Here is an 81,444-nt window from a genome sequence, read left to right as displayed (position 1 = left end):
AGTGTGATCAGGAGGGTGTTGAGTTCAGTTTTCACACACCGGGGTTAACACCCTCCGCCAGCCATTAACAGCGTCCACGCCGCATCAACGACGATCAGGGCAAACGGACTCACTCATCTAGGCGGCGAGGGCAGGGGCCAGACGACGTTCGCGCCACGATGAAGCCCGTGGCGAGCACTCGTCGGCGCTGCCCGCAAGGCCGCGACCGACGCCACGCCGCGATGCTCCATCTGGTTCACTCCATGCCCGACGCTGGCCCACCGCCGGTCAGACCGAGCCTCACGCGTGCTCCACCTCCGACGGGCACGGCTCGGGTCATGGTGCGGGCGGCAGCGACGGGGATGCCGCGGGCCAGACTCTCCTGCGGCCTGCTCGCCGCACCTGTCGACGGGCCCGCACTCGTCGTTCCGGGCACGGCCGCAGCCCGCCGCTGCGCTCCGTGGGATGCCGACTCGCGCAGCACCGAGCGTGCGAAGCGGCCGGCGAATCGCAGCAGGGTCGCGGCGGCGGCCGGCATCCCGCGCCCGGCGGCCCGAAGCGATCCGCCGAGCGCGAACAGACCTGGTGCCGAGATGCGCACGACACCCTCGCCGGCGTGCCGTGCGCCGCCGTGGTGATGATCGATCGACACGGGCAGCGTCGTCAGATCGCGCAGGCGCGGCATTCGCCCACCCGTGCGCACCTTGCTGCCGGTGAGCTCGCCATGGCAGCGGCGGCCGTCGGTGTAGCGCAGGCGGTAGCGCATGTAGGCGCCGTCCGGGAACAGGTCGAGTGTGCCGGTCACCTGTGCGCGGGTCTGGCCGAACACTGCCAGTCCCGAGACCGACGCCAGGCCCGCCGGAGCCGCCCCGTGGGGAACCTCGACCGCCAGGTCGAGACGCAGCCGCTCGATGGACGTGCGCCCGTCGGGGCCGATCATCGCGACCTCGCCTCGGAGAGACTCGCGAAAGCGAACGGGCAGGGGCGTGGGGTCGTACCCTGCCCCGTGTACGGCACGCCACGCGCGCACGGCATCCATCGCTTCGTCTTCGGGCACCGAGCCATGCCGCACGTGAGGTCGCTCCGGTGCGGTCCATCCCGCGTCGCCCAGGATGTCGCGAATCGCTGCCTCCACGTTGCGCTCGGCGATCGCGGCGATCGTCGCCGACGGGTTGACTCCGGTGGAGGCCGGGATCGCTGAGCCGTCGACGACGTACAGCCCCGGGTGACCGTGAATCCGGCCGAGCGAGTCGACGACACCGCGCCGGCCGCCGCGGTCCATCGGCACCCCACCGAGATTGTGCACGGTCGCGCCCGTGCGCAGGAAGACCCACGTGGGAAACAGCCGCACCCGCCCGCCCAGCTGGCGCGCCGTCTGCCGCGCCGCGCGGATCTCTGCGCGGTACAGCAGCCTGTTCGGCCGGTTTCGCCAGGCAAGGCGCGCCTCGGCGTTCTGGTCGAGGGTGAGCACCCCGTCGGAACTGTCCCTGCCCATCAGCAGAAGGGCCATCGTCTGGTCGCGCCGCTTCGAGATGCGCTTGCCGGCAGGTTTCCCGGCATCGGATGCCGCCGCCCTCCCCATCGCGGCGCGCACGAGCCCGGCGATCTGCGCGGGGTACGCGCCATCCTGCACCTGGAACCACACCTTCTCGGCGCGCGTTCCCGATCCGATATGGCAGTCGACGATCGTCGTTGTCGTGATCGTCGGTCCACGCCCCGGCTCGAGCTGCGTCCGCGGGCGGGACACGAACGCGAGGAAGTCGCCGTTGCCCGAGAACCCGTGACCGAGCGAGTCGGGCAGATCGTGGAGCGTCTGATGCAGATCTCGGCTGCGCAGCAGCAGCTCGGTCGTCGCCACGGCGCCGGCTGCGAGGAACACGCGACGAGCGCGCAGCGAAGCTCGCTCACCCGTGCGGTGATCGAGGTAGTGCACGCGGTAGCCGCCGTGCTCGGGCGCGATGCGCTCGACCTCGCATAGTGTGCGGGCGAGGGCGCCGTGCCTCTCCGCGACGGCGAGGTAGGTGTGGTCGATGCTGTTCTTCGCCCCCTCGTTGCATCCGAACATGCACTCGCCGACGAACGTGCACACGCTCGGGGCGGCAATGCCCGCAGGCGACCCGGGGTCGGCGAACCTCACAGCCAGCAAGGGGCGCACGGTACCCGTCGGACGATGCAGGCCGGCGGCGGCATCCTCCATCGCCCTCGTGCGAGCAGGGACGTCGCCTGTGAGCGGGTCAACGCCTACCGGCGAGACGCCGAGCATGTGCGCGGCCAGGTCGTAGTAGGGCTCCAGCGACTCGCGATCGAGGCCCTCCGGCCAGGAGTCGAAGACCTCGCGAGGCGGTCGCGCGAACACGTTGGCGTACACCAGTGAGCCCCCGCCCCATCCAGCCGCCTGCACCCCGACCATCGCGTCGAGCCAGCGGATGTCGTAAAGGCCCTGCCCCTTGTCCCACAGCCAGTCACGGTCGAGGCTCGTCTCGTCCCGTGGGAAGTCTCCCGGCATCCAGCGTCGCCCGCGTTCGAGCACCGCAACGCGCAATCCCGCCTGAGCAAGCCGCGCCGCGGCCACGCCCCCACCGAATCCGCTGCCCACCACGATGGCGTCGAACTCGGTCGTCTTCGGATCGGTCGTCTCCGGCCCGATCGCAGCTGATTTGGTCATCGTCGTCTCCTTCACATCGTGAGTGATTCAGCACTCACTGTGCGTGACGCGTGCGTTCGGATCGACGGAAATGCCGACCGATGTTGCGCGCCTACCCTAGTGAGTGTACAGTCACTCCCATGGCAACACGCAGCTCAGTCCTCTCAACCGCCGAAGTGCGGCGTCCCATGGTCGCCGCCGCCGCACTGGCCGAGTTCGCCCGCGGCGGCTATCACGGCACGACGGTCGCCGACATCGCAAGGCAGTCACGGATCTCTCCCGCTTACGTCTTCAAGCTCTTCCCCCGCAAGGAATCCCTTTTCGTCGCGGGACTGCAGGCATGCTTCGACCAGATCCTCGACGCGCTGGCCGCGGGCGCCGACGCCGCGCAGAACCAGCGCCCGGATGCCGTGCTCTACGCGATGGGCGGAGCATACGCCGACCTCATTCGCGACCGCACGCTCCTGATGCTTCAGGCGCACGCGCTGTCGGTCGCCGACATCCCTGAGATCGGCGAAGCGCTGAGAGCCGGCGTTGCCCGCATCACGAACTTCGCAAAGGGCCGCTCCGGGGCCGACGACGACGCCGTGCAGCGCTTCGTCGCCTACGGCCAGCTGTGCCATCTGCTCGTCGCGGCCCACATCGACGAGCTCGACGACGCGTGGGCCGCCATCCTGTCTCACGGCATCCGTCACCCCGACTGACCTGCGCGGGATGCTCGACATCCTCTTCGCGCGCCACAAAGAGTGAGTGACTATTCACTCGCCAAGCAGACCGCAGAGAGGAGAGAGAAATGAAGAACGAGATCACGATGCGCTGGGTCGCCCTGGCACCCCTCGCACTCATCGTCATCGCCCTGTTCAGCCAGTGGAGCTGACGGCCCACCACCCAGGCACGACCCGCACCGAAAGGAACAGCACATGAACACGCAGACCGCCTCGGAGGCACAGGCCCCCGTCGTCCGCACCGCACGGACGGGGGAGAAGACCGCATGGTGGATCACCTTCTCCGTCCTCACCCTCGCGCTCGTCTTGATGCTCGGCCTCTGGAACTGACCGAGCCGGAGGCGGCCGGCCGGTCCGGTCGCCTCCCCTCCCTCCGAACCGGCCGGTCCGGCATCCGGAATCCTCTTCACCCCCACCGGACGGCGGGCGTGCCCGCATCCCTCCCCCGAAAGCAGCCGCACCATGACCTCCACCCTCACCCCGCCCGCCCCCCAGGTCCAGCGCAGCACACGCCGCTGGATCGCCCTCGGCATCCTCGCCCTCGCGCAGTTCCTCGTCGTGCTCGACGCATCGATCGTCAACATCGCCCTGCCCGTGCTCGGCGACCAGCTGCACATGGACACGGCCGCTCTCGCCTGGGTCATCACGGCCTACGTACTCGCGTTCGGCGGTCTTCTCCTGCTCGGCGGCCGGCTCGCCGACCGCTACGGCCACCGGCGCGTCTTCCTCATCGGCACAGCCGGATTCGTGGCGGCCTCCGCGCTGGCGGGGCTGTCCGCCAGCAGCGAGATGCTTCTGGGCGCCCGCACGCTGCAGGGCCTGTCCGCCGCCCTCCTCGCCCCCGCCGCGCTCGCGCTGCTGACCCACCTCTTCCCCGACAGCCGCGACCGCGCCAAGGCGCTGGGCGTCTGGGGCGGCGTCGCCGGCATCGGCTCAGCCGCCGGGGTGCTTCTCGGTGGAGTGCTGACGGCGACCCTGGGCTGGCAGTCGGTGTTCTTCGTGAACGTGCCGGTCGGCGCGGTCGTACTGATCGCCGTCCCGCTTCTGATCACACGGGACGCTCCCGGAGCCCGCAGCGCCCTCGACATTCCCGGCGCCGCGACCATCACCGGGGCGCTCATCGCTGCCGTCGGCGCTCTGAGCGCGGTAGAGCAGGTCGGCTTCGCCCACCCGCTGACGGTCGGACTCGCGATCGCCGCCGTCGTGCTCGCCGTCGCGTTCGTGTTCATCGAGCGACGTTCTGCCTCGCCGCTCGTGCCGCTCGCGACGTTCCGCAATCGGAGCCTGACAGTCGGCAACATCGTGATGCTGCTTGTCGGAGCCGGCATGGTCGCGCTGTTCTTCGCCCTGTCGGTCTACATGCAGGCCGTGCTCGGATTCGACGCTCTGACGACGGGGCTGACCCAGCTGCCGCTCGCGGGCGCGCTCGTGGTGGTCGCGGGACTCGCCCCGTCGATCATCCACCGCCTCGGAACGAAGCCGACTCTCATCGGGTCGCTGCTCGTGCTGGCCGGTGGTCTCGTATGGCTGTCGCTCGCACCGAGCACGGCCGTGTTCGCCCTCCACATCCTCGGTCCGAGCCTGCTCATCGGCGTCGGCATGGGCGGTGCGTTCGTCAGCACGACGCACCTGGCGGTCGACGGCGTCGAAGGCGGCGAGGCGGGCCTGGCGGGCGGCCTCGTCAACACGAGCCAGCAGATCGGCGGAGCGCTCGGACTCGCGGTGCTCTCGACGATCGCGGCTGTGCGCACGAGCGCGCTGCTCGAATCAGGGGCGACGACGGCGGAGGCCCTCACCGGGGGGTTCTCCTGGCTCTTCCTCGGGGCTGCGGCAGTGACCGTCATCGCCGCCGTCGCCGCCGGATTCGCCGGGAGACGTGCGAGCTGAGATCGCGCAGCTTCGGTGTGGCTCGGGATGCCCGTCCCAGCCACACCGAAGCGGTGCCGGGCGCGGACGAACATGGTGAGGAGCCGCACGCGCCGCTCGCATCTGGCCGACGGGCTGGCGCTCGTGCGTGCGGGCGGCGCTGCTGCGGCATCGAGCCCTCTCCGGTCGTGACCTACCGGTTCAGCTGGCCGCGCCCGCCCTCTCGCGCACACGCTGTCCGACGACCGCCGAGACCCCGTCCTGGCGCATCGAGACCCCGTACAACGCGTCGGCGATCTCCATCGTGCGCTTCTGGTGGGTGATGACGATGAGCTGGCTCGACTCGCGCAGCTGCTCGAAGACGCCGAGCAGACGGCCGAGGTTCGCGTCGTCGAGCGCCGCCTCCACCTCATCGAGGATGTAGAAGGGACTCGGTCGTGCTTTGAAGATCGCCGTGAGCAGCGCGACGGCCGCCAGCGACCGCTCGCCGCCCGACAGCAGCGACAGCCGCTCGATCTTCTTGCCCACAGGCCGTACCGCGACCTCGATGCCGGTCGTGAGCGGCGAGTCGGGATCGGTGAGCGAGATCGAGCCGCTGCCGCCCGGGAAGAGCACCGGGAATACCTCGCCGAACGCCGCCTTGGTGTCTTCGAACGCCGCGAGGAAGATCGACTGCATGCGCTCGTCGAGCTCTTCGATGATCGTCAGCAGGTCCTTACGCGTCTGGGCGAGATCGGCGAGCTGCTCGGTGAGGAACTTGTGACGCTGCTCCAGCGCGGCGAACTCCTCGAGGGCGAGCGGGTTCACCCTCCCGAGCTGGGCGAGTTTGCGCTCGGCCTCCTGCAGCCGCCGCTGCTGGGCGCCCCTGTCGTAGGGGACGGATGCCTCGGCCGAGGCATCCGCGTCGCCCCCGTCAGCCGTGGCCGTGGGATCGCGTGGAACCGGCTGATCGGGACCATATTCCGAAACGAGAATGCTCTCATCGAGCCCGAGCTCGGAGGCCACCCGCTCGAGCACACCGGCAACGTGCAGGCGCTTCTCGTGGATCTGAAGCTCGAGTCCGTGGACGCTCTCGGTGAGGCCTGCGAGCTTGTCGCGCAAAGCCGACTCCTGCCGACGCAGCTCGGTCAGGTCGGCGGTGAGCGCCGTCCGCGCCGATTCGGCGGTCGCAAGCTCCAGCCGCGCCTGGCTGACCGACCGGTCGACCGAGTCGAGCACCGCGGGAAGACGGGCCACGACCGACTCGGCGATCTCGCGCTGGGCGCGGCGGATCACCGCGCGACGTGCCGCCGCGGCCGCCGCCTCGCGCTCTCGCTCGCGCTGCCGCTCGAGCTGAGCGACCCGCGCCTCCCCCGCGCGCACGCGCTCCCGCATCGTCTCGACGTCCAGGCGCGCGCGCATCTCGCCCTCGCGCGCACCCTCGAGCGCCGCGAGGAGCCCTTCGCGCGCCGACGCGTCGAGGATCGGCCTCGGAGCCTCGAGCGCAGCGGCGAGCTGATCCTCGGTGGAGCGCGCGGATGCCTCGGCCTCGGCGACCGCCGACTGCGCCTGCGCGACTCCGGACGACAGTCGCTCGCACTCCGCGACGGCTGCCTCGTGGCGCACGGTGGCGCGGTTGACCTGCTCGGCCTGAGCGGCAAGTGCCGCATCGTGAGCCCGCAGCGCCTCGAGGGCCGACCGTGTCTGGGCACGCGTGGTCTCGAGACGGCGCACCGCGCCTGCGTGCGCCTCGCGCAGCGAATCGGCGACCACGGTGATCTCGGCAAGGCGCGTGGTCGCAGCATCCCGTTCGGCCGCCAGTTCGAGCCGCGAGCGCGACGGACCCGACCCGGCGCGCACGGTGTGCGCGGTGACGACCTCGCCCGCCTTGGTGACGAGCGTGGCGCCGGTTGCGGCTAGACCGTCCCAGACCACGCGCGCGACGTCAAGGTCGTCCGCGATCGCGACCCTGGCGAGAAGTGCGACGATGCCGTCCGGCGCGCTGACGACATCACGCGCCGGCACGACGCCGGTGACGGCCGGCAAGGCGACCGATGCCCCGCCCCCGGCCCCGGCGATGGCGATGTCGACCACCCCGAGATCGGCCCCGCGCGCGACGCGGGCGACCTCGAAAGCGTCATCCGCACCATCGACCACAAGCCCCTCGGCGAGTGAGCCGAGCGCCGCCGCGACGGCGGCCTCATAGCCGGGAGTCACCTTGACCGCGTCCGACACGAGGCCGCGAAGGCCCGCCCCGCCGCGTTCGAGCAGGTCGGCGGCGGCGTTTCGCGTGTCGAGCGCGCGGCCGAGCGTCGCCGTCTGCGCCGTGAGCGCCCCGATCTCGCGCTCGGCGTCGTGCAGGCGCTCACGCAGCGTCGACACGTCGGTCTCAGCATCCGCCGCGTCCCGCTGCGCACGCTCGTAGGCGGCGGCGAACTCGGCCGACGACCCCTCGGCCTCGAGCACGGGGCCCAGGTTCGCGAGGGCCTCCTCGGCCTCGGTGCGCCGCGCGAGCGCCGCGTCGAGGGCGCGCTGCTGGCGTTCCACCGCGGTGCGCACGGCGGCCAGGGCCGAGGCGGCCGCCTCGGCGGTCCCGCGCATCGCCGTGATGCGCATGTCGTGCTTGGACACCAGAGCGCTCTGCGCGGCGATGTCGGCGTCGAGGGCGTCGAGCTCTGCCCGGGCGCGGACGACCTGGCGAGCCGCGTCGGCGGCGGCATCCTGCGCCTCTCCCAGCCCGGCCGAGATCTCGTCGATCTCGGCACGCGCCTCATCGATCGCGGCCTGCGACACCGTGGTCGCGGCGATCGTGTCGTCCTGATCGCCGTCGCCGAGCAGGGCCAGCCGCTGCCCGGCGAGGGTGTAGAGACCGCGCAGCCGCTCCTGCACCCGCTCGAGCCCGTACGCCACGCGCCGTGCCTCGTCGACCGCCTCGGATCGCTGCTCGGCCTCCAGCCGGGCGATGCGCGCGCGCACGTCGTCGGACTGGTCCTGCAGCACCAGCCGCTCGGTCGTGCGCTCCTGCTCGTTGCGGGCGTGGGCGGCCAGCTGCGCGCGCAGGCTCACCACCTCGTCAGCGAGCAGCCGCGCCTTCGCGTCGCGCACGACGGCGGCGATCGTGGCGGCCTCGCGGGCGATCTCGGCCTGGCGCCCGAGGGGCTTGAGCTGCCGGCGCAGCTCTCCGGCCAGATCGCTCAGGCGCGTGAGGTTCGCCTCCATCGCCTCGAGCTTGCGGACGGTCTTCTCTTTGCGACGGCGGTGCTTGAGGATGCCCGCGGCCTCTTCGATGAAGCCGCGCCGGTCTTCGGGGGTCGCCTGCAGCACGGTGTCGAGGCGCCCCTGCCCGACGATGACGTGCATCTCGCGGCCGAGGCCGGAATCGCTCAGCAGCTCTTGCACATCCAGCAGACGGCACGCCTCGCCGTTGATCGCGTACTCGCTGGCGCCGTTGCGGAACAGTGTGCGGCTGATCGTCACCTCGGAGTACTCGATCGGCAGCACGCCGTCGTGGTTGTCGATCGTGAGCTGCACCTCGGCGCGGCCGAGCGGGCCGCGCGTCGCGGTGCCGGCGAAGATGACGTCCTCCATCTTGCCGCCGCGGAGCGTCTTGGCGCCCTGCTCCCCCATCACCCACGCGAGGGCGTCCACGACGTTGGACTTTCCCGAGCCGTTGGGGCCGACGATGCAGGTCACCCCGGGCTCGAACGCGAAGGCGGTCGGCTGGGCGAACGACTTGAACCCTTTGAGCGTCACGCTCTTCAGGTGCATGAATGCGGCCTCCACCCCGGTCGGACTACCGGACAACGGTACCCGAGAGCGCCGCGCGTCCCGCGCAGGCGGGCCGGGGGCGACCGATGCCGCACGTCGCGCCCCTCACGCGTTCGAGGCGAATCTGTAAGTTCGCTTGACGCGCGTGCGTCCACCGCGCTAGCGTGACTTCTCGCGTTCGAAGTCGAAAGGAGGTCATCATGATGCTCAATATCGCAGCCGGCACCACGCCGGCGATTATCGCCCCGTTCGCAGGGGCTGCTCTGATGACCCGCTCCTTCGGCGCGTTCTTCGCCCCAGCGGTCTGACCCGCCCCGCGGAAGGACACTGCCCGCATGCGGGCAACCGGCCCCGCGTCGTCCCATCCATCGGACTCGCGCCCGTCACATCCTCCGCCCCGGCCCTCGGCGTCGCCGCGCGCGACCTTCCCTCCGGCATCCATCCCGCCACGCCCCCTTGCGGGCACTCAGAGAAGAGACAGCATGTCCACCACCTCGCTCACCCCCGTTCGCGCTCCCGACACCGAGACGCTGGAACTGCCCGCGGCAGAAGAGCTCGCGAGGCTCTCCCGCCTCCACCGGCTCCAGCTGCGCGTGGGACTCTGGCTGCTGCTGCACGCCACGCGCCAGCGCGCGGCGTCGCACGACCACGAGGCGCACGTGCTCGCGCACGACCGCGACCACGCTCGCTCCGAGCGCGAGCACGCCGCCCTGCGGACGCACGCCCTCCACACCGTGCGCTCGTGACCCCGGGGCCGCCCGTCGCGGCGGCCCCGGCATCCCTCTCCCCCTCGAACAAAGGATCGACATGATCACCGCACCCGTCTCGGTCGACTTCAAGACGCTCACCATCCCGGAGTCGATCGACGCACCGGATGCCGCGGACTTCCTCGAGATGGTCCGCGTGCGCAACCTCGTCCTCCGGCAGATCTCCGGTCGCGACGACCACGACTTCACCGCCGACGAGCTGCTCCCCTTCTACCGCCGCGACGGCTATGAGATCCGGCACATGTGGATCGTCGTGCAAGACGGCGAGGTCATCGGCCGCGTCGGCGTCGACGTGCCCCTCGAAGAGGGCTCCCGAAGCGCCTCGTGGCTGATCGAGCTCCGACGCGAGACCTGGGGCCTGGGCATCGGCTCGACCGCGCACGAGCTCGTCGAGCGCACCGCGCGCGAGCACGGTCGCACGATCCTGCAGTCGTGGGCGTCGCACCCCGAGGCCGACGGCCCGCGCCTCGAGCCGCCCACCGGCTTCGGCAGCATCCCCGACGACCATGCCGCCCGGTTCTACCGGCGGCACAGCTACACGCTCGAGCAGGTGGAGCGATTCAGCGCGCTCGACGTCGCCGGGTCGACCGAAACCATCGACCGCCTGCTCGCCGAGGCGACGGCGGCTTCGCAGGGCTACCGCGTGGTGCAGTGGTTCGCGCCGACGCCGCCCGAGCACGTCGACGGCTACGCCTGGATGAAGTCCCGCATGGCCACCGACGCCCCCTTCGCCGACCTCGACATCGACGAGGAGGCATGGGATGCCGCGCGCATCGCCGCACACGACGCGCAGTACACGTCATCCGGCCGGCTCATCCAGGTGACTGCCGCCGAGCACATCGCCACCGGCGAGCTGTGCGCGTTCAACGAGCTCGTGATCGGCAAGGACCGCACCGGCGTCACCCACCAGGAGGACACCCTGGTGCTCAAGGAGCACCGCGGCCACCGCCTCGGGATGCTCGTCAAGTGCGCGGGGCTGGTGTCGTGGCGCGACATCGCACCCCAGTCGCCCCGCGTGATCACCTACAACGCCGAAGAGAACCGCCCCATGCTCGACATCAACGAGGCGATCGGCTTCGCGCCGGTGTCATACGAGGGCGCCTGGAAGAAGGTGCTCGGCTGACGGATGCTTCGGCCGTGAGCATCCGCTGAGATCACCCTCGCCTGCTCAGCCCAGGCCGCCTTCGCCGGCCAGCAGTTCCTTGAGCACATCGTCAATGAAGTTCGAATCGACGGGGTTGTCGCCAATTCCCGCGAAGTGGCCCCACACGCTGGGGATTCTGCGCACTTCGCCCTTCTCGATGAACTGGGACGCGTACTCCTCGTCTTCCGGCGGAAAGTAGAGGTCCTTTTCGCCGGGCATCGCGATGAGCCTGGCTTTGATCGAGGACAGTGCCGCGATGTGGTCGCCGTCGAAGCCGGGCGTTGCCCCGATGTCACCGTGCTGCCATGTCCACAGCATGGTGAGGAGGTCATTGGCGTCGCGCTCGTGGAAGATTGGCCCGCCGCCCAGGAAGTGCCCCTCCCAGTATGCGACGAGAAAGTCCTCCAACGACGAGAACTGGAGTGTCGCGCGCAGGCGGGGTGAATCCCATGGCTCGAGGAAGACCTTGTCCCAGAAGAACGCCTGCGAGAAGCCCCAACCGGAGTACACGCGCGCCGCCGCACGGAGCCCCTTCTCGGGTTGCTCGTCATACCAGCCGTCTTTGAACGCGGCATCGGCAGTGATGGCCGCCTTGACACCTTCCAAGAAGACGAAGTTGTGGATGCTGGTCTTCGAAGCCCCGCAGAAGGGAGCGGCACGCTCGACCATGTCTGGGTGGCTCACGGCCCACTGGTAGGTCTGCGCGGCGCCCATGGACCAGCCGGTCACCAGTGCCAGCCGCTTGATGCCGTACCGCTCGGTGAGCAGCCTGTACTGGGCCTCGACCTGATCGTAGAAGGTCACGTGAGGAAACCGCGCGCGGTCGTACGGCGGCGGGGTGTTGCTCGGCGAACTCGAAACACCGTTTCCGAGCATGTCCGGGACCACGATGAAGTACTTCCCCGGATCCAGCGCCATCCCCTCTCCGATCATCCACTCGTTGTCCCAGTGGCGGCCCGAATACCACGTCGGGCAGACGATGACGTTGCTTTTGTCCGGGTTCAACTCACCGAACGTCTTGTATGCGAGCTGTGCGCCGCGCAAGGTGGCTCCGTGCTGCAAGGAAAAATCGCCAAGGTCGAAGGTCTCGTAGTCTTGCGGAAAATCGGTCATCTTGAACTCCTTTGTTCGTTGGCGCTGACCCCGTCAGCGCACTCATCTGAATGGAACGATGCGGATCGACGAGCGACCGCTCCGACGAGCAGCCACTCTGCTCAAGCTCGACGGAGCGGTCGCACGGGCAAGAGCTCGCGACCGACCAGGGGATTCAAGAGAATTCCCAACACGAGGTACCAGGCCGCGATGCCGTCGAGCAGGCCGATCCACCCGGCGACGCGGGTCAGGATGACGGAGGCGTCCCCAGTGACCAGGTTCGAAAGGCCGGCCAGAAGGTAGACGATCGCCAACAGCGCGAAAGCCCAGAATGCAGGTGCGTTCACTCTTGCCGCCCCGACAGTCAGGGCGGCGGTGAAGATCGCCCACACGATCAAGTAGGTGCCGAACCCTTGATTGAACACCGCGTCACCCGACGTCGCACGGATCTCAGGCGCGACGAACTGCAGGATGACGCCGGTCGTGAGAAGGAAGCACGCGTACGCGACAGCGAACGTCGCGCCGAAGACGTTATCGGTGCGCGCCTCCCACAGGCCGCCGACCAGCATCGCCAGCGCACCGGTGAAGATCGCGACGCAGATGAAGAACCCGAACGCACCCGCGTCGAGCAACCCGATGTTGAACAGCGACAAAGTGACGATCGAGAAGCCAAACCCGGCTACCGCCAGCGGCACGCCGCTGACCGGTGCGCTCGCGACGGGCGGCGACGACTGCTCAGCGGAAGTCGTGGTGGAGGTTGACATGTGCGCTCCGTTTCTCAGCTGAGCCTCGTAGACGCCGATGACGCCCGAGGAAGGATGTCCTGGTCGAAGATGTCCAACGGCACCTGGAGCACGACGGCCGCATTGGGGATGTCTACGATGCCGCCGACGTGCATCTCGCACGGCGCGACGGAGATGATCGTGTAAGCCTGCTCGGGCGTGTAACCGAATGTGCCGAGGTAGTCGATCGCCTGCTCGATCGCCTGCACCGCAGCCATCGTGGTGTCGATGTACTTCTGCTCGCCGCCCGAGGCGGAGAGCCCCGTGAATGAGATGTACCGCGTGCCGAAACCGGGATCGAACGGGGAAGGCCGGAACATCGGCGTGCGCACGCCATACCGGGCCATGCCGTCCTCGACGACTCCGAAACGGAACCATCCGACCCCGTCCATCTCGATCGCATTCCAGGTGACCTCGCCGTCGCCCTCCGCGAAATGGAAGTCCCCCGCCGAGAAGAGGGCTCCGTCGACGAACACCGGAAGATAGATCCGTGAACCTCGAGAGAGATTCTTGATATCCATGTTCCCGCCGTTCTCGCGAGGCGGGATCGTGCGAGCGGCGGTTCGCGCGACGCGCTCCCGTTCGTCGCCTTCGAGTGTGCGCAGCACCGCTTCGTCTTTGGCCTCGAGCCGCGGAGCGGCGAGGCCGTCAGCGATCAGCGGGTCTTCGCGCTCGTTCCATACGCGCAACAGGTCGTGCGACGGCGCGACACCGGCAATGCCCGGATGGCTGAGCGCTGGAATCGTGACTCCCGGAATCTGCCGACTCGTCGCGGAGGTTCCGTGGAGGTCCCAGACTGTCTTGTACCCCTGGGGAAACCTCGAGGCCAACGGCCCACCCATTCCCGGCAGAATGTTGGAGTGGCCGATGCCCGAGAGAGGCTGGACGTCGAGCACGTCGATGACGAGCAGGTCGCCTGTCTTGACCCCGTCGATTCGCACCGGCCCTGTCAGAGGGTGAGTACGGAACAGATCGAAGCTGTGAATGTCCTGATCGTCGTCTGCATCTTTCAGTTGGTAGTCGTCGTATCCAGCGCACTCGAGGATCAGTTCGTCTCCGACCCCGACTTCGACGAGCGGAGGAATATCAGGGTGCCAGCGGTTGTGGCCGAGGTGTCGCTGCTGCGCGAGCGGCACTCCTACCGCGCATCGGAACCGTTCTACCCCGAGGTCGCGGTCGCTGAACCGCGATACTCCGTACTCCGTGAAACCCGCACCTTGGGACATCTTCGTCTACCTCCGTGGTGATACACGAAGAACATATTTCCATTTGGAAATAAAGTCAACGCTCCCTACCCGCCCGCCTCGCGCGTGAGTTCGTTGAAGGTGTCCGACAGCGTGCAGGTGTCCCCCTCACGCAGGGCCGGAAGTGCGTCGGCGATGGCGAGGTCGATCAGTTCGGCGCACTCACGACTGCGCACCCGACCACGGTCGGTCACACGCACCAGGATGCGACGACGATCAGTGGTGTCGAGCGTGCGGTAGACCAGCGCCAAGTCAACGAGCTTGTCGAGCACCCGGGTCAGCGTCGCCGGAGGGACCAATGCAACGCGGCCGAGGTCTGAGGTAGCGGCGGACTCGTGTTCGACGAGATGACTGATGACGAGATAGTGAGCAAGCTCGAGACCGGTGCCGCGCAGCGCCGCATTCGTCGCCCGCTCGACCTCGTACGCCGCCGTGAGCAGCCTACGTGCCAGTTCCGCGCGCATGGGCACTCCGGCAGACATGTGCTCTCCTGTCCGATGACGGACCGGTGTCACAAGCGCCTTGACCGATCCTCCATCGCTCACCTAAGTTTTCGACTGGAGTCTATCCTTGCGTTTCACCGCATTCGCGCACCCCGAGCCGATGCATGAACACCCGCCGCAAGGACGCCGGTCAGAGAGGACCGCAGATGAGAGAGCCGCTGCGTATCGGCCTCGCAATACCGCTGCAGGGGCCCGCGGGGATCTTCGGGCCGTCCTGCGAGACCGCCGCCCTTCTTGCCGCCGCACAACTCAACGAGCACGATGGGATCCTCGACCGCGAGGTCGTCATCGAGGTGATCGATGCCGGCGGATCACCTCAGCAGACTCGACGCAACGTGATCGCGGCCCTCCGATCCGGCCGCGCGCACGCCATAGCCGGTTGGCACCTCTCATCAGTGCGCGAAGACCTCGCCCCGATGCTTGCGGACTACGACGTGCCGTACGTGTACACCTCGTTGCACGAAGGCGCGCACACTCCCGGCGTGCTCGCCGTCGGCGAGACACCCTCCAGGCAGATCGCACCCGGACTCGATTGGCTGCATCGCGAGTTCGGGATTCGACGCTGGGCCGTCGTCGGATCGGACTACATCTGGCCCCGGAACACAGCCCGGGCGATGCGCGAGCACGCGAAAGAGAACGGCGACCTCGAAATCGCACACGAGAGCTTCGTCGGCTACGGCGTCCGGGATTTCTCGCATGTGATCGAAGCCCTCTCAGCAAGCCACGCGCAGGGGGTCGTGATGCTGCTCGTCGGCCGGGACGCAGTGCTGTTCAACCGCCAGTTTGCCGCCAGTGGCCTCGACGAACGGATGATCCGCTTCACCCCGCTCATGGAAGAGAACATGCTGCTGGCGTCCGGCGGCGAAGCGACCCGCGAGCTCTATGTCGCCGCGGCCTACTTCAGAAACCTCACGACGCAGGCGGCGCTCGATCTTGCGGGCGCCTACGGCGCGGGCTTCGGCTCCGATGCCCCGGTTCTCAACAATGCCGGGGAGTCGTGCTATGAGGGCCTTTACGCTCTGGCGGCAGCGGCGAACAAGGCGCAATCGCTCGACAGCCGCGCAATGCTGGAGGGGCTCGAGCACGGGATCTCTTACGAAGGCCCTCGGGGACCTGTCGTGTTGACCGCTGCCGGCGCCGACCAGCAAGTACACCTCGCCCGCGCCGACCGCCTCGAGTTCGAAGTCCTCGCCCGCCTCTAGCGAAGTCCGCCGCAGGTCAACCGGTTCAGCGCACTCCGCCATCGGAGCCCCGCCGATCGGCGGAGTCAACAACCTGCCCGGACATCAGAGTCGACCGACGAGCCGTCGTCTCGAAGCCGATCGAAAAGGGACGCTGGTCGCCGTGCGCCCGCGGAGCATCACCTCCAACCTCCTCGTCGAGGTGATCTTCATGCGTATTGGGCAACCGTAGCGAGCACTGTCGCGATAAGGTTCAGAAAGCATCCATGATCAGGGCAAACCTCGCCCGGGGATCGGGTAGGCGTCAGATCAGGAAGAGCGCTTGCGCTGACACTGAGGACAGAAGAACGAGGATCGGTTCATAAACTTCACCCGGCGAATGGGTGATCCACATCGAGCACAGGCCTGGCCGGTACGACCATAGGCATTCAAGCTGTGCGCAAAATAGCCCGCCTGCCCGTTGACGTCGACGTACTGGGCGTCGAAGCTCGTGCCGCCCTCGGCGAGGGCCTTGACGAGCACCGCGCGAATCTCAGCGAGCAGCCGGTTCACTGCGCGCGTCGACAGCGACCGCGCAGGAGTCTCGGGGTGGATCCGCGCCGCCCACAGCGCCTCGTCGGCGTAGATGTTGCCGACGCCGCTGACCACGGTCTGATCCAGCAGCACGCGCTTGATCGCGGAGACCTTGCGCGCGAGCGCCGCGCGGAACGCGGCATCCGAGAATGCCGGATCGAGCGGATCGCGTGCGATGTGCGCGACCTGTCGCGGGACGGATGCCTCGCCCCATCCCTGACCGCCCGCAGCGGCATCGGCCGTCTCGGTCAGCTCGTCGATCGCGAGGGATCCGAAGGTGCGCTGGTCGGCGAATACGATCGCGAGCTCGCCATGGACCGGATGATGGATGCCGAGCCGCACCCGCTCGTGGCGTTCGGGCTCAGCACCCGGGGCGCGCAGCAGCAGTTGCCCGCTCATTCCGAGGTGCCCGACGATCGCCTCACGCGCCGGGTCGCCCTCCGCGTCGCCAGCGGGTTGAAGCGGCAGCCACAGGAACTTGCCGCGGCGCGCCACCGCGCGGATCGTACGCCCGGTCAGCGCGGCCTCGAAGTCGACCCCGGAACCGGGGTGGCGGGTGAGGGCGCGTTCGTCGAGCACCGAGACCCCGAGGATCGCGGCGCCCACGGCCGCGGGTGCGAGGCCGGCGCGCACGACCTCGACCTCAGGGAGTTCAGGCATTCGCCGACAGTTCGCCCCACGCGATGAGCGCCGCCGCCATCTCGGCGTGCTTCTTGCTCGAGCCGGCGCCGGAAGCCGACAGATCGCCCACGGTCACCGTGGCGGTGAAGACACGATCGTGGTCGGGGCCCTCCGCCCGCACGGAATAGCTCGGCGCGGTGCGGCCGAGCCTTGCCGCGAGCTCTTGCAGGCTCGTCTTCGGATCGCTCGCCACGCCGTACCTGTCCGGGTCGTCCAGCAGCGGCCCGACGAGGCGCAGCACGAGGTCGGTCGCGGCCTCGGGGCCGGCCGACAGATAGGTCGCGCCGATGATGGCCTCCATCGTGTCGGCCAGGATCGAATCCTTGTCGCGTCCGCCCGTGAGGTTCTCGCCGCGCCCGAGCAGCAGGTGCCTGCCCAGCTCGATCGATCGGCCGATCTCGGCGAGGGCGACGGTCGAGACGACACTCGCGCGCCGCTTGGCGAGTTCGCCTTCGACGGCATCGGGGAGGGTCGTGAACAGGCGCACCGTGACCGCCTGCCCGAGCACAGAGTCGCCGAGGAACTCGAGGCGCTCGTTGTGCGGGATCTGGCCGTGCTCATACGAGTAGGAGCGGTGGGTCAGCGCAAGCGAGAGAAGCTCGGGGTCGATATCGACCCCGAGCTTCTCAATGAGCGCATCGCGCTCGAAGATGACCTCGGTCACAGTCCGCGCGCGGCGAATCAGACGTCGGCGACCTTGCGGCCCTTGTACTCGAGGAACAGCTCGGTGCCCTGAGAGTCGGTGACGACCTTGGCCTGGTGCGGGCGGCTGTAGACGACCTTGCCGTTCTCGACGGTCTTGACCAGCGCGGGGGCCTCAGCCTTCCACTGCGCGCGACGCGAGCGGGTGTTCGAGCGGGAGACCTTCCGCTTCGGGGGGTTACCTGCCATGGCTAGCTCTCTTCTGTCGGATCATCCCCGCGCGTGCGGGGAACGTCTGTGGTGTAGTCCTTGAGCGCGCCCCAGCGTGGATCGATGGGAGCACTCTGCTCTGATCCGGTGCTTGCGGTCATTCGCTCACCCGTGGCCGGATCGAGGCCGGGGCAATCCGGCTGACACACCGGCTGAAACGGAAGCGACAGGACGATCGCATCCCTGACCGGAGTTTCAAGATCCACGTGGTCGTCTTGAACCTCGAAGTCAGTTTCTTCCTGACCAGGATACGCGAAAAGCTCCTGAAACTCGACTTGGAGCGCCTGTGCCACGTCTGTGAGGCACCGTCCGCAGATGCCGGTGTACCGCGTGTCGATGTCGGCGGTCACGAGAATGCCCTCGTGGACGGACTCCAGACGAACCTCGATGAGGACCGGCTCGCCCTCGGCGACCGACACGAGACCCTCGCCCCACTTCGCGGGGACGGCGAGTTCGAGCGAGTGCTCGCGCATCTCTCCGGGCTTGTGGACGATGTCGCGAACGGGGATCACGAGGGGACCCTGGCGTAGCCTCTTCACGATCCCCCATCGTACTGCCGGCGGGAGCGCACGGGCTCGCGAAGCGCCCCCGTCGCAGGCGTTGCTCAGATTCCGCGCGCCCCCGTGTCGAGGAAGCGCGCGACGACCGGCGGCACGTACGGCGACACGTCGCCGCCGAGGCCGGCGACCTGGCGCACGAGCGAGCTCGATACCAGCGTGTGCGCCGGGTCGGGCAGGAGGAACACCGTCTCGATGTCGGCGAGGTGGCGGTTCACGATGGCCATCGGGGTCTCGTAGGCCACGTCGACCTGCGAGCGGATGCCCTTCACCAGCACGCCGGCGCCGACATCCTTCGCGTAATCGACCAGCAGCCCCATGCTCCACGACGCGACGATCACGTCGCCCTCGATGCCGCTCTCGGCGATGGACCGCTCGAGCAGCGAGAGCCGCTGCGCGATCGGCAGCATCGCCTCTTTGCCGGGATTGTGCACGACCAGCACGTGCAGCTGGTCGTAGAGGCGTGCGGCGCGACGAATGACGTCGAGATGCCCGAGGGTGGGGGGATCGAAGGAGCCCGGGACGACGGCGATCCGGCTGTTCATGGCGCTCAGCCTACCCGCCCGCCGAAGGCTCCCCGCGTGCCGGCGCCACACAACGGAATGTCAGGATCGGGCCAGCGCCGCCCGCTCCTGGGAGCTCACACGGCGCTCGATCGCCTGCGCCAGGCCGGGGTGCGACCGCAGGCCCGGGTCGTCGGCGAGCACCCCCTCGGCGGCGTCGCGGGCCCGAGCGATCAGGTCGGCGTCCTTCACGACCCGCAGCAGCCGCAGCGACGACCGCGCACCGGACTGGGCCTCACCCAGCACATCGCCCTCCCCGCGCAGTTCGAGATCGACCTCGGCGAGCTCGAACCCGTCGAGTGTCGCCGCGACGGCCTCGACCCGCGCGCGGGCGGGGGTCTCTGGCGGAGCCTCGGTCACGAGCAGGCAGAGCCCTGGGACTCCCCCGCGGCCCACGCGCCCGCGAAGCTGGTGCAGCTGCGACACCCCGAACCGATCTGCCTCGAGGATCGCCATGGTCGACGCGTTCGGCACGTCGACGCCGACCTCGACCACGGTCGTGGCGACGAGCACGTCGATCTCGCCCCTCGAGAACGCCTGCATCACGGCATCTTTCTGTTCCGAGGGCATCTTGCCGTGCAGGATCTCGACCCGGATCGACGAGAACGACGGATGCCCCGCCAGCAGCTCGCCGACCTGCACGACGCCCCATCGGGTGCGGGCCGCTTCGCCCTCGACTTCGGCGACCGGCTCGTCGGCGGTGTCGTCGCGCGTGGCCGCCTCTGCGTCGATCGCCGCGCACACCACGAACGCCTGGCGGCCCTTCGACACCTCTTCGGCAATGCGCTCCCACACGCGCGAGAACCAGCCCGGCCGCTCGGCCAGCGGCGCGACGAACGTCTCGACGCCGGCGCGACCTTCGGGCATGGTGCGGATCGTCGAGACGTCGAGATCGCCGAACACCGTCATCGCGACGGTGCGGGGAATCGGGGTCGCGGTGAGCACCAGCGCGTGCGGCGACGAGCCCTTGGCGCGCAGCGCCTCGCGCTGCTCGACGCCGAAGCGGTGCTGTTCGTCGACCACCACCAGAGCGAGGTCGGCGAACGTCGTCGACTCGCTCAGCAGCGCGTGCGTTCCGACCACGATGCGGGCCTGGCCCGATGCGACGCGCAGCGCCGACTTGCGCCGCTCGGCCGCGGTGAGCTGGCCAGTGAGGAGGGTGGGCATCAGCTCGGGGGCGAGCTTCGGCCCGAGCATCCGCGCGATCGAGCGCACATGCTGGGCAGCGAGCACCTCGGTGGGAGCGATGAGCGCAGACTGCCCGCCGCTCTGGGCGGCCTGAAGCATCGCCCTGAGCGCGACGAGCGTCTTGCCCGAGCCGACCTCGCCCTGCACGAGCCGGTTCATCGGCCAGTCGCCCTGCATGTCGCGCTCGATGCGGTCGCCGACCGTCACCTGATCCGGCGTGCGCGAGAACGGCAGCGCGGCGTCGAACGCCTCGAGCAGGGCGCCGGGACGGCGGCTCGTCGCGGCGAGGGCGCGCACCGCGGCGCGCTGCTGCAAGAGCGCGATCTGCAGCACGAACGCCTCGTGCATGCGCAGCGTCGCGCGCGCCGGCTCGATCTGGTCGGCGGACTCGGGCCGGTGGATGCGCTCGATCGCCGTGCGCGCGTCGAGCAGCCCCTCGCGCGCCCGCAGGTCGTCGGGCAGCGGGTCGGGCACCTCGCCCAGCCCGTCGAGCACGAGATCGACGATCTTCTTGAGCTGCCAACTGGCGATCGACGCCGTCGCGGGATAGATCGGGATCGGGAGGTTCGCGTACGCCTCGGCGTTCAGCAGAGCCTCGCCCTCGTCGTCGAACAGCTCGTAGTCGGGGTGGGCGAGCTGCGTGCTGCCGCGGTACGCGCCGACCTTGCCGGTGAAGATGCCCCGGCGCCCCGGCTGCAGCTCCTTCAGCCGCCAGGACTGGTTGAAGAACGTCAGCGACAGGTCGCCCCGCCCGTCGCTGATCACGACCTCCAGCAGCGACCCCTTGCGCTGCTGCATGCGCCGCTCGCTCGCGCGCACCACTTCGGCGACGATCGTGACCGGCTCGCCGACCGGCAGCGACGCGATCGGGGTCAGCTCGCCGCGCCGCGCGTACCGGCGGGGATAGTGCGCGAGCAGATCGCCGACCGTCTTCATGCCGAACGCGCGCGCGAGCGCCGCCGACGTCTTGCCGCCCACCGCGCCGTCGAGGCGCGATTCGAGGGTCAGAGCAGGCATGATGACGAGTCTAGGCATCTCCTCCGACGCCGGCGTCACGGCGAAAGTAGGGTGTTTCGTGTGACCAGGATCATCGCCGGCCGCGCCGGATCGATCGTGCTCGACGTGCCCGACGCCGGCACGCGGCCCACGAGCGATCGCGTGCGCGAGTCGCTGTTCGGCGCGCTCGAGTCTGCCGGCGTCCTCCCCGGGGCCGCCGTGCTCGACCTCTACGCGGGATCGGGGGCCCTCGGCCTGGAGGCGTTGAGCCGCGGAGCGGCGTCCGCCGATCTCGTCGAGAAGGCCGCGCGCGCGGCATCCGTCGCCGAGCGCAACGCGCGCAAAGTGCAGACCGCGACCGGCGGGGGCGCCGTGGCGCGGGTGCATCGGGCGTCCGCCGACGCGTTCCTGCGGACGGCGCGCGGCCCGTACGACATCGCGTTCCTCGACCCTCCCTACGACGTCGGAGAGTCCGAGCTTGCGGCGACGCTGTCGCTGCTCGTGCCGGCCCTGCAGGGCGAGGCGACCGTCGTCGTCGAGCGCGCCTCGCGCTCGCCCGAGCCGAACCTGCCCGAAGGGCTCGCGGCCACGCGATCGAAGCGCTACGGAGACACGACCCTGTGGTGGGCGGTGCGCGTGTGACGGGCTGTCAGCCGCGCCCCGCGTCCCAGTCGCGGTAGGGGTCCCAGCCTTCGCGGCCCGCGTACGGCGCGCCGTCGACCAGCACGCGGTGACCCTCGGCGGCGACCGCGCGGCCGATCACCGCGAACCCGTCAGGCAGCGTCGTCCCGGGCGGGAACGCCGCGAGCAGCGCGTGATCCTCGCCTCCGCCGAGAGCAGCGGCCGGGTCGGGTCCGAGGGCGGCCGAGGACAGCTCGATCGTGACACCGGATGCCGCCGCCATGCGTCCCGCGTCGAGCACGAGCCCGTCCGACACGTCCATGAGGGCGCTCGCCCCCGCGTCCGCCGCGATCGGCCCGAGCGCCAGCGGAGGATGCGGACGCAGCTGCGCGTCGAGGTCGGCGAGGCCGGCCGGATCGAGCACACTCCGGTCGACCGGGATCGGCGAGCCCGCGGCATCCCGGAAGCGTCCGAACAGCAGCGCGAGACCGCGCGCCGCGCTCCCGAGGCGACCCGCGACGGCGATGGTGTCGCCAGCGCGTGCGCCGCTGCGCAGCACCGGCGCACGCGCGTCGAGCGAGCCGAGCGCCGTGACGGCGACCGTCAGCGTGTCAGACACCGTCAGGTCGCCGCCCTCGACGCGGCAGCCGGGCGTGAGCGACTCGCACGCCGCGCGCAGGCCGTCGGCGAGCCCCTCGACGAACGACAGGCGCGTGTCATCGGGCATCGCCAGCGCGACCAGCAGTGCGATCGGGCGCGCGCCCATCGCGGCGACGTCCGCGAGGTTGACCGCGGCGGCCTTGAACCCCAGGTCGAACGCGCTCGACCACGCGAGGCGGAAGTCCGGGCCATGCACGAGCGTGTCGGTGGTCGCCACCACACGCCCGTCGGGGGCGGCGACCACCGCCGCGTCGTCGCCCGGCCCGACGAGTGCGCCGCTCGGGCCGAGCCGCTCCAGGATCCGGCGCAGGATGACGCCCTCGCTCAGGTCGCCGACGGCGGGGTCGCTCTCAGTCACTCCACCACGGTAGCGGTGACGGATGCCGCACCCGGCGCCCGGGTCCGTTCGGGGGTCGTCCGCGCCCGGCGGCCCGGCACGGGCGGATTACCCTGGAGGGGTGACCCGTTCCCGCCTCGCCCTCGCCGTCGTGCTCGCCGCGGTCGCGACCACGGGCCTGACCGCCTGCTCCTCGACCGTCGCGATGCAGCCCGCAGAGGGGGCGAACGATCCGGCGTGCGCCGACGTCACGGTGCGCCTGCCCGGCGCGGTCGACGGCCAGGCGCGCCGCTGGACCGACGCCCAGGCGACGGGCGCGTGGGGCGACCCGGCAGCCGTCCTGCTGACGTGCGGCCTCGAGCCCCCCGGTCCGTCCACCATGCGGTGCATCACGGTCGGCGGCGTCGACTGGCTGGTCGACGACAGCGACGCGCCCCGGTTCACGCTCACCTCCTACGGGCGGACGCCCGCTGTGCAGGTCTACCTCGACAACGAGATCGTGTCGCCCAACGGCGCGCTCGACGACCTGAGCCGGGCAGTCGGGGTGCTCCCGACGACGACCGCCTGCACGAACCCGGAGTCCGTGCCGGAATAGCCGCCTGGGCCGCCGCCCGCGTCAGGCCCGCTCGAGCGCGGTCTCGATGAGCTCGGTGAGCAGCTCGGGGTACGTCATGCCCGAGGCGATCCAGCACTTCGGGAACATCGAGATCGGTGTGAAACCGGGCATCGTGTTGAGCTCGTTGACGAAGAAGTCCGTGCCGGTGAAGAAGAAGTCCACGCGCGCGAGGCCCTCGCCGCCGATCGCCTCGAACGCCCGGGCCGCGATCCGCTGCATCTCGGCGAGCTCGCCGTCGCGCAGGTCCGCCGGGCACACCAGCTCCACTCCCGGCGCGTCGAGGTACTTCGCCTCGAAGTCGTAGAACTCGCGCCCGGTCACGATGATCTCGCCCGCGACGCTCACGCGCGGGTCGCCGCCGCTCCTACCGGGAAGCACGCCGCACTCGACCTCGCGCCCCACGACCCCGTGCTCGATCAGCACCGTCGAGTCCTCCGCGAAGGCGCTGTCGAGCGCCGCGTCGAGCTCAGCCCAGTCCGACACCTTCGACACCCCGACACTCGAACCGGCCCGGTTCGGCTTCACGAACGCCGGAAGGCCGAGGGCGTGGATGCGCCGCTCCCACAGCTCGCGATCTCGCTCGAGATCGGACCGGTTGACCGCCACCCACGGGACGACCGGCACGCCCCAGGCCTGCAGCATGCTCTTCGTCGCGTGCTTGTCCATGCCGAGCGCCGACATGAGCACGCCGGCGCCGACATACGGCAGGCCGAGCAGTTCGAGCATGCCCTGGATCGTGCCGTCCTCGCCGAAGCGCCCGTGGAGAATGGGGAACACCACATCGACGTCTCCGAGGGAGCGCTCGCCCGAGGCATCCTTCACCCGCAGTTCACGGCTGAGGGTCGAATCCGGCCATACGATGCGCGTGCCGTTGTCGACCACCTCGGGAAGATGCTCGGGATCGAGCCGGAACCGGTCCGGATCGTCCGACTCGAGGACGAAGGCGCCGTCGCGGGTGATGCCGATCGGGATCACCCGGAAGCGGTCACGGTCGATCGCCCTCAGAACCCCGCCCGCCGTGGCGGAACTGATCGAGTGCTCGCTGGAGCGACCTCCAAAGAGCACCGCCACCGCCGGCTTGTCCATTCTTTGTCCTCTCCCCCTTTGGGGTGTCGTCGTCGGTCGTGAGGTGCGGAGCGATGTCCTTCGGGTTCATGGTGCCGTCGAGCACCATCTTCACCTGCTCCACGATGGGCATCTCGACGCCCACTTGGCGGGCCAGCTGCAGGACGGGCGCGACCGAGGCGAGCCCCTCCGCCGTCTGCTCCATCTGCTTCACGACGTCCTGGAAGCTGTAGCCCTGACCGAGCAGGCGCCCCGCCGTGTTGTTGCGGCTGAGCGGCGACTGGCACGTCGCGATGAGGTCGCCCAGGCCGGCCAGGCCGTGCAGCGTCTCGGGGTGCGCGCCCAGCGCGACCGCGAAGTCCGTCATCTCGACGAGGCCGCGTGTGATGATCGAGGCCTTTGTGTTCTCGCCGTAGCCGACGCCGTCCACGATGCCGATGGCCACCGCGATCAGGTTCTTGAGCACCCCGCCGAACTCAGTGCCGATGACATCCGTGTTCACGAACGTGCGGAAGTAGCGGTTGCGCGCACGCCGCGCCACAGCATCGGCCGTCTCTTGGCTGATGGAAGAGATCACCGCCGCCGTCGGCTGCTCGCGCGCGATCTCGAGCGCCAGATTGGGGCCGGATGCCACGGCGATGCGCGCCGGGTCGCAGTGCAGCTCCTGCTCGATGACCTGGCTCATGCGCAGGCCCGTGCGCCGTTCGACGCCCTTCATGAGCGACACGATCGGGGCGTCGGTCCGCGCGACGAGCGGCCGGACGGCCTTGAGGCTCTGACGCACGGCCTGGCTCGGGATCGAGAGGTAGACCTGATCCGCGTCGGCGAGGGCCTCGGACAGGTGGTGCGTCGCGGTCATCGAGCGCGGCAGGTTGATGCCCGGCAGGTACCGGCTGTTGCGCTTGCCCTCGGCGATCTCGTGCGCGAGCTCGCTGCGCCGCGCCCACATCGTGACCTGGGCGCCGCCGTCGGCGAGGATCTTGCCGAAGGTCGTGCCCCAGCTGCCTGCGCCGAGCACCGCGACCCGGGGCACATCGTTGTCTCTACGGCTCAAGGCGCCCCGTCTCCTTCTGCCCGTGGGCGGAGGGATCCCACCGCTGGGCGGGTGCTGGCTCGCCGCGCAGCCGCGACAGCAGTTCGGCGATGCCGGCCATGACGAGGTCGGTGGCCTCGACGAGCGAGCGGGGCTCGGCGGCGCCGCCTGCGAACGCGGACAGGTCGACGGGATCGCCGACGATCAGCTGCACCCGCTTGCGCGGCGGCCAGAGGCTGAGCTTGCCGTAGCGCGGCAGGATGCGCTGCACGCCCCAGTGCGCGACCGGGATGACCGGGATTCCGCCGGCCAGCGCGAGGCGCACGGCGCCGGTCTTGCCGCGCATCGGCCACAGATCGGGTTCGCGCGTGAGGCTGCCCTCGGGGTAGATGATGACGCCGCGGCCGTGCTCGACGAGGTCCTCCGACGCGGAGAGAGTCTGGCGCGCGGCGGTCGCCGACGTTGCGCGCGCGACGGGGATCATGCCCGTGGCGCGCAGCGCCCACCCCAGCACCGGCACCCGGAAGAGGCTCTCTTTGGCCAAGAACCGCGGTGCGCGACCGAGCCGCCACGTCGCCACCGCGACGACGAGCGGGTCGAACTCGCTGTAGTGGTTGGGTGCGAGAACGAACGCGCCCTCACGAGGCAGCTTCTCGCCGTCGATGATCTCGATCCGCGTGATCAGGCCCATCAGTGGGACCACGATCGCGGCGAGCGACCAGAACGCGCTCGGACGCGTCTTCTCCGCCGACGCGCGGGGCCGGGGACTGGGGGGTGCCACGGGCCTCACCCGATGACGTCGAAGTCGGCACCGAGGGTCGTCAGCTTCGTGAAGAGCTTCTCGTACCCGCGACGGATGATCCCGACGTTGCGCACGGTCGACTCGCCCTCCGCGGTGAGCGCGGCGATGACATGGCTGTAGCCGCCGCGCAGGTCGGGCACGATGATGTCGGCGCCGCCCAGGGGCGTGGGCCCGTTGATGACCGCGGCCTGCTCGAGGGCGCGGCGCGGGACCCGGCGGCCGGGCGCATCGATCCCGGTCGGGTGCACGACGATGTCGGCGCCCATCTTCACGAGCGCCTGGGTGAAGCCGAACCGGTTCTCGTACACCGTCTCGTGAACGACCGACTCGCCGTGCGCCTGCGTGAGCGCGACGATGAGCGGCTGCTGCCAGTCGGTCATGAAGCCGGGGTGCACATCGGTCTCGACAACGACGGGCTTGAGCGCGCCCGCGCGGCGGAACTGGATGCCGTCCTCGTGCACGTCGAACCATCCGCCCACCTTGCGGAAGACGTTCAAGAACGTGAGCATCTCCTGCTGGCGGGCCCCGCCGACGAAGATGTCGCCGTCGGTCGCGAGTGCCGCGCACGCCCAGGAGGCTGCCTCGTTGCGGTCGAAGATGCAACGGTGGTCGTAGCCCCAGAGCTTGGAGACGCCCTCGATCACGATCGTGCGGTTGGGTTCGACCGAGATGATCGCGCCCATCTTCTGCAGCACCGCGATGAGATCCATGATCTCGGGCTCGATGGCGGCGTTGCGCAGTTCGGTCGTGCCCGTCGCTCGCACGGCGGTCAGCAGCACCTGCTCGGTCGCGCCCACGCTCGGGTACGGGAACTCGATGGACGCGCCGTGCAGCCCGTCGGGCGCCGTGATGCGGATGCCCTCGTAGCTCTTCTCGACGACCGCCCCGAACGCGCGCAGCGCGTCCATGTGGAAGTTGATGGGCCGATCTCCGATGCGGCACCCGCCGAGGTCGGGGATGTAGGCCTGGCCGAGCAGGTGCAGCAGCGGTCCGCAGAAGAGGATCGGGATGCGGGATGCCCCGGCATGCGCGTCGATCTCTTCGAAGTGCGCCGACACGGCGCCGCTCGGGTCGAGGTGGAGGGTGCCTTCCTCTTCGCCGTCCACCACCCGCACGCCGTGCACCTCGAGCAGGGAGCGCACCACCCCGACGTCGCTGATGCCGGGAACGTCGCGCAGCGTGCTCGTCGTCTCGCCGAGCAGCGCCGCCACCATCGCCTTCGTGGCGAGGTTCTTCGCTCCCTTGACCTCGACCCGCCCGCTCAGCGGCTGTCCGCCGCGGATGGCGAGGGTCTCGCCGGAGGCTTCGTTCGCTGCGGGGCTGGGTCCTGTCGACGAGTTCAGAAGCGTCTTCATGCGGTGAACCTCACTTGTGGGTGTTCGAGGGATCGCTGGTCGGGTGTCCGCCGCCTTCGTGGGACGGGGTCCCGGGTGGTCACGGAACGGGGAGCGTCCGCGGCCGCCAGGCCTCTCGGCTCGCTTCGAACTGCGCGATCTTCTCTTCGTCACGCAGGGTGAGTCCGATGTCGTCGAGCCCTTCGAGCAGCCGCCACCTAGTGTAATCGTCGATGTCGAAGGGCACCTCGAGCGCCCCGATCACCGCGCGTCGTGACTCGAGGTCGACGGTCATGCGGATGCCGGGCTCGGCATCGATCGCCGCCCAGATCGCCTCAAGGTCGGCCTCGGAGATCACGCCGGTCACAAGGCCCTGCTTGCCTGAGTTTCCGCGGAAGATGTCGGCGAACTTGGGGCTGAGCACAACCTTGAATCCGAAATCGCGCAGCGCCCAGACGGCGTGCTCGCGGCTGGAGCCGGTGCCGAAGTCGGGACCGGCGACGAGGATGCTCGCACCCGCGTACACCGGCTGGTTCAGGACGAATTCCGGGTCCTGGCGCCAGTTGGCGAACAGGGCGTCGTCGAAGCCCGTCTTGGTGACACGCTTGAGGTAGACCGCGGGGATGATCTGGTCGGTGTCGACGGCGGAGCGCTTGAGGGGCGCTGCGACACCGGTGTGGGTCGTGAACTTGTCCATGTCAGACCTCGACCTTCTCGTGGGAGGACAGATCGCTGGGGCTGGCCAGACGCCCGAGCACGGCGGTCGCCGCCGCGACCAGCGGCGACACCAGATGCGTGCGGCCGCCCTTGCCCTGGCGTCCCTCGAAGTTGCGGTTGCTCGTGGAGGCGCAGCGCTCCCCCGGCGCGAGCTGGTCGGGGTTCATGCCCAGGCACATGGAGCAGCCGGCGAAGCGCCATTCCGCCCCGAAGGCCTCGAAGATCTTGTCGAGGCCCTCGGCCTCGGCTTCCAGTCGCACGCGGGCCGAGCCCGGGACGACCATGACGCGCACGCCGTCCGCCTTATGGCGGCCCTCGACGACCGACGCGAACGCGCGGAGGTCCTCGATGCGGCCGTTGGTGCACGAGCCCATGAACACGGCGTCGACTGCGACATCCTTCAGCGCGGTGCCGGGCGCGAGATCCATGTACTCGAGCGCGCGCTCGGCGGCGGCGCGCTCGTTGGGGTCGTCGAACTGCTCGGGCGCCGGGATGACATCCGAGAGGGACACGCCCTGCCCGGGGTTCGTGCCCCACGTGACGAACGGCTCGAGCTCGTTCGCGTCGAGGAAGACCTCAGCGTCGTAGACGGCGCCCTCGTCGCTGGGCAGTGTGCGCCAGTACGCGACGGCGTCGTCCCAGTCCTGGCCCTTCGGGGCGTGCGGACGGCCCTCGAGGTAGGCGAACGTGGTGTCGTCGGGGGCGACCATGCCCGCGCGCGCACCGGCCTCGATCGACATATTGCACATCGTCATGCGGCCCTCCATCGAGAGGGACCTGATGGCGCTGCCGCGGAACTCGAGCACGTAGCCCTGGCCGCCGTTCGTGCCGATCTTCGCGATCACGGCGAGGATGACGTCTTTCGCGGTGACGCCGGGCTTGAGCTCGCCCTCGACGGTGATGGCCATCGTCTTGAAAGGCTTGAGCGGCAGGGTCTGGGTCGCCAGGACGTGCTCGACCTCGCTCGTGCCGATTCCGAACGCCATGGCGCCGAAGGCGCCGTGGGTGGAGGTGTGGCTGTCGCCGCAGACCACGGTGATGCCCGGCATCGTGAGGCCCAGCTGCGGACCGACGACGTGGACGATCCCCTGCTCCTTGTCGCCCAGCGAGTGCAGACGCACGCCGAACTCTTCGGCGTTGCGGCGCAGCGTCTCGATCTGGGTGCGGCTGGTCAGATCGGCGATCGGCTTGTCGATGTCGAGCGTGGGGGTGTTGTGATCCTCGGTCGCGATCGTCAGGTCGAGGCGGCGCACGCCCCGTCCTTCGGCACGCAGTCCGTCGAAGGCCTGCGGGCTGGTCACCTCGTGGACGAGGTGCAGGTCGATGTAGATCAGGTCGGGCTGGCCGTTCTCGCCCTTGACGACGAGGTGGTCGTCCCACACCTTCTCGGCGAGGGTGCGAGGCCGATCGGGGATGCCGGATGCGTCGCTCGTGCTCATGGTTCTGTCGTTCTCCTCGAGAGTGGACCGTCCGGGAACGGTCCTCGAAAGGGGTTCGGCCCGCAGCGACACTCCGCGACGAGGGAGGCCTGTGAACTAGGACTCGTCGCGGCCGCTAAGAAGAAGGCGAGCGATCCGCACGTGCCCAAGGCTACCACCCGTGCCAGTGAGCGGTTTCGCGCTCGGTCTGCTCCGGCCGCGCGCGAACGGCACGCTCAGCCGCGGGCTTCGGGGCTCCCGCCCCCCTGCGTGTCGCGGGTTTCGGCGATCGTGGGGGCCGGAGCATCCGTTATGACGGCCCTGCGCTCGCGGGCCGAGGCGATGAGGCTCGCCACCGTCGCGACGGTCATCGCGACGATGATCACGCCCAGCGACACCCAGGTCGAGATCTCGGGCGCCCACTCGATGGGCTCGCCCCCGTTCAAGAACGGGAGCTCGTTGACATGCATCGCGTGGAAGACGAGCTTCACGCCGATGAAGGCGAGGATGAACGCGATGCCGTAGTGCAGGTAGCGCAGGCGATCGAGCAGGTCGCCGAGCAGGAAGTAGAGCTGGCGCAGGCCCATCAGCGCGAAGATGTTCGCCGTGAACACGATGAACGGGCTCCGCGTGATGCCGAAGATCGCCGGGATCGAGTCGATCGCGAACAGCAGGTCGGTGACGCCGATCGAGATGAACACGATGATCATCGGCGTCCACATCTTCTTGCCCTCGAAGACGGTGCGGATCTTCGAGCCGTCGTAGTGGTCCGAGATGTCGATGAAGCGGCGGAGAGTGCGCACGACGACGCCCTCTTGGCGGGCCTGGTCGTCGTGGTCGCCGCTCGGGAAGGCCTGGCGGATCGCCGTCCACACGAGGAACGCGCCGAACAGGTAGAACACCCAGCTGAACTGCTCGATGATCGCCGCGCCCAGCATGATGAAGATGCCGCGCAGCACGAGGGCGATGATGATGCCCACCATCAGGACTTCCTGCTGGTAGCGCCGCGGGACGGCGAACTGCGACATGATCAGCACGAATACGAACAGGTTGTCGATCGACAGGCTGTACTCGGTGAGCCAGCCGGCCACGAACTGCCCCGCGTACTCGCCGCCGGCGAACAACCACATCAGCCCCGCGAAGACGAGCGCCAGCACGATGTAGAACGCGACCCACAGCGTCGACTCCTTGGTCGAAGGGATGTGCGGACGCTTCAGGATGAGCAGCAGATCCGCGGCGAGGATCAGCACGAGAAGGACGAGCGAGCCGATCTCGAACCAAAGCGGAAGAGCGAGGTCCATGGGGCCTTTCCAGAACGAACAGGGGATGACGGATGTCGAGCGTCTCTCCCCGCGACCCGGATTCCGGATCGCGTCGCGCGCCCGGGGCTGCTCCGATGCAGCCCGTGATGACGGACGCGCGAAGGCGGGATACTCCCTCTCGCGGGATACACACTACGGCACGGCAACGGGTGTGCGAAGGATGCCGCGAACTCGCGCGACACCGCTGCGGCGAACTCGCGTGAGACGATGTGAGCCTCGCTGACACTGACACGGTGAGAGACGATGGTGACCCCGTGCCGACGCCCCGCGCGCCGCAGGGGGCGACCCCGAAGGACGCGGATGAACGCTGACGAAGTGCCCGGCGACGCCGAGCTGGTCGCACGGGCGGCGAGCGGGAGCGAGCACGCCTTCCGCACGCTGTATCGCGCCTACGTGCGGCCGGTGTACTGGCTCGCGCACGGCCTGCTGCACGACACGGCCGACGCCGAGGACGTCACGCAGGAGACCTTCCTCGTCGCGTGGCGGAAGCTGCCGGAGCTGCAGCTGGCCGGTGAGTCGCTCCTGCCGTGGCTGGCAACGGTGTGCCGGTTCCAGGCCGCGAACAGGATGCGGGTGCAGAAGCGCGACCGCACCCACACCGCGGCGGCCGCCGACGAGTCCCTGCCCTCGACGGTCGACGTCGAGCAGCAGGTCATCGACGCGCAGCTCGCGGACCGGATCCTGCACGAGGTCGAGGGACTCAGCCCGCTCGATCGCGACATCTTCCGGCTGTGCGCGACCGAAGGGTACGCCTACCAGGCGGCGGCCGACCGGCTCGGCGTCGCCCACGGGGTCGTGCGCAATCGTCTCTCCCGCATCCGCACGAGACTGCGGATCGTCGTGAAGGAGAGCACATGAACAGCCAGCAGCGCGCGGTCGAGGCATCCGTCCCTCTTCCCGCGATCAGCGATCAGCGCATCGACGAGATGGAGGACGCGCTGTTCGCCGACATCTCGCGCGGGCGCGCAGACCTCACCGCCCGCCGCGCCCGGCGCGGCCGGTGGTGGCTGGCCGGCGGCGCCGCGGCGGCCGTGGTCGTCGTGGCTGCGGTGATCGCCCCGAGCCTCACGGGTCTCGTCGGGACGCAGTCGACGGGCGCCGACAGCGCCGTCGCGCCCGCGACCAGCCCGGGGTTCGCCGAAGGCGGCGCCGTGGCGCCCGAGTTCACTCAGGACGCCGCGGGCGGCACGGCCGATCTCGACGTGAAGTCGGCCGAGTCCTCCCCCGGTGCGCGCGACATCATCACGACCGCGTCCGCCACGGTGATGGTGGACGACCCGGCCGCAGCGGCTCGCGAGATCGGTGCCGCCGCCGAGGCCGGCGGGGGCTGGGTCGAGTCGATGAGCGTCGGAACGTCCGGGCAGGTGCTGCCGATGTACGACGGCAGCGGAGTCGCCTACGACTCGATCGCGCCGTCCCCCTACCCCGCCGAGGGCGCGTGGATCACGGTGCGGATCCCGTCCGCCGACCTCGCCGCCTTCACGACCGGACTCGGCGACGTCGGCGAGGTCACCTCGTCGACCATCAACCGCCAGGACATCACGGACCAGACCGTCGACCTGCGGGCGCGCATCGACGCGGCGCAGGCGTCGGTGGATCGCCTCACCGAGCTCATGTCGCAGGCGGGCAGCCTCACCGACCTCATCGCCGCCGAGTCCGCCCTCTCGGAGCGGCAGGCACTGCTGGAGTCTTACCAGCAGATGCTGGAGTCGCTCGAGGGCCAGATCGAGATGTCGGAGCTGTCGGTCACGCTCATCACGAACACCCCGCCGGTCGAGGCCGACCCCGCCGGGTTCGGCGACGGTCTCGCGGCCGGCTGGAACGGTCTGGTGGCGACCCTCAACGGCATCGTCATCGCGATCGGGTTCCTCGTCCCATGGATCGCCGTCACGGTCGCGATCGCCCTCATCGTGTGGGGCATCGTGCGGCTCGTGCGCGGACGCCGCGCGGCGCGCAAAGCGGATGCCGCAGCATCCGCTCGATCGGAAGGCCAGGGCTGACGGGCCCACCCGGCAGTGCTGCTCATGCACGTGGCGGGTCAGATCCAGCGCGGGTCAGACCCAGCCGTGTTCCCAGGCGATGTCCGCGGCGGCGTGGCGGGAGGGCGCGCCGAGCTGCGCCGACACGGACTTCTCGCGAAGTGGGTCCGAAACGCGTCCGCCCCCGGAGGACGACCCGGACTGGCAGAACTGATGCGTCCGAATTGGGTCTGTTTGACTTCCTGAGCCACAGCGCGGCATCCGGTCCAGATAACGAGAAGGCCCCCGATCCCTGTGTTTTCAAGGGAATCGGGGGCTTCTTCGTGTTGGTGACCCCAGCGGGATTCGAACCCGCGTTACCGCCGTGAGAGGGCGGCGTACTAGGCCGCTATACGATGGGGCCGATCAGGCAACCGTACAAGTATGCCACGGGGATTTCGCTCTGCCAAATCAGGGCCGGAACCGGTTCGGACTTGCCCCTTCGGGGCGCGGAGCGCTTGACTCGGAGCATGCGCGTCACGAAGAACGAACACGCCTCCCTGACCCTCGAGGACAGCGGCAAGACCCTGGTGATCGATCCGGGATCCTTCACCGATCCGCTCGATGTCGAGCACCTCGTTGCGATCGTCATCACGCACGAGCACCCCGACCACTGGACGCCCGACCACCTCGACCGGCTTCTGGGCAGGTTCCCCGGCACACCGGTCTTCGCGCCGCAGGGCGTCGCGAACGCGGCGGCGGGGTATGACATCACCGTCGTCGCGCCGGGTGACGCGGTCGAGGTCGAGCCGTTCGCGCTGCGGTTCTTCGGCGGGCGCCACGCGGTGATCCACGAGTCGATCCCCGTGATCGAGAACGTCGGCGTGCTCGTGAACGACCACCTGTACTACCCGGGCGACTCGTACGCGGTGCCCGAGGGCGTCGAGGTCAAGCTGCTCGCAGCCCCGGTCGGCGCACCGTGGCTGAAGATCGGCGAGGCGATGGACTTCGTGCTCGCGGTGGCACCGCGGGTCGCGTTCGGAACCCACGATATGACCCTGTCGGTGATCGGCCGGAACATGGGTCGTCAGCGCCTCGCGTGGGCCGTGCAGCAGGGCGGAGGCCAGTTCCTCGAGCTGGACCCCGGAGACAGCGTCGACGTCTGAGCCGCGCGCGGGCCCAAATACACTCGAGGATGCCCGACAAGCCCGCCGCGGAGTGGCCGATCGACGAGTCGCTCGTGCGGTCGCTGCTCGTGCGCCAGGCGCCCCGCCTGGTCGCGCCCGACCGCGCGCTGCGCCTCGCGGCGGAGGGGTGGGACAACGCCGTGTGGCGCCTCGGCGACGACCTCGCGGTGCGCCTTCCCCGCCGCGAACTCGCGATCCCGCTCATCCGCCACGAGCAGCGGATCCTCCCGGTCCTCGAGTCGCTCATCGCCCCGACCGGAGTCCACGTTCCCGCGCCCGTGTTCGCGGGCGAGCCCGACGCCGGGTTTCCCCGCCCATGGTCGGTGGTGCCGTGGTTCCCGGGGGGTGCGGGGCTCGGCATCCCCCGTTCTCGTCGCACCGGCTGGTCCGACCCACTCGCCCGCGCCCTCGCCGCTCTGCACGTTCCGGCCGACGCGGACCACCCGGTGAACCCGTTCCGCGGCGGCGCGCTTGCCACGCGCGACGAGACTGTCCGGGGGCGTCTGGCCTCTCTGCGCGAACGCGCGGACCCCGGCTCGCTCGCGCGGGCGCAACAGGCGTGGGATGCCGCATGCGCGGCCCCGCCCTGGCCGGGGCCGCCCGTGTGGATCCACGGCGACCTGCACCCGGGCAACCTCGTCGCCGATGACACGCGGCTCGTCGCGATCGTGGACTTCGGGGACGTGACGGCCGGCGACCCCGCGTATGACCTCGCCATCGCCTGGCTGGCGTTCGATGCATCCGGTCGCGCAGCCTTCCGCGCGCACCTGCGCGGACGTTACGACGACGCGGTGTGGGTGCGCGCGCGAGGGTGGGCGGCCGCGGTGACGCTCATGCTCCTCGCGCACAGCGACGACAACCCCGCCTACGCCGCGCTCGGCGCGGACGCCCTCGAGGAACTCACGCACGAGGGTTGACGCGTCGGTGCGAACAGCCGCTAGCTCTCGGATGCCTCGGCCGCGGCATCCGTCCCCTCGTGGAACCACACCTCGACGACAGCGCCGTCCAGCGTCAGGCGCAGGAAGTCGCCGAACCCGAAGTCGGGATCGCGCACCGCTCCGTTGACTGCCCCGTACGGCACGTCGACGACCGGGCCGAGACTGGCCGGTGCGCAGCCGCCGACCGGCCAGTCGCTGCTCACCGCGACGAACAGGCAGTCCTCGCCGCGGTTGTTGCGCGCCGAGTAGATGCTCATCCCGCGGTACGGTTCGTGCGGGCGCAGGTCGGAGTTCTCGAGGCCATGCCACGTGAGCGCGTCAGCGACGAAGTGTGCTGGCGGCTCTTGCCCGGGCGGTATCGCGGCGACCGGGAGCCGCGCCGTGGGCTGCGGCGCCGTGAGGTTCACCGCGCCGATCCCCGCCGCGACGCCGACCACGAGGCATCCGATCGCGAGAATCCAGCGCGGAGTCGCCGACCAGGCGCGGCGCACGCGACCCCATGGGCCGGGCGACGCGGGCACGTCGGCTCGTGCGGGTTGCTCGTCGGGCGAGCCATCGGCGGTGGCGGATGCCTCGTCCTGGTGCGGTGCGGGGGTGTGAGCGGGTGCGGACTCGGCCGCCGGGGCTGATGCGAGGGCAGGGGCGGGCTCGGGCGCAGCGGCGGGCTCGGGCACAGCGGCGGGCTCGGTGCGAGCGGGGGTCGCGACGGCGTCGCGGGGCGCCGGGCGGGTCAGGGACTCGAGCGCCTGCAGCCGGGCGAGGGCATCCGCGTCGTCGTGGATGTCTGCTCCAGGTCCGTAGGCGCGACGTCGCAGAGCGGCGAGTTCGCGCTCGCTCTCGGGTGAAAGCGGCAGTGCGGTCATGCCTTCATTATGCGCACCCCGTGCGGGCCGAGAACCCGATGCGCGCGCGGGGTGGTTCAGACCAGGGTCTGCACGGCCACGTAGGTCGCACCGTCCGGGGTGTGGATCCGAACGCTGCGGATGCCGCCGTCGGTCTGGCCCTCCCAGAAGACCGGCACCGCCGTGAGCACCGTGCTGCCGACCGGGGGCGCCAGTGTCTTCAGCGTCAGCGCCAGCAGATCGGGCTCCGGCGCGACCCCGGCGTTGCCGTAGTCGAGTTCGGCGGTGTAACCGCTGCCGGGCGCCTCGAAGACGCCTGTGATCCTGAGGAGGTTCCTGTCTGCTTCAGGCATGTGGTGTACCACGCGTACCAGCCGTGCGTTGAAGCCATCTGCCGCTCCTCGGTGTCGGATGGCACACATGCTCTCAGCACGGATCGCGCGCTCGCAAGGGAGCGGATCGGCCGACCTTCGCGTCAGGACGACGCCTCGTCGCGCCTGCGGTCGCGGTGCAGCAACGGGTGCGGCCAGGCGCCGAGGGCGAGCACCGCGAGGATGCTCTGGATCAGCCCGGCGGCGAAGTAGATGCCGTGCAGAGGCGACCACACGAGCATGATCGCGATCTCGACGAAGATCCAGATCATCATGACGAGGCCGGCGGCCGCGTGCAGTCCCCACGCGAGCCGGTATCGGCCGTACTGCGCGGCGAGCGCGAGGGCCTGGGTGCCGCCGACGACCACGCCGAGGATCACGCCGGGCCAGAAGTACGACGTGAAGACGCTTCCATCGAGCCATTCCAGAGGGATGCCGAGCCCGCCGCCGACCGTCAGCCCGACCATTCCGACTGCGGCCGACAGCAGGTTGAACCATCCGATGACGTACAGGCCGACGCGCAGGGCGCGGACAGGGGTGGACGCGGACGCCATTCCTCCACGATAGGACCGGGCGGGCCCGGTGTCGGGTGGCCGGACGGCGGGGCGACAGCCTCCGGGTGTGGGGTTCTCGCCGTGGGGCTGCGGCGCTGGTGAGGGTGCCGAGGGCCAACGCTCCGGGCGATACAGGTAATCTCGCGCCCATGCGGATCGTCGTATCAGGCACTCACGCGAGCGGCAAGAGCACCCTGATCTCGGACTTCGCGCTCCGGCACCCGGAGTTCACCGTGCTGCCCGACCCTTTCGAGCTGGTGGACGAAGCCGCAGACACGCCGGATGCCGCGCTCTTCGCCGCACAGCTGCGCCTCTCTGCGGACCGACTCGCGGGCCAGAGCCACGGCGAGCACGTCATCGCCGAGCGCGGCCCGCTCGACTTTCTGGCGTACCTCCTCGCCCTCGCGGAGCTCACCGGCCACGCCCTCGACGACCGCTTCGTCGAACAGGCGACCGCCCGCACCGTCGCGGCGCTGAGCGGCGTGGACCTGCTCGTCGTACTCCCGCTGACGGCGAGCGATCCGATCCACGTCGGAGCCGACGAGCATCTCGCGCTGCGCGACGCGATGAACGACATCCTCCTGGAGCTCGTGGACGATGGGGACCTCGTCGGCGAGCACCTCGCGGTGGCCGAGATCACCGGTGATCCCGCCGCGCGGCTCGCCACGCTCGAGGCCTTGACGATGCCCCGCGGGTGACCCGCTCCCCCGCACGCAGAAATGACGAGAGGCTCTCGCGGCTGATCCGGGACCTGGGGAAGACGGCGATCCAGAACATGAGCGCGAGCTGATACTTGCTGGGCGGCGGGACCGGCTGTGCCGTGGTCGCGGTCGATGTGGGAAGTGGGACATTCGGATTCTCCTCCCGGGGCGGTTCGGGCTGAGGTCAGTGGAGTTCGTGGTGGCGTAGGCGGTCAACGGCGACGTGAGTGTCGTCGGCGACGAGGTCGTTGTTGATTGCGATCGCAGCGGCAGAGCCCTGGCCGGCTGCGGTGATCACTTGAGCTCTCGGGTCGGATGCATTGCCGGCGACATACAAGCCGGCAACGCTGGTCGCGCCGTCGGAATCATGGAGTGTCCAGCCGCCTTCGTCCCGCTCGCAGCCGACGCCGCGGAGAAGGGCATCGTTGGGGGCGAGTGTCGGTCGGACGAAAAGTGCCGACCGGAGGACAACCGGTCCGTCCTCGAGTTCGACTCCTCGCAGCGCATCTGCCTCGACGCACATCCGGCTGATGGGGCGAGACTCGACGGCCACCCCGCGAGCGTGAAGCGCCTCGAGTTGCTCGCGTGTCGGGGACTGATTGTCCGTGAACAGGATGACGTCGTTCGACCATTGTCGGATCAGGAGGGCGTGCGTGACCGCATTCTGGTCGCCACCCAGCACCCCCAATGGCTGGTCGCGGACTTCATAGCCGTGGCAGTACGGGCAGTGCAGCACGTCGCGGCCCCATCGTTCGGCCAGCCCCGGGATGTCGGGGATCTGGTCCCGCAGGCCCGTGGTGATCAGGGCTCGGCGGGCGAGGATCGTGGTTCCGTTGTCGAGCGTCGCGCGGAATCCCCGGGTGAGGGTCGTGACGGTGCCGGAGATGACGTCGCCCCCGTAGCCGATGACCTCCTTGCGGCCGAGGGCGAGCAGTTCGGCGGGCGGCGTGCCGTCTCGTGAGAGGAACCCGTGCATGTGCAATGCCGGAGCGTTTCGCGGTCGCCCGTCGTCGACGACCGCGACGCGGCGCCGGGCGCGCCCGAGGACGAGGGCTGCGTTGAGACCGGCTGCTCCGCCGCCGATGATCAGCACGTCGTATTCGTTCATGGCCCCAGCATCGGCGCCCGCGTGATCAGAATGCAAAGTCTGTTGCCATTTCTGGGACGCGTGTGCACACTGGGCTGGTGGAAGGATCGGCGTCTATCGAGTCCGCGCTGGATGCCGTCGGTGCCCGGCTCAAGTGGCTCAGGAGTCAGCGCGGCATGACGCTGACCGAGCTGTCCGAGGCTACGGGGATTTCGAAGAGCACTCTGTCGCGCCTGGAGACGGGTCAGCGCCGACCGAGTTTGGAACTCCTGCTCCCCCTGGCGCAGGCGTACCGGGTCCCCCTCGACGAGCTTGTGGGCGCACCCGCAGTCGGCGACCCGCGCGTACGACTGAAGCCACGGAGAGTGCGCGGTCGAATCGTCATCCCGCTCACGCCGAACCCCGGCTCAGTGCAGGCGTGGAAGATCTTGATCCCCGGCAGTCAGGTCCATCCCGAACCGCGCGCACACGAGGGGTACGAATGGCTCTACGTCTTGAGCGGAAGGATGCGGCTCATCCTCGGCACGCACGATCTCTCCCTCGCAGCCGGAGAGGTCGCCGAGTTCGACACCCACGTGCCGCACTGGTTCGGCAGCGCGGACGGCTCGCCCGCGGAGGTGCTCAGCCTGTTCGGGCGCCAGGGCGAGCGCGCGCACGTTCGGACGGGCGCGGAAGGTCGACCATAGGATGTGGCCGATGTCTGGCGACCGCCTCGAGAGAGCGCGGCGTGCCTGAGTCCGTCATCCTCTCGACCAAACTCCACATGCCACGACCCCGAGCGTCGAGCATCGTCAGGGCGCGTCTGACCCGACTGTTCCTAAGCGACGCGGCCACGGTCATGTTCGGATTCCCGTCGCTCTAGTACCTTCCATGCGGTCCAGATGAGGTCGATGACATATATCGCGACCCAGATGCGCAGCCCCGTCAGCGCGAGAGCCGCGATCTCGAAATTGCCCGAGAAGAGTACTCGCACAGCGCCGAAGACATCGGGGGTTTCGTCCCCGATGCCCAGAATTGATGCGAAGGAGAAACCAGGCACGACGGCCCAGGAAATCAGGATTGCCAAAGCAAGCAGACCACTGTGGGCGGCGAAATCGGTGAGGAGCTTCTGCCGTGATTTCTCGGGCTTGGACTCGCTTGCGTGAGGTTCCCCGTGCCCGTCCACGGCCTCAGGGTCAGGTTTGAGTTGGGTCGGCTGCGGCTCGGCGCGGGCTGCGGCGGGCGCAGGAGTTGGGTGATCGGTGACGCCGAGGTGTCTCACGGCGGCAGGGATGAGGGCGGCACCGGAGGCGATCACGATGGCGCAGACGATGCAAGCGATGAGCCAACTGCCCGAATCGTAGAGAAGGCCCGCCGCCAGCGAACCGACGAATGCCCCGGCCAGCACTGCGGCCTCATACAGGCTCAGGCCTCGACCGAGGTGCGTGCTCCCTGCTGCTTCCGCGATCACCGCCTGCTGAACAGGGATCACCAAAGACCAGGCGATGGCAGAAAGCACCCACAGTGCAGCGATCCATCCCCTGGATCGTGTCACTTTGAGCTGATTTCGGGGTCGATGGCTCGTTGAGCCTTGGTTTTCCTGGTCGCCGGACGAAGAGCCGCACGCGTGGGTGTTCACGTCGGCTCGACGCCCGGGTCGCCCGGTCACGGATGATGGGGACTCGTCGCAGTGGCGGAAGATCCTTGCCGCGGCGGGTGTGCCGCACACGCGCCGGTATTCGTCGCGGCACACGGCCGCGTCGGTGCTGATCGGGCACGGCGTTGACCCGGCATCGGTGGCCGCAATCCTCGGACACAACGACCCCGGGTTCACGATGCGCACCTACGTGCATGGCATCGACGAGCGCGTCACCGCGGCAGTGTCAGCCCTGGATAGGGTGCAGGATAAGGTGCAGGAGCCTGAGGACGCTCCGCGCCAATAGCAGAAAACCCCCGCCTGAGCGGGGGTTTCTTTACTGCTGGGGTACCTGGACTCGAACCAAGAACAACTGAACCAGAATCAGCCGTGTTGCCAATTACACCATACCCCACCGGCTTCGACCGAAGTCGTGCCGAGGATCGAGTCTACGCGACGGGCGGCGTGAGGCCAAACCAGGCAAGACCCGGGCGCGTCGTCAGCCTCGAGAGTCGACGAACGCGCCGAAGCGACGAATCGACTCGGCCTTGCCGAGCAGTTCCATCGACTCGAAAAGCGGGGGCGAGACCCGGCGGCCGCTCAGTGCGACGCGCAACGGACCGAACGCGACGCGGGGCTTCAGGCTCAAGCCGTCCACCAAGGCCGAGTTGAGCGCCTCCTGCACGGCCGCAGCCGTGAACTCCGACTCGGGGATGGTCTCGAGCGCGCCGACAGATGCCGCGACCACTTCGGAGGCGTTCGCCGGCAGCGACTTCAGCGCGTCCTCGTCGTAGGACACGTCCGACACGAAGAGGAAGCCGACCAGGCCCGGCACATCGCCCAGCAGCTGCACCCGCTCCTGCACGAGCGGCGCCGCAGCCTCGATCAGCGCCTGCTGGTCAGCCGTGGGCGGCGAGGCGACGAGCCCTGCTACGGCCAGGTAGGGAACGATGCGCGCGGCGAAGTCGGCGGGTGCCAGCATCCGGATGTGGTCGCCGTTGATCGACTCGGCCTTCTTCTGATCGAAGCGAGCCGGGTTCGGGTTGACGGCGGTGATGTCGAACGCGGCGACGAACTCGTCGAGCGAGAACAGGTCGCGGTCGGGGCCGATCGACCACCCGAGGAGCGCGAGGTAGTTGAGCAGGCCCTCGTGGATGAAGCCCTTGTCGCGCTGCAGGAACAGGTCGGCCTGCGGGTCGCGCTTGGAGAGCTTCTTGTTGCCCGTCTCGCCGAGCACGAGCGGCATGTGCGCGAAGCGCGGGATGAACGTCGTGACCCCGGCGTCGATGAGCGCGCGATACAGCGCGAGCTGACGGGCGGTGGACGGCATGAGGTCTTCGCCGCGGATCACGTGCGTGATGCCCATGAGCGCGTCGTCGACCGGGTTCACGAAGGGGTAGAGCGGCACGCCGCCCGCGCGCACGAGCACGAAGTCGGGGAACGACCCGGCGGGGAAGGTCACCTCGCCGCGAATCAGGTCGACGTACGTGAGGTCTTCGTCAGGCACGCGCAGGCGCCACGCGGGCTCGCGGCCCTCGGCACGGAACGCGGCCTTCTGCTCGTCGGTGAGGTCGCGGTCGAAGTTGTCGTAGCCGAGCTGCTTCGCGCGGCCCGCGGCCGCGTTGCGGGCGTCGATCTCTTCGGCGGTCGAATAGCTCTCGTACACGGCGCCGGTCGCGATCAGCTTGTCGAGCACCTCGCGGTACAGCTCGTGGCGCTGCGACTGGCGGTACGGCGCCTGCGGGCCGCCGACCTCGACGCCCTCGTCCCAGTCGATCTTGAGCCACTTCAGCGCCTCGAGCAGCTGCTGGTAGCTCTCTTCGCTGTCTCGCGCCGCGTCGGTGTCTTCGATGCGGAATACGAGCTTGCCGCCGTTGTGCCGCGCATACGCCCAGTTGTAGAGCACGGTGCGAATGAGACCGACGTGCGGAAGGCCGGTCGGCGACGGGCAGAACCGCACGCGGACGTCGGCTCCGGTGGCGGTCGTGGTGCGGGGATCAGGTGCAGAAGACATCGTCATCGATTCTAGTTGCGGGATGCCGCATCCCCCGCGGCCTCCGACAGCGCGACCCGCAGCACCCCGAGCAGCGTCTCGAGCACGGCCTGCACCGACGGCACGCGCTCCGCGCCGTGCGCGGTCACCAGGTGCAGCGACCGGCGCTCGGCCTCCGGGAGTGCGCGCGTGACGACCCCGGCCAGCTGCGGGAACGAGCGCACCGCCATGCGCGGCAGGGTCGCCACCCCGATCCCCTGCGCCACGAGCCCCTCGACAGCCACGAAGTTGTCGGTCTCGAAGGTGATTCGCGGCATGAACCCCGCCCGATCGCACAGTTCGAGCAGGTGTCCGCGGCAGCGGGGGCATCCTGCGATCCAGTTCTCGGCCGCCAGCGCCGACACGTCGACGGGGGCGGACTCGGATGCCGCATGCCCCACCGGCAGCACCGCGAGCATGTCGTCCGCACCGGCGTAGCGCACCGACAGCCCGCGCGCGCTCGCGCCGTGCGGGTCGTCGCGGTCGCCCGGGAAGCTGAAGGTCAAGGCAAGGTCGGCGCGGTCCTCGCGCACGGCTTCGACCGCCTCGGGGGGCTCGAGCTCGACGTAGGTGACGAGGATTCCGGGGTGCGTGCGCGCAAGTGCGGTCAGCAGCGCCGGCACGATCGTCGGTGTCGCCGACGGGAACCCCACCAGCCGCACGCGCCCGGTGCGCCCGCCCCGCAGCTCGGCGATCTCGCCGGCCGCGGCATCCAGCGCGATCGTCACCGCCGGAGCGTGTCGCGCGAGCACGCGGCCGGCCTCGGTCAGACGCACGCTGCGGCCCACCCGCTCGACAAGCGCGACGCCGAGCCGAGCCTCGAGGCGCTTGAGGTGCTGGCTGATCGCCGGCTGGCTGTAGCCGAGCAGCGCGGCCGCGCCGGTGATCGATCCCTCGTCGGCGACGGCCTTCACCAGCCGGAGGGACTGCACGTCGAGTCCGAGCCCTTCGGCGTCGTGGATCTCCGCGTCGGTCATGATCAAATCATAAGACTTGGTCATGCATTTGATCAAACACCTGCAGTAGACGAATGCGACGGGTTCGTCCACGCTGGTGGCATGCCCACCACCGCCGACGTTCTGCTCGAGCGCACCCCCGCCGCCTCGCTGGGCGACGTGCGCGAGCACTTCGACGGCGGCCGGGACTATCTCGCCGCCTGCACCGCGGGGCTCGTCACGCGCACGACCCGCGAAGTGCTCATGCGGGATCTGGATGCCGCGACCGGCGGCCGCGTCGACGTCGCCGCCTATTCCGCCGCCGTCGAGCGCACGCGCAGCCACTTCGCTCGACTCGTGAAGACCACCGCCGATCGTGTCGCCATCGGTTCGCAGACCTCGGTGTTCGCAGGCCTGATCGCCGGCTCGCTGCCGGAGGGCGCCGAAGTGCTGTGCGTCGAAGGCGACTTCTCGTCGCTGCTGCTGCCGTTCGCGCACTCTCCCCGCCGCCTGCGCATCCGCACCGCTCCCCTCGCCCACCTCGCCGAGGCCGTCCGCCCCGACACGGCGATCGTGGTGTTCTCGCTCGTGCAGTCCGCGACCGGCGAGGTCGCCGACAGCGCCGCGATCGCCGCCGCGGCCGCGAGCGCCGGAGCCCGCACGCTGTGCGACGCCACCCAGGCCACCGGATGGCTGCCGGTGGAGGCATCCGCCTTCGACGCGGTCATCTGCCACGCGTACAAGTGGCTGTGCGCGCCGCGAGGAGTCGCGTTCCTCACGATCTCGGAGGAGTTCGCGCGAGAGATCCCGCCGCTGTTCGCGGGCTGGTACGCCGGAGCCGACCCGTGGACCACGTGCTACGGCCACGACGTGCCGCTCGCGGCCGACGCGACGCGCTTCGACGTGTCGCCCGCGTGGCAGGCGTTCCTCGGGGCGGAGCCGGCGATCGCGCTGTTCGCCGACGCCGACCGCGCGGCTGTGCACGCGCACACGACGGGCCTCGCGACGCGGTTCCGCGAGGCGATGGGACTGCCCCTGCCCCGCATCCCCAGCGCGATCGTGACGTGGGACGACCCCGAGGGCTGCGACCTCGCGCACCTCGCCACCGCCGGCATCACAGCGTCGGGGCGCGCGGGCCGCGCGCGCGTGGCGTTCCACGTCTTCAATGACGAGCACGACGTCGTCCGCGCCGCCGGCGCCCTCGGTCGCTGACGAACAGAGGCCCGCTCAGCCCACCGCGGGCGCCAGGCGTCGCCCGAACGGCGACAGCGCGACCGTCGCCACGACGAGCACCCCCACCAGCAGCGCCAGGCCGCCGTACCCGATCCACGACAGCACCATGCCCGAGCCGATCGCACCGAGTGCGCCCACCAGGCTCATGACGAGGTCGCTGCGGCCTTGACGCCGAGTGCGCTGCTCTTCGGCGGATGCCTCGGTGAGAAGCGTCGACCCGGCCACGGTCGACGCGCTCCAGCCCAGCCCCAGCAGCACCAGCGCCACTGTGACGGCGAGCATCGACTCCTGCCCGAAGGACGCCGTCACCAGGGCCGCGACGAGGAGCGCCTGCCCGACGAGGATCGTCTGGACACGGCCGAGGCGGTCGGCGAGGATCCCGAACACGGGTGCCAGCGCGAACATCCCGGCGATGTGCAGGCTGATGGTGGTGCCCACCACCGACAGGGACGCGCCGTGGTGCATGAGGTGCACAGGAGTCATCGCCATCACCGACACCATGACGCCGTGCGCGGCCGCCACGGCGAAGATCGCGAACCGCGCGACGGTCGGCTCGTCGGGCTTGGCGATGCGGGCGCCCACCTCAGCGGCCGAGCGGGCGGCGAGCTGCTGCGCGAGTCGCAGCGGATCGGGACGCAGCGCGACGAGGTACAGCGCGATGCCCAGGATCTGCGCGACCACCGTGAACAGGTACGGACCCGTGAGCGGCGGCATGCCGACGGCTTCGCCCAGCGCCTCGCCCGGGCCCACCAGGTTCGGGCCGAGCACCGCGCCGATCGTCGTGGCCCACACGGTGAGCGACAGGTCGCGGCCGCGCGTGGCGTCGGTCGCGAGGTCGGCCGCGGCGAACCGGGTCTGCAGATTGACTGCCTGCCCGGCGCCCACGAGGCCGAACGACACGAGCAGCAGCGGGAACGAGCCGATCCCCACGCTGAGCACCACCAGCACGACGCCCGCCAGCGCGATCGTCATGCCCAGCGCGAGCGAGGGGCGCCGTCCGCGCGCGCGGGCGAACGCCGCGAACGGCACCGCGAGTGCAGCGGTGCCGAGCGTGATGGCCGCGGCCGCGAGCCCCGAGAACGCGTCGTCGCCCGACAGCTCGGCCGCCAGCACCGCCCCGAGCGAGACGGTGGCGCCGAACGCGAGGCCGCCGAGCACCTGCCCGATCGAGAGCACCCAGACGATGCGCCGCTGGATGCGGGCGACATCGGTGGTCGTCAGGGGCGAGGCATCCGCCACCGTGCTCGCACGCATCGGTGCACCCGTCATGCCGCGCGGGCGGGGTTGCGAAGGATGCCGAGCCCGGTGATCTCGACCTCGACGGTGTCGCCGTCGACGAAAGGACCGACGCCGGCGGGAGTCCCCGTCAGGATCACGTCGCCCGGAAGCAGCGTGAACGCCGCGGACGCGTACGCGATGACGTCGGCGAGCGAGAAGATCATGTCGCTGATCGGCCCGTGCTGGCGCACCTCGCCGTTGACGCGGGTGGTCACCGTCGCCGCGCCGTCGAGGTCGAAGTCGGTCTCGATCGCCGGGCCGAGCGGGCAGAACGTGTCGAAGCCCTTGGCCCGCGCCCACTGCCCGTCGGGCTTCTGCAGGTCGCGCGCGGTGACGTCGTTGGCGATCGTGTACCCGAAGACGTACTCGAGCGCCTTCTCGGCCGGCACGTTCTTCGCGACCCGGCCGATCACCGCCGCCAGCTCGCCCTCGAAGTCCACCTGCTTCGACTGCGGCGGCAGCACGATGGTGTCGCCGGGGCCGATGACCGAGGTGTTCGGCTTGAAGAACAGCATGGGCGCGACAGGCACGTCGTTGCCGAGTTCGGCGGCGTGGTCGCGGTAATTGCGGCCGACGCACACCACCTTCGAGCGCGGGATGACGGGCGCGAGCAACGCCGCCTCTGCCAGGGGGACGCGTTCGCCGGTCGTGTCGTACCCGGCGAACATCGGGTCGCCGGCGAGGACGACCAGCTCGCCCTCGTCGACGATTCCGAACTTGATGGCGTTCTGGTGGCTGAACCGAGCGATCTTCACCCGATCAGCCTAGCCACCGCCTGCGACGCGCTCAGTCGTCCAGTCGCAGCAGCCAGCCGTGCTTGTCTTCACGACGGCCGTACTGGATGTCCGTGAGCTCTTCGCGAAGCGACAGCGCGAGCTCGCCGATCGGCTGCTCGTCGATGAAGTCCACGCCCTTGAGCTCGCCGATCGGGGCCACCACGGCGGCGGTGCCGCACGCGAACACCTCGACGATGTCGCCGGATGCCACGCCCTGGCGCCACTGGTCGATCGACACCGAGCGGCCCTCGACCTTGTGACCGCGGTCGCGCGCGAGCTGCAGCAGCGAGTCGCGCGTGATGCCCTCGAGGATCGAGTCGGACTGCGGGGTGACGATCGTGCCGTCCTTGTAGACGAACACGACGTTCATGCCGCCGAGCTCCTCGACGTTGCGGTCCTGGTCGAGGAAGACGACCTGGTCGCAGCCCTGCTCATAGGCCTGCGCCTGCGGCAGCAGGCTGGCAGCGTAGTTGCCGCCCGTCTTGGCCGCGCCCGTGCCGCCCTTGCCGGCGCGCGCGTAGTCGTCGCTCAGCCAGATCGACACCGGCTTCGCACCGCCCTTGAAATAGGCGCCGACGGGGCTGGCGATCAGGTAGTACGCCACCTTGTTCGCGGGACGCACGCCCAGGAACGCCTCTTTCGCGAACATGAACGGGCGCAGGTAGAGGCTCTGATCGGCGCCCGAGGGCACCCAGTCGCCGTCGATCCGGATGAGTTCGCGCAGCGACTGCACGAAGTACGAGACGGGCAGCTCCGGCAGGGCGAGACGGCGCGCGCTGCGCTGCAGGCGCCGGCCATTCTGGTCGGGGCGGAACGTGTGGATCGAGCCGTCCTCGTGGCGGTACGCCTTGATGCCCTCGAAGATCTCCTGCCCGTAGTGCAGCACGGCTGCGGCCGGGTCGAGCGTGATCGGGCCGTAGGGCTGAACGCGCGGGCGGTGCCATCCGCCGCGGACCGACCAGCAGATGTCGACCATGTGGTCGGTGAACACCGTGCCGAAGGCGGGCTCGCGGAGCACCTCTTCGCGCTCGGCGCGCGTCTTCGCGGCGAGGTTCTTGGTGACGGCGAACTCGAGCGGGGCGAGTCCGGTGTCGGGTTCAGAGTCGATGAGGGTCATGTCGTGTCCTGTGGGATCCGGGGCGAGTCGGGCTCGCGTGAGTCTAAGGCTACGCCTGAAGCAGGGCGACGATCGCGTCACCCACGGCAGAGGTGGAGCGGGCCGAGGCGCCGCGGGTCGCGACATCCGTCTCCACCGCGGTCGTGACGCGGGCTGCTTCGCCTGCGAGCCCGAGGTGATCGAGCAGCAGGGCGACGGAGAGGATCGCGGCCGTGGGGTCGGCCTTCTGCTGACCTGCGATGTCGGGCGCCGATCCGTGCACGGGCTCGAACATCGAGGGGAACGCGCCGTCGGGGTTGATGTTGCCCGAAGCGGCGAGGCCGATGCCACCGGTGACGGCGCCGGCCAGGTCGGTCAGGATGTCGCCGAAGAGGTTGTCGGTGACGATCACGTCGAAGCGGCCCGGGTTCGTGACCAGGAAAATCGTCGCCGCGTCGACGTGCAGGTAGTCTACGGCCACCTCGGGGTGCTCGAGCGCCACCTCGCGCACGATCCGCTGCCACATGCCGCCGGCGTGCACGAGCACGTTCGTCTTGTGCACGAGGGTGAGCCTCTTGCGGCGGCGCTCGGCGAGATCGAACGCGTAGCGCACGACACGCTCGACGCCATAGGCGGTGTTGACCGAGGTCTCGTTGGCCACCTCGTGCGGCGTGCCGGTGCGGATCGAGCCGCCGTTGCCGACGTACGGGCCCTCGGTGCCCTCGCGGACCACGACGAAGTCGATGTCCCCGGGGTTCGCGAGCGGTCCGGGGGCGCCCGGGTACAGCTTCGACGGGCGCAGGTTCACATAGTGGTCCAGTTCGAACCGCAGCTTCAGCAGCAGCCCCCGCTCGATGTTCGCATCCTTCAGGCGCGGGTCGTTGGGCACGCCCCCGACGGCGCCGAGCAGGATCGCGTCGTGCTGCTTGATGGCCTCGAGGTCGGCATCGGTCAACGTGTCGCCGGTCGTGAGAAACCTGTCGGCGCCGAGCGAGAAGGTCGTCTTGTCGAATCGGATGCCGCTGCCGCGGACCGCGGCGTCGAGCACCTTCACGGCCTCGGCGACCACCTCGGGACCGATGCCGTCTCCGGGGATGACCGCCAGCTTCACAGTGCCGTTCTCGGGGACGCGCGACATCGTTCTCCTCGGGGTTGCGGTCGCGCGCGAGGATCAGCGCGACGACGCGATGGTGCGGGACCCTCCCAGGGTACTGGCCGCGAGGGCCGCGCACGTCGTACGCCCGCCACCGCGCAACCCTGCGCACTGCCTGAGCATCCGGCGCGCATTCCACCATCCGCATGCGGCGGCGGGTACCGTGAGGTAAGCGATCGGCGACCGCCCTTGGCTCCGCAGAGACCACGCCCGCGTCGTCGCCGATCGAATCGAGTGCGATCATCGCCACACTCCCCCAGACCCCCGCAGTCGCCGGCCTCGGGCCGGTTCGTCGGACCCAGTCGTACGCGGGTGCCGAGACCTTCCCGCCCGTCGCCCGCGCGTACACGCAGATCGCCGAAGTGATCCGCGAGACGGGGCTGCTGCGCCGCGCACCATGGTTCTACTCGTCGGTCGGGTTCGGCCTGCTGCTTGCGATCGGCGGCTGCGTCGCCGGATTCGTGCTGCTGGGCCAGAGCTGGTTCCAACTGCTCATCGCGGCAGCCCTCGGCATCGTCTTCACGCAGATCGCGTTCCTCGCGCACGAGGCCGGCCACCGTCAGATCCTCACGACGGGCCCCGCGAACGACCGGCTCGCCCGCGTGCTGGCGGGCATCGTCGGCATCAGCTACTCGTGGTGGGACTCCAAGCACAGCCGCCACCACGCGAACCCCAATCGCGTGGGCAAGGATCCCGACATCGAGGTCGACACGATCTCGTTCATCGAGGAGGACGCGGCCCGGGCACGGGGCATCCGTCGCCTGATCACCCGCAAGCAGGGCTGGCTGTTCTTCCCGCTCCTCACGCTCGAGGGACTCAACCTGCACGTGCTCAGCACGCGGCACCTGCTCAGCCGCGGGCCGGTGAAGGGCCGCTGGACCGAGCTCGGCATCGTCACCGCGCGCTTCGCCGTGATCCTGATCCCGGTCTTCGTGCTGCTGCCCCTGGGCATGGCCTTCGCGTTCGTCGGTGTCATGCTCGCGGTGTTCGGCGTCTACATGGGCGCCTCGTTCGCCCCGAACCACAAGGGCATGCCGATCGTCGCCCCCGACGCGCGGCTCGACTTCTTCTCGAAGCAGGTGCGCACCTCGCGCAACATCCGCGGCGGCTGGTGGATCACGATGCTGATGGGCGGCCTCAACCACCAGGTCGAGCACCACCTGTTCCCGAGCATGGCCAGACCCCACCTCGCCAAGACGCGCGAGATCGTGCGCGACTACTGCGCGAGCCGCGACGTGCCCTATACCGAGACGTCGCTGTGGCGCTCGTACGCGATCGTGATCGCCTACCTCAACCGGGTCGGGCTCGCCGCCCGCGACCCGTTCGACTGCCCGATGGCGGCGCAGTACCGCCGGGTCTGACGTTCGCCGTCAGCGCGACCCCGCGCTCGCACGCGAACCGCGCAGCGTCATCGCGGCGACGACCGCCGCGACCACGACGAGCCCCGCGCCGATGAGCGCCGTGACACCCACGCCCGCATCGAAGGCGTGGGCGGCGGCATCGCGCAACTGGGCGCCGAGCACCGGACCCTGCGATCGGGATGCCGCGACCGCGCCCGCGAGCGTCTCGCGCGCGGCGTGCGCGGCATCGGCCGACACCCCCGCCGGCAGCACCAGGTGCGCGCGATACATGGCCGCGAGGATGCCGCCCAGGATCGCGGTGCCCAGCACCGCTCCCAGCTCGTACGCCGTCTCTGACACGGCGGACGCCGCACCGGCCTTCTCGGGCGGCGCGCTGGAGAGGATCAGCTCGTTCGACACCGTCTCGGCCATGCCGATGCCGATCCCGAGCGCGACGAAGGCGGCGATGAGCACGGCGAGCGAGCCGTCTGAGGCCACCGCCGCGACCACGAGGTATCCGCCGACCGAGAACGCGAGGGCGCCCGGGATCAGGATGCGCGGCGAGACGCGCGCGGCGATCGGCACGACGACCAGCCCGGACACGATCATGGCGACCAGGCCCGGCAGGAGCGCAAGCCCCGCGTTCAACGGCGAGAGCCCCACGATCAGCTGCAGGTGCTGCGCGACGAAGAAGAGGAAGCCGACGAGCGCGATCACGCTCAGCAGGTTGACGACGATGGCGCCGCTGAACGAGCCGCGGCGAAACAGCGCCATGTCGAGCATCGGCGTCTCGAGTCGCCGCTGCCTGCGCACGAACAGCACGCCGAAGGCGACACCGGCCGCGAAGAGGATCGGCGCGACGCCGGCGAAGCCCTCGACGGCGAACTCCTTGATCGCGTAGACGATCGGAACCATGGTCGCCAGCGACAGCACGATGCTCAGCGCATCGATCCGGCCGGGATTCGGGTCGCGGCTCTCCGGCACGAGCAGCGGCGCGAGCACGAGCAGCGGCAGAAGCACGGGGGCCGCCATCAGGAACACCGCTCCCCAGGCGAAATGCTCGAGCAGAAGACCGCCGACGATCGGGCCGAGCGCCGACCCGGCCGAGAACATCGCCGCCCACACGGCGATTGCGAGACGTCGCTGCGCGCGGTCGGTGAAGATGCTGCGCAGCAGTGAGAGGGTCGACGGCATGAGCATGGCCCCGAACACCCCCATCGCCGCGCGCGCCGCGATCAGCGCCGCCGCGGTCGGGGCGAACGCGGCGGCGGCTGAGATCACGGCGAAGCCGGTGGCGCCGATGAGGAGCATCCGCCGCCTGCCGAACCGGTCGCCCAGCGTGCCCATCGTCACCAGCAGGCTCGCCAGCACGAGCGGGTAGGCGTCGATGATCCACAGCTGCTCGATGCTCGACGGCGTGAGGTCGATCGCGATCGACGGCAGCGCGAAGCTCAGCACGGTGTTGTCGACCGACACCAGCAGCACCGGAAGCATGAGCACCGCCAGCGCGGCCCAGCCGCGCCGGCCCGCGCGTGCTTCGGGCGCCGCGGTGTCGAGCCCCGTGCGCGGGCTCGTGAGCGTTTCGGTGGTCATCGTCTCGTTCCTCATTACTAAACCGTCCAGCCGGTATAGTATCAGGCGACGGCCGAACGGTCGACCCCCCGCCGATACGATCGAGGCCATGAGCCGCCCTCCCCTCGCCCGCGATCGCGTGCTCGACGCGTTCGAGCGCATCCTGATCGACGACGGCGAAAGGGCGGCGACGATGGATGCCACGGCCCGCGCCGCCGGGGTCTCCAAAGGGGGCCTGCTCTATCACTTCGCCTCGAAAGAGGCGCTCGAGACCGCTCTCGTCGAGCGGCTCGCGGCCCTCGTCGACGACGATGTGACCGCCCTCGAGGGCGCGCCCGAGGGCGCGATCGCGTACTTCCTTCGCACGTCGGTGATGGACGACGACCCGCTCGACCGCGCGATCATCGCAGTCTCGCGCCTCGCGCAGGGCGGAAGCGGCGCCGCCGCAGCCGCCCTCCACGAGATGCGCGAGCGCTGGGAGGCCGCCATCCGGCCGCACGCGAAGGACGAGGCATCCCTCGATCTCGTGCTGCTCGTGAGCGACGGGCTCTACTTCAACAACACGCTGCAGAGCGGAGGCGTGGCCGGTCCGGTGCCCACCGGCGAGGCCCTGGACGCCCTCGTCGCACTGGTCGAGCAAGCGGCGCGCCGGTGAGGCCGGCGCACCGCCCGATCAGTCCTCGGTGATCTCGATCTGCGCGAGAAGGTCGGCGCCGACTTCGCCGCGGATGTGCTCAAGCAGCTCGTCGGCCACCGGCGAGTCGACCGTCAGCACCGACAGGGCGCGGCCGCTCGCGTCGGGGTGCGCCACCTGCAGGCCGGCGATGTTGATGTTCGCGTCGCCGAGCTCCCTGCCGTAGATCGCGACGACGCCCGGGCGGTCCGCGTAGCGCATGACCACGTGGAAGCGCTCGAACGGCACCTCGATCTCATAGCCGTTGATGCCGACGACCTTCGGAACCATGCGCGTGCCGGCGAGGGTGCCTGCGACCGACAGCACGGTGCCGTCGGCGAGCGTGCCGCGCAGGATCGTGATGTTGCGGTACAGCGGGCTCTCGGCCTCGACGATCAGCCGCGTCTCGATGCCGCGCTGCTCGGCGAACAGGGGTGCGTTCACGTACGACACGTTCTCGCTCACGATATTCGTGAAGATGCCCTTGAGCGCCGCCAGGCGATAGACGCTCACGTCGTACTCGGCAAGCTCGCCGCGCACCTCGATGTCCAGGCTCGTGAGCGCGCTCTGCGCGAGGCCCGTGAAGAACTGGCCGAGCTTCTCGACAAGCGCGATGCCGGGGCGCACGAACGGGTCGATCACGCCGCCCGCGACGTTCACCGCGTCGGGCACGAGATCGCCCTCGAGCGCGAGCTTGACCGACCTGGCGACCGAGATGCCCGCCTTCTCCTGCGCCTCATCGGTCGAAGCGCCCAGGTGCGGGGTGACGATCACGTTCGGGAGCGTGAGAAGCTTGCGCGCCGACCCGCCCTCGACGGGAGGCTCGCTCGTGAACACGTCCAGGCCCGCCCCGGCGATCACGCCGTTCGACAGCGCCTCGAACAGCGCGTCCTCGTCGATGAGGCCGCCGCGTGCGACGTTCACGACGTACGCCGAGGGCTTCATCGCCGCAAGCTGCGCCGCGCCGATCATGCCGGTCGTCTCAGGGGTCTTCGGCATGTGGATCGTGATGAAGTCGCTCTGCGCGATCACCTCGTCGAACGACAGCAGCTCAACCTGCAGGTGCGCGGCCCGGGCCGGCGTGATGTAGGGGTCGTAGCCGACCACGCGCACACCGAACGCGCGCAGCCGCTCGGCGATGAGCCCGCCGATGCGGCCGAGGCCGAGGATGCCGACCGTCTTCTCGTACAGCTCGGTGCCGGTGTACGAGCTGCGCTTCCACTCGCCGCGCGCCAGCGAGGCGTGCGCGGCGGGCACGTGACGGGCCAGGCTCAGGATGTGCCCGACGGTAAGCTCGGCCGCCGAGATGATGTTCGACGTCGGCGCGTTCACGACCATGACACCGGCCGCCGTCGCCGCCTTGATGTCGACGTTGTCGAGGCCGACCCCGGCGCGCGCGACGACCTTCAGCTGCGGTGCGGAAGCCAGCGCCTCGGCGTCGATCTTCGTCGCCGAGCGGACCAGCACCGCGTTCGCGTCGGCGAGGGCCGCCAGCAGCGCCGGACGATCTGTTCCGTCGACGTTGCGGACCTCGAAATCGGGCCCGAGCGCATCGATCGTGGCGGGTGAGAGTTCTTCGGCGATCAGGACGACAGGCTTCGACACGGAACGGTCCTTTTGAGCGGGCACACGACACAGGGCGGTGCGACGTTACGGTGGGATGCCTCACCCGAGCCACTCACGAAGGCGGGAGGCCTTTCCAGCCTACAGCGGCTCGGGAGCCGCGCGAGAACCCGCCGTAACGCAGATCAGCCGCCGAGGAGCGTGGCCCCATAGATCGTGGCGTACCCGACGACGTCGAGCCAGAAGACCGCCACGAGCCCCAGCCCCGTGAGGAGCACGAGCGCGAATAGCCCCGCGGGCCGCCGGTGGCCGAGCCAGAACGAGATCGCGAAGACGAGAAGCGGGAAGACGACCGCGGTGAGCAGCACGAACCATCCGTACCCGTTGAGGCCGAGGGGGCCGGTCGCCTGCGTGAGCAGGAACGCGAGCGCGTTCCACACCGCGTACGCGTAGAAGAGGCCGAACGCCCCCGCGATGGTCGCGACGGCCCACACCGGCAGAACGCGGCGGGGTGCGGTATCGGTCGCCTGCGTCATGTGCCGACCGCTCCGATCATGAGGAAGGGCCACGGGATGAGCAGCACCGCGCCGGCGGCGAGCCACGCAAACCGCACCCACGCTCGCGTGCGGCGCGTCAGCAGGTAAACGGTCGCGTACCAGATGACCGGGGTGAAGGCCGCAAGCCACATCGCCACGTCGAACGAGACCGGCGAGACCAGGAACTGCGCCGTGCCGCGCAGTCGCAGCCCGCCGATGACCCAACCGATCGCGTACAGCAGGTAGATGCCGCCGAGAATGCCCAGCGCGATCAGCGCGGCATTGCCGACGGGGGCGGATGCCTCGCCCCCCGTGCCGTCGGCGACCACCGTCGTGCGCTCGGCGTCTTCGTCGTCCGCGTAGGCCGTCGTGTCGGCGGAGGACGCCGCGAAGGTCTCGCTCCCCTTGCCGACGGCGGTGAACCCGTCGGGCAGCACGGTCGTCGACGCCGCCTCGGACGCCTCCTCCGGCGTGCCGCCCACGTCGAGCGTGGGGTCGTCGTCGCCGTCCCAGCTGAGGGCGTCGTCGTCGCGTCCGGTGGTCACGTGCCCAGCGTAGTGGGCGCCCGCCCGGTCACACCGCGCCGCGTCGCGGTGCCGTCGCGAGCGAGTCGGCGTGCGCCGCGCTCACGGTGCCGCCCACGCGCACGGCATCCGTCTCGACCGCCTTCGGGAACTGCAGCGACAGGTGCACGGAGAACGCGTCGTCGGCCTCGGTGTAGCGGTGCTGCAGGCCGCGCTCGAGCACGCGCCAGGGGCGCTCGTTGGACGCGGTCGTGTCGAGGCCGTTGTCGGGCACGAACTGCTCGTAGTCGTAGGGGTAGCTCGCCGTCGCGCCCAGGCCGATCGAGAAGGTGTCGACCGCGAGGGTCCCCGAGCCCAGGTCGAGCTGCAGCAGCCGCTGGAAGCCGGTCGCGCGCTCCCCCGTGTGCGTGCGGAACTCCTGGTAGTCGGCGAGCGCCTCGAGCACGGTGTGCCCGGCGATCCCGCCGGCGTCCTCCGTCAGGATTCCGCCGATGCCGTGGAAGTGGCCCGACAGCACGAGCACGACGTTCCGGTGCGGGGCGACTACGCGCTTCCACAGGTCGTCGCCGCGCGAGACCCACCGCGACGACGTCGAGCGCTCGGCATCCAACTCGTCGGTCTTGGGCGTGAGGTGCTCGTGGGTCGCGATGACGACGTTGGCGTCCGGATGCTGCGACACGACGTCGTCCGCCCACTCGATCTCGCGGTCGCCGTAGGCGTACGGGAGCGAGATCACCACGAACCGCGCGCCGGCGGCTGTGAACGAGGACCAGTTGGCGCTGTTGTCGCCTTCGCCGATCGAGCCGCCGTACCACGGCCTGTCTTCGTAGCGTGCGGGCGGGAAGTACTCGTTGAAGAGGTCGTTCGTGACCCCGCGCTTGTTGTCGTGATTGCCGGGCAGCACGCTGTTGGGCACGCCCGCGTCGTCGAGCACGCGCTGCATGCGCGACGCCGTCGTGTACTCGCGGCGCGCGCGCTCCTCGGTCTGGTCGGGGTCGACCCAGCTCTGGATCAGGTCGCCGGTGTGGATCGAGAACGCGATACGACGCGGCTCGCGGTTCGCGGCGATCCAGGCGACCTCCTGCGCGTACACGTCGGGGTACGCCTCGGAGTAGTACTGCGTGTCGGTCAGGTGGCTGATCGCGAGGTCGTACGCGGACGCGTCGGCGATGCCGGCCGCAGTCGCGACGGGAGCCTCCGCGCGGGGCACGACCTGCACCAGCAGCTCCGCGAGCCCGCTCGCGGCCTCCGCACCGGTGATGCGACCCGACAATGCGACGGGCTCGTCCGCCGAGGCAGCCTCGGCCGTGCGGGAGCCAGCCCGCTCGTCGAGCGTGCGCCAGGTCGCGGCATCCGGATCCCACACCGACAGACGCACCTGCGCACGGCCGACGGTCCGCCCCTCCCAGCCGACGACGGCGCCGCTGGTCGCCTCGACGACGAGACGCACATACGGCAGGCCGTAGGCGTCGTCCCGCGCGAGCGGCGCCGGTGCGTCGTCCGGCACGGGCGTCTCGTGCGGCCCGGTGCGGGTCTCGAGCGGGGCGTCCGCAGACCCCGAGAAGGCCGCGACGACGCGAGCGGGCGGGGCGGATGCCTCGGCCCCGGCTGTGCGCGCAGGTGGCGCGGCCTCGGCGGTGGCGGCAGGCGCGGCGGCGCGCGCCTCGGCGAGGGCAGCCGTGGCGAGCGCCCCGTCGCGCGACGGGTCGTGCCGGTCGATCCTGCCGGGCGTCGCGACCGCGGCGACGAAGTCCGACTCGTCGTCGCCGACGAAGCTCGCGCGCTGCCACGTCTGGCCTCGCAGGCGGTCGACCCCGAAGGTCGGCAGCGAGAGACCCTTCGTGCACGGGCTGGCACGCTCGACGCTCTCGTCCATCTCGTTGCGGTGGAACACGCCGACGCTGTCGATACGGCGGCCTGCGGCATCCTCGAGCCAGATGCCGAACCCCGCGAGCGCGAGGTCCGCCCCGAGGCGCGCGTCGGCGATCGCGCTCTCGCCCGTTCCGTCGAGAGCCGCAAGCCACGTGGCGCCCGGGTCGATCAAGGTGCCGTCGGCCGGCACCGCGAGGTCGTCGAACCGGCGGAAGCCGTCGGGTCCGCACGCGATGAGGCGCCACCCCGAGATGTCGACGGGCGCGGTGCCGTAGTTGCCGAGCTCGACGAAGTGGTGCCGCACGACGCCTGGCACGACGGGGTCGGCGGCGACCTCGCTGATGGCGACGCGCGGGTGGGCGGCGTAGGAGAAGGCGACGGATGCCGCGCTCCGGCCGACCGTCGCGTTCTCGGCGCCCGGCGTGCGCGGCGCCGTCACGAACCGCCCGTCGTCCTGGCGCTGCCAGCTCTCGCCCGTGCGGTAGTCGAGCGTCGCGGGGAGCTTCGCGTCGCCGGTCTGGCACGCGGTGTCGCCGCGCGACGACACGCTCACCCCGTCGGCGCGGCGCCCGTCGGGCGTGACGAGCAGCACGCCCGACACGAGATCGGCGAGCGAGGTCGCCGCAGTCGCCGCGTGGGCGCCCGCGAACTGCGGCCCGCCGATGACGAGACGCGCTCCCGGGGCGAGGCGGTCGGCGGCCGAGAACTCGTGCTGCACAGTCCCGGGGGTGAGCTCGCCGGCGGCGGTGCACCGGTACAGGCGCCAGCCGGCGAGCGGCACCGGCGCGTCGCCCGTGTTGCGCAGCTCGACGAGGTCGTCGCCGTGGCCCGCCGGCCCCGCCGCGGCGATCTCGTCGATGCGCACGGGCGAGTCGGCGACGGTGTCCTCGCGCTGGGCGTTGTCGGCGCCGGGGGTGGCCCGCGCACGGATCCAGCCGTCGGGCGTGCGCTGCCAGCTCTCGTTTAGCGCCGCCGCGAGCGTGACAGGGGCGTCGGGCGTGAGCCCGCACTCGCTCTGCGTGGGCTGCGGGGTCGAGGGGTAGACCGCCACGCTGTCCTCGACACCGCCGCCGGGCTCGACGACGACCAGGCCGAATCCCTCGACCGGGAGGGTCTGCGTGAACACGGCGTCGGCGGGCGCGCCCCGCCAGCCCATGTGGCGCGCGGTCAGCCGCTCCCCCGCGCGCAGGACGACGCCCGAGAGTTCGATCTCGGGGCGCGTGAGCTTGGCGCGCAGTCCCTCTTCATCGCACCGGAAGACCGACCACCCGGTGAGATCGATGTCGTGCGACGACGCGTTGCGCAGCTCGAAGAAGCCGTCCGACGGCCCTCGGGGGCCCGACGCCGCGATCTCGTCGATGACGATGCGCCCGGCCGCGGGGTCGTCGGCAGCGGCGGGGCGTGCGCCCGGTCCCGCAGCACCTGCGAGAAGGACGGATGCGACGACCACCGCAAGGGAGCCGACCGCGACGCGCACGCGCCAAGACTCGTCACCCCCGCTGAACGGCCGGGGGCGCGGCATCCGCTCCGCGGTGAACGGCGCCTGACACCTCGGTGCCGCAGGCGGCGGGCGGATGCCGAGAGCCCGGCCCCCTCGTAAGGGGCCGGGCTCCGTGTGGCTTGTGTCAAGCCGGGCTCGGCGGATCGCCGAGGTCAATGCCGAGGTCGGCGCGCGTCAGCGCGCGGCGGTTCCCTCGGTGTGTCTCGATACACCCGCCTGCGGCGGGCACTCGACAACCGGCGACCACGCCGAGGGACCGCCGCGTCAGCGCGCGGCGCTTCCCTCGGTGTAGTCGGCGTCCTGCTGCTTCCACGCGAAGAGCGCGCGCAGCTCACGGCCGACGGTCTCGATGGGGTGCTGGGCGGCCTTCTCGCGCAGCTGGTGGAACTCGACGCCGCCGTTGTCCTGGTCGGCGATGAAGCGCTCCGCGAACGCACCCGACTGGATGTCGGCGAGCACGCCCTTCATGTTCTCCTTGACGTGCGGGTCGATCACACGCGGGCCCGAGACGTAGTCGCCGTATTCGGCGGTGTCAGAGACGCTCCAGCGCTGCTTGGCGATGCCGCCCTCCCACATCAGGTCGACGATGAGCTTGAGCTCGTGCAGCACCTCGAAGTAGGCGATCTGCGGCTGGTAGCCGGCCTCGGTCAGCGTCTCGAAGCCGTACTGCACCAGCTGCGACACCCCGCCGCAGAGCACAGCCTGCTCGCCGAAAAGGTCGGTCTCGGTCTCTTCGGTGAACGTCGTCTTGATGACGCCGGCACGCGTGCCGCCGATCGCCTTGGCGTAAGACAGCGCGGTCTGCCACGCGGTTCCCGAGGCATCCTGCTCGACGGCGATGATGTCGGGGATGCCGCGGCCGGCGACGTACTCGCGGCGCACGGTGTGGCCGGGGGCCTTGGGTGCCACGAGGATCACGTCGACGCCCTCGGGCGCCTGGATGTAGCCGAAGCGGATGTTGAACCCATGTGCGAAGGCGAGGGTCTTGCCGGGGACGAGCTTGTCCTTGATGTTCTCGCTGTAGATCGAGCGCTGGTGCTGGTCGGGCGCGAGGATCATGATGAGGTCGGCCCACTCGGCCGCGTCGGCGACGTTCTTGACCTCGAAGCCGGCCTCCTGGGCCTTCTCGATGGACTTCGAGCCCTCCTTGAGGGCGATGACGACCTCGACGCCGGAGTCGCGCAGGTTCTGCGCGTGGGCGTGGCCCTGCGAGCCATAGCCGACGATCGCGACTTTCTTGCTCTGGACGATCGACAGATCGGCGTCGGCGTCGTAGAAGATTTCAGCCATCTTCGTGTTTCTCCTTGTGTGGTTCCGGTCGTTGCGTTTCGTCTCGCCTCGCTCGCTCAACGACCGGTGAGCGGCACGCGAAAGGGGTTATCGGTTGGGTCAGCCGCGCGCGACGCGCTCGGTGATGGACTTGCCGCCGCGGCCGATGGCGAGAAGCCCCGACTGGGCGAGCTCTTTGATCCCGAAGGGCTCGAGCGCCCGCAGCAGAGCGTCGACCTTGCCCTTGTCGCCGGTGGCCTCGACCACCAGCGCATCGGGTGCGTAGTCGACGACCGACGCGCGGAACAGGTTCACGACCTCGAGCACGTTCGAGCGCGTCTGGTTGTCGGCGCGCACCTTGATCAGCATGTGCTCGCGCTGAACGGATGCCGCGGGCTCGAGCTCGACGATCTTGATGACGTTGACCAGCTTGTTGAGCTGCTTGGTCACCTGTTCGAGGGGGAGCCCCTCGACGTCGACGACGACGGTGATGCGCGACAGGCCGGGGATCTCGGTGACGCCCACCGCGAGCGACTCGATGTTGAATCCGCGCCGTGCGAACAGTCCCGCCACGCGCGTGAGCAGACCGGGCTTGTTCTCGACGAGGAGGCTCAGCACATGACTCGACATCTCAGGCCTCCTGCTCGAACGCGGGCGCGTGGTCGCGGGCGTACTGGACGTAGCTGTTGCTGACCCCCTGCGGCACCATCGGCCACACCATGGCGTCGGCGCTCACGACGAAGTCGATCACCACGGGGCGATCGTTCGTCTCGAGAGCCGTCTTGATCGCGGCATCCACGTCCTCCTCCTTCTCGACGCGGATCGCGAGGCAGCCGTACGCCTCGGCGAGCTTGACGAAATCGGGGATGCGCACCGTGTCGTGGCCGGTGTTGAGATCGGTGTTCGAGTAGCGGCCGTCGTAGAACAGCGTCTGCCACTGCCGCACCATGCCCAGCGACGAGTTGTTGATGATCGCGACCTTGATCGGGATGTTGTTGATCGCGCAGGTCGCCAGCTCCTGATTGGTCATCTGGAAGCAGCCGTCGCCGTCGATCGCCCACACCACGCGGTCGGGCTCGGCGACCTTCGCGCCCATCGCCGCCGGCACCGAGTAGCCCATGGTTCCCGCACCGCCCGAGTTGAGCCACGCGTTGGGCCGCTCGTACTTGATGAACTGGGCGGACCACATCTGGTGCTGGCCCACGCCCGCCGCATACACACCCTCGGGGCCGGTCAGCTCGCCGATGCGCTGGATCACGTGCTGCGGCGCGAGCAGCCCGTCGCTGGTGGGCGTGTACCCGAGGGGGAACTCGTCGCGCAGGCCGTCGAGGTAGGCCCACCACGCCGAGATGTCGGGCTTGGAACCTCCGGATGCCCCGGCGAAGGCCGCGTCGAGGTCGACGAGCACATCGCGCAGGTCGCCCACGATCGGCACGTCGGCCGTGCGGATCTTCGAGATCTCGGCGGGGTCGATGTCGACGTGCACCACCCGGGCGTTCGGGGCGAACAGCGCCGCCTTGCCGGTCACCCGGTCGTCGAACCGCGCGCCGAGTGCGACGAGGAGGTCGGCCTCCTGCAGTGCGAGCACCGCGGGGACGGTGCCGTGCATGCCCGGCATGCCGAGGTGCTGCGGGTGCGAGTCGGGGAACGCGCCGCGCGCCATGAGGGTCGTCACGACCGGCGCTCCGGTGGTCTCGGCGAACGCGAGCAGTTCGGCCGACGCGCGGGAGCGGATGACGCCCCCACCCACATACAGCACCGGCTTCTTCGCATCGGCGAGGAGGCGCGCGGCGGCCTGGATCTGCTTGCCGTGGGCCTTCGTCACCGGACGGTAACCGGGCAGGTCGACCTTCGGCGGCCACACGAACGGCACCTCGGCCTGCTGCGCGTCCTTCGTGATGTCGACGAGCACAGGGCCGGGGCGTCCGGTTCCGGCGATCTCGAACGCCGCGGCGATCGCACCGGGGATCTCGGAGGCGTCCTTCACGAGGAACGAGTGCTTCGTGACGGGCATCGTGATGCCGACGATGTCGGCCTCCTGGAAGGCGTCGGTGCCCATCAGGGTCGAGAACACCTGCCCGGTGATGCACACGATCGGCACCGAGTCCATGTAGGCGTCGGCGATCGCGGTCACGAGGTTGGTGGCGCCGGGGCCGGAGGTCGCGATCGCGACACCCACCCTGCCGGATGCCGCAGCATAGCCTTCGGCCGCGTGGCCGGCGCCCTGCTCGTGGCGCACCAGGATGTGACGGATCTTCGAGGTGTCCATCAGCGGGTCGTACACCGGGAGGATCGCACCGCCGGGAAGCCCGAACACGTCAGTCACCCCCAGCAGTTCGAGCGAGCGGACGACCGCTTCGGCCCCCGAGATCACGGGCGCGGACGCGGCGCGCGATGGTGGCCGTGGAATGGCGGCTGTGGATTCGTCGGGCATGGTGATGATCCTCGATCGAGTCGGTTGGGAGGTCTGCCGTGGGACTACCCGGTGACTGCGCCTTCCGCTGCGGAACGGACGAGTCGGGAGTACTTGGCAAGGACGCCACGGGTATAGCGCGGAGGAAGCGGCTCCCAGCCAGAGCGGCGGGAGCTCAGCTCGGCCTCGTCGACGAGTAGGTCGAGAGTCCGAGCCGCGATATCGACCCGTATCAGATCACCATCGCGCACGAAGGCGATGGGACCAGCGTCCACCGCTTCGGGTGCTATGTGGCCGATGCACAGGCCGGTTGTGCCGCCTGAGAATCGTCCGTCCGTCAACAGTAGTACATCTTTGCCGAGCCCAGCGCCCTTGATGGCCGCGGTGATCGCGAGCATCTCGCGCATGCCCGGGCCGCCCTTGGGGCCCTCGTAGCGGATGACGACCACGTCGCCGGCGTGGATCTGGCCGGCCTCGAGCGCGTCCATCGCGCCGCGCTCGCGCTCGAACACGCGCGCGGGGCCTTCGAACACGCTGGCGTCGAAGCCCGCGGTCTTCACGACAGCGCCCTCGGGCGCCATCGAGCCGTGCAGGATCGTCAGGCCCCCCGTGGCGTGGATCGGGTCGTCGAAGCGGTGGATGACCGTGCCGTCGACCGGGTCGGGGTCGAGCTCTGCCAGGTTCTCGGCGAGCGTCTTGCCGGTCGCCGTGAGCGCGTCGCCGTGCAGGAGGCCCTCGTCGAGCATCGCCTTCATGATCACGGGGATGCCGCCGTGGCGGTCGACGTCGTTCATGACGTACGTGCCGAACGGCTTCATGTCGGCCACGTGCGGCACCTTGTCGCCGATGCGGTTGAAGTCGTGCAGGCTCAGCTCGACGTCGGCCTCGCGCGCGATCGCGAGCAGGTGCAGAACCACGTTGGTCGAGCCGCCGAGGGCCATCGCGAGGGCGATCGCGTTCTCGAAGGCCTCTTTCGTGAGGATGTCGCGGGTGGTGATGCCCAGGCGCAGCAGGTTCACGACGGCCTCGCCGGAGCGGTGCGCGAAGTAGTCGCGTCGGCGGTCGGCCGACGGCGGCGCGGCAGAGCCGGGCAGCGACAGGCCCAGGGCCTCGGCCACCGAGGCCATGGTGTTGGCGGTGTACATGCCGCCGCACGCGCCTTCGCCCGGGGCGATCGCGCACTCGATGCGCTTGAGGTCGGCCTCGCTCATCTTGCCGGCCAGGCACGCGCCGACCGCCTCGAACGAGTCGATGATCGTGACGTCCTTCTCGGTGCCGTCCGAGAGCTTGACCCAGCCCGGCGCGATCGAGCCCGCGTACAGGAAGACGCTCGAGAGGTCGAGGCGCGCGGAGGCCATCAGCATTCCGGGGATCGACTTGTCGCACCCGGCGAGCAGCACCGTGCCGTCCAGGCGCTCGGCCATGACGACCGTCTCGACCGAGTCGGCGATGACCTCGCGCGAGACCAGGGAGAAGTGCATGCCCTCGTGGCCCATCGAGATGCCGTCCGACACCGAGATCGTGCCGAACTGGAGGGGGTAGCCGCCGCCGGCGTGGACGCCTTCCTTGGCGCCCTGCGCGAGCCGGTCGAGGCTCAGGTTGCACGGGGTGATCTCGTTCCAGCTGGACGCGATGCCGATCTGGGGCTTGTCCCAGTCCTCGTCGCCCATGCCGACCGCGCGGAGCATTCCGCGCGAGGTCGTGGCTTCGATGCCGTCTGTCACCACGCGGCTGCGCGGCTTGATGTCGATCACTTCGTCGGGCTGTGGCATTGAACCAGTCTAGGACGGCCTCGCGGCCCTCTCGCCCGCGAGCACAACGAGTGCCGCGGCCAGCTCCGGGATGCCGGCCACACGCACGCGCGCCGCAGAATCCCGCTCGCCCACGAGCACCCCGAGGTCTTGTCTGCGCAGGTGCTCGAGGGCGTCCTCGTCGGTGAGGTCGTCTCCCGCGAACACCACGGCATCGGCGCCGGCGACCTCGCGCAGCACCGCGACCGCGGCATCCTTGCCCTCATCCCGCAACGCGTACTCGACGATGTCGCGCCCTGTCCGCCTCCGCCAGTGCGGGGCGCGCTCTGCCACGAGCGCGTCGACGGCGTCGTTCACGCGCGCGGCGGTGGCGGCATCCGTCAACCGGGTGTGCACGGCGAAGCCGAACGTCTTCGGCTCGATCCACGCGCCCTCGGCGGCGCCGATCACCGACTCGGCCGCCGTGCGCATCTCGTCGCGAAGCGCGCGGCCGTCGGCGTCGTCGTCGGGCCCGCGCTCCCCCTCGCCCGGAATCCAGAACTCGGCGCCGTGCGACCCCGCGAGCAGGATCGGGGAGTCCTCGGTGTGCTCGGCGATGATCCGCAGGTCGTGCAGCGTGCGTCCCGACACGAACGCGACGCACGTGCGCGGGGCTCTCGCCAGCGCCGAGACCGCCGCGGCCGCCTCGGGCAGCATCCGCGCGCGCATCGGCTCGTCCTGCAGCGGCGCGAGCGTGCCGTCGAAGTCGAGGGCGACGAGCAGTCGATCGGATGCCGCCACCCGGCGCAGCTCGTCGCGCAGGGTCCTGGCGTCACCGGCCGGGACGCTCATGCCCTCGCCCTCCGCCCGCGAGGGCTCTTCTGCGAGCGCGCCGCCGCGAGGGCGTCGAGGAACGAGCGCGACCACTTCGCTACGTCGTTGTCGATCACCTTGCGCCGCAGCGGCCGCATGCGGCGGCTCTGCTCGCCCGGAGGCATCTCGATCGCCTGCATGATCGTCTCCTTCAGAGTGTCGATGTCGTGCGGGTTCACCCGCAGGGCTGACGTGAGCTCGTCCGCGGCCCCCGCGAACTCGCTGAGCACGAGCACGCCTCGGTTGTCGATGCGCGAGGCCACGTACTCTTTCGCGACGAGGTTCATTCCGTCGCGCAGAGCCGTCACCAGCATGACGTCCGCCGCGAGGAACAGCGCGACCATCTCGTCGCGCGGGTACCCCTGATGCAGGTAGCGGATGGCCGTGTGGCCCATCGTGTCGAAGTCGCCGTTGATGCGCCCCACAGTGAGCTCGATCTCGTCACGCAGCTGCATGTAGGCGCCGACGCGTTCCCGGCTGGGGCTGGCGACCTGCACGAGCGTCGCGTCCTCGACGGTGATCCGGCCCTCGTGGAGCAGCTCGCCGAACGCCTTCATGCGATGGCGGATGCCCTTGGTGTAGTCGAGCCGGTCGACGCCCAGGAGGATCTTGGACGGGTTGCCCAGGCTCGCGCGGATCTCGGCCGCGCGGGCCTGCACGTGCGGTCGCTGGGCGAGGTCGATGTAGGAGTCCGCCGCGATCGAGATCGGGAAGGCGCGCGCGACCGCGGTGCGCGTGCCGCCGTCCGCATCGGGGACGACGATGTGCGGCGCGCGCGTCTCGTAGCGCAGGAGGCGCCGGATCGCGCGGGCGAAGTTGCCGGCGTCGGCGACACGCTGAAACCCGATCACGTCGGCCCCGAGCAGTCCCTCCAGCACCTGCCGTCGCCACGGCAGCTGCGAGTACAGGCCGTATGCCGGGAACGGAATGTGGTGGAAATACCCGATCGTGAGGTCGGGCCGCTTCTCGCGCAGGAGCTTCGGCACAAGCTGCAGCTGGTAGTCATGCACCCAGACCGTCGCGCCCTCGGCGGCGACCTCGGCCGCGGCCTGCGCGAATCGACGGTTCACGCGCCCGTAGGCGTCCCACCACACGCGGCGGTAGCGGGGTTCGGCGATCACGTCGTGGTACAGCGGCCAGATCGTGTCGTTCGAGAAGCCCTCGTAGTACAGCTCGACATCGTCGGCGCTGAGCGCGACGGGCACGAGGTCCATGCCGTCGAACTCGAACCGGTCGAACTCGAGGTCTGCCTTGCCGGGCCACCCGACCCACGCGCCGTCCGTCGAGCGCATGAGGGGCTCGAGCGCCGTCACCAGGCCCCCGGGAGACACGCGCCATGCGCCTTCGCCCGACCCTTCGTCCTCGTCGGGAACCCAATCGACGGGGAGGCGATTGGCGACGACGACGAATTCAGATCCGGACACGCGGGCTCCTTGCTCAGGTGGACGCGGCAGATGCAAGGCTATCGCGCCGTCCGCAACCGCCTGCCCGGGGTTACACGGGCGGTAGCGTGGGTGCATGCGGACGTATCTCCTCGGAACCGGCCTCTTCAGCGCGATCCTCGGGGGCCTGACGCTCCTGCGGGGCCTGCGCGACGAGCAGTTCACGTGGCGCACGGCCCTGGCCTGGCTGAGCTGGGGGATCACGCTCACGCTCGCCATCGGCGCGGTCGTCGACGTTCGTCGGGCGCGCAAGGGTGCGCTCGCGCCCGCCGACTCCCCCGTGCACGGCAAAGAGACGAAGATCCTGCGCAGGAACGTGCGACGCTGAGCGCTCAGCCGCCCGTGCGGATCGCGTACTGGATGAATCCCGTGCGGTCGGCGACCCGGTCGTAGAGGGCTCGGGCCGACGCGTTCGTCTCGTGCGTCAGCCAGTACACCTTCACGGCACCGGATGCCGCAGCCCACGCCCGCACGTGCTCGATGAGCGCGCGTCCGGCCCCGGCGCCACGGGCGTCCGGCCAGACGAAGAGGTCTTCGAGATAGCAGTAGGTCGCGGTCGTCCACGTGGCCGGGTGTGCGAGCCAGTGCACGAGGCCGATCGCGCGGCCCGAGGCATCCCTGGCCAGCACGCCGTGCATCTGGTCACCGGCCACGAGCCTGCTGAACGTGGACTCGGTCACCTCGTCGGGCACCGTCGATTCGTAGAACTCGAGGTATCCGCGCCACAGCGCGAGCCATTCGTCTCGGTCGGCGGCGGTCAGGTCGTGGATCGTGGTCACGATCCACGACCCTACCGCGCGGGGTCAGCGGGTGAGGATGAGCGCGTCGCCCTGCCCGCCGCCGCCGCACAGCGCGACCGCCGCGGTGCCCGCGCCGCGGCGCACGAGTTCGTGCACGGCATGCACGACGAGCCGGTTGCCGGATGCGCCGACCGGGTGGCCGATCGCGATGCCGCCGCCGTGGATGTTGACGACGTCGTCCGAAAGGCCCAGTTCGCGCTGCGAGTGGGCCACGACCGCGCCGAACGCCTCGTTGATCTCCACGAGGTCGAGGTCGGCCGGCGTGATGCCCTGCTTCGCGCACGCCTTCTCGATCGCGCGCGCGGGCTGCGCCTGCAACGAGTTGTCAGGGCCGGCGACCTGCCCCGAGGCGCCCACGACCGCGAGCACCGGCCAGCCGTTCTCGGCGGCGTGCGCGCGCGAGGTGAGCACGACCGCCGAGGCGCCGTCCGAGATCTGCGACGAGTTGCCCGCCGTGATCGAACCGCCCTCCGCGAAGGCGGCGCGCAGGCCGGCGAGCGATTCGACCGTGGTGTCGGGGCGGATGCCCTCGTCCCGCGTGACGCGCACCGGGTCGCCCTTGCGCTGCGGGATCTCGACCTCGACGATCTCGTCGGCGAAGACGCCCGCATCCCACGCGGCCGCCGCGCGCTGATGCGAGCGTGCGGCCACGGCGTCCTGCTGCGCACGCGTGATCTTTAGTTCGGGGTTGTGCCGCTCGGTCGAGGCGCCCATGCTCTCGCGGTCGTACACGTCGGTCAGCCCGTCGTACGCCATATGGTCGAGCACCTCGACCGAGCCGTAGGCCCAGCCGTCACGCGAGCCCATGAGCAGGTGCGGTGCGCGGGTCATCGACTCCATGCCGGCGGCGACGACGACCGTCGCGTCGCCCACGGCGATCATGCGTGCGCCGTCGATGATCGCGGTCAGCCCCGAGAGGCACACCTTGTTGACCGACCCGGAGTGCACGTCCCAGCCCAGGCCCGCGCCGACAGCGGCCTGCCGGGCGGGGTTCTGGCCGGCGCCCGCGGCGAGCACCTGGCCGACGAGCACCGCATCCACCGCGCCGGCGGGGATGCCTCCGCGCTCCAGCGCCCCCTTGATCGCCGCGCTCCCGAGCTGCACCGCGGTCAGCGGGGCGAGCTGGCCCTTGAGCCGGCCCTGCGGGGTGCGGGCGGCTGCGACGATGACGACGTCGTCGGTGTTCATGCGTTCTCCTTGAGTGTTTCGCTGACGATGAGGGCGGGCTCGGTCGCGGCGACGACCTCGTCCACGGTGACCCCGGGTGCGGTCTCGACCAGCACGAGACCGGCATCTGTCACATCGATCACGGCGAGATCCGTGATGATGCGATCCACGACGCCCCTGCCCGTGAGGGGCAGAGAGCATTCGTCGACGATCTTGGCGGAGCCGTCCTTGGCGACATGCTCCATGAGCACGATGACCTTCGCGGCGCCGTGCACGAGGTCCATCGCGCCGCCCGGGCCCTTCACCATCTTGCCCGGGATCATCCAGTTCGCGAGGTCTCCCGCCGCCGACACCTGCATCGCGCCCAGGATCGCCGCGTCGATCTTGCCGCCGCGGATCATGCCGAAGCTCGTCGCCGAGTCGAAGAAGACGGCGCCCGGCAGCGTGGTCACCGTCTCTTTGCCGGCGTTGATGAGGTCGGGGTCGACGTTGTCCTCCGTCGGGTACGGTCCGACGCCGAGGATGCCGTTCTCGGACTGCAGCACGACGGTGACGCCCGGGGGCACGTAGTTCGGCACGAGGGTCGGCAGGCCGATCCCGAGGTTGACGTACGAGCCGTCGGAGAGCTCCGCCGCGGCGCGAGCGGCCATTTCGTTGCGGGTCAGCGCCATCGTCATGCTCCTTCGGGGGCGGCCGGCGCCTGCACGGTGCGGCGCTCGATGCGTTTGTCGATTCCGGTGCCCACCTCGACGAGGCGGTGCACGAAGATGCCCGGCAGGTGGATGCCGTCGGGGTCGAGCTCGCCGGGCTCGACGAGCTGCTCGACCTGCGCGATGCACACACGCCCGGCCATCGCCGCGAGCGGGTTGAAGTTGCGGGCGGCCTTGTTGAACACGAGGTTGCCGTGCCGGTCGCCGCGCAGCGCGTGGACGAGGGCGAAGTCGGTGACGATGGCCTCTTCGAGGACGAACTCGCGCGGGGTGCCGTCGAGGTCGAAGGTGCGCACGTCTTTGACGGGCGAGGCCACGGCGATGCTGCCGTCGGCCGCGTAGCGGCGCGGCAGCCCTCCTTCGGCGACCTGGGTGCCGACGCCGGTCTGAGTGAAGAAGGCGGCGATGCCCGACCCTCCGGCGCGCAGCTTCTCGGCGAGGGTGCCCTGCGGGGTCAGCTCCAGCTCGAGCTCGCCCGACAGGAACTGCCGCTCGAACTCCCGGTTCTCACCGACGTACGACGAGGTCATCTTGCGGATGCGCTTGGCGTTCAGGAGGATTCCGAGCCCCCAGTCATCGACCCCGCAGTTGTTCGAGACGATCGACAGGTCGGTCGTGCCCTGCGCGAGCAGGGCTTCGATGAGGGCGATGGGGTTGCCGGAGAGCCCGAACCCGCCGACGGCGAGACTCGCTCCGTCGGGGATGTCGGCGACGGCCTCGGCCGCCGAGCCGTACGTCTTGTCGATCACGCAGTACTCCTTCGTATGCCCGGGTGCGGAACTCCTGAAGAATCGGCGGTCACGTGGCGAGCGACCGCGCAATCCTGCGGTGACGGCACGACCGGCGCCAGTCCTTCGGGAGTTGTGCACCATTCTGCGCGGCGGCCCGGGCGACCCGCACGTCGTCGCTTGCCATGTGGAGCCAGCGGCGCATAGTGTCCATATCATGGACACGACCTCCAGGCGCGCGGTGCCGGGCACTCAGTCGGTGTCGCGGGCCGCGAGGCTGCTGCGCCTGGTGACCGCCGGCGGCGACGCCGGCCTCGGTGTGGCCGACCTCGCTCGGCAGGCCGAGCTGACCCGCCCCACCGCGCACCGGCTGCTGTCTGCGCTGCGCGTCGAAGGGCTCGTCGACCTCGACGAGCGGACGGGACGGTGGATGCCGGGACCCGAGCTGTACCTGATGGGCACGGTCGCGGCATCCCGTTACGACATCACCGCCATCGCGCGCGACATCGTGCGCTCGCTCGCGGTGCGCACCGAGGAGAGCGCGTTCCTGTCGGTGCGCCGCGGCGACGAGACCGTATGCCTGCTGCGCGAGGAGGGGAGCTTCCCGATCCGCTCGTTCGTGCTCAGCGAGGGGGTGCGCTTCCCGCTCGGCGTCGCGTCGGCGGGGCTCGCGATCCTCGCGTTCCTGCCGCCCCACGATGTGGACGCCTACTTCGAGCGCCACCCCGACCTCGGCGCGCGGTGGGGTGCCGCACACGGCGAGCAACGGCTGCGGGCACGCCTGCGCGAGACCGTCGAACGCGGCTGCGCGCTCAACCCCGGGCTCATCGTCGAGGGCAGCTACGGCATGGGCGCCGCGGTCTTCACCAAGGAGGGGCATCCGCAGTGGGCCCTCAGCATCACCGGCGTCGAGTTCCGCTTCGGCCCCGACCGGCTCCCCGAGCTGACGCGCACGCTCCTCGCGCACGCGCATCAGCTCACCTCGCGCATCACGGCCGCGGGGCGGTGAAAGACTCTTCCCGCACGACGGCGGCGACGGCATCCGCCCCCTGCTGCGACATCACGATCGTGTAGTGGTTGACACCCGCGACCGGCACGTGCCGCAGCGCCGGGTACTCGGAGAGGAGCGTCGGCAGTCGCTCGGCGGCGTACAGTGCGGGACGCTGGTCGAGCAGCCCCCGCTCCGCGGTGAGCAGGACGGTTCCGGGCGGCAGGCACGCCAGCGCCCCGGCCAGCGCAGTGCCGGTGTTCTGGTCGATCGAGTCCTCGGCGAGCGTCGCGTAGCTGGTGGCCGGCCGCAGCTCGGGCGCCTCGCCCACGAGGTCGTACGCGAGGTAGCGCTCGAGTTCGGGCGTCCAGTCGTTCGCGAAGGCCGGATGCGCACGCCAGAAGTCCAGGTAGTCGTCGACGGTCGCGAAACGCATCGCGAGCCGCTCGGCGGTGGGGCCGAGCACGTGCCGGATGACCTCGTCGGGCGTGAGCTCGGCCGGGACGTCCAGCGGCAGCCCCCCATCGACCAGGATGAGCCGGGCGACGCGATCCGGATGCCGGTGGGCGAAGACCACGCTCACGAACGCGCCCATCGAGTGGCCGACGACGATCGCGCGGTCCACCCCGGCCGCGTCGAGCGCCGCCGCGAGGTCGTCGGCGTGCGCCGCCATGCCCGCCGGACCCGGAAGCCCCGCGCTCGCGCCGCGGCCGCGCAGGTCGGGGGCGATCACGCGCACCCCGGGCAGCGCCTCGACGAGGAAAGGCCAGGCCAGGTGCGAGGCGGTGACCCCGTGCACGGCGAGCACCGTGGCGACGGGCTCGGCGCCTGGCTCCCACACGCCGACGCGCAGGTCTCCCCCGCGTACGGCCACGTCGAGCGTGCGGTAGGCGTGGGCGGCGGCATCCGTCATCGCGCTGTCCAGCCGCCGTCGATCGTGTACGAGGCTCCGGTGACCATGCCGGCTTTGTCCGAGGCCAGCCAGCCCGCGAGCGAGGCGACCTCGTCGGCCTCGACCAGGCGCTTGATCGCGGTCTCGGTGAGCATGATCTTCTCGACGACCTCACTCTCGGGGATGCCGTGCAGCCGCGCCTGATCGGCGATCTGCTTCTCGACGAGGGGCGTGCGCACGTACGCGGGGTTGATGCAGTTGCTCGTGACGCCGTGCTCGGCGCCCTCGAGAGCCGTCACCTTCGACAGGCCCTCGAGCCCGTGCTTGGCCGAGACGTACGCCGACTTGAAGGCACTGGCGCGCAGGCCGTGCGCGCTCGAGATGTTGATGACCCGGCCCCAGCCGCGTTCGTACATGCCCGGCAGCACGGCGCGGATCAGCAGGAACGGCGACTCCAGCATCAGACGCAGCAGCAGCCGGTACGTGTCAGGATCGAACTCGGGGATGGGCGCGACGCGCTGGACGCCGGCGTTGTTGACGAGGATGTCGGCATCCAGCGACAGGCTCTCGAGCGCTGTCGTGTCGGCCAGGTCGACGACCCACGCCTCTGCGCCGACGGCCGAGGCGGCGGCATCCGCCGCTTCGGCGCTCACGTCGGCGATCACCACGTGCGCTCCGCGCCGGGCGAACTCGTGGGCGCACGCGAGGCCGATGCCGCTCGCGCCGCCGGTGACGATCGCGCGGCGTCCGGCCAGGTCTGTGTCGGTCATGAGGCGGTTCCCTCTCTGCCTGCTCGCGGGGCGAGCGCGTTGTCGATGAATCGCATGAGCCCGTCGAAGACCTCGGCGTCGAGCTCGGCGGGCGGGCGGCCGTCGGCGTCGCGCTCCCACAGCAGGAACCGCATGCCGACAAGCTCACCCGTGCCCATGAGGGCCCACGCGGTCACCGTGGGATCCAGCATGCGGTCGACGTCGCCGACCTGCTGTGCCGCCCGCAGGCCCGCCTCATACCCCTCGACGATGCGCGTGTAGTGCAGGCGCAGCATCTCGGGCGAGACGAACTCGGCCTCGCGCACGACGCGGTACAGCGCGGGATGGGCGGCGGTGAACCGGAAGAACCCCGCGAATCCGGCGCGCTCGGCCTCCAGGCGCGAGGACGCGCCCGCCATCGCCTCGGACATCGAGTGGCGCACTCGGCGGTTCAGGTCGATCACGAGCGCCTCGAAGATCGACTGCTTGCTGTCGAAGTAGAGATAGAACGTGCCGAGGCCGATTCCGGCGCGCTCGGTGATTCTGACGATGGATGCCTCGTGGTAACCCTGCGCGGCGAACACCGTCTCGGCGGCTTCGAGCAGCCGTCGGCGGGTGGCCTCGCCGCGCTTGGTGAGGGGTCGCCCGGTCGCGGACGAGACCGGGGTGCCGGCGTCCTCGGCGGTGCCGACCTCAGGGGTGCTCATCGCGTGCTCCTCTCTGCGGCGGCGGGTGCGGCCGGCCCCGCGGATGCGGCCGATGCCGCAGAAGACCCGGCGGATCCGGACATGAGCAGGCGTGCCTGCGCACGCAGCTGCCCGCGGGCGAGCTTGTCGATCGCTGAACGGGGCAGCTCGGCGAGGAACTCGATGCGGACCGGCACCTTGAACGCGGCCAGGTTGCGTCGCGCGTGGGCGAGCACCTCGTCGGCCGACAGGGCCGCGCCGTCCGCCCGCACGACGAACGCGACCCCGCGCTCGCCCCACACCGGGTCGGCGACCCCGACGACGGCTGCGGCCTCCACGAGCGGGTGCCGCAGCAGCGCCGCCTCGACCTCGGCGGGGGCGACGTTCTCGCCGCCCGAGATGATGATGTCCTTCAAGCGGTCGACGACCCGCAGGATGCCGTCCGCGTCGCGGTGCACGATGTCGCCCGTGCGCAGCCATCCGTCGTGCATCGCCCGCTCCGTGGCGGCGGGGTCGCCGAGATACCCGGCGAAGACGCTCGGCCCCCGCACCCACAGCTCGCCCGTGGCCTCGCCCTCGAGCGGCAGGAGCGTGTCGGAGTCGACCACCCGCACGACGACTCCCGGATACGGCCGGCCGACGGCCCCGGCGTGCGCGGGCGCGTCGGCCGCCGCGAGGTGCAGCACGTTCGGGCCGGCCTCGGTCAGGCCGTAGCCCTGCGTGAGCGCGACGCCGCGGGCACCCCATTCGTCATGGAGCGCCGCCGGCATCGTCGCTCCGCCGACCAGCGCCATCCGCAGCGACGACAGATCGCTGGAGGCCCACTCCCGGTCGGCGGCGAGCAGCGCGTACTGTGTCGGCACACCCATCATCGCCGTCACCCGGCGCTCGCGGATGAGCTGCAGCACCCGCGTCGGCTGGAATGACCGCTCGAGCACGACCGTCGCACCCGTCCACCACGCCAGCAGCGGCTGGCAGTTCCACGCGGCGATGTGAAACTGCGGCAGCATCGCGAGCACGACGTCGTGCTGCGCGAGCGGCAGCGCCTGGGCGAAGGCGAGGTTGTTCCAGAAGCAGTTCGCGTGGGTGAGCACGACCCCCTTCGGCGCGGCCTCGCTGCCCGACGTGAAGATCACCAGCAGCGGATCGTCGTCGCGCACGGGTGCGGCCGGGCGCGGGTCGGGTGCGACGGGCACAGTCCCCACGCCCACTCCGAACGGCGCTGCCGCGCCGCCCGGAGAATCCGGCCGCGTGGGCCCACCCTCGATCCCGGTCGTGCCGAGCGCGGCGGTGGGCGGGACCGCGGTCCCGGCGGCGGCGGACGCGGCATCCGGATCATGTGCCCCCGAAGGCGAGGTGTCCGCACCGTCCGTCACCGCGCGCAGCGCCTCGGCGGCGAGCGTGGCGTACTCGTCCTCGACGAGCACGAGCGCCGGAGCCGATCGTACGAGCATGTGGGCAAGTTCGACAGGGGTGAGCCGCCACGACAGCGGCACGAAGGCGACCCCGGCGAGCGCGCATGCGAAGAACGCCACGACGTGATCGCTCGAGTTGCCCGAGACGGTCGCGATCCGGTGGCCGGCGCCGTATCCCGCCTGTCGCAGCCGATCGGCCAGGGTGGCGGAGCGCCGCGCGAGTTCGTCGTACGTGAGGGTCACGCCGCGGTCGTCGATGGCGATGCGACCCGGCGACTGAGCGGCGCGGTCGATGAGCCAGCGGCCGATCGTGTGCGGCTCGTCGTGGGTCGTCATGCCCTCACCTCCATCGTCGTCTCACTGCCGGTCTCGGCATCGTCGAGCGTGCGCAGCGACCCGCGCACGCGTTCGCCCCGCCGTCGCCTGAGCGCTGCATCGATCGTGCCCGCGATTCCGCCCGGAAGGAACATCACCACCAGGATGAACAGCACGCCGAGCAGGAACAGCGGCTCTGACAGCGGGACGCGCAGCACCTCCGGCAGCCCCGCGATCGCGTCGGACCCCGCCAGCACGGTGAGGCGCTGATCGAGCAGCGTGTACAGCACCCCGCCGAGGATCGCGCCCCACCGGAATCCGACGCCGCCGAGCACCACCATCACCAGGATCGTGATCGTGAGATCGGCCGAGACCGCGCGCGGCACCGTGCCGGACTGCAGCAGCATGTACGCCACGCCCGCGAGGCTGGCCAGCACCGCGGCGACGACGAAGACGAGCAGTCGCACGCGATACGGGTTGAGACCCAGCACGCGCACGCGCTGGTCGTTCTCGCGCGTCGCGCGGGCGAGGTGCCCGAGCCGCGAGGTGTCGACCCACAGGGTCACGAGGTACACCACGACCAGTACCGCCAGGCACAGCCAGTAGAGGTTGCGCGTGTTGATCACGCCCACCAGGAAGTCCGGCACCTGTCCGGTGTTCAGGCTCAGTCCCTCCTCGCCGCCGGTCACGGCGGGGTTGCGGCGCACGAGCACCGAGCCGGCCTGCGCGAAGGCGAGCGTCACCATCGCGAACGGGATGCCCGACACGCGCTGGGCGACCGCGCCGGTGGCGAGCCCGACGATCATGCCGCCCACGAGCGCGAGGAACACGCCGGGCCACAGCGGCACGCCGAAGTGCTCGAGCGCGATGCCCAGCCCGTACGTGCCGGCGCCGAAGTACAGCGCATGACCGAACGACAGCATTCCGGCCGAGCCCAGCAGCAGGTTGTACGACAGCGCGAGGGCCGCGAACACCATGCACAGCGACAGCAGTGCGAGCGTGCCAGGCAGATAGGTGGGGGTGGGCAGGATGCCGGGGATCGAGATGTTCAGCAGCGGCAGCACCGCCATCAGCACGACCAGCGCGCAGCCCGCGATCAGGGGCACGAACCGTCTCATGCTTTCCTCCCGAGAAGTCCCGACGGGCGCACGAGCAGCACGACCGCCAGCAGGATCACCACGATGAAGTCGCCCGTGCCGCCGAGGTAGAAGCTCGCGAACTGCTGCAGGACGGCGACGAGGACAGATGCCACGGCCGCGCCCGTGAGCGAGCCGAGTCCGCCCACCACCGTGACGATGAACGCGAAGATCAGCAGCGTCGCGCCCAGGTGCGCCGACACGAACGTGGAGTAGTGCATCGCGAGCACTCCCCCGATGCCTGCGGCCGCACCGCCGATCGCGAACACGAGCGTGAACGAGCGGCGCACGTCGATGCCGAGCGCGGTGACCATCGAGCGGTTCTCGACCCCGGCGCGGATGATCATGCCGTAGCGCGTCTTGCGCAGGAACAGCACGAGCGCGAGGAGCACCAGGATCGCCGCGATCATCAGCACCCAATAGGTGTTGGGAATGCGGGCTCCCAGCACGGTGGTGGTCTGCGTGAGCCAGGCCGGCCCGTCGACGTGGATCGGGTCGGTGCCCCAGATGCCCTCGAACAGGGCGACTGCTGCGAACGACAGGCCCACGGTGACGAGCACCTGCTCGATGTGCCGCTCGTACAGCGGCCGGATCAGCACGAGCTCGGTGACCGTGGCGAAGACAGCGCCCACCGCCGCTCCCGCGAGGATCGACAGCAGGAACGATCCCCACGACTGCGTGCCGAGGGCCTGCGCGACGAACCACCCGGCGAACGCGCTGAGGGTGAGGAACGCGCCGTGCGCGAAGTTGAGCACGTGCATGAGCCCGTAGATGAGACTGAGCCCGGATGCGACGAGGAAGTACAGCGCGCCGAGTCCGACGCCGGTGATGAGGGTGAGAACGAGGGTGCTCATGCCGCTTCCTCCGCGTGCACGCCCAGCAGGCGCCGGGTGAGGTCGTCGTCGTCGAGGATCTCGGTCGCACGCCCCGTGTGCACCACGCGGCCGCCGCTGATGACGATGGCGTCGTTCGCGAGACGGCGCACCACCTCGAGGTTCTGCTCGACGAGCAGGATCGGGACGATGCGGGATGCCTCGGCCAGCGCATCGGCGACCTCGGTGACGATCTTCGGCGCGAGGCCCTTCGTCGGCTCGTCCACGATCAGCATGCGGTTGTCGTTGAGGAGGGCGCGCGCCACGGACACCATCTGCTGCTGGCCTCCCGAGAGCGTGCCGGCGAGCTGATCGCGGCACCTCACCAGGTCGGGGAACAGCTCGGCGACGAACTCGCGGCGCGGGTTGCGCTGGCGCTCGGCCAGCGCGAGGTTCTCGGCGACGGTGAGCTTCGAGAACACCTCGCGGTCCTCGGGCACGTACCCCACTCCGCGTTGGACGATGCGGTGCGTGGGGAGGCCGTCGATGCGCTCGCCGGCCAGGACGACCTCGCCGCGGCGGTGGATGAGCCCCAGGATGCCGCGCAGCGTCGAGGTCTTGCCGACGCCGTTGCGCCCGAGGACGGCGGTGATGCCGGATCCGGGCACCTCGAAGGTGACGTCTTCGACGACCAACTGCCCGGCGATCGAGCAGCGCAGGTGCTGGACGGCGAGGATCGGCTCGGCGCTCACGCGGCGCTCCCCAGGTAGGCGCTCTGCACGAGCGGGTTCTCCATGATCTTCTGCGGGGTGTCGAAGGCGATGATGCTGCCCGAGTACATGACGGCGACCTTCTCGACCAGTCCCATCAGCACATCGAGGTGGTGCTCGACCATCAGCACCGTGCACCCCTTGTCGCGGTGCAGGTCGCGGATGCTCTCGACGAGGCCGGCGACATCGCCTGATCCGACGCCGGCCATCGGCTCGTCCAGCAGCACGATGCTCGCGTCGGTCGCAAGCAGCACCGCGATCTCGAGCTTGCGCTTGTCGCCGTGCGAGATGTCGCCAGCCAGGGCGTCGGCGTGATGCCCGAGCCCGACTGCCTCGAGCTTCTCGAGGGCTGTCCGTGTGGCGGCATCCGTCCTGCGCGGGAACCGCACCAGCGACGCTGAGCCGCCGAGCGAGGCCTGGGCGGCAAGGCGCACGTTCTCGAGCACGCTCAGCCGCGGGAACAGGCTCGATGTCTGGAAGGTGCGCCCCAGTCCCGCCCGCGCTCGCGCCGGCACAGACATCGAGGTGATGTCATGACCGTCCATCCGGATGTGGCCGGCGGTCGGGGCCACGAGCCCCGAGACCACGTTGAACAGTGTGGTCTTGCCGGCGCCGTTCGGCCCGATGACGCCCACGAGCGAGCCCGCGGGAACATCGAGGTCGACGCCTTCCAGGATGGCGGCTCCGCCGATCGCAAGGCCCACGCCGTCGATCTCGAGCGCGGATCCACGCCGCGCGGGCGGGACAGGGGTGCTCATCGTGTCGCGGCTCCCGGCGTCACCTGGCCTCGGCCGGGGCGACCGACTCGGCGTCCGAGGTGTCGACGAGCACGGGCGTGAACGAGCCGCCGTCAGCGACGAGCCTGGCCTGGTACATCTCCTGCAACAGGGCGTGGTCGCTCGCGCGAACCGTCGTGGTGCCCTTCGGCCCGTCGAACTCGAAGCCTTCGAGCGCCTTCACCATGGCGTCGACGTCCCCTTTGCCCTCTTCGATCGCGTGCACGATCATGATCGCCGCGTTGAATCCGTCGGGACTGAACAGGTCGGCGGCGCCGCCGGCGCTCTCGATCGCGTCGATCATCGCCTTCTCGACCTGGCCGCCGTTCGCTCCGGGGAAGTAGTGGTTGAGGAAGCTGATCTTCTCGGTCGCCTCACCGTAGGCGCCGAACGTGGCCGAGTCGCCGAGGCCGGTGACCACCGGGATCGCGTCGAGCACGCCCTGCTGGCTCATCGCCTGCCACATGGCTCCGGAGGTGGCCCCGGCCCACGCGACGAAGACGAGGTCGGGTCCGGCTGCCAGCACCTGCTGCGCGAAGGGCGTGAACTCGGTCACGTCCTCGGCGACGAGCACTGGAGTGACCGTTGCGCCCTGCCCGCCGAGGATGGCCTCGACGGCGGCGACGTTGCCCTGGCCGAAGGCGTTGTCCTGAGCGAAGACTGCGATGTTCTTGCCCGAGACGTCGTCGAGGAACGTTCCGGCGGTCGCGACGTCCTGGGCGCTTTGGCGGCCCGAGCGGAAGGTGTAGGCGTTGGCGCCCGTGATCGCGTCCGCGGCGGCGGGACCGGCGACGTAGAGGATCTTGTTCTGAGCGGCCTGCTCGGCCAGGGCCAGCGCGATGCCGGACGAGGCGGTGCCCGCGATGATGTTCACCCCCGAGCCGATGAGTTCCTTGGCAGCGGTGACGGCCTTGTCGGGGTCGCCTGCGTCGTCGCGGTACTCGACTGCGATCTTGATGCCCGCGACCTCGTTCGTGCCATCGGTGGCGTAGTCGAGCCCGGCTTTGAAGGCGTCGAGGTACTGCTTGCCGTAGCCGGCCAGGGGGCCGGTCTCGCTGGTGAGGATGCCGACAGTGACCTCGGACTGGCCTGCCGCGTCGTCGCCCGAACCGCCGCCGGGGGCGGCCTGCGGCGCGCACGCCGCCAGAGCGAGGGCGACCGCGGTGACCGCGGTGCCCAGGACCAACTTCTTCGTTACCCGCATGTGCGTGCCTTTCACCGTTGAAGGGGACCGTGCGCCCGAATCCGCGTGCCGTCGGGACCGACGCCACGCGCGTACATGAAACGTGATTCAGGTAATGGCAATCTAGACACGACGACGCGCGAGGTCAAGTCGGCCAGCGGCGCCGGCAGCGATTGGGCGATGTGTATACCACTGGTATATATCTACGCTAAGCTTTCGAGGTGAACAGACGACAAGACCTCGAGACCATCGTGATCTCGGTGCACACCCTGGTGCGCATGGCGGCGACCGAGACCGGCAGCCGCACTCCGCAGGCACAGTGGCGCACCCTGTCCCTCCTGAACGAGACCGGCCCGCTGCGTCTGGGCGAGCTCGCGACCTTGAGCCGTGTCACCCAGCCGGGCATGACGCGCCTCGTCGGGCAGATGGCCCAGGCCGGGCTCATCGACCGCTCCACCGATCCCGACGACTCGCGCGCGGTGGTCCTGGCGGTGACGGATGCCGGGCGTGCCGAGCTCGCCCAGTGGCGCAACGAGCTCACGCGCACGCTCGCGCCGTGGTTCGACGACCTCGACGAGACCGAGTGGCAGGCGCTGCACACGGCGGCGGCGATCCTCGACCGCAAGACGCGCGTGACGGAGGCGGCCCTGTGAGCGGCACTCCCCAGGGCAGCGTGTGGCGCCAGCCGGCGCAGGTATGGGCGGTCGCGTTCGCGAGCGTCGTCGCCTTCATGGGCATCGGGCTGGTGGACCCGATCCTTCCCGCGATCGCAGAATCACTCGAGGCGAGCCCCGCGCAGACCGAACTGCTGTTCACCAGCTACCTCGTGGTCACCGGACTGGCGATGCTCGTGACGAGCTGGATCTCGAGCCGAATCGGCGCGAAGGCCACCCTGCTCATCGGTCTGGCGCTGATCGTGGCCTTCGCGCTGCTGTGCGCAGTCAGCGGCAGCGTCGACGCCGTCATCGGCTTCCGTGCGGGCTGGGGGCTGGGAAACGCCCTCTTCATCTCGACGGCCCTCGCCACGATCGTGGGTGCCGCGACCGGCGGCAGCGGTGCGGCGATCGTCCTGTACGAGGCCGCGCTCGGCCTCGGCATCGCCATCGGCCCGCTCCTTGGGGGCCTGCTCGGCACGTGGAGCTGGCGCGGTCCGTTCCTCGGCGTCGTGGTGCTGATGACCATCGCGTTCGTTGCGGTGCTCGCGTTCCTGCGAGGGCCTCTCGACAAGCGCGCACCGGTGCCGTTCTCAGCGCCGTTCAAAGCGTTGCGCGCTCCGGCGCTCGCGATCCTCGCGGTCACGGCACTGTTCTACAACATCGGCTTCTTCGTGCTGCTGGCCTTCTCGCCGTTCCCGCTCGGCTTCACCGCGATGGGCATCGGCCTGACGTTCTTCGGCTGGGGCGTGGCCCTCGCGATCACGAGCGTATGGGTCGCGCCGCTGCTGCTGCGTCGCATCGCCCGCACGACGGCGATGCTGGTGGTGCTGCCACTCCTGGCGCTCGACCTCATCGCGGCGGCCGTATTCGTGTCGAACTCCGCAGCCCTCGTCATCTGCATCATCGTCGGCGGCCTGCTGCTGGGCGTCATGAACACCGTGCTCACGGAGTCGGTCATGGAGGCCACGGACCTGCCGCGCGCGGTCGCATCGTCGTCGTACTCCGCTGTGCGCTTCCTCGGCGGGGCGGCTGCCCCGCCGATCGCGGCGCTGCTGTGGCACGCTTATGGCGCCTGGGTGCCGTACGTGTTCGCCGCACTGGCGATGGCGATGGCCACGGTGACGCTGCTGATCGGGCGCCGCGCGCTCGCGCGCATCGATCAGGGCGAAGCGGATGCCGCCGAAGAGGCCATCGCCGTACTGGCGGGCGACGCGGCCTGACACCCAGCCAGCGCTGCCGTCGCTTGCGCCGCCACAGACACGCCGGCCGGCCTCTCGGCCCCCTGCCACGGCCGGCCCACGGGTCGCCCTCTTTGTCACTGGTGCGCCTCCCTGTCGAGCTCGGCGGCCCGTGCCAGGCTCGGAAGTCTGCTCCTCGCGCCGCGTGCGAGCGCTTCGCCCGCCCGCTAGATGAGTGAGTCCGTTTGCCCTGATCGTCGTTGATGCGGCGTGGACGCTGTTAATGGCTGGCGGAGGGTGTTAACCCCGGTGTGTGAAAACTGAACTCAACACCCTCCTGATCACACTGT

General features: G+C 70.2%; 77 protein-coding genes and 2 tRNA genes. 22 read left to right on the top strand and 57 right to left on the bottom strand.

Annotated elements, in window-relative coordinates; all coding sequences use genetic code 11:
* Positions 1-235: 235 nt before the first annotated feature.
* A complete protein-coding gene (locus AB1K54_RS13490) occupies positions 236-2,644 on the bottom strand; it encodes a GMC oxidoreductase (protein WP_371203279.1) in 2,409 nt (802 codons plus the stop codon).
* 119 nt (positions 2,645-2,763) lie between these two features.
* Between AB1K54_RS13490 and AB1K54_RS13485 the strand changes: the two genes are divergently transcribed.
* The 3 genes from AB1K54_RS13485 (at position 2,764) to AB1K54_RS13475 (ending at position 5,235) form a co-directional block, all read left to right on the top strand.
* Positions 2,764-3,327 carry a TetR/AcrR family transcriptional regulator gene (locus AB1K54_RS13485; protein ID WP_371203278.1) on the top strand — a complete coding sequence of 188 codons (564 nt, stop codon included), beginning with the start codon at positions 2,764-2,766 and terminating at the stop codon, positions 3,325-3,327.
* Positions 3,328-3,543: 216 nt separating this feature from the next.
* On the top strand, positions 3,544-3,678 hold the full coding sequence (locus AB1K54_RS13480) for a hypothetical protein (RefSeq protein ID WP_371203277.1): 135 nt from the start codon (positions 3,544-3,546) through the stop codon (positions 3,676-3,678).
* Positions 3,679-3,810: 132 nt separating this feature from the next.
* Positions 3,811-5,235, top strand: a complete 1,425-nt coding sequence (locus AB1K54_RS13475; protein ID WP_371203276.1) for an MFS transporter — start codon at positions 3,811-3,813, stop codon at positions 5,233-5,235.
* A gap of 180 nt (positions 5,236-5,415) precedes the next feature.
* Here AB1K54_RS13475 and smc read toward each other — a convergent pair whose 3' ends face one another.
* Positions 5,416-8,961 (bottom strand): chromosome segregation protein SMC, encoded by a 3,546-nt coding sequence (smc, locus tag AB1K54_RS13470; RefSeq protein ID WP_371203275.1) that lies wholly within the window; start codon positions 8,959-8,961, stop codon positions 5,416-5,418.
* 482 nt (positions 8,962-9,443) lie between these two features.
* Between smc and AB1K54_RS13465 the strand changes: the two genes are divergently transcribed.
* On the top strand, positions 9,444-9,707 hold the full coding sequence (locus tag AB1K54_RS13465) for a hypothetical protein (protein WP_371203274.1): 264 nt from the start codon (positions 9,444-9,446) through the stop codon (positions 9,705-9,707).
* A gap of 61 nt (positions 9,708-9,768) precedes the next feature.
* A complete protein-coding gene (locus AB1K54_RS13460; protein WP_371203273.1) occupies positions 9,769-10,851 on the top strand; it encodes a GNAT family N-acetyltransferase in 1,083 nt (360 codons plus the stop codon).
* Positions 10,852-10,896: 45 nt separating this feature from the next.
* Here AB1K54_RS13460 and AB1K54_RS13455 read toward each other — a convergent pair whose 3' ends face one another.
* From AB1K54_RS13455 to AB1K54_RS13440, 4 genes are all read right to left on the bottom strand, one after another.
* Positions 10,897-11,985 carry an alpha/beta fold hydrolase gene (locus tag AB1K54_RS13455; RefSeq protein ID WP_371203272.1) on the bottom strand — a complete coding sequence of 363 codons (1,089 nt, stop codon included), beginning with the start codon at positions 11,983-11,985 and terminating at the stop codon, positions 10,897-10,899.
* A 101-nt stretch (positions 11,986-12,086) separates the two neighbouring features.
* Positions 12,087-12,728 carry an acetate uptake transporter gene (locus tag AB1K54_RS13450; protein WP_371203271.1) on the bottom strand — a complete coding sequence of 214 codons (642 nt, stop codon included), beginning with the start codon at positions 12,726-12,728 and terminating at the stop codon, positions 12,087-12,089.
* A gap of 14 nt (positions 12,729-12,742) precedes the next feature.
* Positions 12,743-13,972 (bottom strand): acetamidase/formamidase family protein, encoded by a 1,230-nt coding sequence (locus tag AB1K54_RS13445; protein WP_371203270.1) that lies wholly within the window; start codon positions 13,970-13,972, stop codon positions 12,743-12,745.
* A gap of 65 nt (positions 13,973-14,037) precedes the next feature.
* Positions 14,038-14,454: a MarR family winged helix-turn-helix transcriptional regulator gene (locus tag AB1K54_RS13440; protein WP_371203269.1), complete on the bottom strand. Its 417-nt coding sequence runs from the start codon at positions 14,452-14,454 to the stop codon at positions 14,038-14,040.
* Between the two features lie 143 nt (positions 14,455-14,597).
* On the opposite strand from AB1K54_RS13440, the gene AB1K54_RS13435 reads away from it, so the two are divergent.
* The gene (locus AB1K54_RS13435) at positions 14,598-15,695 is read left to right on the top strand and encodes a substrate-binding domain-containing protein (protein ID WP_371203268.1); all 1,098 of its coding nucleotides are present in this window, start codon (positions 14,598-14,600) and stop codon (positions 15,693-15,695) included.
* Between the two features lie 288 nt (positions 15,696-15,983).
* On the opposite strand, the gene mutM is transcribed toward AB1K54_RS13435, so the two are convergent.
* From mutM to AB1K54_RS13405, 6 genes are all read right to left on the bottom strand, one after another.
* Positions 15,984-16,907 (bottom strand): bifunctional DNA-formamidopyrimidine glycosylase/DNA-(apurinic or apyrimidinic site) lyase, encoded by a 924-nt coding sequence (mutM, locus tag AB1K54_RS13430; protein WP_371203267.1) that lies wholly within the window; start codon positions 16,905-16,907, stop codon positions 15,984-15,986.
* Complete coding sequence (gene rnc, locus AB1K54_RS13425; protein ID WP_371203266.1) at positions 16,900-17,592, bottom strand: ribonuclease III; 693 nt, start codon at positions 17,590-17,592, stop codon at positions 16,900-16,902. Before rnc ends, mutM begins: the two co-directional genes overlap by 8 nt.
* Before the next feature lie 17 nt (positions 17,593-17,609).
* Positions 17,610-17,819 (bottom strand): 50S ribosomal protein L32, encoded by a 210-nt coding sequence (gene rpmF, locus AB1K54_RS13420; protein ID WP_050721097.1) that lies wholly within the window; start codon positions 17,817-17,819, stop codon positions 17,610-17,612.
* Positions 17,820-17,821: 2 nt separating this feature from the next.
* Entirely contained in the window at positions 17,822-18,313 is a 492-nt protein-coding gene (locus AB1K54_RS13415; protein WP_371203281.1) for a DUF177 domain-containing protein, read from the bottom strand.
* Between the two features lie 131 nt (positions 18,314-18,444).
* A complete protein-coding gene (coaD, locus tag AB1K54_RS13410) occupies positions 18,445-18,942 on the bottom strand; it encodes a pantetheine-phosphate adenylyltransferase (protein WP_371203265.1) in 498 nt (165 codons plus the stop codon).
* A gap of 60 nt (positions 18,943-19,002) precedes the next feature.
* Positions 19,003-21,165, bottom strand: a complete 2,163-nt coding sequence (locus AB1K54_RS13405; RefSeq protein WP_371203264.1) for an ATP-dependent DNA helicase RecG — start codon at positions 21,163-21,165, stop codon at positions 19,003-19,005.
* 60 nt (positions 21,166-21,225) lie between these two features.
* Between AB1K54_RS13405 and rsmD the strand changes: the two genes are divergently transcribed.
* Complete coding sequence (rsmD, locus tag AB1K54_RS13400; protein WP_371203263.1) at positions 21,226-21,786, top strand: 16S rRNA (guanine(966)-N(2))-methyltransferase RsmD; 561 nt, start codon at positions 21,226-21,228, stop codon at positions 21,784-21,786.
* A gap of 7 nt (positions 21,787-21,793) precedes the next feature.
* On the opposite strand, the gene thiL is transcribed toward rsmD, so the two are convergent.
* Complete coding sequence (gene thiL / locus AB1K54_RS13395; protein WP_371203262.1) at positions 21,794-22,783, bottom strand: thiamine-phosphate kinase; 990 nt, start codon at positions 22,781-22,783, stop codon at positions 21,794-21,796.
* Positions 22,784-22,883: 100 nt separating this feature from the next.
* Between thiL and AB1K54_RS13390 the strand changes: the two genes are divergently transcribed.
* Entirely contained in the window at positions 22,884-23,357 is a 474-nt protein-coding gene (locus AB1K54_RS13390; protein WP_371203261.1) for a DUF3515 family protein, read from the top strand.
* Between the two features lie 21 nt (positions 23,358-23,378).
* Here AB1K54_RS13390 and AB1K54_RS13385 read toward each other — a convergent pair whose 3' ends face one another.
* From AB1K54_RS13385 to AB1K54_RS13355, 7 genes are all read right to left on the bottom strand, one after another.
* On the bottom strand, positions 23,379-24,464 hold the full coding sequence (locus tag AB1K54_RS13385; RefSeq protein ID WP_371203260.1) for a D-alanine--D-alanine ligase family protein: 1,086 nt from the start codon (positions 24,462-24,464) through the stop codon (positions 23,379-23,381).
* On the bottom strand, positions 24,364-25,497 hold the full coding sequence (locus AB1K54_RS13380) for an NAD(P)H-dependent glycerol-3-phosphate dehydrogenase (protein WP_371203259.1): 1,134 nt from the start codon (positions 25,495-25,497) through the stop codon (positions 24,364-24,366). Before AB1K54_RS13380 ends, AB1K54_RS13385 begins: the two co-directional genes overlap by 101 nt.
* Positions 25,487-26,257 (bottom strand): lysophospholipid acyltransferase family protein, encoded by a 771-nt coding sequence (locus AB1K54_RS13375; RefSeq protein ID WP_371203258.1) that lies wholly within the window; start codon positions 26,255-26,257, stop codon positions 25,487-25,489. The genes AB1K54_RS13380 and AB1K54_RS13375 overlap by 11 nt, the downstream gene beginning before the upstream one ends.
* 5 nt (positions 26,258-26,262) lie before the next feature.
* The gene (gene murA / locus AB1K54_RS13370; protein WP_371203257.1) at positions 26,263-27,633 is read right to left on the bottom strand and encodes a UDP-N-acetylglucosamine 1-carboxyvinyltransferase; all 1,371 of its coding nucleotides are present in this window, start codon (positions 27,631-27,633) and stop codon (positions 26,263-26,265) included.
* Positions 27,634-27,712: 79 nt separating this feature from the next.
* Positions 27,713-28,309 (bottom strand): 3-isopropylmalate dehydratase small subunit, encoded by a 597-nt coding sequence (gene leuD / locus AB1K54_RS13365; RefSeq protein ID WP_371203256.1) that lies wholly within the window; start codon positions 28,307-28,309, stop codon positions 27,713-27,715.
* 1 nt (position 28,310) lies between these two features.
* Complete coding sequence (leuC, locus tag AB1K54_RS13360; RefSeq protein ID WP_371203255.1) at positions 28,311-29,768, bottom strand: 3-isopropylmalate dehydratase large subunit; 1,458 nt, start codon at positions 29,766-29,768, stop codon at positions 28,311-28,313.
* A gap of 215 nt (positions 29,769-29,983) precedes the next feature.
* Positions 29,984-31,048, bottom strand: a complete 1,065-nt coding sequence (locus tag AB1K54_RS13355) for a TerC family protein (RefSeq protein WP_371203254.1) — start codon at positions 31,046-31,048, stop codon at positions 29,984-29,986.
* Positions 31,049-31,369: 321 nt separating this feature from the next.
* On the opposite strand from AB1K54_RS13355, the gene AB1K54_RS13350 reads away from it, so the two are divergent.
* Positions 31,370-31,927 carry an RNA polymerase sigma factor gene (locus AB1K54_RS13350; RefSeq protein WP_371203253.1) on the top strand — a complete coding sequence of 186 codons (558 nt, stop codon included), beginning with the start codon at positions 31,370-31,372 and terminating at the stop codon, positions 31,925-31,927.
* Positions 31,924-33,069 carry a DUF4349 domain-containing protein gene (locus tag AB1K54_RS13345; protein WP_371203252.1) on the top strand — a complete coding sequence of 382 codons (1,146 nt, stop codon included), beginning with the start codon at positions 31,924-31,926 and terminating at the stop codon, positions 33,067-33,069. Before AB1K54_RS13350 ends, AB1K54_RS13345 begins: the two co-directional genes overlap by 4 nt.
* A gap of 306 nt (positions 33,070-33,375) precedes the next feature.
* Here AB1K54_RS13345 and AB1K54_RS13340 read toward each other — a convergent pair.
* Positions 33,376-33,451: transfer RNA gene (locus AB1K54_RS13340), tRNA-Glu, on the bottom strand.
* Positions 33,452-33,557: 106 nt separating this feature from the next.
* Here AB1K54_RS13340 and AB1K54_RS13335 point away from each other — a divergent pair.
* Together AB1K54_RS13335 and AB1K54_RS13330 are read left to right on the top strand one after the other, a co-directional pair.
* Positions 33,558-34,193 (top strand): MBL fold metallo-hydrolase, encoded by a 636-nt coding sequence (locus AB1K54_RS13335; RefSeq protein ID WP_371203250.1) that lies wholly within the window; start codon positions 33,558-33,560, stop codon positions 34,191-34,193.
* A 29-nt stretch (positions 34,194-34,222) separates the two neighbouring features.
* Entirely contained in the window at positions 34,223-35,131 is a 909-nt protein-coding gene (locus AB1K54_RS13330) for an aminoglycoside phosphotransferase family protein (protein WP_371203248.1), read from the top strand.
* A gap of 20 nt (positions 35,132-35,151) precedes the next feature.
* Here AB1K54_RS13330 and AB1K54_RS13325 read toward each other — a convergent pair whose 3' ends face one another.
* The 3 genes from AB1K54_RS13325 to AB1K54_RS13315 all read right to left on the bottom strand — a co-directional run bounded on the left by AB1K54_RS13325 (position 35,152) and on the right by AB1K54_RS13315 (position 36,919).
* Positions 35,152-36,015 carry a hypothetical protein gene (locus AB1K54_RS13325; RefSeq protein WP_371203247.1) on the bottom strand — a complete coding sequence of 288 codons (864 nt, stop codon included), beginning with the start codon at positions 36,013-36,015 and terminating at the stop codon, positions 35,152-35,154.
* A gap of 56 nt (positions 36,016-36,071) precedes the next feature.
* The gene (locus AB1K54_RS13320; RefSeq protein WP_371203246.1) at positions 36,072-36,347 is read right to left on the bottom strand and encodes a hypothetical protein; all 276 of its coding nucleotides are present in this window, start codon (positions 36,345-36,347) and stop codon (positions 36,072-36,074) included.
* A 122-nt stretch (positions 36,348-36,469) separates the two neighbouring features.
* A complete protein-coding gene (locus AB1K54_RS13315; protein ID WP_371203245.1) occupies positions 36,470-36,919 on the bottom strand; it encodes a hypothetical protein in 450 nt (149 codons plus the stop codon).
* Positions 36,920-37,068: 149 nt separating this feature from the next.
* Here AB1K54_RS13315 and AB1K54_RS13310 point away from each other — a divergent pair, with 149 nt between their 5' ends.
* Positions 37,069-37,617: an AAA family ATPase gene (locus tag AB1K54_RS13310; RefSeq protein ID WP_371203244.1), complete on the top strand. Its 549-nt coding sequence runs from the start codon at positions 37,069-37,071 to the stop codon at positions 37,615-37,617.
* A gap of 187 nt (positions 37,618-37,804) precedes the next feature.
* Here the strand turns inward: AB1K54_RS13310 and AB1K54_RS13305 are convergent, their stop codons facing one another.
* Positions 37,805-38,728 (bottom strand): NAD(P)/FAD-dependent oxidoreductase, encoded by a 924-nt coding sequence (locus AB1K54_RS13305; protein ID WP_371203243.1) that lies wholly within the window; start codon positions 38,726-38,728, stop codon positions 37,805-37,807.
* Positions 38,729-38,790: 62 nt separating this feature from the next.
* On the opposite strand from AB1K54_RS13305, the gene AB1K54_RS13300 reads away from it, so the two are divergent.
* Entirely contained in the window at positions 38,791-39,393 is a 603-nt protein-coding gene (locus tag AB1K54_RS13300) for a helix-turn-helix domain-containing protein (RefSeq protein ID WP_371203242.1), read from the top strand.
* 131 nt (positions 39,394-39,524) lie between these two features.
* On the opposite strand, the gene AB1K54_RS13295 is transcribed toward AB1K54_RS13300, so the two are convergent.
* Entirely contained in the window at positions 39,525-40,325 is an 801-nt protein-coding gene (locus tag AB1K54_RS13295; protein ID WP_371203241.1) for an MFS transporter, read from the bottom strand.
* On the opposite strand from AB1K54_RS13295, the gene AB1K54_RS13290 reads away from it, so the two are divergent.
* Positions 40,318-40,629 (top strand): tyrosine-type recombinase/integrase, encoded by a 312-nt coding sequence (locus AB1K54_RS13290; protein ID WP_371203240.1) that lies wholly within the window; start codon positions 40,318-40,320, stop codon positions 40,627-40,629. The genes AB1K54_RS13295 and AB1K54_RS13290 overlap by 8 nt on opposite strands.
* Before the next feature lie 36 nt (positions 40,630-40,665).
* Here AB1K54_RS13290 and AB1K54_RS13285 read toward each other — a convergent pair.
* The 3 genes from AB1K54_RS13285 to AB1K54_RS13275 all read right to left on the bottom strand — a co-directional run bounded on the left by AB1K54_RS13285 (position 40,666) and on the right by AB1K54_RS13275 (position 43,331).
* Positions 40,666-40,737 (bottom strand) — tRNA-Gln (locus AB1K54_RS13285).
* An 84-nt stretch (positions 40,738-40,821) separates the two neighbouring features.
* Positions 40,822-42,336: a glutamate--tRNA ligase gene (gene gltX, locus AB1K54_RS13280; protein WP_371203239.1), complete on the bottom strand. Its 1,515-nt coding sequence runs from the start codon at positions 42,334-42,336 to the stop codon at positions 40,822-40,824.
* Between the two features lie 11 nt (positions 42,337-42,347).
* Positions 42,348-43,331, bottom strand: a complete 984-nt coding sequence (locus tag AB1K54_RS13275) for a LysR family transcriptional regulator (RefSeq protein WP_371203238.1) — start codon at positions 43,329-43,331, stop codon at positions 42,348-42,350.
* A gap of 81 nt (positions 43,332-43,412) precedes the next feature.
* Here AB1K54_RS13275 and AB1K54_RS13270 point away from each other — a divergent pair, with 81 nt between their 5' ends.
* Positions 43,413-44,501, top strand: coding sequence for an aminotransferase class V-fold PLP-dependent enzyme (locus AB1K54_RS13270; RefSeq protein WP_371203237.1), 1,089 nt, complete (start codon positions 43,413-43,415; stop codon positions 44,499-44,501).
* Positions 44,502-44,516: 15 nt separating this feature from the next.
* Here the strand turns inward: AB1K54_RS13270 and AB1K54_RS13265 are convergent, their stop codons facing one another.
* From AB1K54_RS13265 to AB1K54_RS13250, 4 genes are read right to left on the bottom strand one after another with little or no spacing between them, the layout of a single operon-like run.
* The gene (locus tag AB1K54_RS13265) at positions 44,517-45,776 is read right to left on the bottom strand and encodes an MFS transporter (protein ID WP_371203236.1); all 1,260 of its coding nucleotides are present in this window, start codon (positions 45,774-45,776) and stop codon (positions 44,517-44,519) included.
* Between the two features lie 11 nt (positions 45,777-45,787).
* Positions 45,788-46,555, bottom strand: coding sequence for a fumarylacetoacetate hydrolase family protein (locus AB1K54_RS13260; protein ID WP_371203235.1), 768 nt, complete (start codon positions 46,553-46,555; stop codon positions 45,788-45,790).
* A gap of 31 nt (positions 46,556-46,586) precedes the next feature.
* Positions 46,587-47,693 (bottom strand): branched-chain amino acid aminotransferase, encoded by a 1,107-nt coding sequence (locus AB1K54_RS13255; protein WP_371203234.1) that lies wholly within the window; start codon positions 47,691-47,693, stop codon positions 46,587-46,589.
* A 49-nt stretch (positions 47,694-47,742) separates the two neighbouring features.
* The gene (locus tag AB1K54_RS13250) at positions 47,743-48,810 is read right to left on the bottom strand and encodes a 3-isopropylmalate dehydrogenase (RefSeq protein ID WP_371203233.1); all 1,068 of its coding nucleotides are present in this window, start codon (positions 48,808-48,810) and stop codon (positions 47,743-47,745) included.
* A gap of 257 nt (positions 48,811-49,067) precedes the next feature.
* On the opposite strand from AB1K54_RS13250, the gene AB1K54_RS13245 reads away from it, so the two are divergent.
* A complete protein-coding gene (locus tag AB1K54_RS13245; RefSeq protein ID WP_371203280.1) occupies positions 49,068-50,186 on the top strand; it encodes a fatty acid desaturase in 1,119 nt (372 codons plus the stop codon).
* A gap of 9 nt (positions 50,187-50,195) precedes the next feature.
* On the opposite strand, the gene AB1K54_RS13240 is transcribed toward AB1K54_RS13245, so the two are convergent.
* Positions 50,196-51,758 (bottom strand): MFS transporter, encoded by a 1,563-nt coding sequence (locus AB1K54_RS13240; protein WP_371203232.1) that lies wholly within the window; start codon positions 51,756-51,758, stop codon positions 50,196-50,198.
* A gap of 88 nt (positions 51,759-51,846) precedes the next feature.
* Between AB1K54_RS13240 and AB1K54_RS13235 the strand changes: the two genes are divergently transcribed.
* Complete coding sequence (locus tag AB1K54_RS13235; RefSeq protein ID WP_371203231.1) at positions 51,847-52,392, top strand: TetR/AcrR family transcriptional regulator; 546 nt, start codon at positions 51,847-51,849, stop codon at positions 52,390-52,392.
* A gap of 18 nt (positions 52,393-52,410) precedes the next feature.
* Here the strand turns inward: AB1K54_RS13235 and serA are convergent, their stop codons facing one another.
* From serA to AB1K54_RS13185, 10 genes are all read right to left on the bottom strand, one after another.
* Positions 52,411-54,015: a phosphoglycerate dehydrogenase gene (serA, locus tag AB1K54_RS13230; RefSeq protein ID WP_371203230.1), complete on the bottom strand. Its 1,605-nt coding sequence runs from the start codon at positions 54,013-54,015 to the stop codon at positions 52,411-52,413.
* Between the two features lie 143 nt (positions 54,016-54,158).
* A complete protein-coding gene (locus AB1K54_RS13225) occupies positions 54,159-54,509 on the bottom strand; it encodes a bacitracin resistance protein (protein WP_371203229.1) in 351 nt (116 codons plus the stop codon).
* A complete protein-coding gene (locus tag AB1K54_RS13220) occupies positions 54,506-55,054 on the bottom strand; it encodes a DNA polymerase III subunit gamma/tau (protein WP_371203228.1) in 549 nt (182 codons plus the stop codon). The genes AB1K54_RS13225 and AB1K54_RS13220 overlap by 4 nt, the downstream gene beginning before the upstream one ends.
* Before the next feature lie 28 nt (positions 55,055-55,082).
* Positions 55,083-58,382 carry a lamin tail domain-containing protein gene (locus tag AB1K54_RS13215; protein WP_371203227.1) on the bottom strand — a complete coding sequence of 1,100 codons (3,300 nt, stop codon included), beginning with the start codon at positions 58,380-58,382 and terminating at the stop codon, positions 55,083-55,085.
* Between the two features lie 288 nt (positions 58,383-58,670).
* A complete protein-coding gene (gene ilvC, locus AB1K54_RS13210) occupies positions 58,671-59,696 on the bottom strand; it encodes a ketol-acid reductoisomerase (protein ID WP_371203226.1) in 1,026 nt (341 codons plus the stop codon).
* A 99-nt stretch (positions 59,697-59,795) separates the two neighbouring features.
* On the bottom strand, positions 59,796-60,305 hold the full coding sequence (ilvN, locus tag AB1K54_RS13205; protein WP_371203224.1) for an acetolactate synthase small subunit: 510 nt from the start codon (positions 60,303-60,305) through the stop codon (positions 59,796-59,798).
* Between the two features lies 1 nt (position 60,306).
* Positions 60,307-62,109 (bottom strand): acetolactate synthase large subunit, encoded by a 1,803-nt coding sequence (locus AB1K54_RS13200; RefSeq protein WP_371203222.1) that lies wholly within the window; start codon positions 62,107-62,109, stop codon positions 60,307-60,309.
* Positions 62,110-62,153: 44 nt separating this feature from the next.
* Positions 62,154-63,860: a dihydroxy-acid dehydratase gene (gene ilvD / locus AB1K54_RS13195; RefSeq protein ID WP_371203221.1), complete on the bottom strand. Its 1,707-nt coding sequence runs from the start codon at positions 63,858-63,860 to the stop codon at positions 62,154-62,156.
* A 9-nt stretch (positions 63,861-63,869) separates the two neighbouring features.
* Entirely contained in the window at positions 63,870-64,670 is an 801-nt protein-coding gene (gene otsB / locus AB1K54_RS13190) for a trehalose-phosphatase (RefSeq protein WP_371203220.1), read from the bottom strand.
* Positions 64,667-66,115 carry a trehalose-6-phosphate synthase gene (locus tag AB1K54_RS13185; RefSeq protein ID WP_371203219.1) on the bottom strand — a complete coding sequence of 483 codons (1,449 nt, stop codon included), beginning with the start codon at positions 66,113-66,115 and terminating at the stop codon, positions 64,667-64,669. Before AB1K54_RS13185 ends, otsB begins: the two co-directional genes overlap by 4 nt.
* Positions 66,116-66,209: 94 nt before the next feature.
* Between AB1K54_RS13185 and AB1K54_RS13180 the strand changes: the two genes are divergently transcribed.
* Entirely contained in the window at positions 66,210-66,461 is a 252-nt protein-coding gene (locus tag AB1K54_RS13180; RefSeq protein WP_371203218.1) for a hypothetical protein, read from the top strand.
* A gap of 4 nt (positions 66,462-66,465) precedes the next feature.
* Here the strand turns inward: AB1K54_RS13180 and AB1K54_RS13175 are convergent, their stop codons facing one another.
* Genes AB1K54_RS13175 through AB1K54_RS13160 form a run of 4 tightly spaced genes read right to left on the bottom strand, consistent with a single transcriptional unit; the run spans position 66,466 to position 69,559 of the window.
* Entirely contained in the window at positions 66,466-66,912 is a 447-nt protein-coding gene (locus tag AB1K54_RS13175; RefSeq protein ID WP_371203217.1) for an N-acetyltransferase family protein, read from the bottom strand.
* A 24-nt stretch (positions 66,913-66,936) separates the two neighbouring features.
* Positions 66,937-68,121: an acetyl-CoA C-acetyltransferase gene (locus AB1K54_RS13170; protein ID WP_371203216.1), complete on the bottom strand. Its 1,185-nt coding sequence runs from the start codon at positions 68,119-68,121 to the stop codon at positions 66,937-66,939.
* Positions 68,118-68,771 (bottom strand): CoA transferase subunit B, encoded by a 654-nt coding sequence (locus AB1K54_RS13165; protein WP_371203215.1) that lies wholly within the window; start codon positions 68,769-68,771, stop codon positions 68,118-68,120. Before AB1K54_RS13165 ends, AB1K54_RS13170 begins: the two co-directional genes overlap by 4 nt.
* Before the next feature lie 2 nt (positions 68,772-68,773).
* A complete protein-coding gene (locus AB1K54_RS13160; protein ID WP_371203214.1) occupies positions 68,774-69,559 on the bottom strand; it encodes a CoA transferase subunit A in 786 nt (261 codons plus the stop codon).
* Between the two features lie 196 nt (positions 69,560-69,755).
* Between AB1K54_RS13160 and AB1K54_RS13155 the strand changes: the two genes are divergently transcribed.
* A complete protein-coding gene (locus AB1K54_RS13155) occupies positions 69,756-70,547 on the top strand; it encodes an IclR family transcriptional regulator (protein WP_371203213.1) in 792 nt (263 codons plus the stop codon).
* Here AB1K54_RS13155 and AB1K54_RS13150 read toward each other — a convergent pair.
* From AB1K54_RS13150 to AB1K54_RS13110, 9 genes are read right to left on the bottom strand one after another with little or no spacing between them, the layout of a single operon-like run.
* Entirely contained in the window at positions 70,528-71,439 is a 912-nt protein-coding gene (locus tag AB1K54_RS13150) for an alpha/beta hydrolase (RefSeq protein WP_371203212.1), read from the bottom strand. The genes AB1K54_RS13155 and AB1K54_RS13150 overlap by 20 nt on opposite strands.
* Positions 71,436-72,188 carry a 3-hydroxybutyrate dehydrogenase gene (locus AB1K54_RS13145; RefSeq protein WP_371203211.1) on the bottom strand — a complete coding sequence of 251 codons (753 nt, stop codon included), beginning with the start codon at positions 72,186-72,188 and terminating at the stop codon, positions 71,436-71,438. Before AB1K54_RS13145 ends, AB1K54_RS13150 begins: the two co-directional genes overlap by 4 nt.
* A complete protein-coding gene (locus AB1K54_RS13140) occupies positions 72,185-72,874 on the bottom strand; it encodes a TetR/AcrR family transcriptional regulator (protein WP_371203210.1) in 690 nt (229 codons plus the stop codon). The genes AB1K54_RS13145 and AB1K54_RS13140 overlap by 4 nt, the downstream gene beginning before the upstream one ends.
* The gene (locus AB1K54_RS13135) at positions 72,871-74,604 is read right to left on the bottom strand and encodes a class I adenylate-forming enzyme family protein (RefSeq protein ID WP_371203208.1); all 1,734 of its coding nucleotides are present in this window, start codon (positions 74,602-74,604) and stop codon (positions 72,871-72,873) included. The genes AB1K54_RS13140 and AB1K54_RS13135 overlap by 4 nt, the downstream gene beginning before the upstream one ends.
* Positions 74,601-75,701, bottom strand: coding sequence for a branched-chain amino acid ABC transporter permease (locus AB1K54_RS13130; protein ID WP_371203207.1), 1,101 nt, complete (start codon positions 75,699-75,701; stop codon positions 74,601-74,603). Before AB1K54_RS13130 ends, AB1K54_RS13135 begins: the two co-directional genes overlap by 4 nt.
* Positions 75,698-76,573, bottom strand: coding sequence for a branched-chain amino acid ABC transporter permease (locus AB1K54_RS13125; RefSeq protein WP_371203206.1), 876 nt, complete (start codon positions 76,571-76,573; stop codon positions 75,698-75,700). Before AB1K54_RS13125 ends, AB1K54_RS13130 begins: the two co-directional genes overlap by 4 nt.
* Entirely contained in the window at positions 76,570-77,283 is a 714-nt protein-coding gene (locus AB1K54_RS13120) for an ABC transporter ATP-binding protein (RefSeq protein ID WP_371203205.1), read from the bottom strand. Before AB1K54_RS13120 ends, AB1K54_RS13125 begins: the two co-directional genes overlap by 4 nt.
* Positions 77,280-78,059: an ABC transporter ATP-binding protein gene (locus tag AB1K54_RS13115; RefSeq protein ID WP_371203204.1), complete on the bottom strand. Its 780-nt coding sequence runs from the start codon at positions 78,057-78,059 to the stop codon at positions 77,280-77,282. The genes AB1K54_RS13120 and AB1K54_RS13115 overlap by 4 nt, the downstream gene beginning before the upstream one ends.
* Before the next feature lie 19 nt (positions 78,060-78,078).
* Positions 78,079-79,281, bottom strand: a complete 1,203-nt coding sequence (locus AB1K54_RS13110) for a substrate-binding domain-containing protein (RefSeq protein ID WP_371203203.1) — start codon at positions 79,279-79,281, stop codon at positions 78,079-78,081.
* Between the two features lie 200 nt (positions 79,282-79,481).
* Between AB1K54_RS13110 and AB1K54_RS13105 the strand changes: the two genes are divergently transcribed.
* Together AB1K54_RS13105 and AB1K54_RS13100 are read left to right on the top strand one after the other, a co-directional pair.
* Positions 79,482-79,913: a MarR family winged helix-turn-helix transcriptional regulator gene (locus AB1K54_RS13105; protein ID WP_371203202.1), complete on the top strand. Its 432-nt coding sequence runs from the start codon at positions 79,482-79,484 to the stop codon at positions 79,911-79,913.
* On the top strand, positions 79,910-81,136 hold the full coding sequence (locus tag AB1K54_RS13100) for an MFS transporter (RefSeq protein ID WP_371203201.1): 1,227 nt from the start codon (positions 79,910-79,912) through the stop codon (positions 81,134-81,136). The genes AB1K54_RS13105 and AB1K54_RS13100 overlap by 4 nt, the downstream gene beginning before the upstream one ends.
* The last annotated feature ends 308 nt before the right edge of the window (positions 81,137-81,444 follow it).

It is taken from the genome of Microbacterium sp. BWT-B31 (assembly GCF_041379855.1).
Classification (GTDB): domain Bacteria; phylum Actinomycetota; class Actinomycetes; order Actinomycetales; family Microbacteriaceae; genus Microbacterium.
This window is presented reverse-complemented; position numbering and strand designations above follow the sequence as displayed.

Bases quoted from the DNA above. Each gene is read 5' to 3' on its own strand.
- AB1K54_RS13240 (WP_371203232.1), bottom strand. From the start codon at position 51,758: ATGACCACCGAAACGCTCACGAGCCCGCGCACGGGGCTCGACACCGCG.
- AB1K54_RS13325 (WP_371203247.1), bottom strand. From the start codon at position 36,015: ATGACCGCACTGCCGCTTTCACCCGAGAGCGAGCGCGAACTCGCCGCT.
- AB1K54_RS13165 (WP_371203215.1), bottom strand. From the start codon at position 68,771: ATGGCGCTGACCCGCAACGAAATGGCCGCTCGCGCCGCGGCGGAGCTC.
- AB1K54_RS13110 (WP_371203203.1), bottom strand. From the start codon at position 79,281: ATGCGGGTAACGAAGAAGTTGGTCCTGGGCACCGCGGTCACCGCGGTC.
- AB1K54_RS13460 (WP_371203273.1), top strand. From the start codon at position 9,769: ATGATCACCGCACCCGTCTCGGTCGACTTCAAGACGCTCACCATCCCG.
- AB1K54_RS13135 (WP_371203208.1), bottom strand. From the start codon at position 74,604: ATGACGACCCACGACGAGCCGCACACGATCGGCCGCTGGCTCATCGAC.
- smc (WP_371203275.1), bottom strand. From the start codon at position 8,961: ATGCACCTGAAGAGCGTGACGCTCAAAGGGTTCAAGTCGTTCGCCCAG.
- AB1K54_RS13270 (WP_371203237.1), top strand. From the start codon at position 43,413: ATGCCCACCACCGCCGACGTTCTGCTCGAGCGCACCCCCGCCGCCTCG.
- AB1K54_RS13305 (WP_371203243.1), bottom strand. From the start codon at position 38,728: ATGAACGAATACGACGTGCTGATCATCGGCGGCGGAGCAGCCGGTCTC.
- ilvN (WP_371203224.1), bottom strand. From the start codon at position 60,305: ATGTCGAGTCATGTGCTGAGCCTCCTCGTCGAGAACAAGCCCGGTCTG.
- AB1K54_RS13180 (WP_371203218.1), top strand. From the start codon at position 66,210: ATGCGGACGTATCTCCTCGGAACCGGCCTCTTCAGCGCGATCCTCGGG.
- AB1K54_RS13145 (WP_371203211.1), bottom strand. From the start codon at position 72,188: ATGACCGACACAGACCTGGCCGGACGCCGCGCGATCGTCACCGGCGGC.
- mutM (WP_371203267.1), bottom strand. From the start codon at position 16,907: ATGCCTGAACTCCCTGAGGTCGAGGTCGTGCGCGCCGGCCTCGCACCC.
- AB1K54_RS13170 (WP_371203216.1), bottom strand. From the start codon at position 68,121: ATGAACACCGACGACGTCGTCATCGTCGCAGCCGCCCGCACCCCGCAG.
- AB1K54_RS13465 (WP_371203274.1), top strand. From the start codon at position 9,444: ATGTCCACCACCTCGCTCACCCCCGTTCGCGCTCCCGACACCGAGACG.
- AB1K54_RS13455 (WP_371203272.1), bottom strand. From the start codon at position 11,985: ATGACCGATTTTCCGCAAGACTACGAGACCTTCGACCTTGGCGATTTT.
- AB1K54_RS13335 (WP_371203250.1), top strand. From the start codon at position 33,558: ATGCGCGTCACGAAGAACGAACACGCCTCCCTGACCCTCGAGGACAGC.
- coaD (WP_371203265.1), bottom strand. From the start codon at position 18,942: ATGAACAGCCGGATCGCCGTCGTCCCGGGCTCCTTCGATCCCCCCACC.
- AB1K54_RS13130 (WP_371203207.1), bottom strand. From the start codon at position 75,701: ATGAGACGGTTCGTGCCCCTGATCGCGGGCTGCGCGCTGGTCGTGCTG.
- AB1K54_RS13150 (WP_371203212.1), bottom strand. From the start codon at position 71,439: ATGACGGATGCCGCCGCCCACGCCTACCGCACGCTCGACGTGGCCGTA.
- leuD (WP_371203256.1), bottom strand. From the start codon at position 28,309: ATGGACAAGTTCACGACCCACACCGGTGTCGCAGCGCCCCTCAAGCGC.
- AB1K54_RS13330 (WP_371203248.1), top strand. From the start codon at position 34,223: ATGCCCGACAAGCCCGCCGCGGAGTGGCCGATCGACGAGTCGCTCGTG.
- AB1K54_RS13480 (WP_371203277.1), top strand. From the start codon at position 3,544: ATGAACACGCAGACCGCCTCGGAGGCACAGGCCCCCGTCGTCCGCACC.
- AB1K54_RS13405 (WP_371203264.1), bottom strand. From the start codon at position 21,165: ATGCCTGCTCTGACCCTCGAATCGCGCCTCGACGGCGCGGTGGGCGGC.
- AB1K54_RS13320 (WP_371203246.1), bottom strand. From the start codon at position 36,347: ATGCCTGAAGCAGACAGGAACCTCCTCAGGATCACAGGCGTCTTCGAG.
- AB1K54_RS13250 (WP_371203233.1), bottom strand. From the start codon at position 48,810: ATGTCGCGCGTCCCCGAGAACGGCACTGTGAAGCTGGCGGTCATCCCC.
- AB1K54_RS13155 (WP_371203213.1), top strand. From the start codon at position 69,756: ATGGACACGACCTCCAGGCGCGCGGTGCCGGGCACTCAGTCGGTGTCG.
- AB1K54_RS13350 (WP_371203253.1), top strand. From the start codon at position 31,370: ATGAACGCTGACGAAGTGCCCGGCGACGCCGAGCTGGTCGCACGGGCG.
- AB1K54_RS13440 (WP_371203269.1), bottom strand. From the start codon at position 14,454: ATGCGCGCGGAACTGGCACGTAGGCTGCTCACGGCGGCGTACGAGGTC.
- AB1K54_RS13345 (WP_371203252.1), top strand. From the start codon at position 31,924: ATGAACAGCCAGCAGCGCGCGGTCGAGGCATCCGTCCCTCTTCCCGCG.
- AB1K54_RS13140 (WP_371203210.1), bottom strand. From the start codon at position 72,874: ATGAGCACCCCTGAGGTCGGCACCGCCGAGGACGCCGGCACCCCGGTC.
- ilvC (WP_371203226.1), bottom strand. From the start codon at position 59,696: ATGGCTGAAATCTTCTACGACGCCGACGCCGATCTGTCGATCGTCCAG.
- AB1K54_RS13385 (WP_371203260.1), bottom strand. From the start codon at position 24,464: ATGGACAAGCCGGCGGTGGCGGTGCTCTTTGGAGGTCGCTCCAGCGAG.
- AB1K54_RS13275 (WP_371203238.1), bottom strand. From the start codon at position 43,331: ATGACCGACGCGGAGATCCACGACGCCGAAGGGCTCGGACTCGACGTG.
- AB1K54_RS13490 (WP_371203279.1), bottom strand. From the start codon at position 2,644: ATGACCAAATCAGCTGCGATCGGGCCGGAGACGACCGATCCGAAGACG.
- AB1K54_RS13450 (WP_371203271.1), bottom strand. From the start codon at position 12,728: ATGTCAACCTCCACCACGACTTCCGCTGAGCAGTCGTCGCCGCCCGTC.
- AB1K54_RS13415 (WP_371203281.1), bottom strand. From the start codon at position 18,313: ATGCGCGAGCACTCGCTCGAACTCGCCGTCCCCGCGAAGTGGGGCGAG.
- AB1K54_RS13485 (WP_371203278.1), top strand. From the start codon at position 2,764: ATGGCAACACGCAGCTCAGTCCTCTCAACCGCCGAAGTGCGGCGTCCC.
- AB1K54_RS13125 (WP_371203206.1), bottom strand. From the start codon at position 76,573: ATGAGCACCCTCGTTCTCACCCTCATCACCGGCGTCGGACTCGGCGCG.
- leuC (WP_371203255.1), bottom strand. From the start codon at position 29,768: ATGAGCACGAGCGACGCATCCGGCATCCCCGATCGGCCTCGCACCCTC.
- AB1K54_RS13255 (WP_371203234.1), bottom strand. From the start codon at position 47,693: ATGACCCTCATCGACTCTGAACCCGACACCGGACTCGCCCCGCTCGAG.
- AB1K54_RS13115 (WP_371203204.1), bottom strand. From the start codon at position 78,059: ATGAGCACCCCTGTCCCGCCCGCGCGGCGTGGATCCGCGCTCGAGATC.
- AB1K54_RS13315 (WP_371203245.1), bottom strand. From the start codon at position 36,919: ATGGCGTCCGCGTCCACCCCTGTCCGCGCCCTGCGCGTCGGCCTGTAC.
- AB1K54_RS13200 (WP_371203222.1), bottom strand. From the start codon at position 62,109: ATGCCCGACGAATCCACAGCCGCCATTCCACGGCCACCATCGCGCGCC.
- AB1K54_RS13355 (WP_371203254.1), bottom strand. From the start codon at position 31,048: ATGGACCTCGCTCTTCCGCTTTGGTTCGAGATCGGCTCGCTCGTCCTT.
- AB1K54_RS13235 (WP_371203231.1), top strand. From the start codon at position 51,847: ATGAGCCGCCCTCCCCTCGCCCGCGATCGCGTGCTCGACGCGTTCGAG.
- AB1K54_RS13445 (WP_371203270.1), bottom strand. From the start codon at position 13,972: ATGTCCCAAGGTGCGGGTTTCACGGAGTACGGAGTATCGCGGTTCAGC.
- rpmF (WP_050721097.1), bottom strand. From the start codon at position 17,819: ATGGCAGGTAACCCCCCGAAGCGGAAGGTCTCCCGCTCGAACACCCGC.
- AB1K54_RS13310 (WP_371203244.1), top strand. From the start codon at position 37,069: ATGCGGATCGTCGTATCAGGCACTCACGCGAGCGGCAAGAGCACCCTG.
- AB1K54_RS13265 (WP_371203236.1), bottom strand. From the start codon at position 45,776: ATGCGTGCGAGCACGGTGGCGGATGCCTCGCCCCTGACGACCACCGAT.
- ilvD (WP_371203221.1), bottom strand. From the start codon at position 63,860: ATGCCACAGCCCGACGAAGTGATCGACATCAAGCCGCGCAGCCGCGTG.
- AB1K54_RS13225 (WP_371203229.1), bottom strand. From the start codon at position 54,509: ATGACGCAGGCGACCGATACCGCACCCCGCCGCGTTCTGCCGGTGTGG.
- murA (WP_371203257.1), bottom strand. From the start codon at position 27,633: ATGAAGACGCTTCTGAACTCGTCGACAGGACCCAGCCCCGCAGCGAAC.
- otsB (WP_371203220.1), bottom strand. From the start codon at position 64,670: ATGAGCGTCCCGGCCGGTGACGCCAGGACCCTGCGCGACGAGCTGCGC.
- AB1K54_RS13435 (WP_371203268.1), top strand. From the start codon at position 14,598: ATGAACACCCGCCGCAAGGACGCCGGTCAGAGAGGACCGCAGATGAGA.
- AB1K54_RS13475 (WP_371203276.1), top strand. From the start codon at position 3,811: ATGACCTCCACCCTCACCCCGCCCGCCCCCCAGGTCCAGCGCAGCACA.
- gltX (WP_371203239.1), bottom strand. From the start codon at position 42,336: ATGTCTTCTGCACCTGATCCCCGCACCACGACCGCCACCGGAGCCGAC.